Genomic DNA, 110,745 nt, shown 5'->3' with positions numbered 1-110,745 from the left:
TGAAGGNGTTTTCGAACTGGCCGTACATCGCCTTCTGCATGTTGTCGAAGTTCTGATCTTTGGCGCGTTTTTCAAACTCGCCGCCGAGGATCTCTTCCCAGTTCGGACCGCTGGTGATCTTGTCCATCCGCTGGCCGGTGATCAGCGAGCGCGGACGGGCGATCGGCTGATGTTTGCTCTCCGGCGCGTTATGCAGATTCTGGTAGTCATAATCAAACGGCTCGTAGTAATCATCGATGCCCGGCAGATGCGGGTTGGCGAAGATTTTACCCAACAGCATCGCGCGATTGCCCATGCGCGGCTGCAGTTTACCGTTGATTTTGCGGATCCAGCCGCCCTTCCATTTTTCCTGGTTTTCCCAGTCGTTCGGGAAACCGACGCCCGGCTTACTTTCCACGTTGTTGAACCAGGCGTATTCCATCCCTTCCCGGCTGGTCCAGACGTTTTTACAGGTCACCGAGCAGGTGTGGCAGCCGATGCACTTATCGAGATTCAGCACCATGCCGACTTGTGAACGAATTTTCATTTTACGCTCTCCTGTACCTGGTCGTTGCCTTCGCCGTCTAACCAGTTAATGTTCTTCATCTTACGTACCACCACAAACTCATCGCGGTTGGAACCGACGGTGCCGTAGTAGTTAAAGCCATAGGCCAGGTGGCCGTAGCCGCCGATCATGTGGGTCGGTTTCGGCGTAATACGGGTGACGGAGTTATGGATCCCCCCGCGCTGACCGGTGATTTCAGAGCCCGGCAGGTTCACGATACGTTCCTGCGCGTGATACATCATGGTCATCCCGGCTGGAACGCGCTGACTCACCACCGCACGCGCCGTCAGGGCGCCGTTGGCGTTGAAGACTTCGATCCAGTCGTTATCTTCGATACCCAGATCTTTCGCATCCGCTTCGCTCATCCAGACAATCGGCCCACCGCGCGACAGGGTCAGCATCAGCAGGTTATCGCTGTAGGTCGAGTGGATACCCCATTTCTGGTGCGGGGTCAGGAAGTTCAGCGCCTTCTCCGGGTTGCCGTTGGACTTCTCGCCCATCACCGCTTTCACCGAACGGGTGTCGATCGGCGGCCGATAGACCAGCAGGCTTTCGCCGAAGTCGCGCATCCACTGGTGATCCTGATACAGCGACTGACGTCCGGACAGCGTGCGCCACGGGATCAGCTCGTGAACGTTGGTGTAACCGGCGTTATAGGAGACATGCTCATCTTCCAGGCCAGACCAGGTCGGGCTGGAGATAATCTTCCGCGGCTGCGCCTGAATATCGCGGAAGCGGATCTTCTCGTCTTCTTTGTTCAGCGCGAGGTGCGTATGCTCGCGACCGGTGATCTCGCTCAGCGCTTGCCACGCTTTCACCGCCACCTGACCGTTGGTTTCCGGGGCCAGGGTGAGGATCATTTCCGCGGCGTCGATGGCCGTTTCCAGCTTCGGCTGGCCTTTCGCCGGGCCTTCCGCCTTGGTGTAGTTGAGCTTACGCAGCAGATCCATCTCGCTCTGGGTGTTCCAGGCGATGCCTTTCCCGCCGTTGCCGATGGTTTCCAGCAGCGGGCCGATCGAGGTGAAACGCTCGTAGGTCGCCGGGTAATCACGCTCAACCGGAATAATATGCGGCGCGGTTTTCCCGGGGATGAGATCGCATTCGCCTTTTTTCCAGTCTTTGACATCCAGCGGCTGCGCCATTTCCGCGGCGGAGTCGTGCTGGATCGGCAGGGTCACCACGTCGGTTTCTTTACCGAGGTGGCCCACGCACACTTCAGAGAATTTCTTCGCGATACCTTTATAGATCTCCCAGTCGCTCTTCGATTCCCAGGCTGGATCAACGGCGGCCGACAGCGGGTGAATAAACGGATGCATATCCGAGGTATTCATGTCGTCTTTTTCGTACCAGGTGGCGGTCGGCAGCACGATGTCGGAGTAGAGACAGGTGCTCGACAGACGGAAATCGAGGGTCACCACCAGATCCAGTTTGCCGTCGAGGCCGTTATCCCGCCATTCGACTTCTTCCGGCTTCACGCCGCCCTGCTTGCCCAGGTCTTTGCCCTGAATGCCGTTCTCGGTACCCAGCAGGTACTTGAGCATGTATTCATGGCCTTTACCGGAGGAGCCCAGCAGGTTGGAACGCCAGATAAACAGGTTACGCGGGTGGTTTTTGCCATTTTCCGGCTGCTCGGCCGCAAAGCGAATCGAGCCCTCTTTCAGCGACTTCACGGTGTAATCCACCGGGGTCATGCCGGCTTTTTTCGCTTCGTCAGCGATACGCAGCGGGTTGACGCCAAGCTGCGGCGCCGACGGCAGCCAGCCCATCCGCTCTGCGCGCACGTTAAAGTCGATCAGGTGGCCGCTGTAACGGGATTTATCCGCCATCGGCGACAGCAGTTCCTGCGCGGTCACCGTTTCATAGCGCCACTGGCTGGAGTGGTTATAGAAGTACGAGGTACTATTCATGTGACGTGCCGGACGCTGCCAGTCAAGGGCGAACGCCAGCGGCTGCCAGCCGGTCTGCGGACGCAGTTTTTCCTGGCCCACATAGTGCGCCCAACCGCCGCCGCTCTGACCGACGCAGCCGCAGAAGATCAGCATATTGATCAGGCCGCGGTAGTTCATGTCGAGGTGGAACCAGTGGTTGAGGCCCGCCCCGACGATAATCATCGAACGACCGTGAGTTTTATCGGCGTTATCGGCAAATTCACGGGCGGTACGGATGATATGCGCGCGGGAGACGCCGGTGATCTTCTCCGCCCACGCCGGGGTGTAGGCTTTCACTTCATCGTAGCCGGCGGCGCAGTTGTCATCGTTCAGACCGCGCTCCAGGCCGTAGTTAGCCATGGTCAGGTCATACACGGTGGTGACCAGGGCGGTAGAGCCGTCGGCCAGCTGCAGGCGTTTGGCCGGCAGTTTGTGCAGCAGAATGTTTTCCAGATCGACTTTGTTGAAGTGCTCAGAACCTTCGCCGCCGAAGTACGGGAAGCCGACGTTCGCCACTTCATCATGGCTGCCCAGCAGGCTCAGACGTAGCTCAATCTCTTCGCCAGTTTTACCGTCGCGCTGTTCGAGGTTCCATTTGCCTTTGTCGCCCCAGCGGAATCCGAGGGAACCGTTCGGTACGGTCATGTCGCCCTTCTCGTCAAAGGCGACGGTTTTCCATTCCGGATTGTTCTCCTGACCAAGGGAATCCACGAGGTCGGATGCGCGCAGCGTACGGCCGGCGGCATAATAACCGTCGCGCTCCTCGAGCATCACCAGCATCGGCATGTCGGTATAGCGGCGCACATAGTCGGTGAAATACTGGCTCGGCTTATCGAGGTGGAATTCACGCAGCATCACATGGCCCATCGCCAGCGCCATCGCGGCATCGGTACCCTGCTTCGGCGCCAGCCACAGATCGCAGAGTTTGGCGATTTCGGCGTAGTCCGGAGTGATGGCTACGGTTTTGGTCCCTTTATAGCGGACTTCGGTAAAGAAGTGCGCATCCGGGGTGCGGGTCTGCGGCACGTTGGAGCCCCAGGCGATGATATAGCTGGAGTTATACCAGTCGGCGGATTCCGGCACATCGGTCTGCTCGCCCCAGGTCATCGGCGAAGCCGGCGGCAGGTCGCAGTACCAGTCGTAGAAGCTCAGGCAGGTGCCGCCGATCAGCGACAGATAACGGGCGCCGGACGCGTAGGAGACCATCGACATCGCCGGGATCGGCGAGAAGCCAGCCACGCGGTCCGGACCGTAGGTTTTGACGGTATAGACGTTGGAGGCGGCAATCAGCTCATTCACTTCCTGCCAGGAGGAACGTACAAAACCGCCGCGACCGCGGGCCTGTTTGAAGCTTTTAGCTTTGTCGGCGTCTTCGATAATCGACGCCCATGCCTCAACCGGATCGCTATGCTGAACTTTCGCTTCCCGCCACATCTTCATCAGGCGTTTACGCATCAGCGGGTATTTCAGGCGGTTAGCGCTGTACAGGTACCAGGAGTAGCTGGCGCCGCGCGGACAACCGCGTGGTTCGTGGTTCGGCAGGTCCGGGCGGGTGCGCGGGTAGTCAGTCTGCTGCGTTTCCCAGGTCACCAGACCGTTTTTGACATAAATCTTCCAGCTGCATGAGCCGGTGCAGTTGACACCGTGAGTGGAACGCACAATTTTGTCATGCTGCCAACGTTGACGGTATCCATCCTCCCAGTCCCGGTTGGTGTTTAGAAGCTGGCCGTGCCCATCGGCAAAGGTTTCACCCTTCTGTTTGAAGTAGCGAAACCGGTCCAGGAATTTACTCATCGGGTTTCTCCTGATATGGAGCCTGACGGCTCTCTGATAAATCGACATTGCTGGATTTGCAGCGAAGGTAACGCTATGAAAGAGGGCGAGAATTGATAGCGATCAATCCGAACTGGCTTGTTACTGCGCAGCAAAACCTCGATTACCACCAAGGTGGTATAAGATGTTGTTTTTTAACTTGTTGTTTTTTAATGATTTTCACCTCAAAAAGCGGCGCCTCACCGGGATTTGTTAACAACGGAGGTATTAAGGGGTAGAGCCATTTCACTGGCAAGCCCACCTGTTCTGGCTCAGCGGTCGATGCGGAAAATATCCTCCGTTAGTATGTTGTAACTAATAAAGCGGTTAAAAAAGGCGCCTCCGTGGGGAGCGCGCCTTTTTATACGCCAACGTTACCGCGGCCGATTACTGACGCTTACGACCGTATACCGCCCAGGTGATCACCACGCAGGCAATATAGAACACGAGGAACACTTTCATCGCCCCGGCCGGCGAGCCGGTCAGATCCAGCGAGATACCGAACGCTTTCGGAATAAAGAAGCCGCCGATAGCGCCAATGGCGGAGATAAAGCCCAGCGCCGCCGCGGTATCGGTCGCCGCCTCGCGCATCGCCTGCGCTTCGCTGCCGCCCTGGGCCTTCACGCGGTCCATAGTCAGCTTACGGAAGATCACGGAGATCATCTGGAAGGTGGAGGCGCTCCCCAGCCCGGCGGTCAGGAACAGCACCATAAACACCGCGAAGAAGGCGATAAAGTTACCGCCCTGGCCGTTGGTCGGCAGGGTCAGGAACAGCAGCGCGCAGAAGACAGCCATCACCACAAAGTTGACCAGCGTTACGCGGGTCCCACCGAGGCGGTCGGAGATCGCCCCGCCCATCGAACGCGCCAGCGCGCCAATGAACGGGCCGAAGAAGGCGTAATGCAGGATCTGCACATCCGGGAACTGAGTTTTTGACAGCATCGCGAACCCGGCGGAAAAGCCGATAAAGGAGCCGAAGGTCGCGAGATAGAGCAGCGCCATAATCCACAGATGCAGGCGCTTAAGTACCGGCAACTGCTCGCTCAGCGACGCTTTCGAAGCCGACAGGTCGTTCATAAAGAACCACGCCGCCAGAGTGAAAATAATCAGGAAAGGTACCCAGATCCACGCGGCGTTTTCCAGATACAGCATCGAGCCGTCCGGTTGCTCGCTACCGTTACCGCCAAAAACGGCAAAGATAGAGATCGAGACCACCAGCGGCGCGACCAGCTGCATCACGCTGACGCCCATATTGCCAAGTCCGCCGTTAACGCCGAGCGCCCCGCCCTGCTTCGCTTTCGGGAAGAAGAAGCTGATGTTGGCCATACTGGAGGCAAAGTTGGCTCCGGCGAAGCCGCACAGCAGAGAGATAATCACGAAGATGCTAAACGGCGTAGAGGTATCCTGGACCGCGAAGCCCAGCCAGACGCATGGCACAATCATGATCCCGGTGCTGAACGCCGTCCAGCGACGGCCGCCGAACAGCGGCACCATAAAGGCGTAAGGCACGCGTAATAAGGCGCCTGACAGCGCCGGCAGCGCGGTCAGCATAAACAGCTGATCGGTTGTAAACTGAAAGCCTACTTTGTTGAGGTTAACGGCAACCGCGCTGAACAACATCCAAACGCAGAACGCCAGTAACAGACAGGGAACGGAGATCCATAAATTGCGGCTTGCCACACGATGGCCGCGCTGTTGCCAGAATTCAGGATCTTCAGGCCGCCAGTCGGTTATGACCGAGCGGTTAGCCTTCTCCGGGAGGGAAGATTGACTCATAGATACCTCTGATTATTCATATTTCCTGCCGCTACCTTAGGGGTTACCCGGGGCGGTAAGTTGATATAAATCAAAGGAAAAGCGCGAGCTAATTTGTGCAAAAATAAACCATGCCTCCAAGTGAGTAGAGAATGGTGGGGAAAAAAGTGTGGTTTTTCACGCTGCTGCCGGGTTGCGTATAACTCCCCCCCCTAACATCGCCTACCACCGACAATTAAGGAGTAACTCTTTAGGGGTATGGGTATACTCCAGGGGATAGTCGAGAATAAGCGCCACTCCCGGAGACATGACCGGTCAGGAGCCACGCATTCCATGTTAAAACGTCTTTTTACCCCGCTGACGCTGGTCAATCAACTGGCGTTAATCGTGCTGCTCGCCACGATTATTGGCGTCGCCGGCATGGCGATCTCCGCGCGCCTGGTGAACGGCGTGCAGGGCAGCGCGCACGCCATTAACAAGGCCGGTTCATTGCGTATGCAAAGCTACCGGCTGCTGGCGGCGATCCCGCTGAATGAAAACGATCAAAAACTGGTGGCGGACATGACCGCCACCGTCTTCAGCCCGGAGCTGCAAAATTCCGCCCGCCGCGACGGCCAGGAAATCCAGCTTAAAGCCCTGCAGCAGTACTGGCAGCTGGCGCTGGCCCCCGGGATGCAGCGCGCAGTCAATCAGGCGGAAGTGGCCCAGGATGTCGCCGACTTTGTCGATCGTATCGACCAGTTGGTCACCGCATTCGACCACACCACCGAGCAGCGTATCGAACGGGTGGTCTGGATCCATCGCATCCTCGCCATTGGTATGGCGCTGCTGCTGATCTTCACTATCATCTGGTTACGCGCCCGCCTGCTGCGGCCGTGGAAACAGCTGCTGAGCATGGCGCGCGCGGTGAGCCAGCGTGATTTCACCCAGCGGGCGCACATCAGCGGACGCAATGAAATGGCGACCCTGGGCATGGCGCTGAATAACATGTCGGAAGAGCTGGCGGAAAGCTACGCCGTGCTCGAGCGGCGGGTGCAGGAGAAGACTGCCGGACTGGAGCAGAAGAACGAGATCCTCGCTTTCTTATGGCAGGCCAACCGCCGGCTGCACTCCAGCCGCCCCGCTCTGCGAACGTATTTCGCCGGTACTGAATGGCCTGCAGGGTCTGACGCTGCTGCGCGATATCGAGGTAAGGGTTTACGACCTGGAAGACGAAGATAATCACCAGGAGTTTACCTGCCACTCGGATGATGACTGTGATGATAAAGGCTGCTACCTCTGTCCACGCAATCTGCCGCCGCTGCCGGATGGCGGAACAACGCTGAAGTGGCGGCTGTCAGATGCGCATAGTCAGTACGGCATCCTGCTGGCGACGCTGCCGGTTGGCCGCCATCTCAGCCACGATCAGCAGCAGCTGGTGGATACCCTGGTGGAACAGCTGACCAGCACCCTGGCGCTGGACCGCCATCAGGAGAAGCAGCAGCAGCTGATCGTCATGGAAGAACGGGCCACTATCGCCCGCGAGCTGCACGACTCCATCGCCCAGTCGCTATCCTGTATGAAGATGCAGGTTAGCTGTCTGCAGATGCAAGGCGACGCCTTGCCGACGGAGAGCCGCCAGCTGCTGGGGCAGATCCGTAACGAACTGAATACCTCGTGGGCCCAGCTGCGGGAGCTGTTAACCACCTTCCGCCTGCAGTTGACCGAGCCGGGGCTGCGCCCGGCGCTGGAGTCCAGCTGTCAGGAGTACAGCGCCCACTTCGGCTTTACGGTGCAGCTTGATTACCAGCTCCCGCCGCGCTTTGTGCCCTCGCATCAGGCGATCCACCTGCTGCAGATCGCTCGCGAAGCGTTGAGCAACGCTCTGAAGCATGCCAGCGCGACCGAAGTGACCGTGACGGTGTCACAACGCGATAATCAGGTTCGTCTGGTGGTAGCGGATAACGGCCGCGGCGTACCGGACCACGCCGAACGGAGTAACCATTACGGTTTAATTATTATGCGGGATCGCGCCCAGAGCTTGCGCGGTGACTGTCAGGTACGACGCCGGGAAACCGGTGGAACCGAAGTGATCGTCACGTTTATCCCGGAAAAAACGTTTTCCATCCAATAAGGAGACCCTCATGAGTCAACAGGAACGGGCAACTATCCTTCTCATTGACGACCATCCGATGCTGCGCACCGGCGTGAAACAGTTGATCAGCATGGCGCCGGACATCCAGGTGATTGGCGAGGCCAGCAATGGCGCGCAAGGTATCGAGCTGGCCGAGTCGCTGGATCCTGACCTGATCCTGCTGGACCTTAATATGCCGGGCATGAACGGTCTGGAGACGCTGGATAAGCTGCGTGAGAAATCCCTTTCTGGCCGGGTAGTGGTCTTCAGCGTCTCCAACCATGAAGAGGACGTTGTCACCGCCCTGAAGCGCGGCGCCGATGGCTATTTGTTGAAGGACATGGAACCGGAAGATCTGCTGAAAGCGCTGCAGCAGGCGGCCGCTGGAGAGATGGTTTTAAGCGAAGCGTTAACGCCGGTGCTGGCCGCCAGCCTGCGCGCCAACCGCGCCACCTCCGATCGGGACATCAGCCAGCTGACCCCGCGCGAGCGCGACATTCTCAAGCTGATAGCTCAGGGACTGCCGAACAAAATGATCGCCCGTCGCCTGGATATCACCGAAAGCACCGTCAAAGTACACGTGAAGCACATGCTGAAGAAAATGAAGCTCAAATCCCGCGTGGAAGCGGCGGTATGGGTCCACCAGGAGCGAATCTTCTAAGGCGAGTCCGTCCAGGAGACGCCTGGCGTGGTAAACTTGACGAGCGGCTCGGTCAACGCCAGGGCGATCTCATTGGAGGAGACGCGCTGCCCCTGTTTATCCTCCACCACCACCGACAGGCGCCAGCGGTTCGCGGCGCCCGGTTCACTGTTCCACACCGGCATAATGATGCTCCAGCCATCGGGGCTGCTGGCATCTACCGGCGGCGTCAGGCTGAGGGCCTGGGTGTCTCCCTGCCAGTGCAGCGCCTTGATGCCATGCAGACTATGGATCTGCAGCTTCAACTGCACCGTCTCCCCGGACTGCAGATCCCAGGGCGGCGTGGCCAGATAGACCGTCAGATTTTTGCGCTGACGATACTCCACCACCGGCAGATTATCCCGCTCCGGACTATCGAAGCGGCTCCCGCGCAGCGAGTTGCTGATCGCCACCTCGTCTGCCGCAAGCTGCTGCTTAAGGGGTACGCCAAAGCGGTAGTTTAGCTTCAGGCCCACATTGTTCTGGCTGACGCCATTTTCCCCCTGCTTATGCTTAGCGGTCACCGTGACCAGCGGGACCGGGGTGTAATTGAGCCCAACGGAGACGGCCACCGGATTATGGTAGCCGGTGCCGGAGTGAAACAGATCGACGCTATCGCCGAAATACTGTTCGACGCTGACGCTGGTGTTGATGTGCTGGTAGAACGGCAGCCGCGCCTGGGCGGTGACGTCATACCCTGCGGCCATCCGCTGCTCCTGAGTCTGATTATCGCGTAGCTGCCAGTCGCCAAGCGGATGGTAATAGTTTGCCGACAGGCGGAGATATTCTCCCCACGCTTCGGCGCCAACGCTGCCGCGCGCCAGGCTTTCGCTCAGCACTTTATCGTAAAACGAGTTATAGCCCAGCAGCCAACCGCCGACCCGCCAACGCTGGCCAAGCCCGATGTTGCCCACCAGATCGTGCTCGCGCCGGGTCACCGAGTACTGGTTCCACGTCAGATAACGGTCGTTATCCTGCAACGGCACGAACCAGCTCCCTTTACTGCCGGTGAATTTCCCCTCTTTATCGACCAGCAGGTCGACATTGGCGTTGCCCCACGGCGAGAGCCAACTCTCCAGCTGATGACTCACTTCATTGCCGATTTTACTGATGGCAAACAGCTGCGCCTGTTCACCCGCCGTCAGACCATTGTCGCTCATGCTGGCCTCGCCAAACTTCTTCGCCACTTCGGCAAAGTGCCGGGCGTCGTCATCAACCTGGGGAGCAATCCCCATATCGGGCAGCGGATCTTGCGCTTGCGCAGGGCGGGTGGTGTCGCTGGCGGTCAGCGCCCAGACGGGAACGCCCGGCAACAGCAGGAGAAAGGTCAACGTTGGCAACAAACGGAACGACACAGGCATTAACAGAGTTTGCGCAAGCTCACAAAAATGGATAGAAGTGTTAGTTTATCGTTTTTTCCCTGCTCCCGCAGCCCTGTGGGCAATTCCAGGAATAAGCTGAAACCGGTTGGGTAAGGTGCCGCCCAACCGGAGGCGTCGCCGCGCGCCACCGTTACGCCCGGGTTCGCTGCGCCGCCAGCAGCGCGTTGAGCTCCGGCACGCAAGAGCCGCAGTTGGTCCCGCATTTCAGCTTCCCACCCAGCGCCCCGACGCTGGCGCAGCCGCTGGCGATGGCCTCGTTAATTGACCATTCCCCCACCCCAAAGCAGCTGCAGACGATCCGCCCCCGCGGCGCGACGGCGGCGCCCGGTCGGCCGCTAAGCAAGGCATGTCGTTGGACAGCATCGGACGGCGGCGCGGCAAAGGCAGCGCTTATCCATGCGCAATCCACCGCCGGCTCGCGCGCATCGCTCCACCAGCCGAGCATCAGCCTTCCCTGATGCCAGGCCAGCAGGTTCCACACCGCGCCGCCGTCAGCCACCTGTAACTGCCAGCCGCGCCGGGCGCACCACGCGCTGAGCCACTGTCGGGCAGATGCCTCCCCGGCCAGCGAGTAGTGCAGCACGCCTGGCGTCGCCCGCCGCCGCCAGTGCCAGGCCGCAGGAAATGGTAGCGGTTCGCGGCAAAAAAGCTCGCTGTGCCAGGCCGGTTGCCAGGCGGCGATCGCCACCGCCGCCTGTTTACTTTCCGGCTGGCCGGAATACGGGTCCGTGACGGCGGCCAGCAGGTTATTCACCCGCCCCTGACGGGCAAACTGGTTGTTCCAGTGCATCGGAACAAACAGCGAGCCGGGGCGCTGCCCTTCGCTGATCGCCACTTTCGCCACCATCACCCCATGCCGCGACCAGATCCGCGCCAGCCCGTCAGCGGGAAGCTGATAGCGAACGGCATCCTGCGGCGCCACCTCCACCATTGGCTCCGCGATATGCTGCATCAGCCGCGGCACTGCGCCGGTACGGGTCATGGTGTGCCACTGATCGCGGATCCGCCCGCTGTTGAGGATCAGCGGATAAAAGGCATCGGTTGTCGCCCGGGTCGGTTGAGGCGTCACCGGCACCATCCGCAGCCTGCCATCGCCATGCCAGCCGCGCGTGATATCCCAGGCGGCCTCGCTGCGGCTGACCGGCCAGCGCACCGGCGGCATGGCGTCCCACGCCTCACGGCTGAGATCAGCCAGCGCGCCGATATCAAACGCCCGCTGGCCGTCGTTTTCGAAACCGGACAGCGCCGCATGCTCGCGGAAGACGTCATGCGGATGCTGCCAGGCAAACGCCTCGCGATACCCCAGCGCCTGGCCCACTCTGGCGATGATCCACCAGTCCGCTTTCGCCTCCCCCGGCGGCGGCAGAAAGCTGCGCTGACGGGAGATCCGCCGCTCCGAGTTGGTGACCGTGCCATTCTTCTCGCCCCAGGCCAGCGCCGGAAAGCGGATGTGGGCGAAACGTCCGGTATCGGTCTGGGCGGCGACATCCGAGACGATCACCAGCGGACAGGCGGCCAGCGCCTGGCTCACCGCGTGGCTGTCAGGGAGCGACACCACCGGGTTGGTACCCATGATCCAGACCGCTTTGACCTCGCCGCGGCCAATGGCGGCAAACAGCTCCACGGCGGTCAGCCCGGGGGTCTGCGCCAGCCGTTCCGTCCCCCAGAAGCGGGCCAGCCGCTGCAGATCGTCTGGCACAAAATCCATGTGCGCCGCCAGCATCGTCGCCAGCCCGCCGACTTCGCGGCCGCCCATGGCGTTGGGTTGACCGGTCAGCGAAAAGGGGCCGCAGCCGCGGCGGCCATACTTCCCGCTGGCCAGATGGACGTTGATGATGGCGTTACATTTGTCGCTGCCGCTGGCGGATTGATTGATTCCCATGGTGTAGAGGGTGATCGCCCGCGGGGCGGCGATGAACTCGCGATAGAATCCCGCCACCTCATCGGCAGGCAGACCGCAAAAGGCCGCCACCCTCGCCACGTCCCAGCCGCGGGCGGCGGCCAGCGCCTGCGGGCCGTCGCGAAAGCCATCGACGCAGGCTCCTGCCTCAGCCAGGGCGTTAAGCAGCCCCGCAAACAACCCGCCGTCGCTTCCCGGGGCCAGCGCCAGATGGCGGTCGGCGATCTCGCAGGTAGCGGTGCGTCGGGGGTCGATCGCCACGATCCGCAATCGGGGATTATCCCGCTTCGCCTGCGCCAGCCGCTGGAACAGCACCGGATGCGCCCAGGCGGCGTTCGAGCCGACCAGCACCACCAGATCGCTGTTTTCCACATCATCGTAGCTGCAGGGCACCACGTCGGCGCCAAAGGCCCGCTTGTAGCCAGTGACCGCTGACGACATGCACAGCCGTGAATTGGTATCGATGTTCGCCGCGCCGATAAACCCTTTCATCAGCTTATTGGCGGCATAGTAATCCTCGGTTAACAGCTGGCCGGAGGCGTAAAAGGCCACCGCTTGCGGTCCGTGCTGGTCGATGATCTGTCTCAGGCGCGCAGCGGTTTCCGCCAGCGCCTGAGGCCAGGCTACCTGCTGGCCGTCGACCTCCGGCGTCAGCAGCCGCCCCGCCAGGCCCGTGGTCTCCCCTAAGGCGGCCCCTTTGACGCACAGACGGCCGAGGTTCGCCGGGTGCTGATCGTCGCCGCGCACGCTCACCTGCCCCGCGTCGTCCACGCTCGCCAGCACCCCGCAGCCTACGCCGCAGTAGGGGCAGGTCGTTCGGATGGTCTTCATCAGGAGGCCTCCGCGCGGGCCAGCAGCTGCTGGTTGCCCACCCACACTTTGCCGTTTTCTACTTTCACCGGCCAGGCGCGTACCGCCTGTTCGTCGCCGTCGCACGGCCAGCCGTCGCGCAGGCGTATCCGCTGTTTGTACAGCGGGGAGATCACCACCGGCTCGCCGCCGACGTCCCCTAACAGCCCACGCGACAGCACGTTGGCCGCGCTGCCCGGCTCGCGGTTGTCGAGGGCGTAGACCCGCTCGCCGAAGCGGAACAGGGCAATCTGCCGCTCCCCTAAGCGGGCGCCGATCCCCGCCTGCGCCGGAATGGCGTCAAGATCGCATACCGCCTGCCACGGTCGGGATGGGAGTTCGCCTTCGGGCAACGTCTCAGTCAGCAGCGGCTGCGGCTGACCGCGCAGATCGCGGCGCTGCACAGCCTCGTCGGGCTGGTCGCTATTAACGAAGGAGCGGAACAGCGCCAGACGCTGCGGATCGTTGAGGGTGGTCTGCCACTCGCACTGGTAGCTGTCGACGATCCGGGCCATCTCCTGCTCCAGCTCCTCGCCAATGCCAAGACTATCCTCCAGCACCACCTGCCGCAGATAGGCGACGCCGCCCTCCAGGTTATCCATCCAGGTGCTGGTTCGCTGCAGGCGATCGGCAGTACGGATATAGAACATCAGCAGACGATCGATGCTGCGGATCAGCGTCGCTTCGTCGAGATCGCTGGCAAACAGGTCGGCGTGACGCGGTTTCATCCCGCCGTTGCCGCAGACGTACAGATTCCAGCCTTTGTCGGTGGCAATCACCCCGATATCTTTCCCCTGGGCTTCAGCGCATTCGCGGGTGCAGCCGGAGACCGCCATCTTGATTTTGTGCGGGGCGCGTAGCCCTTTGTAGCGATGCTCGAGCCGTACCGCGAGCCTGGTGGAGTCCTGCACGCCGTAGCGACACCAGGTTGAGCCGACGCAGGATTTCACCGTGCGCAGCGACTTGCCGTAGGCGTGGCCGGTTTCAAACCCGGCGTCGGCCAGCTCGCGCCAGATAGCCGGCAGCTGTTCCAGCCGCGCGCCAAACAGGTCGATGCGCTGGCCGCCGGTCACTTTGCTGTAGAGCTGGTAACGTTTGGCGATCTGCCCGATGGCGATCAGTCCGTCCGGCGTCACTTCCCCTGCCGCCATCCGCGGCACCACCGAATAGCTCCCGTCCTTCTGGATATTGGCGAAATAGCGGTCGTTGGTATCCTGCAGCGGCAGGTGCGCCGGCTTCAGCAGGTACTCGTTCCAGCAGGAGGCCAGCACCGAGGCCACCAGCGGTTTGCAGACATCGCAGCCGTGCCCCTGGCCGTAGCGACTAATCAACTGCTCGAAGGTATGGATATGGTTAACCCGCACCAGGTGGTAGATCTCCTGGCGCGACCACGGGAAATGTTCGCAGACGTCTTTTTTCACTTCGACGCCCTGCTCCGCCAGCTGATACTCCATCACCTGTTTCACCAGCGCGCTGCAGCCGCCGCAGCCGGTAGCCGCTCTGGTGCAGCTTTTTATCGCCGACATATCCCCCGCCCCATTGTTCACCGCCTGGCAGATATCGCCTTTGCTGACGTTATGGCAGGAGCAGATCGGCGCGCTGTCCGGCAGCGCCGCGACGCCGAGCGCCTTCGGCGCGGCTCCCTCCAGCGCGGGCAGGATCAGACTCTCCGGACGCGGCGGCAGCGCCATGCCGTTCAGCATCATCTGCAGCAGCGTGGCATAGTCGCTGGCATCCCCCACCAGCACGCCGCCAAGCAGGGCTTTGCCGTCCTGACTGACGACGATTTTTTTGTAAATCTGCTGCGGACCGTCGGTCCATTGATAGCTCTGACAGCCCGGCGTGCGCCCCTGCGCATCGCCAAACGAGGCCACGTCGACCCCCAGCAGCTTCAGTTTGGTGCTCATGTCGGCGCCGCTAAAGCAGGCGTCCTCTCCTGCGAGAGTGGCCGCGGCGATGCGCGCCATCTGATAGCCCGGCGCCACCAGACCGTAAATTTTATTGTCCCACAGGGCGCATTCGCCTATCGCCAGCACGTTCGGGTCAGAGGTGCGGCACTGGTCGTCGATGTGAATTCCCCCGCGTTCGCCCACCTGCAGCGCGCAGCCGCGGGCCAGCGCGTCCTGCGGGCGGATCCCCGCCGAGAAGACCACCATGTCGGTCCGCAACGCGCCGCCGTCGGCAAAGTTCAGCCGCAGGCTGTCGGCCTCGCGCACGATGGCGGTGGTCGCTTTGCTGGTATGCACCCCCACGCCGAGGGCGACGATCTTCTCCCGGAGCATCGCCGCCCCGCCGTTATCCAGCTGGACGGCCATCAGGTTCGGGGCAAACTCCACCACCTGCGTCTCCAGCCCCAGCTGTTTCAGGGCGTTGGCCGCCTCCAGCCCGAGCAGCCCGCCGCCGATAACCACCCCGCTCTTCGCCGCGGCGGCATGGGCGGCGATACGGTCGAGATCGTCAAGAGTGCGGTAGACAAAGCACCCCGCGAGATCGTTACCGGGGATTGGCGGAACAAAGGGATACGAGCCGGTCGCCAGCACCAGTTTATCCCAGTGGATTTCATGCCCCTCGGCGTCCCGTACCAGCCGTGCGTCGCGGTCGATGGTCGCCACCGCCTCGCCGAGGCGGAGTTCAATACCATGTTCAATAAAGAAATCCCCGGCCGCCAGCGACAGCGACTCGGCGCTGCGTCCGGCAAAATACTCGGAGAGATGTACCCGGTCGTAGGCGGGATAACGCTCTTCGCCAAACACCACGATTCGATATTGCTGATGCAGATTGCGGCTCACGCATTGTTCGAGAAAATGGTGGCCGACCATGCCATGTCCCACCAGCACTAATACAGGTTTCGTCATCGTCATTATTCCTGCAGCCTGCGGCTGCGTTGAAGAGGGGTCAAAAAGCCAGTCCACGGTGGCAGGCTCATCGCTTTCCAGGCGCGCGGTAAGCGCGGCGGCGGCGGTGCAGTCGCCCATCAGCAGCACGCCGCGCAGGCGGCCATCGCGCAGCAGCAGGCGGCGATAGTGGCGGTCGATGGGGGTCCCAGCTGGTATAAATGTCATCCTGTTCGCCGGCCTGCTGCTCGCCAGCGCTAAAGAGTTCAATGCCGGTGACCTTCAGGCGGGTCCCGGCGTCCTGCCAGACAAAGCCCTCGCCGGGGACGCCGCACAGGCGATCCGCCAGCACCTCGGCCTGACGCAGGCAGGGAGCCACCAGTCCCCAGGTCTGGCCGTCAATTTCGCAACATTCGCCGATGGCGCTGATCCCCGGCAGCGAGGAGGCCATCTGACGGTCGACCACGATCCCCCGCTGGCACAGCACGCCGGACTGCGCCGCCAGACGGCTGTCGGGCTGCACGCCGGTAGCCAGCACCACTCTGGCGGCGCGGAATACGCGCCCGTCCGCCAGCCGCACGCCATCGGCGTCGATGGCGGCGATGCGGCACTCCAGCACGCAGCGAATGCCGCGCGCTTCAAGCTGCTGCCTGAGCTCGTCGGCGGCAAAAGCGTCGGTCAGCGGCGCCATTAATCCGCTGCCGCGATGCAGAAGAGTGACCTCTCCGCCGTGACGACGCAGCGCCGCCGCCGCTTCCACCCCCAGCACCCCACCGCCAATCACCACCGCCGGGCCGGGTATCGCCAGAATACGTTCCACGTCCGCCAGGGTGCGGAAGGGCATAACCTGCGGACGATCAATGCCCGGCAGCGGCGGGATAAAGGGCCGCGAACCGGTGGCGAACACCAGCTCATCCCACGGCAGCCAGGTTTCCGCGATGCGCAGCTGCCGTTGCTGAATATCGACTTCATCGACCGCCTCGCCAGACCGCAGGCACACCCCGTGCCGGGTGTACCACTCCGCCGGCAGCAACGGGATCTGCGCCGCCGTTTTTTCACCTGCCAGCAGCGGCGAGAGCTGAATGCGGTTATAGGCCGGGTGCGGCTCGTCGCCGACGACGGTAATGGCAAACCGCGCGGGGTCGCGCTCAACCAGCCGCTGCACCAGCCGGGTGGCCGCCATGCCGTTACCGATCACCACCAGTCGCCGCGTCATGACCGCCTCCTTACGCCGCTTTCGGCTGTTTTTCATACAGGAAATGGAGGATCTGCTGGCGCAGATGGTGATACCGGCTGTCGTCGGCCAGCTGAACGCGGTGGCGCGGACGCGGCAGATCGACCGCGAGGATCTCGCCGACCGTCGCCGCCGGACCGTTGGTCATCATCAGCACCCGATCCGAGAGCAGCACCGCTTCATCAACGTCGTGGGTGATCATGACGATGGTGGTATTGAGCTCCTGCTGGATATGCATCACCGTGTCCTGGAGGTGGGCGCGGGTCAGCGCATCCAGGGCGCCGAAGGGCTCATCAAGCAGCAGCACTTTCGGCTTCATCGCCAGCGCCCGGGCGATACCCACCCGCTGCTTCATGCCGCCGGAGATCTCCCCGGGACGTTTGTGCAGCGCATGACCCATCTGTACGCGCGCCAGGTTGTGTTCGATCCACTCCCGGCGCTCACTCTTGCTCATGGTGCGACGGAACACCTGATCCACCGCCAGCGCCACATTGTCGAAACAGCTCAGCCACGGCAGCAGCGAGTGGTTCTGGAAAACCACCGCCCGCTCCGGCCCGGGACCGGCGATTTCCCGGTTATCACACAGTAGTCCGCCCTCGGTAGGGGTGGTGATCCCGGCGATCAGGTTCAGCAGGGTCGATTTTCCGCAACCCGAGTGGCCGATCAGGCTAATGGTCTCCCCTTCGACGATATCGAAGGAGACATTCTGCAGCGCCAGGAACTCGCCGCTGGCGGTGTTGAAGCGTTGGCTGACGGCCTGCACCTGAATTAATGGTTTCATGTTGGCTCCTTATTTTTCCTGCCAGCTAAAGCGGCGAGCGAGCAGCATCAGGCCCTGCTCCAGCAGCAGGCCGACGACGCCGATAATGACGATGGCGATGATGATGTTTTCCATATTGAGGTTGTTCCACTCGTTCCAGATCCAGAAGCCGATCCCCAGCCCGCCGGTAAGCATTTCCGCCGCCACGATCACCAGCCAGGCGATGCCGATGGAGAGGCGCACGCCGGTAAGCACCGCCGGCAGCACCGCCGGAAAGAGGATTTTGCGCATCACCGTCCACTCCGAGAGCTGGAGGACGCGGGCGACGTTGAGATAGTCCTGCGGGATCCGCCGCACACCCTCCGCGGTGTTGATCACCATCGGCCAGATGGAGCAGATAAAAATGGTCCAGCTGGAAGCCGGCTCCGCCTTCTGGAACAGCAGCAGGCCAATCGGCAGCCAGGCCAGCGGGCTGACCGGGCGCAGCAGAGCAATCAGCGGATTAAACATGCGGGCGAAGAACAGCGAACGGCCGATCAAAAACCCCAGCGGAATGCCCGCCAGCGCCGCCAGGCCGAAGCCCACCGCCACGCGCTGCAGGGAGGCCAGCACGTTCCAGCCGATGCCCATGTCATTGGGCCCGTCCTGATAGAACGGATCGGCAAACAGGGTCAGCGCCGAGTCCAGCGTGCTCAGCGGCGTGGGAAAGCCTTTGCTATGCATCGCCGCCAGCTGCCAGGCCAGCAGCAGCACTCCCAGCCCCAACAGCGGGGGCAGCAGGCGCTGGGTGAGCTCACGCAGCCAGCGCGTGACGGCCGGCGTGGTGCGCCGGACCTGCACCGGCGGCAGGATAATCACTTCGCCAGGCGCGTTGTCCACGCTGACGACCGGTTGCTTACGTTGTGCCTGCTTCATCTCATGCCCCCTTACGTTGAATAGAGAAATGGCGGGCGTAGCCTTCCGGGTCGGACCCGTTCCATACCGTCCCGTCCATTAGTGTGCTGCTGCGCATCCTGGCTGCCGGCGCGCTGATCCCTCCTACCGCCTGGGCGGCAGCCTGCCAGACATCGATGCGGTTAATGCGCGACGCCACCGCGAGGTAATCCGGTGCCTGCTTCAGCAACCCCCAGCGGCGGAACTGGGTGAGGAACCACATCCCGTCCGACAGCCACGGGAAACTCACCTCGCCCCCGGCCCAGAAGCGCATCGGATGGGCATCCTGCCAGCGGCGGCCAAGGCCGTTGTCATACTCTCCAAGCATCCGGCCGGTGAGGTATTGCTCCTTGGTATTGAGCCAGCCGCGTCTGGCGAGCAGGCGGGCCGTCTCCCGGGTGTTCTCCGGCGAGGCGGCGATCCAGCGCTGCGCCTCCATCAGGGCCGCCACCAGCGCGCGGGCGGTGTTCGGGTTGCGTTCCACCCAGTCGCGACGGGTGCCCAGCACCTTTTCCGGATGCTCGGGCCAGATATCCTGGGAAGTGGCCGCGGTGAAGCCGATACGGTCGTTAATGGCGCGGGCGTTCCACGGCTCGCCGACGCAAAAGCCGCTCATATTGCCGATGCGCATGTTCATCACCATCTGCGGCGGCGGCACCACGACGGTGCGCACATCGTTGAAGGGATCGATGCCGGCGCTCGCCAGCCAGTAGTAAAGCCACATGGCATGGGTGCCGGTAGGAAAGGTATGGGCGAAGGTGTAACTGCCCGGCGCGCTGCGGTCGATCAGCCGCTTCAGCCCGCCGAGGTCGGTCACCCCTTTCTCCTGCAGCTCGCTGGAGAGGGTAATCGCCTGGCCATTGCGGTTGAGGGTCATCAGATTGGCCATCGCCTGCGGCTTGCTGGCGATCCCCAGTTCGAGGCCGTACAGCAGGCCATAGAGAATATGCGCCGCGTCGAGCTCGCCGGCCACCAGCTTGTCGCGCACCGCCGCCCAGCTGGCTTCCTTACTCGCCACCAGGGTGATGCCATATTTTTGGTCAAACCCCTTCGCCGCGGCGATGGCCAGCGGCGCGCAATCGGTCAGCGGAATAAATCCGACCCGCACGCGGGTTTGCTCCGGTTTGTCCGAGCCGCCGGCCCAGGCGGCCTGCATCACGCCCGGCAGCAGCATCGCGCTGCCCAGCGCGGCCCCTGCCTGCAGCAAGCGCCGCCGGGAAATTGAAAATTTGTCGCCCATATCCGCTCCACCATGCGCAAAAAAAAAAGCGCCCGACAGTGCATACGCACTGCAGGACGCCTTTATCCACGGACACCCGAACCGCCATTGGTTCGTTGCCCGGACTTTTATTCACTTAATCAGTAATGCAAACGGGATGCCAGCTTTGGCAATAGCGCGCTGGCGGGCTTTTTCCCAACGCTGGCCGGTTTTTCACCTAAAAGTGCACCGCCGGCAGGCAAAGAATGCCCATCGATTGTGCATCTACTCCTTTGGTGTTAGCGGCCAAATCGCCTTCACCATCAGCAGCGCGCGGGCTATCTCAACCATGCGCTGATTTTTGTCCATGGCCATCTTGCGCAGCGTCTGCCAGGCCTGCTCCTCCTGCATTCCCTGGTGCGTCATCAGCAGACTTTTCGCTTTTTCGATCAGCTTGCGCTCTTCGAGCGCGTCTTTCAGCGAGGCCAGCTGGCTGGAGAGCTGCTGCAGCTCATAGGCCTGCTGGCGCACCAGCGGCAGTAGCTGTTTATCGAGCCGTGGCGTCACGCTATCGTCTTCCTCTCCGGCCTGCCAGCCAGGCGCGTCGTCTGCTAACAGCGCGTCAGTGGCATCCAGCAGATCGTCGATCAGTTGCTCTTCCACTTCGCGCAGTTGCTCAAGCCGTTGGGTTTGCAGGCCAAACCAGCGCAGCGCCGTTTCCCCGCCGTCGGCAGCCGGCTGGCGGGTACAGGCGATCCGCCGCAGCTGTTCAATATCCAGACCGGCGTGGCACTGGGTTCTGAACAACTGGACGGTCGCCAGGCTGCCCAGCGCCTGAAAGCTGTCGAAGCAGGGCTGCTGACCGTCAATACGGTCCACCAGCTGCTGGCGCAGGCTGTCGCTGAACTCGCCGCGGGTAAAGCCCAATGCTCCCAGCGCGCGCTCCTGGCCCACCAGCTCTTTTCCCTGCATAAAGCTGTACAGGGCGACCATCCGACCAGCCACCGGCGGATCGTCAATGCTGTCATTGAGCTGCGGGGCGATGTTCAGCAGATGGCGGATGACGCGGCTGAACTGCTCCGTCGCGGCTTCAGCGGCAATTTGCCGGCGGCCGATCTGCGCGCGTAGCGCCGGGAGCTGCGCCAGCTCGTCAACCGCTCTGGCGATTCGCCAGCACAGCGCGCTGCCGGCTACCGCGCGCGCCCGTTCGAGGCTGGCATAAAACAGGGCTAGCCGCTCGTCAACCAGCGCCCCTCCCGCCCGACACTCCGCTGTATACAGCAAGCCGCCCGAGCAAAGATAGATATTTGACGCCCCGCGCTCACACTGCAGCATATGCACCAGCGCGCTGAGCTGGCTGGCCAGTTCCCCCAGTTGGCTAAACTGCTGAAGCTGTTGTTTTTGCAGGCGACGCGCCAGCTGCAGCCAGGCCGTCGCATCGTGCGCATGACCAGTCGTATTATTCATACCCCTCCTCCGGGTTAACGCTTTATACTGCCTAAAGCAATAACCGTGCCTTTAAGAAGGAGTTTGTATGCAACGTATTGTGATCATCGCCAACGGCGCCGCCTACGGCAGCGAATCCCTGTTCAACAGCCTGCGCCTGGCCATTGCCCTGCGCGAGCAGCAGTCCGACCTCGATCTCAAGCTGTTTCTGATGTCCGACGCCGTCACCGCCGGGCTGCGGGGGCAGAAGCCGGCAGAAGGGTATAATGTGCAGCAGATGCTGGAGATCCTCACCGCCCAGCAGGTTCCCGTGAAGCTGTGTAAAACCTGCGCGGACGGCCGCGGGGTCAGCGCACTGCCGCTGGTTGACGGCGTGGAGGTTGGCACTCTCGTTGAGCTAGCCCAGTGGACCCTGGCGGCAGATAAAGTGCTGACCTTCTGAATCTGGGGCGCCAAACGGCAGGAAATATCAGGTTTCGCCGCCTGCGGAGGTAAAAAAAACGTTAGCTGAATGCTTTCAGGAACAACGTCATTTTTGTTTAATCTTTATCCCTTTTTTTGATCAAAATCAGCATCCCGACCCGCGCCGTTTGGTGTGATGCACAGAGCAAAGTGTGAACAATATCACGCGAGGACTGGGTGGGCAGGATGCTGTAGCGGGACAGAAACGGGGTATAAAATGGCGATGGTTAAAGCAAGTTTGACGTTATTTGGTGGTGACACGCTGGTGGTGCGGTGCTCAGAGCGCTGCCATATTCATCTGATGAGCGCGAAGGTCCCGGGCGACAGTCATGCGGATATTCTGAGCGTGCAGGATCGGGACAGCGCCTATCTGACGGTGCCCTACAGCGGCACCTGGAACGTGCTTATCGACAGTCACAGCCAGTCGCTGGAGCACTCCATCAGCTACGTGCCGGCCTGACCGTCACTGCCAGAACACACGCCCGGTCATGCCGGGCGTGAGATTCATGACAAACCTCATGCAATCAATGTACTTGCAGATTGCACCAGAAAAATAACAAGGAAAATCAATTTATTGATTTTCGGCTGATAACCACCAGTAAGGAAAAACCACGCTTTTTCCTTACTGGTCAGCAATCGGACGCCCGGTCATGCCGGGCGTTTTCTTTTGCGCGCGCTCAGGCCAGGCCCGGCGTCGGACTCTCGCCCAACAGCGCGCGGACGCTGGCCACCAGGTCATCGAGACTGGCATCGTGCATGCCCAGCTTGCGCAGCGCCTGCTCAAGCGAAAACAGATACTGGGCGTTGGTGCCGAGCGGCCCGCTGGCCCGGGCGATCAGCGGGGCGATAACCTGGGCACTGGTATCCGGTTCAAACAGTGGATGGCGCGGATCCATAATAAACACCAGGGCATTCACCGTCCGTCCGTCGTCCAGCTCCAGCTTGCACCAGGTGGGCAGATAGCAGCCGGTGATCATCTCCCGCTTCCACAGCAGGGTCAGCTCCTCCTCCAGCGTGTCGTCAGGCAGACGATAGGCGACGCCGGTGGTTCGGCCGCCCTCTTTGAGGGCCAGCATGCGTCCCGGCTGGCAGGCACTACCGCGCCCGGCGGTCAACCGCAGGCAAAACGCGCGGTGCCAGCCCGGCAGCGTGCCGGTGCAGGACTCGCGATAATTGAGCGCCGGGTTCCAGATAAGCGAACCGTAGCCAAAGATCCATACTGAGCCATCATCCGGGCGGCAGGCCAGCGTCGCCGCCAGCGAGGCTGCACGTTGTTCTGCCGACCAGAGTAGCGATTCCTCAATAGCGCCAAACGCTGTCTTACAATCCGCATTCATTAAGAAATCACGAGTTAACACTGTTTACTACCTCCGCCACTGCCCGCTTCCCGGCGTTCGTCTCATGCATCCGTCAATATTGCTGAAATATTATCCAGCTTTATCTTTCAATAAGCAATCAGCGGGGCGCTGGCAAGCGAAAAAGCGGCGTCAGCGATTATTTTTTCTTATGCCACTTATCATCATCGCCTTTCTCATAGCTGTTCTTCACCGCCGCCCAGGCGACTTTGTGCGCCGTCTCTTCGCGGCTGGCGTCATCGCGCCGCTCGTCTTTATCTTTATATTGATCCCAGGCGCTGTTAAACGCTTCTTTATAAATTTCCTGCGCATGGGCAGGCAGTACATGCTGAACGCTGTCGGGGAGTTCTTGTTTACTGCGATAGGGCATACTGACCTCCTGTTTAGGCATTAAGTTTAAGTCTGGTACGCAGTCGGCTGGCTATCAAGGTCAAAATGAGTAGAAAAATTATTTTAGTAATTATCTGAATAATAAGAACTAAATATAAGTAAACATAAATTATAATAAACTAATCAAGATATCCCTCGATACCCGTAAATTTAAGTAAAAAACCAGCGGTAATTTAGCAAGATCTGTTACTTTACCGCCCTACGTTTTTATAATTATAACACCTGCATAAATGGAGATGGTTCATGACCCATGCACATGAGGCGGTAAAAACCCGCCATAAGGAGTCTTCCCTCGTCTTTCCGGTGCTGGCGCTGGCGGTGCTGTTTTTCTGGGGCAGCAGCCAGTCACTGCCAGTGGTTATCGCGATCAATATCCTCGCACTGGTCGGCATTTTGAGCAGCGCCTTCAGCGTGGTCCGCCACGCCGACGTCCTCGCCCACCGCCTGGGCGAACCCTATGGCTCCCTGATTTTAAGCCTGTCGGTGGTTATCCTTGAGGTCAGTTTGATCTCTGCCTTAATGGCCACCGGCGACGCCGCGCCGACCTTGATGCGGGATACCCTCTACTCCATTATTATGATCGTCACCGGCGGTCTGGTCGGTTTCTCTCTGCTGCTGGGCGGGCGTAAATTCGCCACCCAATATATGAATCTGTTCGGCATTAAGCAGTATCTTATCGCCCTGTTTCCGCTAGCGATTATCGTGCTGGTCTTTCCGATGGCGCTGCCGGGCGCGAACTTCAGCACCGGGCAATCGCTGCTGGTGGCGGTAATTTCGGCGGCCATGTACGGCGTTTTCCTGCTTATTCAGACCAAAACCCATCAGAGCCTGTTTGTTTATGAGCATGAAGACGACAGCGACGATGACGACCCGCACCACGGTAAACCGTCCGCCCACAGCAGCGGGTGGCATACCGCCTGGCTGCTGGTGCACCTGGTGGCAGTGATCGCGGTTACCAAAATGAACGCTAACCCGCTGGAAACGCTGTTGACCAGCATGAATGCCCCGGTGGCCTTTACAGGCTTCCTGGTGGCTCTGCTGATCCTGTCGCCGGAAGGCCTTGGCGCCCTGAAAGCGGTGCTCAACAATCAGGTTCAGCGGGCGATGAATCTGTTTTTCGGCTCCGTGCTGGCCACCATATCGCTGACGGTCCCGGTGGTCACCCTCATCGCCTTCCTGACCGGCAATGAGCTGCGCTTTGGCCTTGGCGCCCCGGAGATGGTGGTGATGGTCGCCTCGCTGGTGCTGTGCCATATCTCCTTCTCCACCGGACGCACCAATGTGCTGAACGGCGCGGCCCACATGGCGCTGTTCGCCGCCTATCTGATGACCATTTTCGCCTGACCCCGCTTTCCCACCCGGCGGAGTCCGGGCGAAAAAAAGCCTGCCGGTTTTGACGCCGGCAGGCTTTTTTACTGATGCAGTCAGGCTTACTTGCTGGTATCCAGCTCGTCGAAGCTTTTCACCAGATCGTCAATCGCTTTCATCTGTTTGAGGAACGGCTCCAGTTTATCCAGCGGCAGCGCGGACGGGCCGTCGCATTTCGCGTGGTCCGGATCCGGATGCGCTTCAATAAACAGACCGGCGATACCTACCGCCATACCGGCGCGGGCCAGCTCGCTCACCTGCGCACGACGACCGCCGGAGGCTGCGCCAAACGGGTCGCGGCACTGCAGCGCGTGGGTGACGTCGAAAATGACCGGCGAGTTGTTGGAGGCTTTCTTCATCACGCCGAAGCCGAGCATATCCACGACCAGGTTGTCGTAACCGAAGTTCGCGCCGCGGTCGCAGAGGATTACTTTGTCGTTACCCCCTTCGATAAACTTATCGACGATGTTGCCCATCTGACCCGGGCTGACAAACTGCGGCTTCTTGACGTTGATCACCGCCCCGGTCTTCGCCATCGCTTCCACCAGGTCAGTCTGGCGCGCGAGGAAAGCCGGAAGCTGGATCACGTCCACCACGTCAGCTACCGGCTGCGCCTGGCTGGCTTCATGAACGTCGGTGATGATTTTCACGCCAAAGGTCTGCTTCAGCTCCTGGAAAATCTTCATCCCTTCTTCCAGACCCGGCCCACGATAGGAGTGGATGGAGGAACGGTTGGCTTTATCAAAGGAGGCTTTGAAGACGTAGGGAATACCAAGCTTCTGCGTAACGGTGACATAATGTTCGCAGATACGCATCGCCAGGTCGCGCGACTCCAGCACGTTCATCCCGCCGAACAGCACGAACGGCAGGTCGTTCGCTACGTTGATATCACCAATGCTAACCACTTTTTGTTTCATAAGTTCGCCTTATCAGGGTGTAACCGGAATGGTTCCAGACTAATGCAATGTAATTTGTTTATGCGAAATCGTGTTGATCTGCGCGCGGATCATCTCGCTGATCGGATCCTCCGGGCACTGCTCAACGAAATAGCTCAGATCCAACAGCGCCACGTGATCGCAGTCCAGCTGGGCGTATATCAGCCCCCGGTCGCGGATCTCATACGGATCTTCCGGATTAAACTGCAGCAGCGCTTCGCTGGCGCGCAGGGCCAGCTCCATCTGCCGCTCTTCCATCAGCGCCGACTTCAGGGTGTCCAGCAGCTTGCGGATCACCTCGGCGTTATCCGCTTCGTCGAGATCTTCATTAAACAGTTCCGCCACCGGCCCGATGTTGCCCTTCAGCCATACCTCCAGGGTATGCTCGTCGAGGGTCTCGCCGTTAAACGGATTAATCAGCCACATCTCTTCGCTGGTTTCCGGGTCCGCACGCAGCAGCATCTGGGTCGGGAAGATCACCGGCACCACCGGCAGCGCCAGGCGCTGGGCGATCCACAGCAGGATCGCGCCTAACGACACCGCGCTCCCCTGGCGGTTAACCAGCACTTTATCCAGCCATAGCGCGTCGGAAAGACGATACACGCCCTGCGAGGCGCCAAAGCCCCACTCGTCATAAAACAGCTCCAGCAATCGTTCTATCTGGCGCTCCTGGTCCCACGACGGCGCAATCTCCTCCTGCGCGAGGCGCAGCAATCGCTGCAGCTCTTCCTCGACAAAACGCGACGGAAAAATCGTCGCGGACCTGTTCAGAAATGAGGACCATGCCATCACACAATGGCGCTTTGTTAAATTCGAAATCCGCTAATGACCCCATGACCTACCCCAGTATCGGTATTCTTGTGATGGCGAGTTGAATGATGATAAACAACACCACCAGCGCCAGCAGGAACGCGATAAAGCGGCTCTGCTGGCTGCGCGGACGACGACGGCCCAACGCGATAAAACCTAATGCGATGTAAATGATAACGCCAAACAGCTTTTCAGTCAGCCATGCGCCGTCTTCTGTGAACGGCAGGTAGTGCGTTATCGCCATTAACCCCGCGCCGCTGAGAAACAGCAGCGTATCGCTGCAGTGCGGCGCAATTCGCACCCACCGCTGGTTCAGCAGCGGGCTCTGGTGATACATCCACCAGTAACGTAAAACGAACAATCCTACCGACACCGCCACTGTGGCAATGTGCAGGTAGAGGACAGCCGTGAATAAGTTCATCAGCCAACATTCTCCATGTCGGGTAAACGTCCGAGGGTCAGACGCTCATTGTCGCCATAGTCGCGACAGGTCGCGACGTCCAGATAGCCCGCTTCGCGGAACAGCGCGCGAACCGCCTCGCCCTGAGTCCAGCCATGCTCCAGCAGCATCCAACCGCCGGGCTGCAGATACTGCCGTCCCTCGCGGATGATATGCGCCAGATCGGCCAGCCCCTGGTCGCCTGCGACCAGCGCCGTCAACGGCTCAAAGCGCACATCGCCTTCGGCGAGATGCGGGTCGGCGGCGTCGATATAGGGGGGATTGCTGACGATCGTGGCGAAGCGCTGCCCGTCCAGCGCGCTAAACCAGTCGCTTTGACTTATCGTCACGTTAGCGATGCCCAGATGTTCGGCATTGCGCAACGCCAGCGCCACGGCGTCCGGCATCACGTCCACCGCGGTGACCTCACAGTCCGGACGTTCGCTGGCCAGCGCCAGGGCAATGGCGCCGGTCCCGGTGCCGAGGTCGAGAATACGGCACGGCGCGGTTGGCAGACGCGCCAGCGCCTGCTCTACCAGACATTCGGTATCCGGGCGGGGGATCAGCGTCGCCGGGGAGACGAACAGCGGCAGCGACCAAAACTCGCGCTGCCCGACCAGATGAGCAATAGGTTCCCCGCGCTGGCGTCGCACCAGGAGCGCCTCCAGCCTCGCCGCCTCGTCAGCAGAGAGCGTCGTTTCACCGAAGGCCAAAATCCAGGTTCGCGCCCGGCCGGTAACGTGTCCCAGCAGGATCTCGGCGTCGCGTCGTGGGCTGTCGCTCTCCGCCAGGCGGGCGATCGCCTGATGCAGCCAGGCCTGAAAGGTCATCATTCCTGCTCGGACAGCGCCGCCAGCTGATCGGCCTGATGTTCCTGGACAATCGGCTCAATCAGCATGTCGAGTTTGCCCTCCATCGCCTCATCCAGACGGTAGAGCGTCAGGTTGATGCGGTGGTCGGTCACGCGGCCCTGCGGGAAGTTATAGGTGCGATTGCGGTCGCTGCGGTCGCCGCTGCCCAGCAGGTTGCGGCGCGTGGAGGCTTCCGCCTGCTGACGTTTGGCCACTTCGGCGGCGCGAATGCGCGCGCCCAGCACCGACAGCGCCTTGGCTTTGTTTTTATGCTGAGAACGCTCGTCCTGGCACTCCACCACGATGCCGGTGGGCAGGTGGGTAATGCGGATAGCCGAGTCGGTGGTGTTAACGTGCTGACCGCCTGCCCCGGAGGAACGGAAGGTATCGATGCGCAGATCTGCCGGGTTAATGTCCGGCATTTCGGCTTCCGGCAGCTCCGGCATCACCGCCACCGTACAGGCGGAGGTGTGGATCCGCCCCTGCGATTCGGTGGCCGGCACACGCTGCACGCGATGGCCGCCGGATTCAAATTTGAGCCGACCATAGACGCCGTCACCGCTGATCTTGGCGATCACCTCTTTAAAGCCGCCGTGCTCACCTTCGTTGGCGCTGAGGATCTCTACCTGCCAGCGGCGCGATTCTGCGTAACGGGTGTACATGCGGAATAGATCGCCGGCAAACAGCGCTGCTTCGTCGCCGCCGGTCCCGGCGCGCACTTCCACGAAGGCGTTACGCTCGTCATCAGGATCTTTCGGCAGGAGGAGAACCTGCAGCTGTTGCTCCAGCTGGTCGCCTTTTTCTTTGGCGTCACGCAGCTCTTCCTGCGCCATTTCGCGCATTTCCGGATCGTCGAGCATCATCTGCGCGGTTTCAATATCCTCCTGCACCTGACGCCAGTCGGTATAGCAGCGCGCCACATCGCTCAGTTGAGCATACTCCCGCGACAGCGCGCGGAATTTATCCTGATCGGCAATCGTCGCGGCATCGCCGAGCAGCGCCTGCACTTCTTCATGGCGCTCGTACAACGCTTCCAGTTTGGCAACAATAGAAGACTTCATAGGCGTGAATTCACCCTGTCCTGAAAATAAGAGAAAGGTGCGCTATTCCAGCCCGAGGCTGTTGCGCAGAATATGCAGACGTTCGTCGTCCCCGTCACGGGCGGCCTGCTGAAGAGATTTGGTTGGCGCGTGGATCAGGCGGTTAGTGAGCTTGCGCGCCAGATCCTGCATAATTTCCTGGGCATCACCGCCCTGCTCCAGCGCGGCCAGCGCTTTCGCCGTCAGCTCCTCACGGACCTGCTCAGACTGAGAACGGTATTCGCGAATGGTCTCGCTGGCGCTCTGCGCGCGCAGCCAGGCCATAAATTCGCTGGTTTCCTGCTCGACGATCGATTCCGCCTGCACCGCGGCAGCCTTACGCTGCGCCAGGTTATGCTGAATGATGTTTTGCAAATCGTCGACGCTGTAGAGGTAGGCGTTAGCCAGTTTGCCGACCTCTGGTTCAACGTCGCGCGGGACGGCGATATCCACCAGCAGCATCGGCTGGTTACGCCGCGCCTTAAGCGCACGCTCCACCATGCCTTTGCCGATGATCGGCAGCGGGCTGGCGGTGGAGCTGATAATGATGTCGGCCTCTTTCAGCCGTTCGTCGATATCGCTGAGGGCTATCACCTCGGCGCCCACTTCCTCCGCCAGCGCCTGGGCGCGTTCACGGGTGCGGTTGGCGATCACCATTTTGCGCACGTGATGTTCGCGAAGATGGCGCGCTACCAGCTCAATGGTTTCACCGGCGCCGACCAGTAACACGGTGACGCTGGAGAGCGATTCAAAGATTTGCCGCGCCAGGGTACAGGCGGCGAAAGCCACAGAGACCGCGCTGGCGCCGATATCGGTTTCGGTACGCACGCGCTTAGCCACTGAAAAGGATTTCTGGAACATCCGCTCCAGCTCGCTGACGTTAAGATGGCCGCGGCTGGAGTCGGCGAAGGCTTTTTTCACCTGGCCGAGGATCTGCGGCTCGCCCAGCACCAGCGAATCGAGGCCGCTGGCGACGCGCATCAGATGGCTGACGGCGTCATTACCCTGATGCCAGTAAAGGCTTTTTCGCAGGTCTTCTTCGTTGAGGCCGTGGTAGTTGCACAGCCAGCGGATCAGCGCTTCCTGCAGGTTATCCTGCTCTTCGACGCTGAGATAGAGTTCCGTGCGGTTGCAGGTCGACAGCACCACCCCACCCTGCACCATCGGCTGAGCCAGCAAGCTCTCCAGCGCCTTATCGAGCGTTTCCGGCGAAAACGTGACGCGTTCTCGCAGGGCGACCGGAGCTGTTTTGTGATTGATGCCAAGAGCTAAAAGGGTCATTGTGAGGGAGTAGTACCAGCGTTGCTAAGGTTAGTCTGAGTGCATCATACAGGATGCGCGTAATCAATAAAAGAGAGGCTCCCCTTTTGGAGTAATAGTTAAAGCAAGACCGCCATTAAGGTTAATTTTTTGATTTCAGACAACTTGAACGTAGACGCTATGGCCCGGCGACGCTAGCATTAAGGGTTATAAATGTAACCTGCTACACAAATCGGCCCGCTGTTCCCTGTCGCCGTTTTTCCCTGTAGACATCAAGGATTTGTCATCATTATGAATCGACTGTTCCGCCTGCTGCCGCTGGCCAGCCTCGTCCTCACCGCCTGTTCTCTTCATACGCCGCAAGGGCCTGGCAAAAGCCCGGATTCGCCGCAGTGGCGTCAGCACCAGCAGGCTGTCCGCAGCCTCAATCAGTTCCAGACCCGCGGGGCGTTTGCCTATCTTTCCGATGAGCAAAAAGTCTATGCCCGCTTCTTCTGGCAGCAAACCGGCCAGGACCGCTATCGCCTGCTGCTGACCAACCCGCTGGGCAGCACCGAGCTGTCGCTGACCGCGCAGCCGGGCAGCGTGCAGCTGATCGATAACAAAGGCCAGACCTATACCGCCACTGATGCCGAAGAGATGATTGGCCGTCTGACCGGGATGCCGATCCCGTTGAACAGCCTGCGCCAGTGGATCATCGGCCTGCCGGGCGACGCCACCGACTATTCGCTGGACGATCGGTACCGTCTGCGTGAACTGAACTATACGCAAAACGGCAAAACCTGGCACGTGACCTACGGCGGCTACACCAGCGATACCCAGCCAGCCCTACCGTCCAATGTCGAGCTGAACAATGGCGCTCAGCGCATCAAGCTGAAGATGGATAACTGGATCGTGAAATGATGACCCGCTGGCCCTCTCCTGCAAAACTGAATCTGTTTTTATATATCACCGGCCAGCGGGCCGATGGTTACCATACCCTGCAAACGCTGTTTCAGTTTCTCGATTACGGCGATACGTTGACCATCGAACCGCGTAGTGACGGCCAACTGCGCCTGCTGACGCCGGTGGCCGGCGTGCCGGACGAGGAGAATCTGATCGTTCGCGCCGCGCGTCTGCTGATGCATGCCGCCAGCGAAAGCGATCGCCTGCCGGCGGGCAGCGGCGCCGATATCAGTATCGATAAGCGCCTGCCGATGGGCGGCGGCCTGGGCGGTGGCTCCTCCAATGCCGCCACCGTGCTGGTGGCGCTCAACCATCTGTGGGGCTGCGGTCTCTCGGAAGATGAGCTGGCGACTCTTGGCCTTCAGCTGGGGGCCGATGTGCCGGTTTTCGTGCGCGGCCATGCCGCCTTCGCCGAGGGGGTGGGTGAAATACTGACGCCGGTAGAACCCGAGGAAAAATGGTACCTGGTGGCCCACCCGGGGGTCAGTATTCCGACGCCGATCATTTTTCGCGATCCGGAGCTACCACGAAATACCCCGCGCCGGTCAATTAATACGTTATTAAATTGTGAATTCAGCAACGATTGCGAGCTTATCGCAAGAAAACGTTTTCGCGAGGTTGATGCCGCGCTTTCCTGGCTGTTAGAATATGCGCCGTCACGCCTGACCGGCACAGGGGCCTGTGTGTTTGCTGAATTTAACACCGAATCCGCTGCCCGTCAGGTGCTAGACACTGCCCCGGCATGGCTAAATGGCTTTGTGGCGCGCGGAGTTAACCTTTCGCCGCTCAAGCAGGCCCTGCTCTGAATCCTGCGCCGTGATGGCACATTGATAATGAGTCAGCCGGGGAAATTGAGTTACGGTGACAACGTCACCCTGTTCCAGACGTTGCATCGTGCTCTTTAAATACACCGACTGGATCGAATGGCGCCATCCCGCACATTATTGGCCCATTCATCCACCACTGGACGCATGCCTGAGGTTCTTCTCGTGCCTGATATGAAGCTTTTTGCTGGTAACGCCACCCCGGAACTAGCACAACGTATTGCCAACCGCCTGTACACTTCTCTTGGCGACGCCGCTGTAGGTCGTTTTAGCGACGGCGAAGTCAGCGTACAAATCAATGAAAACGTACGCGGTGGTGATATTTTCATCATCCAGTCCACTTGTGCTCCCACCAATGACAACCTGATGGAACTGGTTGTTATGGTTGATGCTCTGCGTCGTGCTTCGGCAGGTCGTATCACCGCCGTTATCCCTTACTTCGGTTATGCTCGTCAGGACCGTCGTGTTCGTTCTGCTCGTGTGCCAATCACCGCGAAAGTGGTGGCGGATTTTCTGTCCAGCGTCGGCGTTGACCGCGTGCTGACCGTTGACCTGCACGCAGAACAGATCCAGGGCTTCTTCGATGTGCCAGTCGATAACGTGTTCGGCAGCCCAATCCTGCTGGAAGATATGCTGCAGCTGAACCTGGACAACCCGATTGTGGTTTCTCCGGACATCGGCGGCGTCGTGCGTGCCCGCGCTATCGCTAAACTGCTGAATGATACCGATATGGCTATCATCGACAAGCGCCGTCCGCGCGCCAACGTCTCCCAGGTGATGCACATCATCGGCGACGTTGCCGGTCGTGACTGCGTGATGGTCGACGATATGATCGACACCGGCGGCACCCTGTGTAAAGCGGCAGAAGCGCTGAAAGAGCGTGGCGCGAAACGCGTATTCGCTTACGCAACGCACCCAATTTTCTCCGGCAACGCTATCCAGAACATCAAAAACTCTGTCATTGATGAATTTGTCGTCTGCGATACCATTCCGCTGGCACCAGAAATTAAAGCGCTGGATAAAGTGCGTACTCTGACGCTCTCCGGTATGCTGGCTGAAGCTATTCGCCGTATCAGCAATGAAGAATCTATCTCTGCTATGTTCGAACATTAATCGAGCCCAGCACAAAAACCCGCTGCGGCGGGTTTTTTTGTCTCCGCACCTTATTTGTATGATCAATGCCTCCTTCACCTGCCATTTAGTTGACAGATGATGCGCTCATGGATGAAACATTATTGTGAACAGATTATTTTCCTCACATGTGATGCCTTTCCGCGCCCTCATCGACGCTTGTTGGAAAGAAAAGTACACCTCCGCCCGCTTCACGCGTGACCTGATCGCCGGGATCACCGTCGGGATCATTGCGATTCCGCTGGCGATGGCGCTGGCGATTGGCAGCGGTGTGCCGCCGCAGTACGGCCTCTATACCTCAGCGGTGGCAGGGATTGTGATCGCCTTGACCGGCGGGTCACGCTTTAGCGTTTCCGGTCCGACCGCCGCCTTTGTGGTGATCCTCTATCCGGTTTCCCAGCAGTTTGGTCTGGCGGGACTGCTGGTGGCGACGCTGATGTCGGGGATCTTTTTAATCCTCTTTGGCCTGGCGCGCTTTGGCCGCCTGATCGAATATATCCCGCTGTCAGTCACCCTCGGCTTCACCTCGGGGATCGGTATCACCATCGGCACCATGCAGATTAAAGATTTCCTCGGCCTGCAGATGCCCCATGTGCCGGAGCATTATCTGCAGAAAGTGGCGGCGCTGGCGATGGCCCTACCGACCATTAACGTTGGCGATGCCGCCATCGGCGTCGTTACTCTTGGCATTCTGATCCTCTGGCCGCGGCTGGGTATCCGCCTGCCGGGCCACCTCCCGGCGCTGCTGGGCGGCTGCGCGGTCATGCTGGTGGTCAACTTGCTCGGCGGCGATGTCGCGACGATCGGCTCACAGTTCCATTATCAGCTGGCGGACGGCACTCAGGGCAATGGCATTCCGCAGCTGCTGCCGCAGCTGGTATTGCCCTGGGATATGCCGGGCTCAAACTTTACCCTGAGCTGGGCCTCGCTGCAGGCTCTGCTGCCTGCCGCCTTCTCAATGGCGATGCTCGGCGCCATTGAATCTCTGCTGTGCGCGGTGGTGCTTGATGGCATGACCGGCACCAAGCACAAAGCCAATAGCGAGCTGATTGGCCAGGGGCTGGGCAACATTGTCGCGCCGTTCTTCGGCGGGATCACTGCCACCGCGGCGATTGCCCGCTCGGCGGCGAACGTCCGCGCCGGCGCCACATCGCCAGTTGCCGCCGTGATCCACGCCCTGCTGGTGATCCTGGCGCTGCTGATCCTCGCCCCACTGCTCTCCTGGCTGCCGCTGTCGGCGATGGCCGCCCTGCTGCTGATGGTGGCATGGAATATGAGCGAGGCGCATAAAGTCATCAATCTGCTGCGCCACGCGCCGAAGGACGACATCGTGGTGATGCTGATGTGCATGTCGCTAACGGTGCTGTTTGACATGGTGATCGCTATCAGCGTCGGGATCGTGCTGGCTTCGCTGTTGTTTATGCGCCGTATCGCACGCATGACTCATCTGGCGCCGGTCAACGTCGAGGTGCCAGACGATGTGCTGGTGCTGCGGGTAATTGGGCCGCTGTTCTTTGCCGCCGCCGAAGGCTTGTTCAACGATCTGGAGACCCGGATCGCCGGCAAGCGCATCGTGGTGCTGAAATGGGACGCGGTGCCGGTTCTCGACGCCGGTGGCCTGGATGCCTTCCAGCGCTTTGTGAACAAGCTGCCGGAAGGCTGTGAATTGCGCGTATCTAACCTCGAGTTTCAGCCGCTACGCACGCTAGCGCGCGCCGGCGTCAAGCCGCTGCCCGGACGCCTGAGCTTCTACCCCGATCGTCAGGCCGCGCTGGCTGACCTGTGATCACCCGGCGGCAGGTCCCTGCGCCTGCCGCATCAAGGATCCGGTCGCCTGCTGCAGCCAGCTCAGCACTGCCGGCGTCATCCAGGTGCCCTTCATCAAATGCGGCTCCTGCTCCATTGCCCGACGAAACTTCTGCAACGTCTGCGGCCGGGTACCGGCGTAGGACTGAAACAGTTCAAGCCACGCCCGGGCCAGCGCCTGACCCGACGCCGAGTCCGGCGCTACGCCCTCCCGGCACGCCTGATGCAGCTTCGCCACCAGCGCAGGCCACTCCTGTAGCCGGTCAAAATAGTGCTGGCGGGTGAACGCCATCTCTTCTTCGTCAAGGTACCGCGCCCAGATGGCCAGTTTGCTTTCGGCAAAGGCCTCGGTGATATAGGCGATGATTGCCGGCGTGACGCCGGTCTGTTCAACCATCTGCGGCTCGGCGGCATGCATCTCGTTCAGGCGGGTCAGAAACTCCGGACGCCCGGCCGTATCCTGCTCCAGGCGCTCCATCCAGCGCGTCGCCAGACGCATCGCCTGCGGACTGTCCGTCGGGCAGCCGCTCGCCATCAGCGTCTGCACCTCCTCCGTTAGCTCGCGCCACGCCTGCGCCCGCTGTTCATCCTGTGCCGCAAACGGCAGCGCGGCTAACTCCTGTTGACTAAACCAACGATCGTACATTTTCATTAACTCCAGCGTCTGTAGCCAGGACTCCAGATCGGGTTCATTGCCGCTCGCCAGCGCCTCGCGCAGCACCAATAGTCGGTCGCGCAGCCTGCCAACATCGCGTAGCTGGGCGTTGAGCATATCTATCTGCTGCGTCAGCAGCTCGGGCAGCGACAGCGTTTGCCGATCGAGATAGTCCTTGATTGTGGCGAGCGTTAGCCCGGCCTGCGCCAGCGCCTTTATCATATGCAGGCGCTGAACCGCGGACAGGTTATAGAGCCGATAGCCCGCCTCGCTTCTGGCCGAAGGCGTTAACAGCCCCGTCTGTTCATAATGATGCAGCGTACGTACCGTCAGTCCGGCACGCTTCGCCAGCTCTCCCACCTGAATTAACATGACTGCTCCTCTCTGTGGCCAGGACCGCTACTCTGCAGCCTGACGTAACGTCAGGGTCAAGCAAAAACCGCGCTTGCTATTCATTTTTGCTGGCAACCATAGCAGCACGAAGGCCAGGACGGAATGGGGACGTAATATGGCGGGAAAAGAGGAAGAGATAAAGTGAGACACAGAAAAGCGCATCGGCCTTCAGCGGCCGATGCGGGAAATCATGCTACGGTTAGCTGTGACGATGCTGGTTACGACGGCAGCGTTTATCGTAGTGGCGCACCCACCAGTAGCGGTCGCTGACCTGCTCGTGGCCGCCAATACGGGCACCGGCCAGCCAGAGCACTGCGCCAACGAAGATGCTTAGGATTGCGCCATGCGCAAAGAATTGTGGCAGGTTAAGCTGCGGAAGCTGGTTCAGAATGGAGTAACCTACCCCCACAACCATCACCACCAACCCTAACCCCATGAGTACGTTACCGAGTAACGAAGCGTTTTTGCGTTTCATGTGTCACCTCCGGACTTTGGGTTGCCAGGGAATGTCCCCAAATCTTATAGGTGTAGTATAGACAAGGTCTCTTCTGCGGAGTGCGTCCACGATCACATTAGTGAACAGCGAATAGACAAAAATTTACAAATAAGTCTATGAACCATATCAAATTCTAATGATTTAGTGAGTAAATCATCAATGCGGGTATTGTCTAATAGCCAGAATTTTGTCAAGCGCGCCCGCAGACAGTACACTACGCGGCAGAGAATGCCCCATGCAGGATAGAAAACGTGACCATTAAACTGATTGTCGGCCTGGCCAACCCCGGTGCGGAATATGCCGCCACCCGGCACAACGCTGGCGCCTGGTATGTGGATTTACTGGCGGATCGCCATCGTGCGCCGCTGCGCGAAGAGAGCAAATTCTTCGGCTACACCTCGCGCATCAACCTGGCGGGCGAGGACGTCCGCCTGCTGGTCCCCACTACCTTTATGAACCTCAGCGGTAAAGCCGTGGCCGCGATGGCGACCTTTTATCGCATCAACCCGGATGAAATTCTGGTCGCCCATGACGAGCTGGATTTACCGCCGGGCGTGGCGAAATTTAAGCTTGGCGGTAGCCATGGCGGCCACAATGGCCTGAAGGATATCATCAGTAAGCTCGGCAATAACCCGAACTTTCACCGTTTACGCGTCGGAATCGGCCATCCGGGCGACAAAAACAAGGTTGTCGGCTTTGTGCTTGGCAAACCACCGGCCAGCGAGCAGAAACTGATCGATGACGCTGTCGACGAAGCGGCGCGCTGTACCGAAATCTGGTTAAAGGACGGGCTGACCAAAGCGACCAACCGTTTGCACGCCTTTAAGGCGCAATAAGCCGTTGTCGTGCGGCATTTTTGCCGCGCACCGTGTATAATAGGCAAAGCTATTCAATTTTCTGCAATCTGTTCCTTGTAACAGATTGATTATCCAAAGATTAAGGTGATTTAAATCATGGGATTCAAATGCGGTATCGTCGGTTTGCCCAACGTCGGCAAATCCACCCTGTTCAATGCGCTCACCAAAGCGGGTATTGAAGCGGCCAACTTCCCCTTCTGTACCATTGAGCCGAACACCGGTGTCGTACCGATGCCCGATCCGCGTCTGGACAAGCTGGCTGAAATCGTCAAACCGCAGCGCATCCTGCCGACCACCATGGAGTTCGTGGATATCGCGGGCCTGGTGAAAGGCGCGTCCAAAGGTGAAGGTCTTGGCAACCAGTTTCTGACCAACATCCGTGAAACCGAAGCCATCGGCCATGTGGTTCGCTGCTTTGAAAACGATAATATTATTCACGTCGCGGGGAAAGTGAACCCGGCGGAAGATATCGACGTTATCAACACCGAACTGGCGCTGTCTGACCTTGATACCTGCGAACGCGCGATTCACCGCGTCTCCAAAAAAGCCAAAGGCGGCGATAAAGACGCGAAGGTTGAGCTGGCCGCGCTGGAAAAATGCCTGCCGCAGCTGGAAAACGCCGGTATGCTGCGCGCGCTGGATCTGACCAAAGAAGAGAAAGAGGCCATCCGCTATCTGAGCTTCCTGACCCTGAAGCCGACCATGTACATCGCGAACGTCAATGAAGACGGTTTCGAGAACAACCCGTACCTCGATCAGGTTCGCGCCATCGCCGAGCAGGAAGGGTCTGTGGTGGTGCCGGTGTGCGCCGCCGTTGAAGCGGACATCGCCGAGCTGGACGATGAAGAGCGTGACGAGTTTATGGCTGAGCTGGGCCTCGAAGAGCCGGGCCTGAACCGCGTGATCCGCGCCGGTTACGCTCTGCTGAACCTGCAGACCTACTTCACCGCGGGCGTGAAAGAAGTTCGCGCATGGACCATCCCGGTCGGAGCGACCGCGCCGCAGGCAGCCGGTAAGATCCACACCGACTTCGAAAAAGGCTTTATCCGCGCGCAGACCATCGCTTATGAAGACTTCATTGCCTACAAAGGCGAACAGGGCGCGAAAGAAGCCGGTAAAATGCGTGCTGAAGGTAAAGACTACATCGTGAAAGATGGCGATGTGATGAACTTCCTGTTCAACGTCTAATCCCACTGGCTGGCGTTTTCGCCGCCACCGCGCAAAAAAATCCACGCAGCGGCGTGGATTTTTTTTACCCAGGCGACACGCTACTCCACAATATGGGTATCTTCTGCCGCCTCGTAGCCATCAACGATCTGCACAATTTTCTTTAACTCAGCCTCAATAAAAGCCGGGGTAGCGCTTTCCCCTGAGGCCGGGTGATGAAGCTCCACCGATATACCGCTGGCGGCATTGGTCAGCGACAGGCTGATCTCCTGCTGGCCCCGNGAGGACGAAGAACGCCCGATATGCTGCATGATAGCCGCCGCCGCCGCGCGCGTATCAACGTCTGCGAGATGCCCCCATCTCATTTCAACATGCCCCTGCTGCCCTGCCTTTATCACCTGCAGCGTATAGCCGCTTCTTGCCGTTGCCATGCCTTTTCCTCCGATTTAGTTGCCCGGGCGTCACATTATCAGCCCGGTTTTATCAGCCAGGTTCGCGCACCTGCGCCTTGCCGTTAATGACTCTTTTCCACATAGGTCTGCATGTTTTCTTTGGTCACTAACTCAAACGGGATCCAGACATGAGACTCGACCTTTTCTCCTTTAATCAGCTTCAGCGCTACCGCTAAGGCCGTTTTGCCCTGACCGACGGCGTCCTGGAAAACCGTCACCTGAATCTTATCGCTGGCCAGGGCTTTCAGCCCGTCCGGGGTGGCGTCGATCCCGCCGATCAGCAGCTTCTTCTGGCTTTTCTCCAGCGCCATCGCCGCGCCAATCGCCATCTCATCGTTGTTCGCCGCCACAATATCAATCGCTTCTCCGTTGCCCGTCCAGTTCTGCATCAGATCCATGCCCTCGCTGCGGGAATAGTTGGCCGGCTGTTTCTGCACCACTTTCATTGCCGGATACTTGGCCACCACCTGCTCCACATCTTTGGTGCGCTGCAGCGCGCCGGCGTCGGTGAGATTGCCGATCATGATGGCGACGTTGCCTTTGTAGTTCGCCAGCTTCGCCAGCGCCTCCATCTGCAATGTGCCAGACTCCCGCTCGTCCGAACCGACAAACACCACGCCGGGCGGTAACGTTTTATCCCCCGGCGTCCGGTTCACATACACCAGCGGCATTTTGGCCTGCTGCGCCATCTTCGTCAGCTGCGGGGTGCTGGCGGAGTCCACCGGGTCGACGATGATCGCGTCCACGCCGGAGGCGATGAAGCTCTGCACCTGATCGGCCTGGCGTCCGGTGTCGCCGCGGGCGTCTTCAAACTGTACGTCGACGTGGCGGGCTTGAGCTTCTTTCTCAATGGACTGGCGGATAATAGTGAGAAAGTTTTGATCGAAGTAGGCCATTGAGACGCCGATCTTCTCTGCTAATGCCGAAGCGGAACTGGCCAGAAGGCCTACTAACAGGATGATTTTACAGTGCTTCATAGTATGCCCTCAGAGATCGAAATAAAATTTTCAATACAACTACAAACGGTATATTTAAATCATTTTCAGACTACGAAGGGCGTTCGGTTCTTGCAATATTGATGTAAAGAAAATGTTGCCATGCGCACACTTTATTTCACCGCCTCACTCACCGAGGGCTCACCGGTTGCGGGGAGCGCAGCGGTCGGCGACGCCGGCTGTTTTCGCTTCAGCAGGGCATACTCCACTATCAGCTGTTGCAGATGCAGCTCCGCGAGGCTTCCCCGCGCGGCTGGCCAGGGTTGATCAACCGGAAGCGCGGCCAGCTGGCGCAGCTGCTCCTCCAGCGGAACAGCTCGGTTAAACGACTGTGTGATGGCAAATACTGCGGTTTTCAGTTCGCTCACCGTCAGGTACTTCCCCTTCTGCTCGTCGAGGGCATTGAGCTGGTCGGCGAGCCGCTGCAGCTGCAGCATGCCCTCCGACCAGCCGGTAAGGTTTTCCGCGGGCAATGCGCCAGCACTCAGCTGCTGCCGCCACTGCTGCGCCAGCGGTTGCGCCTGATCCGGCCAGCGGATAAGGGCCTGGTGGACCAGCTGGTCGCCGTAGCTGACCGCCCAGTCCGGCGCCAGGCGGGCAAGCTCGCCAAGCTGGCGCTGCGTCTGTGGCAGATCAACCGGCCCCGGGGGCGTTGTCGCCGGCAGGCCCGGTATCGGTCCGGCATTTTGGGTGACCGAAATGGGCGGCAAGTCGGACTGACGCAGCGCCAGCCATCCGCCGACGGCGATACCCGTTACCGCCAGCATGGTAACCATCCCGGCGATAAACGGCTTCCAGCGCGGCGCGGCTGCCGGAGTAGACGCCGCCACCGGCGCGGGCCGCTTTGCAGGTGAAGGCGGAGCCAGCGGCTCAGCCTTTGGTCTACGTTTTAGGTCTGGCACTGGCTCAGCCTTCGCCGCATCCTCTTCGCTGACCAGAGTGCCGGGAAGTTCCGCGTCAGACACCGCCACCGGCGGCGCGGTGGGAAGCGCTGGCGCAGGGTCGAGGCTCTCGAAGCGAGTTGCCGTGCTGTGCAGTAGCGCCCGCAGGTCGCTCAGCTGGTTTTCAGGAGCGATCTCAAGGCGCTGGAGCACTGCGTCGAAGCTTTGCAGCGAACGTTCAGCCTGCTCAAGCGAATCAACATCCTCTGGGGTAAGATTCAGGGTACGGATCACCTGCCGCAGCCGCTTGCTCAGGGTGCGGAAGATCTCTGTCCGGGCCGGGAGCGCCTGTGGCCACAGGTTTTTCCCCTGACGAACCAGCAGCGACTCCATAAGCGTCAGCCCCTCATTGATCCCTGCCACCCCGCCCAGCCGGGCGCGGGCCAGGGTATACCAGGCGACAGTCTGCAGGTCCGCGCCGTGATGCTCCAACAGCCCGCGGGCAAGCTGCTCGGCATACGGCCAGTTAATATCCGGCCGCGCCGGGTGGCTGAGCTTGTTCATTTCCGCACGCAGGGCCATAAAATCAGCCAGCGTGCGCGGGTCGCCACCGGCTTTATAGTGACGGTCGTGGTGTGTTGTCATCATGATGTCTTTCAGCGAGAGATTAGAGGGCGGAGCGGGCGTCAAGGTACTGCTGACGTTTGAGGTGGCGGATCAACACCCTGCCCTCGGGCATAAACTCCGTGCCGTAACGCACCAGGCCAATATCCTTCAGCTCCGCATCAATGGCATAGCGCAGTTCGCCGGGCGCATGCTGATCGAGCATCACCACCGCGATCCGCTGCAGGCGCGGTTCGTATTTCAGCAACACCGCCGACAACGTGCTCATCAGCTGGTGCGCCGACGCTGGCATCCCCTGGAGGATAGCGGTCATATCCGGCAGGCCGTAGTCCGGCAGATGCGCCAGCGTTCCGGCCCGACAGTTGAGGATGCGCTGCATGTTATCGAGCACCGACAGGATGACCTGATCCGTTTCGCTGACAGTATTCAGGTCAAGCCCGCCGGCGAAATTGCCGTACAGGATGTCATACAGGGAGGGACGAGGCATTTTCACTTCTCCTTAAACGGGTGCAGCGTCAGTTGATTTTGGCTGGCTTCGATAATGCGCGGCCTCGCCGGATCAAGTTCGTCCCGGGTGAGTACCAGCCGCCAGCTGTTTTGCGTCAGGTCTGGATCGATAAACATGGCCGCCACCGCCACAAACTGCGCGCTGGTTTCCATGGGCATATCGACGGTCACCGATTCGCCCGGACGCAGGCGAACATCTTTTTCCGCCACCCGGTCCGCCTGCAGCGCCTGGCCATCGCCGGCAAACAGCGACGGGTAGTCAGTATTGTCGAACGCTTGCCGGTCCTTCAGCTGATAAATACGCACCACCGTCGCCAGGGAGGCGCCTTTGGCGTTGTTATTCACGCCTTCCCGGGCGCGAAGATCCAGATGCAGGGTTTTCACCTGGGGGTAAAAAATGGACTGGGTCACGGAAACGGCGCCGTCTTTCACGGTCTGCGTCAGGCCGCAGCCGGTTAAGAGGGTAACCATGAGGAATGCCAGCAACCTGGCGGAGGGTTTAACTGCGGTAATCGCCATCTTCATCGCTCTCCCTGCGGTGGATATTTTCCCGGACGCGCTGATAGCGCCCCAGATAAATCGTGACTCTGTCGTCAGCCTGTTTCTGCGCATCCAGAGGACGCAGCACAGCGGTACGGCCGAGCTGGACGGCATGCTCCTGCTGGCAGCAAAGTTGCGCATCCGGCAGTAAATGGCGGGCGACGCAAAGCTGCAGCCGCACGTCAAGATGAGATCCGAGCCAGACGTGCAGAAGCGCCATCAGGTCGCTGAACAGTTCGCCGCCGGGCAGCCAGCCGCGAACCTCATCAGGCTTTTCCGTGGCCAGCTGCAGCAATACCTGACCGTTCACATCCGTGGCGTGGGTTCCCATCACTGGCCTATGTTGCAGGCTAACCGGCTGACGGACGCTCATCGTTAACGGCTGCGACAAGGGGATCCGGCAGGGATCGTGGTGGTACACCGTCGCCCGGGTCCCCGGGGCCAGGAGCGCCACCAGCGCCTCCATGCCTTCCCCGGATCTCCCCGGCAGCATCATCACCGGCAGCAGCGCCAGAAATCGCGACAGCGGCGCTGCGGCAACGGCGGCACATCCCGGTATACCCAGCCCCGCCAGGCCCAGCAGATACTGCGAGATGTTGTCCGTGCCGCCCGCCCGAAAGGTTGCCGGGTAGGAATATTTGCGCCAGATACGGTAATACTGGGCGATCAGCCGATGGTTAAAGATATCGAGGAAATCCTCGGTGGCCTCGACGCCTTCCCGCCGTTGCGCAATGTCATCGCTATAGTGGGTCGGCAGCGGGGATTCCACGCCGTAGAGTCCCATAAAAGTCACGCGAACCGCCGGCGAACGGGGCGGTTCAGGATCGTCCATTCCACGGATTTCGCCAGCCGGAAAGCCCATCCCCGGATGCGGGCGAAAGCGTATGGGTTCATCACCTACTAGCCAGCCGCTGCCGATGATCGGCGCCTTCGGATGGTTCTTCTCCAGCAACTGGCAGAAGCGGTAAAAATTCATGTACGGCAACTGAGGCCGGAGCTGCGCCATCAGCCGGGCAGGCGCAGACTGTGATTCTCTTTCCACCGGATACATTTCCCTTCAGGTTGAACAATGAGCGTCAGCTGGTTGAACTGATTCATATCGGCATACAGTGCGAAAAAGCGGTTGAGCATGTCGCCAAACAGGTGGACATCGCCCGCACCGGTAAATCCGCTACCGTCGAGCGTCACTTCAATATCCAGCCCGCGCAGCAGGAAACCCTGCTCGAAACGCTGAATTCGGTGATGGCTGACCGCCAGAATGGCGTCCAGACGGCGATTATTGAGCTCATCCTCCCGCCAGTTGTAGAGCGACAGCGTGCCGCGCAGCACCTCGGCGCTGCTCATCATGTTGAGAAAACGGGTGCCCAGATGGCTCATGACCCGCCAGTGGTAGCGGTCTTCCGCCGGGGGATAGGCCGGCAGCGTGGGCTTACAGAGATTGCGGACGGTAAGCGGCGTGGCTGATATCGACTCACAGCGATCCAGCAGCGTGCTCTGTAGCGCCCGGCGCGGCAGCTGGCCGTTAGTGCCGGTGATGCGCAAGGAGACCGTTTCCCGCGCCAGCTCCCGGTCAGCCTCCCATTGCTGTCCGCCGAGGATAAGCCAGGTATCGTGCATGCCGGTTACGCCCCGTTTTACGCGGGTGTGGTAGTAGCGCTCCGGCGCATGGCGACGCATCATTCCCCCCTGGTGACGAAAGCGGGTGAAAGGCACATAGCGTGCCTCCCCGGTGCGCCCGGAGCCGGTCACGCTGTCAACAGAATAGATTTCGGTATGCCCGTCCTGCAGGCGCTTCGGACGCAGGAGATATTCGCTCTCCAGCCCGCTGATGGTCAACGGATCGGCCTCAAGGGTAAACAGGTTAATCACCGGCACACAGTGCAGGCGCAGGCTGCTTGCGCTGACGGGTAGATCACTTTGCCAGACCTCGCTGAACACCACCTCAAGCGTGAAATGCGATATCCCCGCCGGCAGGGTGATGTTTTCCAGGCCATTTAGCTGCACGAACATAAATTTTTCGCGAAAGGTGAAATACTCGAGCAGCAGCTGATAGCCGCTGAAAGCGCTCTCCCCCTTCGGCCATAAACGATCCTCCTCGCTGAATCCCCCCGGGGAAAAATAGCCGTCGAGGCTTACCCGCTCTGTCTGACCCGGCAGACGCAGGTACAGCGCGGCCTGGCGTCGGGTCAGCCACAGATGGAGGGCGCTGCCGGTAACAGCGTCTTCCCCCAGGTACAGCGCCAGGCGGCGGAGATCGGTCTGCGACCAGTCAGCCAGCTCGCTACAGGCGAATCGTAGTCGCAGGGCCGAACGTCCGTCCGGCTCCGCCGTCATCACCGCCTCCTCTATCGCCAGCGGGTTAAGCGTCAGATCGCGGGTGGTTCGGTACCGGCACACGGTATTTTTCGGCCCCAGTGGGCGGGAGCTAATCTCAAACCCGGCGGGCACCGTTTCCGCCATCTTCATCGCCGGCAGCGTTGGGGTCAGCGCCACGATCGATAGCGATGGAATAGTGCGCAAATAGTGCGGCCACAGCATGCTGACCAGCCCCTCGGTCAGCTCCGGCAGATCATCATCAATTTTTTCGCGCAAGCGACCTACGGAAAAGGCAAAGCCTTCAAACAGGCGCTCAACGTAAGGGTCCGGCGTACCGGCTTTATCGAGATCCAGCATCGCCGCCCGATCGGGGTGAGCCTGCGCGAACGCTTTTGCCGCCTCGCGCAGGTAGCGCATTTCAGCATCAAAATATCGCAGGGTTAAATCGTCCATTATGAATATTCCCTTATTCGTCTACAGGGAGACACGCAGCATGGCTGCGCGGTCAGATTAGTTGGCCGTCGGGCGGCCATGAGCGAAGGAGGCCTGGCGTTGCAGGTTAACGCCAATCAGTGAGGGAGAAGGTTCAGTATCCCTCTTCGCCGGGTATATCGTCGGTCAGCGGAACACGTTCAGCAGACGCGCGCACGCTGAATATCGTCTCCGGTAGCGTAAAGTTTCGCAGCGCCAGCAGCGCCAGCGGTCCTTCCCCCGCCTCGGTACGCAGCGTGTAGTTCAGCAACAGACCATCCGGCGCTTTCCAGCTCAGGCTCCAGCTGCTGCTCGTTCCGGGATAAGCGCTGACCACCGCCTTATCCAGCAGACGGATCCACCCCCAGGCGCCCGGGAAATCGCCATACTGGCGGGTGCCCGCCCGGGTACTGATCCAGCTCAGACTGGCGCCCGGCGCTTCGGTGTCAGCGGGCCAGCTGAACCGCCGCCAGACCGGCATCTGGTTCATATAGACAAGTTTCTGATTGTCGATGACCAGCTCCGTCTGCATCACGCCGTCCGCGGTGCCGGGACGTAGCGCAAAATGCAATCCCGCTTCGCCGTTGGCGAACGCGACGTCGGAGAGATGGCTCAGGGTATTCATCGCCTGCAGAAAGGCCGGGTTAAACGTCAGCCCCTGAGCATTGATACTGTCCGCCATCCAGCGGCTCCCCTCTTTATGCAGCACGCCGTTCAGCCGGGTCTGCAGAAAGCGGGCGATGCGCCCGGTCTCGCTGTCGAGGTATTTTGCCAGCAGCGGCAGAGAGACTTCACTGCTGGTATTTTTAAAGGGGTAGCGACCGCCAAAAGCGCTATTCCAGTCCTCCACCACCGCGCTGCGCCACTGGGCGTTGAGACTTTCCGCCGCCGGGGTCAGCACCTGCTGCCAGGCCTGTTCCATCGGGCGAACAAACAGCGTTTGCCCAAATCCACTCCACTCCTGGCCCAGCCCCGCCGCCACCAGGCTGCCGTAGTCGCGCGTTTCGGTTAAATCCACGGCCTTGCCCTGGAATACCGTCTGCGCAAGCAACCGGGTCATCGCCTGCGGATCGGTGGCGTTGGTGACCTGCTGCAGGCGCAGACGCACCTGGGTGACGCGGGTCAGGAAGGTCTGCAGGCTAAGACGGCTGGTGGGTGTCCCGCCGTCGCGATTGTCCAGCAGCGCCAGTACGGGCCCGAAGGTGGCATCCAGAGGACCGCGCGAGCCGGACTGCTGATCGATGGCGGGTGGGTTGTCACGGTTGAACAGCTGCCTGGCCGATTTGACCAGCGAATCGGCGATGGCTTCCCCGGTCTGGCCGGTTCGCCCCTGCACGCTCAGGGTGTTCATCAGCGCCACCAGCGGCGACTGGCGCACATCGGCCATCAGGGTCAGCTGGTCAATGGCATCAGAGAGGGTCGCCGCGCGCTGCCAGCGCAAACTGTTGAGGAAATCCAGCCAGGCGCCGCTAAAATCAGCGAAATAACGCTCCGCCAGCCTGGCTCGCAGAGCTTCCGGCGACGTCGACTGCGCGGCAGGCTGCTTCGTGTCGCTCAGCACCCAGTCCATTTCATCGCGGCGTTCCGCGACCACTTTCTCAATGGCCGGCTGCACGGCCTGCTCCCAGGCCTGACGGGTAAACATGCCCGGCACCACCTCATCAGTGCTGAACAGACGCGAAGCATCGGTGTCGGCAGTCATATCCGCCAGGCGCATATCGGCATACTGATTCGCCACCTGCGCGAGCATCTTCTGGTAAAGCGTGGACTCACTGTTGCGCTGGCCCATCTGTCGAATTAACCGTGTGCGCACCTGGCTGACCAGACCGTCATCGACAGGCAGACGCCACTGCGGATGCGACGCCAGACTGGCGGCATAAAATGCCAGCAGCGAAGGGCCGCTGCCCTGCCAGACGGCGTCGGCGATGCCTGAGCGCTGCGGCCAGTCCTGCATTAGCGTAGTGGCGAACCACGCGGCGTCCATTTTTTCCGGGCGGGTCAACATCAGATATTGTTTCAGTTGTCCGTAAGCGGTCTTCGTCATCTTCTCACGCAGTGGGCTGTCCGGCGGCAGCTGCACGAAGGCGGTGAGCTGCTCTTCCAGATGATGCGCCGCCGCATCGCGCAGCAGCGGCTGCGCCCTCTCTCCGTAGCGCGGGAACAGCGCCGCCAGCAGGTCATCGTTCTGACTGAGGCCAGCGCGGAGGTACCACGGCGCGCCGTGCTGCGAGCGGTATTCCAGTTGAGAAAGCGTTTTCTGTAACGCGGAGAGCGCATGAAGGCGTACGGCCAGCGGCTGTTTTCCCGCCGAGGCCTGCTGCACCTGCTGCTGTGCGGTCGTAACCAGCTCGCGGTTGGCGATAAAAGAGACCAGCAGAGTGGCGGCCCAAAATAACATCAGGGCGGCAGTTGCCACGCTCATCCCACGCATCCAGTTGACTCCCTGTTTGCGCGGACGTAGACCTGCGGGTAATTCCGTCATCCTGTCCGGCAGAATATCCCAGCGGTTATCCCGGCCCCAGTGATGGCTGATGCTGCGGCCGGCCTCCGCCGACGGCGCGCTGAACACCACTCCGGCCAGCGGCTGCGGGCGGTAAGGATTAAGCAATACCGATAACGGCTCCGTCACCGTTTCCGGTTTACGGGTCAACTGATCGGCCAGCGCGAGTAAAAAATTGTGCTGTGGCTGACCGCAGACCTGCTGTATGCCTTGCGCGGTCAGCTGCGGTATCAGCCCGGTAAGCTGTCCGGCGAGCGTCTGCGGTGAACAATTCGCAGGCAACAGGCACCCCACTGGCTGGGTGACGCGCCCGGCCTGTTCTCCGGCGCGCGGATGCAGCGACCAGACGTACAGTGGCAGCTTCCAGCCCAGAGCCTCATAGCGAAGCTTTAAAGCATGAGACACGCTATCCATTGCATCTGGCGTGAGACCTGAGGTTGCGCTGTTTTCCGTTGCCGGCAGAACGTCCAGCGCTGAGGTCACCCAGACCATTCCGTCCACCGCACGGCGGCGCAGTTTACGCAACACAGCCAGCCAGTCTGCATCGGCCGGAGTCGCAGGATCACCACCCCACAGCAGCACAGTCCCCCGGTCTTCCTGCCAGAGTTCCCTGGTGAGTTTTGGGGCCAGTTGTTCCACATCACTGACTGAGCCGGTCATCAGCAGGATACGGACTTTGCTATGCCAGAAATGACCGTAAGTATGTCGCAGAACTTGTTGTACGTCGTTTATTATCTTTTTACTTATGTCTACCTGTTTCAAATGAGCACTATTGTTTGACCAAGTATTCTGTTTATCATTTAACTTATGGAAAAAACGCAATCTTGATGCAAACGCAACAAGTGAGTACCGACTGACTAGCAACAAAGAGAGGAAAACAGGAACTGCGAAAATAGTACAGAGCACCCGAAATTTTTCTGCTGGTTCCATCCATCCCAGGGATGGTCCCCACAGGTAATATAGTAGAAACAAAATAACAGTAATAATAACGACAAAAAAACGCCAGAAAATTTAATAAGGATTTTCTTCATGTTATAATAAACCTCTAAACACTGGCAACCGAGTTAAACAAATGAGAGTTCAAAACATCATTATTTTTATTTACCAATAAATACTGTCCTGGGGGAAGATGCTCATTTACATAACTCAATTGCAAAAACTCGGTAAGAGGCGGGCATTTACATAAATAGTTGTCTGAATCAATGTATATATACGACGAAAGTGCACTTTCCGACATTACATCTGTTGTTTTTAACACCACTTTTTTAAGCTCTTCTTCATTCAACCCAGAATATATAACACCAGATAGCCGCCTCCCTTCATTAACCCTTCCCCAAAGGAGCGATTTATCTATTCCTACCCAATCACATTCTGGTCGAAAAAAAGCCCCTAAAGATGAGTGACCACCAGTCTCACCATCATTTCTCAGTCTTCCCAACAAAAACATCACAGATTCAGATTTATCGTCGATTTCATCGTCAAGTAATTCTGCGCCATAAAAACTGGCGGCAATAAGAACTATATATTCATCAGAAGAGCTATCCAGCAAGTTATCGATGGATTCAGATAAGTTTCTACTAAACTCAATATCCCCCCCCGGATATATATTATCAAGTCGTTCTTGCCAAATCTTTTCCATCAGAGGTTTTAAATTATCATTAAGAGCGCATATCACTTTTACCCTAACATATTTAGGCAAAAGGGTTATATGCATATGGATATCATTAATTAGAAATCCCATTATTTTATTAAATAAAATAGCATTTCTATCCTGTATTTGATGAATGCTATTTAATTCATTTATTGGGGAATTAAAACTAAGATATCTGGACATATGCGTTAACTTTGGTGCATAGCGAACAGGCAATAAATCCCCCTCTATGATATTAGTCACACCACCATTTAAATCAGGCAATCTGACCTGTAACTCAATGACCTCAAGATAGGCCCTTCCTTTTTGAAGCAACTCCTGATAATAATCCAGGCGAGTTTTATTCCAGTAAACTGTTTCGATATCCTCATTATTCCATATTATAACTCTGAAGAAAAATACAGCCCCGCTTAAGAGTAGCGGCACCAGCAATAACTCAGACCAGAAAGCATAATTATTTTTTGATAAATACTCAGGAAAATAAACCAAAAAACACATACATATACAGCAAGAATACAAACACAAATTCCGAATTCAACCCATAATGATAATGTTTTTTGGGATGTTTTCTCTTCCGAAGGAATATCAAAAATATTTACTGGCATAAATTCATTCCTTTAAAACACGCGAACCGGTGGAAATAAGAATAGCGCCACATGAACAGCGATGCCCTTCTAACGCAACAGCTAACCCGTTATCGCAATGTTTTTCATCTCCCTCACTTATACTATTTATACCGTGTGTTGGACATGAGACTAGATCAGACTTACGTGCCACAGATTTACCATCAATGATTATCTGAGATGAGCCCGTTAAGACAGATCCACCATGAGATGTTTTATCACCTACACAAATAGTTTTTTTCATATTCTAATCTATTCAGTCTGATATATTAATTGGCAATAGTAACTTCAGGAAGTCTTTTTAAAATGACAGGTTGGAATCCATCGGGATCATCAATCATAACCGGTTCACCATTTTTCATGACAGGATTTCCATTATCATCTGTTTCCTGAACCTTCTCCTGAGGTTTTCCAGTTTTTTCATCAACAACGATAACCTGATCTGGACCTGTAAACTTAAATGCCGACTCGATACTATAATCGATATAGTAATCTTTAACTTTTTCAATAGATGTATTGAAAACATTGATACTTTCGCCCTGCAATGCAGAATCAGGGAATTCATCAAGCCGCAATATTGTATCAAATGTCTTACTGTAAAATAGTATATTATAAAAAACGCTTAATTTTTTAGAGGCTAATCTATCATCACGGGCACATCCAGTATAAAAAACCATATAATCATGAGCATCAAATAATATCCCATATCTTCGATTGACACAAACGGATGGATATGTACAATTACTATTTAGTAATAAAAATTGAGATATTTTACCTCCTCTTTTTATTCGAATTATGCTTTCAGGAAATAACGTTTCACCAGGAATATTAACATAAGTACCTGCGGGTATTTTTACATATTTCCCATCAAACACCCCAATCCATAAGTCCTGTTTTTATTTACCAACCAATACTGATTGGAAAATAAAGACTTATTTCTCTTTATATCTGGGAGATTGTTTTGAGTTGTTTTAAAATCAATAAATTGATCATGATATCTTTCGTTTGCATCTCGATCTAATAGATTTCCAGGGTCACTCTTGGAAAAGAGTATCTCATCATTTCTATCGCTAGCATGGATAAATTGTGTTGATATCAAAAAATAAAATAAAACAAAATATTTCATGATTTACCATCCTATGGATAATCAAAATAATTGATAAAGATATTAATCAAAAACAGTAACTTCAGGAAGCCTTTTTAAAATGACAGGATTATAGCCATCAGGGTCATCAACCATTACTGGCTTTCCATTAATCAAGATGATTTTCCCATTGTCATCAGTTTTTGGTACCTTAGGTAAAGCTTTGCCTGTGTCAGGGTCAACAATAACGATCTGATCTTTTGCGATTATTCTAAATGCAACGTCAAGCGCATCATACCGATAGTATCCATTTATTGACACCAAAGATTCTTTTATATATTTAAGATCTTCAGGAGTTGAATAAGGTATTGAATCAAGCACAATTATCGCATCATATATTTTATCATATAGTAAAATATCATATAATATGATATGGCGGGTTGAGTTAGGTTCAAAACTAAAACTAGTACATCCAGAGTAAAAATATGTATATAATGAAGAGTCAAAAACTATATTATTTATTACACTGAGACATTTAGATGGGTAATTATTAGTTTCACGTTGCAATAGAAATTGTGAAATTTTACCCTTTCTTTTAACTCTTAATATTCGTTGTTGATGATACCCACCATTAGGAATGTCCTTGTAATAGTTTGCTGGCACTTTGATATTTTTTCCATCAAACAAGCCAAGCCATAGATCCTGTTCTTTATTTACCAACCAATATTCATTACTTGAAAAAACTTTGCTCCTCTGAGAATCAGGTAAATTATTTTGCTTATTTTTGTAATTACGATAATCACCGCGATATTCCTCATCAACACGTTGTTGTTCCTGTCTTGAAAAAATCTCCGAGAATGTCATGGAATTTGTATCCGAGTTGACGCTGGATACTGAATTATCTGACGCATAACAGATTTGTAAGCTTGCCGCTTCTAAAAATAAAAGCGACATGAAAGAATATTTAATAAAAATTCTCATTTCTCATTTTCTTGTTAAGGATAATTAAACCCATCGATGAAAGGAGCAGGATCAAGCCTGTTTGCTATACCAGGACCAGGTCTCTCTTTTACTCTAACTTCAAAATGGAGATGAGCACCTAAAGCTATACTGGTCATTCCATTGGCATTACCTGTGCAACCAGTTTCTCCCAATAATTCACCACAACGTACATGGTCTCCCCTCTCTAAACCAGAATGAATTGCAGACAGATGGGCGTAGAAAAATAAACCTCACTAATTTCACTATCATTACATCTACAAAGCAACGCCTTCTCTAGTGGAAGATCGTCAACCTGAACAATAATACATAACTGTCTGCCATAATCACTACGAGGAGGATCAATTATAAAAGCGATGCGACCATCTGCTACTGAAAATATTGGTGTATTTGGCGCAGCTTCTATATCCAAGCCCTGGTGTTGATAACGACGTCCATTAGAGCGAGTTCTCCATCCCTTAAAAGTAGCACTACGGACTCGAGGAAGAGCATGAGTACGAATCCGGCAAACAGAAAGTGGATTACTCCATGTATTCCCCTCAACGTTTACAGAAGGAGATGGGGTATTTCTTGGCTGCGAATTCATAATAGTTACTGGAGGTAAATCCGTATTTAGAATGTACGTAGAATTAAGTTTCTGAATAATATCTTTGGTGGAGTAATTTTTCATCTTCGGTTCAATTCGGTAATGATCAGGTACGATAATTGAATCGAAATAATTGACCATCCATGCAACAAAAGCGGTCCTCCATGTACTATCAATAGAATAATACCTAATTATCATCTCATTATCTTTTAAATTACCAATTAGTCGGTTATAGAAAGCAATATTAGTCGGGATTTTTTCGCCTTTTCCAGGAGTTTCTTTCCCATTCATAATAATGTCATATGCGCCAAATGCCCCATTCATATGAACAAGGTAAGCTATTTTAACTAATTCATCTGATTCAAGAGCACTAACTGCTGATAACTTTAAACTAAGTGAGTCAATCCCTTTTCGATCATACAAACCAATCATATCAATACTGTATTCTGCATTAACCCGCAAAGATAAAACAGTATCTTTATCGATTTCCGTTATAGTTCCATCGACCAATTCACCAAAAAGTTTTCTATTTTTATAGACCAGTTTCTGGTAGGAATATTTTCCTGTTATAAGCTGATATATTTTAGACTCCGATTCTGCACATAGGGATAGCCATGTATCAGGTTTAAACTGTCCTAACCCTACCGCTCCAGAACCAGTAGGATTGGTCGCATTTGCTTTCCATCTTGACTCTGCATAAATTAATGCAGAAAGTCCCTCTGGCTGGAATCCATATTTTTTAGCTGTTTCAATGATATAATCTCGATATTGTTCTGCCTCTGGAGGAAGGCGTAACCCTTCACTGACATTACCAATATTACTCACACTGGTGGGAGCACCACCTTCGGTTCTCGTGGTTTGATTTACAGAAGGTGTCGGGCTTTCCGCTGTTCTACTTTCTGATGGGCCGGAAGCAGATGAGTCATTTATCTGTTTCGCCTTTACTTTTTCCTGTTGTTTGCTCGATTGTTGGGTACCTTGTTTAACTCTGGTACTCCCTTTTATTATCATTTCCCTGGATGATATCCGCAAACTTAACGTTCCCAGCGGCAATTTTTTATGGTCTGCAATCAGAATGTATTCTTTTTTATTTAAATGTTGCAGTTCAACCTTTATACCTTTGGTGCTGTCTTCAATAAGCAGACCAGCGACAACACCAGTGCTGTCTGTTACGTAATCATACGTCTTACCATCAAAAGTGAGTCTGAGTTTTGCATTGCCAAGCGGGCGCCAGACGAGATCGCAAATCCTCAAAGTCAATTGAGTATCATAAACTTTGTCTTTTGATGGTAAACTCAATACCTGACCGGGCTGGATAATATGCTGCTCTGCTTTAGTGAGAAGACCGTTAATATTGGCCAGTTCATTAACATCAATTCCGAATTTACGACTGATTTTCCACAGGCTGTCACCCTTCTGAACTGTATACTGTTCCATGGCTATTCCTTATCTTGTTCGTTTAATTCACCATCATATTGCGGACCATGTTCATCGAAATCCAGGTCATCATCAGTCTCATCCTCAATATCATGCTCATCGTTATAAGAAAAAAGGCTCGTCCATTTATCATCGCCAATTATTGCATGAAAATTTTCACTTTCAGGCGGTTCAAAACAACCTGACTCTCCATCATTAAAAGCAGAACTCCATATTTGTTCTTTTGATTTACTATCAAAAAGACTCACTTTCATAGTAGATGGCGCAGCATTACCAAGAGCATCTAAGAGCATAAAACTCATTGACTGTGGACCACTATCAGGAAGTTCTGGAATATTTGACTGCATAGAAGCTGGGCCACTGTAGAGAAGCTTACTTTGCTTCATCATAATATCACCAGGGCAGCCTAACTCGATGTTTCCTCCGGAAAGGCGAATGTATGCCCCGCCAGCACAGGTAAACGTTAAAGTTTTTGCCGCTGTAAAAGTCATACCCTCTGTTGTACTGGTCAGCGAAATATTTTGCTTAGCTATTACTTCAATATTTCCTGACTGAGCCTGTGATATTAGATCGCCTTTGGCCACAATAGCTTCTATGCCCTCAGTTTCGGTAAAGATTGATATTTTTTCAGAAGCGGCAAGAGTAATATTTTTCTTTGCTCCCAGTTCAACATTTTGCCCTGCAGTCATATAAATATTTTCGCTTGCAACTGCCTGAAGATGACTTCCACTGGCTAAAGCAATACCTTCTGGTGCACTCATCAGTAATACAGCCTGCTTTAGCGCAAGTAACTTCTCTTCCATCAGTGCCTGTTGTTGCTCATATTGCAAGAGCTGTGCTTTTGCTGCTGATGCTGCCTGTGAAAGAGACTCCATTTGACTAACGGCTTGCGTCAACAAGGAATGTACTGCAGCCATATCCAGCACTTTCCCTTGTGCCTCAGGCTGGCTGTCCGCAGTAATGAATATCCCTTTCCCCGCCCGGATCCCTCCCCACGAATCGGTACGCAGTTCAAACCCTTCCCCCCTAAGCTTGCGGCTGGCATCAACGTTATGTCCTAAATTCAGCTGCGTCTTGCCGCCGTACTCGGTGCTGAGCTTGATATGCTCCTCGCCGCGCTTATCCTCCATTCGCAGCTTATTGTTGGTCGGAGTACGAATCACATTGCGGGTGCTGTTTTTCTCCGTCACAGGGTCGACATGCCGTGAGTCGTGCAGCGCATGCGCAATATACGGCCGGTCAGGGTCGCCTTCGTGGAAAGCAATCGCCACCTCCGTGCCCTGGATCAGCGGGAAGTGAAAGCCGTACACGTCGCCGCCGTAGGGTTTGGCGAGACGCACCGGCATGCTTTCCTGCCCCTGCCCTTTCTCATCTCTGTCAGGGTCAAATTTCACCCGGTACAGGCCGGACGCATCCTGCCAGGCGTAGATATCATTCGCTTTCGCGCTGGTCACCCGCGCCGTCATGGTGCCAGTCACCTTCGGGCGCGGCAGCAGCGGCGGACGCCAGCACAATGTTTCGCTGTAGGGCACCGCCAGCAGGGACACCCGCAGCGCCTCCCGGCGGCTGGCGGTAAAACCGGTGCCGGTGATTAACAGCGGATCCTGTATGGGCGCAGGCAGGGTCGACGGCAGGCTGTCGGTAACGGTCAGCACCTGGGCCGGCGCCAGCCAGGCTGCAGTACTGCTCGCGGTAATAAGCGTCTGGTGAGCCAGAAAACGCTCATGGTCGAGGCGGGCATAGAAGTTGGCGGTCTCCGTCTGCGGGTCGATTTTATCGCCACGCTCCCGGTGGCGAAGCTTATAGTGGTATACCTCACCGTAAGTGATGCCTTCACCATTTCCCCGGGTCATATCCGCTGTTGCCGACTGGAGAACGCTCTGCGCATCGCGGGGGTTATAATCCCGGGTAGTGACGTTCGCCTCTACGACATTGTGCGTGATGTTCAGACCCCATATCGATTCCGTACCGCTGTCGCTCATCCCGGACGGGCTGTTTACAGGAAGTGTTTTATCGAACATCAGCGCCCGCTGCGCGTCGGCGAAATGGACCACTTCGCTCTGGGCCTCTTCCTGCAGGGTGAAGAAATAAAATATCCCCACCTCTGCCAGCAGGCGCTGGATAAATGCCAGGTCGCTCTCCTGATACTGATTAATTTGCTCGCGCCGCGGATAGTGTTGCTTGAGATTAAACTCATACTCCCAGTCATGCAGGTGATGTTCCTGCAATACCTGCTCCACCACCTCCGGCACCGATTTATTCACGAAAAAACGGTGGCTGCGAAACTGTTTATCCAGTAAGGAGAGGAAGGGTTCGAGGGTTATCTGATATTTCGACTGATCTTCTGAACTGCTGATACGCCGGAAGGCAGTCACCACGCCATGGACGCGTTTGCAGTCCGCCAGCTGCTGCAGTGCGCCGCCGCCCATCGTCAGCATGGCGGGTTTGCTCAGGAGCTGTGCGGCATCAATATTTTTCTCTGCGCTGGTAAACGTAATAGTGTAATAATAAAGTTCACTCAGTTTTTCTGCCCCACTGAATTCTTCCACATCCAGCGATGCGGTACATGAAGGAATATCCAGCTGGTAACGGTTAAGGGTGGTGCCGGTAATTATTGAAGAGGTATCCATTATATTCCTGTTTTACTCCGCTGTAATGACCATCAAAAATCAATTCACAGGACGCCCTGTTTAATTTTGTTTAATGATAATCATCTCATTCATCATAAATATATTTATGTGCATATCGATATATCAGATACCCCACCAGGAGTTTCGTAACTAAAAGGTAACCCCAGGGATATTTATATTCACTGACTGAGAAATAAAAAAAGCAGCCAGAAACCGGAGCCTTCAACGTTTATCGCCGCCAGCATTTCTCTGCCACTGTCCTTAGCGCTATCCATAATGATCTCCTTTATCCATCCCCTTTCCCGAGCTTCATCCCCGCAGAGGCTTCGCCTAGCCGACAAGATTGACTGGCTGCAGGCACGCTACCGCCCATCGCTGTTTCCTGTTTATCAGGGACCCGTAGCGCACAAGGTCAGGCAGGCAGATTGTTGTTCAACCTCCGCGATCGGGGTCGCTGATTACTCGGTTTCGCTTTTTAATCCGTTAGTCTCTGCTCCTGAGGTATTGGCCGTGCCCGGCGCCAGACAGGCGTCCTTCTGCGGGACCAGACTGATCTCCACCCGGCGATTTTGCGCCCGCCCCTCTGGCGTCTCGTTGCTGGCGACAGGACGGCTTGCGCCGTAGCCCTGCACCGCAAAACAGCTCTCCGGCACATCGCCGGTATCGCGCATCCAGTCGCGGACCGCCTCGGCACGCTTCAGGGAGAGTTGTTGATTGGATTTATCGTTGCCGATGCTGTCGGTATGGCCTGCCACCACGATCAGCCAGCCGGGTTTGGCCTTAATGCCCAGCAGCGAGTTCACCAGCAGCTTTGTCGAACCCGGTTTCAGCGTCGATTTGCCGGTATCGAACAGCGCCATGCTATCGAGGCGGATCGTCTGCGGCCCCTGAACAACCTGCTTAATGACCGGACGCGGCGGCGGGGGCGGCGCCCAGTCATTGATAGCGGCTTCAACGAAGGGGATCAGCCGGCCCCCCTGATACAGCCCCAGCCGATAACGCAGCGGCTCCCCCCGGCGCAACCAGTCATCCAGCAGGCGGCTGTCGGCACGCAGACGCTGCTGCGCTTGCAGCTTCGGCGTCGGCGGCGTGCCGCTGAGGCGGTGATACACCGCCAGATGATCGCCGACGCTGCGCACCAGGCGCTGGTTGTTGATAAAGGAAGCCAGCATCGCCAGCGCCAGAAAGAGGAAGCCCACCCCAGCGGCAAGACCGGCATCGCGCATCCGGCGGCTGACCCCGTGGCGGTGCGGCAGTGACGACAGAAGAAGATCCGGCAGCGGGTGAGGACCTGGCGCCGCGTCGTTGCCCGGGGAGAGCGTGGTGATCCCGGCGATTTGCTGTTGCCAGAGGTTATTCGCCACCGCCGCTACCGGTGTCAGGCAGATGCCCGCGGCACACAGGTTCAGCGGAGGAAGTTCTGCCTGCCGGGCGCGGAATGGCCGGAAAAGAGCGTTTTCGGCCAAGGTCAGAATGCTCTCCAGCCACAGCGTCTGATGCAGGCGTGAGGCAGAGCTGCCCTCCCGCTGCCACCCGGCAACCGCCTGGGGCGCTTGTCCCTTCAGCTGCACCTGGAGACCAGCCCTCTCCGGCGTGATGGTAAACCAGCGGCTTTCCGCGGCCTGGCCGCCTGGCGGCGTCACCCAGAACACGCTCCACACCGGCGGCAGACCGTTTAGCCAGGTTCGGCACTGAACGATACTCCGCCGCCAGTCGCGCAGCGACTGCGCCAGATGCTCCCCGGAGGGGTGGTGCTCCGGTACCACCGCCAGCAGCACGGAAACCTGCGATACCAGCGCCGGACGCGCCGCCGCCAGGTACTGCGCCAGCCGCGGCAACTGCTCCGCGCTGTCACCCCGGAGATACCAGCCGTGACGGGTTTCGCCGTGCGCCGAACGCCCGGGAAACAGACCGTCGGTATCCCCGCAGACCAGAACCACCGCCCCCTGAAAATCCTCGGGCGGCAGGACGATTTCCGATCGCTGACGGCTGACTGCCCGGCGACGCTGACGCCAGAGCGCCGCGCCGCCCGCCAGCAGGATGCACAGACTGAAGATCACCTGGTTGCCGATGGACAGCGGCCAGAAGCCCAGCACCAGCCACAGGGCCAGGATGACGGTCAGTATCGTAAGCAGACGACGGGCGTTATCACGCATCTCTTATCCCTGCCCTGCTATCTGCGCCACCATCTGTGACAGCACGGAGGAGAAGGTCAACCACAGCGCCGCCAGCGCCACAATGCCAGCCGCCCAGCCGCACCAGTACATCCGCCGTCCGCTGCGCAGCCGGGAGGCACGAACCACCACCGGCGCCTCCTGGGTCATGCTGAACGGCGGGACCCGCGCGCCAAGCGCTTGCGCCACGTCCTCACGCCGTTCGTCATCCTCGGCGCGGTACTGTCCGACAAATCCCAGCTGTAAAGTACGAAAGAAGCAGGTCAGCACTGCCGCATCCGCCGTGGGCTCTCGCAGCAGCTGGCGGATCCGTTCCCAGAGCTCTTCCCCGGCGTTGAGAGTGCTGAAAAAGCGCGCCTGCAGCGGATCCTTGCGCCACCTGCGGTAGCCATCATCCTGACTGGCGCGGTTGAGGACGCTCTCATCGAGCAGCGCGCAGTAGGCATAGAGCATCTGCTCAGCGCTGGCTTCACTGACTCCCCCCGCCGTCAGCGCCTCGCGCGCCTCGGTCACCCATCGACAGGCCTGGCGATAGAGCGCCTCGCCATCGGTCACCGGCTGGCCGCAGCGTAACTGGCTGACCATCAGCCAGCCCGGGTAAAAGGTTTTGTTGATCAGATCGCTTTCAGAGGTATTCATGAGCGCAGTACCGCAAAGAGTTCAAGTTTCACGTCGCCAAGCGATTCCGGGGTATAGAAGGTGCAGTTGCCGGCCTCCAGCATCGCGCGGGCGGCATCGGTGGAGAGATCCAGAGCGAAATATTGGTTTTCCAGACGTAGCGGAATGGCCGCCGGCACATGGCTCAGCGGTTTGATCGCGATGCCGCTGAGGGCAATATTGACGACCTCGGCGACATCATCATGGCTACCCGCCTTACAGAGCTGCGGAAAGCGGCTCTGTAGCTGGTGAGGGGGGAGTGAAGAGCGCACCGACAGATAAAAATCCGCCCCCTCGCGCAGCCGCGCATCGTGTAGCCTGCCCCGCCAGATCTCCCGGTCGGCGCCCTGCTCCAGAGCGATGGCGATCACCCTTGAGGGCAGGCTGACTTCGAGCAGCATATCCAGCAGGGCAAACAGCGGCGGGAATACCTGCTCTGGCGAGGCATGTCGGTAGCGGGGGATTGCTTCCAGATGATGTTCAAGGGAGAAAGTCAGCAGACTGCCGGCCAGCCTGGCCAGTTCGCGATAGAGCAGCTCCGGATGGCGCGAAGGGTCCTGATGCAGCTCGCTGAGCACCGGTTCAGCGCTGTTCAGCGCGTTGAGCAGCCAGAACAGGGAAACATCCGCCACGGCAAAATCAGCCATCCGCGCATTGCTTTCACGACGCATGGCCATCAGGCGTCTGCGTCGGGCCTGCAGGCGATGTAACAGCTCGCCCAGCTCGCTAACCAGCGTCGGGCTTGCCGCCAGCGACAGCAGCGGCGGGATGAATTCCGGGTCAACGATCCACTGCCCCTGGGCGTCGCGCACCAGACGCGCTACCGGGCAGGTGAGGAAGGCTGCATTTTCCTCGGTGGAGAGACGCAGCGTTAGCGCGTGTCGCAGAACGGCCAGCTCGCTGCGTTCATGGCCGGCCAGCTCCTGGACGGTCACCTGCTCGGCGCGCCAGCGGCGCGGGCGGGCGCTCTCCTGGCCGTCATCAAGATTGCCGCCGCTGGCGCTGAGCAGCGGCAGAGCGAGCAGAACCTCCACCCTGTCCTGCATCACGTCCGATACATCGCGGACCGGTGGCAAAATATCCGCCAGCTCGGTGTCAATCAGCGTTCCGTCGGCGAAACGCACGATCAGCCGGGTAGCGTTGAGCCGGGAAAGGGTGAGCGCGCTCGCGTCAAACTCCGCGCGCAATACCCCCCACGGGTGGGCGAGCGCCATGCGGGAGACCGTATCGGCGACGTGCGCGTCCCAGCGGGCCTGTTGCTGAAACTGCTGCGGGACCAGAAAAGCCCCGTCGCGCCATAATGGGCGGAAAATCTTCATTGCACCTCCTGTGCCTTTCGCTTTCATTGGTCTGCAGACAGGACCAAATGCCCGGACGGATATCCCTCATCCGCCGTGTGTTCGGCTGGATTTATTACCTGCCGCTTCAGGGAAAGGAAATATCTCCCCTGCCCGCGAGAGTTTCGAAGTCAGATGATATTTTTGGTCAAGGGATGTTTATCATAAAGCGAAAGAGTCAGGGGGAGGTAACGCCTGGCCCTAAATAATATCTGAATTCAACCCAAGGTAGCTTTATTGCTCTCGGTCATAACATGTAGAAGGAATATTCCATAAGCGGCCCTTTTATTATTTTCCTGTTGAATATTAATTAGCGAATTAATCCCTCCGTAGGGAATATTTATATTTACCTTAAATATAAATAATAATAAAAATATCACCGCAATCGATATACCCTCAGTAGCGCTGAGTCCAGAATCTCCCCCGGCAACTGCCAGATACCCGGAGGAGTGCCCCGCCCCCACCCGGCCATTGCCAGGCGCTGCATTACCCCGTATTTTGGTTTCCCGCTCCGCTGTGGGCGGGTGTCAGGGCGAACGAGAGAGAGAAAATGAAACCACTATTTGTCTATGGGACGCTCTGTCCCGGTCGCAGCAATGCGCATATTCTGGAGGCGATCGGGGGCGAGTGGCGTCCCGGCTACGTCACCGGCACCTTTTACGCGCGCGGCTGGGGCGCAGCCGCCGATTTCCCGGGGATCGTCCTCGACGCTCACGGCCCACGGGTCAACGGCTATCTGTTCCTGTCCGATCGGCTGGCGGCGCACTGGCCCATGCTGGACGACTTTGAGGAAGGGTACGATCGGGTGCCGGTGGAAGTGACCACCGACGATGGACAGCAGATCAGCGCCTGGATTTATCAGCTTCAGCCCCGGGGGTAATCCCCCGCCGCGCTGCGCGGCATGGTACAGCAGCCCAGCGCGATCGCGAGTCTGGCGTCGTTTCTGCCAATGCAGGTATACTTGCCAGATGTTTCCTCAGTTTCAGACACGCAGATGACAAAACTCACCTTACAAGAGCAGATGCTCAAAGCCGGCCTGGTCAGCAGCAAAAAAATGGCTAAAGTCCAGAGGACGGCGAAAAAATCCCGCGTTCAGGCCCGTGAGGCCCGGGAAGCGGTGGAAGAAAATAAAAAAGCCCAGCTGGAGCGTGATAAACAGCTTAGCGAGCAGCAAAAGCAGGCGGTGCTGGCGAAAGAGTATAAAGCCCAGGTGAAGCAGCTGATCGAGATGAACCGCATTACGGTCGCCCGGGGCGATATCGGCTTTAACTTTACCGATAATAATCTGATCAAAAAAATCATGGTCGACAAGCCCACCCAGACCCAGCTGATTAACGGCCGTCTGGCGATTGCCCGCCTGGCGGTGGATAACAAGCCCGAAGGTGAATATGCGATTATTCCGGCGGTAGTGGCTGAGAAAATTGCCCAGCGCGACGCCAGCAGCATCGTGTTGCACAGCGCCCTGAGTCAGGATGAGCAGGATGAAGACGATCCGTACGCCGACTTTAAGGTGCCCGACGATCTGATGTGGTAACCCCGGGCTTTCCCGCCGCGGGCGATCAAAACGGGCTCGCCTGCTGGATATGCATCGGCTCATGGCTGACGGGGTGGACAAAACGCAGTTCGCTGGCGTGCAGCATCAGCCGCGGAGCGCATTCCGTGCCGGGCAGCTCCCGGCCACCGTACAGATCGCAGCCAAGGATCGGATAGCCCAGCAGCTGGCAGTGAATACGCAGCTGATGGGTCCGTCCGGTCTCCGGGGTGAGCGTCACCCGGGTTAACGCCAGCGCCCTCTCGCCTTCTCGCGCCTGATACAGGCGGTCTATGACCCGATAGCGCGAACGCGCCGGTTTGCCGTGGCGGGCGCAGAGCGCCATGCGCGGGAAACGGGCCGGATCTTTGGCGATTGCCGCCTCCACTATCCCCTCATCTTCCGCCAGGTGGCCGCACAGCAGCGCCGTATAGACCTTGTCCACCGTGCGCTGGCTGAACTGTTGGCACAGCAAGGCGTTAATGCCCTTGTTGCGGGCGATCACCATCAGGCCGGAGGTGCCGAAGTCCAGGCGGTGCACCAGGGTGCAGCCCGGAAAGCGCTGTACCAGCCGGTGATGCACGGAGTCGAGGTTGCGCGGATCTTTGCCCGACAGGCTCAGCAGCCCGGCGGGCTTATTGATCAGCACCAGGTGTTCGTCCTGATACAAGAGGGTGATCTGTTCGCGACACGGCGGCGCGACAAAGGTATCGATAATGGTGGACATCAGGCGGCCCGAAGAAGGAGTGGCTGGCGATAGTACCTCATTTTGCCCAGCGGCACGATGCTGGCGCACAATCCGCCCTCGCGGCGGCGTCATTTATCACCCACACTTATCGCAAAGGCATGGCCTGTACAGGCAATGTGCTTTACACTGCGCGCTGCAAAATTTGTGTTAACCAACGAGTAATACGGTAATGGCGATGAACGGAACAATCACAACGTGGTTTAAAGATAAAGGTTTTGGATTTATCAAAGATGAAAACGGCGAAAATCGTTATTTTCACGTGATTAAGGTCGCCAATCCTGATCTTATCAAGAAAGACGCGGCGGTGACTTTCGAACCTACCACCAACAATAAAGGGCTGTCGGCCTACGCGGTGAAGGTCATTCCGGAAAGCAAATATATCTATATTGCCGGCGAGCGGTTGAAGCTGACCTCCATCAAATCCTATGTGGTGTACCGGGAAGAAGAGCCGGTCGAGACCCGCGTCGATAAAGAAAACGCCGTGCTGTCGGTCGGGCTGCTGATGAACAGCATCCGGCCAAAAGCCACGGTGCAGCCGGGAGAGATGCGCTCGGTGAAAAAGCTGGCGATCACCACCTTTCAGGGGACAACCCTGATCTTTTCGGAAGACGAAATCGATATCGATGCCACGGTAAAACTGCTTAAGGTGTAAGCCCTGGCGCGCGGTTTCCCGCGCGCCCGAAGTCCTGCCCGATATGCTACCCGCCATCGCCCCTCGCCGGACGGGGCGATGGCGCCAGAGAGCCGATAAGGATGCCGCCATGCCCGTAAATTTTGACTTCAACGATCTCTACGCCTTTCGCGCCCTGATGGAATATGGCAGTTTTCGGCTGGCGGCCGAATCCATCTGCCTGTCGCAGTCGGCCCTTAGCCGACGCATCGAAAAGCTGGAGACGGCGCTGGGCAACCGGCTGTTCGATCGCACCACCCGGCGGGTGACCCTCACGCTGTATGGACAAAATTTTGCCGAACGTTCGGAGCAGCTGCTGGCCCATGTCGAGACGGTGCTGGCGGATATCAGCCAGGTCAGCAAGGCGCGCACCGGGCTGGTGACGGTGGCGACAGTGCCTTCCGCCGCCTACTACTTTATGCCGGAAATAATCCGCAGCTTTCAGGCGCGTTATCCCCAGGTGCGCATCCGGTTGATTGACAGCAGCGTCGGGAATGTGATCGAGGCGGTCAGCAGCGGACAGGCTGACTTTGGCCTCTGCTTTGCCAAAAACCTGCCAGCCAGTATCGAATTCACCCCTCTTGCCGACGACCGCTATGTGGCCGCCTGTCGGCACGATCATCCGCTGGCGCGCAAGACGCACCTAAGCTGGCAGGCGTATTTTGAACAGGATTATATTGGCCTGGATCGGGTCTCCGGCAACCGGACGCTGCTTGACCGGGAGCTGGCGCATCTGACGCCGGCGCGGCCAAGTATCTGCGAAACCCGCCACGTCACCACGATGCTGGGGATGGTGGAAGCGGGCATCGGCATTGCCGCCGTGCCCGCGATGTCGATGCCCGCCGGGGAGCATTCCGTTCTCCGCGCTGTGCCGCTCACCGACCCGGTGGTCACGCGTACGGTAGGCCTGATCCGCCTCAGCGGCCGTATTCAGTCCTACGTGGCGGCAGAGCTGGAGAAGCTGATTATTGAACAGTATCCTTCTGGCTGACCGGCGCGGCGGCGGCTACGCTTCGCATACCGGTGGCGTGGATGGTCTCCTGCGCCGCCGGTGACGCCAGATACGTCAGCAGCGCCTTGCCTTCCTGCGGGTGGTCGGCGCTGATGGTCACCGCCCCGGCAAAGCGGGTGATGTACTGCAGGTTATCCGGCAGTTCGCCGACGAAGGTTACGCCGGGCACCGGCAGCAGTTCGCTCACCTGCTGAAAACCGATCGCATACCGTCCCTTGGCCACTTCCGAGGCCACCGGAATGCGCTCCACCATCTGCGCTTTACTCTGCATCGCGTCATCAATGCCCAGGGTGTGGAACAGCGTCGAGCTGACATAGCGTCCGCTGGCGCTGTCGGAGTACGCGACCGATGGCGCCGCCAGCAGCGTCGCACGCAGCTGGTCTGCGTTGTGGATAGCCGGCAGCGGCGCCCCCGCCTTCACCACCACGCCGATCGGCGAGTCGGCCAGCTCCCGGCGCGAATCCGGTTGCGTACGGCCCGCTTTCTTGAGGCTGGTCAGCGCGTCCCCGACCATGATCACCACGTCCGCGTGTTCGCCGCGCGCCAGACGGTTAGGGATCGCCTGCGGCGTTTTTCCCATCGACGGGCCAGGGATCACCACGAGGTGGTTGCCGGTTTGTTTTTCCCACGCCGGGGCCAGCTTTTCCAGCGCCGCTTTGAAGCCGCCGGAGATCATCACGGTGACCTCAGCGGACAACGCGCTGCCGCCGGTGGCGGCCAGCAGCAGCGTGGCGAGCAGGGTTCCTGTCGTTTTACGCATCATCTTCTCCCTGATTAACGTGCCGTCTGCAGCGCAACGGCGCTACGGCGATAGAGGTAGCAAGTGGCCAGCAGACCGCAGATGGCGGCAAAGCTCATCCAGTAGCCGGGAGACGCTTTATCACCGGTATACTCAATCAGCGCCGTGGAAATCACCGGCGTGAAGCCGCCAAACACCGCGGTCGCCAGGCTGTAGGCCAGCGAGAAACCTGCCACGCGCACTTCGGCGGGCATAATTTCGGTCAGCGCCGGGATCATCGCCCCGTTGTACATGCCGTAGATAAACGACAGCCACAGCAGCACGCTCAGCATCATCAAAAAGCTCGGGGCGTTCGCCAGCATGGTCAGCGCAGGCCAGGCGGTAGCCAGCGCCAGCAGGGTCATGGCGATCAGCACCGATCGGCGGCCAAAGCGGTCGGACAGCGCCCCGCCCACCGGCAGCCAGAAGAAGTTGGAAATCGCCACCAGCAGCGTGACCAGCAGGCTGTCAGAGGCGCTGAGCATCAGCACCTTTTTACCAAAGGTCGGGGCATAGACGGTGATCAGGTAGAACGCGGTGGTGGTCATCGCCACCATCATCATCCCGGCGATAACCACCTGCCAGTTCGCCAGCAGGGTGGCGAATACCTGGCGCATCGCCAGATGATGGCGGCGGGCAGTAAACTCCTGGGTCTCCTCCAGCTTACGGCGCAGGATAAAGATGAACGGAACAATCAGGCAGCCGAAAAGGAACGGAATACGCCAGCCCCAGTCGCTGATAGCGCTCGGCTCCAGTACCGCGTTGAGGGCAAAGCCCATCGCGGCTGCCACCATGATGGCAACCTGCTGACTGCCCGACTGCCAGCTGGTGTAAAAGCCTTTGCGGCCCGGGGTGGCGATCTCGGCCAGATAGACCGACACCCCGCCCAGCTCGGCGCCTGCGGAAAAGCCCTGCAGCAGACGGCCGATCAGCACCAGCAGCGGCGCCCACAGGCCAATGGTCTGATAAGAGGGGATCAGCACGATCAGGAAGGTGCCGGTGGCCATGATCGACAGGGTGACGATCAGCCCCTTGCGCCGCCCCACCTTGTCGATATAGGCGCCAAGTACGATAGCGCCGATGGGGCGCATCAAAAAGCCGGCGCCAAAGACTGCGAAGGTCATCATCAGCGAGGCGAATTCACTGCTCGCCGGAAAAAAGGTATGGGCGATGTAGGTGGCATAAAACCCGAACAGAAAAAAGTCGAACTGTTCGAGAAAGTTACCGGACGTGACGCGCAGAATGGCGCCGATCCGGTCACGGGTACTCATCTGTGAGGTTGTTGAATGCATGCAGGTCTCCAGTTTGTTATCCACGCGTTGTCGCGCGCCTGTCGCTGAAGACTGAAACAGAACCGGGAACGAAATAAGCGTAATAAACGCATCCACTAATGCATTTTACGCATGAATAACATTTAACTAATTAACATTACTTTTGCATACAATCATTTAACACACACCGTCCTAACCACGCCGCGGGTGACGGCGAAAAAGTCAGTTTTCCGTTTTGTGACCGGGGCCAGGATATGTCGCCGTGGGTTGAAGGCATAAAACCTGGCCTGGGGTAACGAAATACCCTGCCGGCTGGAAAGCGCGTCAGGAAGCGGTGGACTCCCCCACCAGCGTCTGCAACAGGGAGATAAGCCAGCGGGTAGCCTCGCGTTTCCCGCTGCGTTGGTGGGCGTAAATCTTGACGTCAAACGGCGGAACCGGAAACGGCAGCGGGAAAATGGTCAGCCGGGCGGCGCGGGCCATCGTCTCCGCCGCCCGCCGGGGCAGCGCCATCAACAGGTCGCTCTGCTCAATAATAAAGGGCGCGCTCAGCATCGAGGGGGTTTTCATCGCCACCTGCCGCGAATAGCCCTGTCGCTCCAGCTCACAGTCCAGCACCCCCTGCCGCTCATTCCACGGGGTCACCACCAGATGACGGGCCGCAAGGTAGGCGTCCAGGGTCAGCGCCGTCCGGTTGGCCTGGCTGATGACCACATATTCGTCCCGCAGCCAGTTAATCTCCTCAAGATCGGGATGGGCTGGCTCGTCAGGGGTATTGAACCCGAGGGCCAGGTCGACCTCGCCCGCCAGCAGCTCGGTCAGCGCCGGGCTGTGGGGCAGATAACGGAGCTCAAACCGCAGCCCGGGCGCCTCACGCTGCAGGTGATGCATCAGCGTCGGAAAGACGCAGAACGCGGTGAAATCGGTGATCGCAATCTGCATGCAGTCGGTGCTGGCGGCCGGCACAAACGCCTCCGGCGGCGTCAGCTCCTGGTTGAGAAACTTCAGCGCCGAAGCGATAGAGGGCGCCAACTGGCTGGCATAGACGCTGGGGCACATCCGGTGGCCTTCGCGGTAGAACAGCGGATCGTTGAGGGCGCTGCGCAGCCGGGAAAGCGCATGGCTCAGCGCCGAGGTGCTCATCGCCAGCTCTTCCGCCGCCAGGCGTACCGAGCGGGAGCGATAGACCGCGTCAAAGACCGGCAACAGGTTGAGGTCAATCCGGCGCAGGACAGGATGCATAATATTCATCGTTTGCTGATTTCATTGCACTTAATTCTTTTCACAATACCGCTTATCCTCAGGGTCAGCAATTTTGCTCTCTTTTGACTATGGATACAGGACACCCCATGAGCATCACAATCCGCCAGGCCACCCCGGACGACGCCACCGCTATCTACGACATGATTTATGAACTCGCGGTCTACGAGAAAGCCCCCGAAGAGGTAGTGACGACGCCAGAGGAGATCAGAGAGACACTGTTTGCCAGCGGCAGCAAAACCGAAGCGCTGATCTGCGAGGTGGCGGGCAAAGCGGTGGGCTACGCGGTGTTCTTCACCAGCTACTCCACCTGGCTTGGACGCAATGGTATCTATATGGAGGATCTGTACGTCACCCCCGACTATCGCGGGATCGGCGCCGGAAAAGCGCTGCTGAAAACCATCGCGCAATATGCTGTACAACGTCAGTGCGGGCGTCTGGAGTGGAGCGTGCTCGACTGGAACCAGCCGGCGATTGATTTCTATCTGAGCATTGGCGCGCAGCCGCAGGATGAGTGGGTGCGTTATCGCCTCACTGGCGATGCGCTGCGGGCCTTTGCGGAGTAAAGCGGCTCGCCAGCAGGTCGGCGCCAGGCGTCGACCTGCTGGCCGCGGATCAGGCTTCGACCGCGCTCTTCTGCAGCTGCGGACCGGCCAGCGCCAGACGCGCACCCGCTTCGGTATCGCTGTACTGCTTGAAGTTATCCATAAACAGCTGAGCCAGGCTCTCGGCCTTCTCCTGCCATTTATCCGCTGAACTCCAGCCATTACGCGGATCCAGCACCGCGCTGTCTACCCCTGGAATGCTCTGCGGGATCGCAAGACCGAACACCGGGATGGTCTCCTCGCGCAGCGGGCCGGTAGTGCCGTTGAGGATCGCGCTAATGATGCTGCGGGTATCGCGCAGCGACAGGCGTTTGCCCTCGCCGTTCCAGCCGGTGTTGACCAGCCAGGCTTCGGCACCGGATTCCGCCATCTTCGCTGCCAGTACGCTGGCGTACTGGGTCGGGTGAAGCAGCAGGAACGCCGCGCCATAGCAGGCGGAGAAGGTCGGCGTCGGCTGGGTAATGCCACGCTCGGTGCCCGCCAGCTTCGAGGTGAAACCCGACAGGAAATGGTACTGCATCTGCTCGGTGGTCAGACGGGAGACCGGCGGCAGGACGCCAAACGCATCGGCGGCAAGGAAAATCACCTTCGACGGATGGCCCGCGCGGGACACCGGCTTGACGATATTGTCGATATGCGACAGCGGATAGGAGACGCGGGTGTTTTCGGTTTTGCTGCCGTCGGCATAATCCACGCTGCCGTCAGCGCGCACTACCACGTTTTCCAGCAGCGCATTGCGGCGGATGGCGCCATAAATCTCCGGCTCCGCCTGCGGATCGAGATTGATGGTCTTAGCGTAGCAGCCGCCTTCGAAGTTAAACACGCCGTCATCGTCCCAGCCGTGCTCATCATCGCCGATCAGCTGACGATGCGGATCGGTCGACAGGGTGGTTTTCCCGGTCCCGGAGAGGCCGAAGAACAGCGCCACGTCCCCTGCTTCGCCACGGTTGGCCGAGCAGTGCATCGACGCGATGCCTTTCTGCGGCAGCAGGTAGTTCATGACCGAGAACAGCCCCTTCTTCATTTCGCCGCCGTACCAGGTACCGCCGATGAGCTGAATACGCTCGCTGAGATTAAAGGCGACAAAGTTCTCGGAGTTCATCCCCTGCGCCTGCCAGTTGGCATTGGTGCAGCCCGCGCCGTTGAGCACCACGAAGTCTGGCGTAAAGCTGGCCAGCTCGTCGGCGCTTGGCACGATGAACATGTTTTTGACAAAGTGGGCCTGCCACGCCACCTCGGTGACGAAGCGTACGCCAAGACGGGTGTCCGGGCTGGCGCCGCACCAGGCGTCGATGACGTACAGTTTTTTGCCGCTCAGCTGGCCCGCGACCAGGCTTTTCAGGCTGCGCCACACGTCTGGCGATAACGGCTTATTGTCATTACGGCCGAGGCCGGAGTCTGCCCACCAGACGGTGTCGCGAGTCTGTTCGTCGCGGACGATGTATTTATCGCGCGGCGAACGGCCGGTGAAGATCCCGGTATCAACAGCCACAGCGCCAGAGTCGGTCATCACGCCGCGGGCCGCGCCGGTCAGCTCAGGAGAGGTTTCATGTGCAATAAGCAAATCGTAATCAGGGTTGTAAAAGAATTCGCCGCTTGCATTAATCCCCAGCTCCTGCAGAGCCATTTTTACTGATTCAATTTGTTGTGACATGGAACTCCTGACAAACTATTTAAGGTAAGAGGCCTGGGTTATTCATTGCTTTCGTCATCGTCGCCGGCTATTTAATAAGATAAGTCCTGGACAATGAAATAAAGCAATAAATAACCGTGAGTCGCGATTTCATATCGTGCTCATGTAGGGTCGCCGATATGCATTCATAAATCTCAACTTTCCAAAAAATGTTAACACCTGTCGATAATTATGTTAATTGCATAGTTTCTATGCGCTATGCTAAAATTGCATAGCCTTTATTGCGTTTTTGAGGACTGGATCGGTGTTGGCAAATCTGGAAGTAAAATGGCTGTATGATGTGATTGCCCTCGAGGAGTCGCGCAGCTTTACCCTGGCGGCCAAAGCCCGCAACATCTCTCAGTCCTCGTTCAGCCGACGCATCCAGTCGCTGGAGGCTTCCCTCGGATTCAGCATCTTCGATCGTAGCGCCAACCCTCTGCAGCTGACCAACCGCGGGAAAATTTTTGTCGGCTATGCGCGAAATATGCTCGATGACATGGATTTTCAGATCAGCCGTATTAAAGGCTTAAATAACACTACCCAGAAAATAAGGATCGACGCCGCCCCTTCGCTGTCGGTGTTATTACTGCCCGAGATCATCGCCGGTTACACCGACCGTAAAAATAAGACTTTTCATGTTGAATCGATTAACGTCAACGACGCCGTATTTAACCTGAAAGAGGGAAAAAGCGATTTTATCCTCTCCTTCTATAATGAAGAATTGATGAACTATCCGTTTATTAATCATAAAATTTTTGATTCTTATCTGCACCTGGTCTCCCCCTGCGACGAACATGGCCGCCCGCTGTTTCATTTACATCGCGGCGTGCTGCCGCTGATGAAATACGCCAACGACAGCTATATGGGGCGCCAGGTGAACCAGGTGATCGACCGCACGCCGGAGATCACCTTCTCTCTCACCTTTGTCTCTTCCATGAGTGAGCTGCTCAAGCGCATGATCCTCAATGGCGACGGCGTGGGCTGGCTGCCGCAGTACTCCATTCAGCGCGAGCTGGACGAAGGCCGGCTGACGATCCTCGATGAGAGCCTGTCGCTGCCGATCGGCGCCTGGCTCTACCGCTCCGGCTCGCGGCTTAACCAGGCCGCCGAACGTTTCTGGCAGCACATTAAAACCCGTAACGAACCGCGGGAATAACCCCCTCAGCCGCTGATCCCCAGATATGCCTTACGCACCTCCGGGTCGTTGAGCAGCGTCTGGCCGCTACCGCTCAGGCGGATCTGGCCGTTCACCATCACGTAGGCGCGGTCCGACAGGTTGAGGGCATGGCGGGCATTCTGCTCCACCAGAAACAGCGTCATCCCCTGGGCCGTCAGCTCGCGCAGGATCTGAAAAATCTGCTTCACCACCAGCGGCGCCAGCCCCAGGCTCGGCTCATCCAGCAGCAGCAGGCGCGGTCGGCTCATCAGCGCCCGGGCGATGGCCAGCATCTGCTGCTCGCCGCCGGAGAGGGTCATCGCCCGCTGTCCCCGCCGCTCTTCCAGCCGGGGGAACAGCTGGTACATTCGCGCCTTGTCCTCGGCCTGATAGCGGTTGCCAATGGCAATGGTCCCCATTAGCAGATTCTCCTCGACGGTCATATCGGGAAAGATGCGCCGCCCTTCCGGGGCCTGGGCGATGCCGTTGCTGGCGATAAAGTGGGTCGATTTCCGGCTGATCGCCTCCCCGCGATAGAAAATCTCCCCGCCGGCAATGCGCGGCTGGCCGAAGACCGACATCAGCAGCGTTGATTTACCGGCGCCGTTGGCGCCGATCAGCGCCACCGTCTCCCCCTCGTTGACGGTGAGGGAGACCTGCTTCAGGGCCTGGATCGGCCCGTAGAAGACATCCACCTCATTAAAGGCAAGCAAAGGCTGGCTCATCGGCGCGTCTCCTCTTCCTCAGCGCCTAGATAGGCGGCAATCACGCTGGCGTTGGCCTGGATCGCCTGCGGCGCGCCGCGGGCGATGACGTCCCCGTGATCGAGGACGATGATATGATCCGAAATCTCCATCACCATCCCCATATCATGCTCGATCAGTAGCACCGTGATGCCGTGCTGCTGGCGCAGAAAGCGAATAATCCGGCTCAGCGCCTGGGTTTCCACCGGGTTGAGACCGGCGGCCGGCTCGTCCAGACAGATCATCTCCGGACGGGTGCACATGGCGCGGGCGATCTCCAGCCGCCGCTGCTGTCCGTAGGAGAGGGTCCCCGCCAGACGGTTGGCGCAGTCCACCATCTCCACCACCTCCAGCCAGTAAAAAAGCGCGATCCAGCGCCTGACTCTCCGCCTGCCGATACCCACGGGTATTGAGGATCCCGGCCAGCAGATGGCGGTTGACCTGGGTATGCTGGGCCACCAGCAGGTTCTCGATCACCGACATCTCGCGGAATAAACGTATATTCTGGAAGGTGCGCGCCAGGCCAGCGCGGTTCACCAGATGGGTGCCACCGAACATCTTGTAATAGATCCGCCTCCCCAGCTGCGCCGGGTGGAGAAAATCGTCCGGGTGAAGCTTCTGCCCCAGCACCTGAATGACATCGGTGACCTTTTCCCGCGCCCGCAGCACGATACTGCCCCCCGTCGCCCGATAAAAACCGGTCAGGCAGTTAAACACCGTGGTCTTGCCCGCGCCGTTGGGGCCTATCAGGGCGGTGATCGACCCCCGCTCCACCTCCAGATTGACATCATTCAGCGCTTTGATGCCGCCGAAATGCATCATCAGATGCTCAACGCGTAAGATGCTGTCGGTCATGGCGCGACTCCTTTTCGCAACGCAACCCCGCTGCGGCTGGTGCGCACCAGGCCGCGCGGCCGCCAGATCATCATCATCACCATCAGCACGCCGAACAGCAGCACCCGATATTCGTCAAAGCCGCGCAGCAGCTCCGGGGTGACCGTCAGAACAAACGCCGCCAGTACCACTCCCAGGGTGGACGCCCATTCCCCCGAGCACCACAATCGCCAGGATCAGCGCCGACTCAAAAAAGGTGAACGACGTCGGGTTAACAAACCCCTGATAGCTGGCGAAGAACACCCCGGCGATGCCGGCCGTCGACGCGCCGAGCATAAACGCCGAGAGCTTCACCAGCACGTGATTGAGCCCCATCGCCCGACAGGCGATCTCATCCTCGCGCAGCGCCTCCCAGGCGCGGCCGATGGGCATCCGCGTCAGGCGATGCTTCACCAGCAGCACCAGCATCACCACCAGACACAGCACGGCGTAGAGAAAGATGAATTTCAGGTTGGGGTTGTAGCTGACGTGGAAAAACTCATGGATGGGGATGCCGCCATCTTTCGCCCGGCGGGTAAACTCGAGGCCAAACAGCGTGGGGGATGGCACCGGTACGCCGTTAGGGCCGCCGGTGAAGCTCACCCAGTTGTTGAGCACCAGGCGGATAATTTCGCCAAAGCCGAGGGTGACGATGGCCAGATAGTCGCCATGCATACGCAGCACCGGAAAGCCCAGCAACGCCCCGGCGAGAGCCGCCATCACCGCCCCCAGCGGCAGCATCGCCCAGAAGCCAAGTCCCAGGTACTGGTAGCCCAGCGCCAGGCCGTAGGCGCCGATGGCGTAAAACGCCACATAGCCCAGATCGAGCAGGCCCGCGAGGCCCACCACAATATTCAACCCCAGGCCAAGCAGAACGTAGATCAGCCCAAGAATGGCCACGGTCAGCAGATATTTTGTGGCGAGAAACGGAAAGACAATGGCCAGCCCCACCAGCAGCGGTATTATCCAGCGCAGCCGCGAGCGGTAGCCCGGCGGCCGGACGTACACCCCGTCATCCGCCCCCTCAAAGCGGGCAATAAAGGCTTTTCCCCTGTGGCTCTGCAGCAGCAGACTGAGCGCCAGCCTGCCGGCCATCACCACCGCCACCAGAATCGCCACCCGCGCAGGCGCGAGGGTAAAACCATACCCTTTGAGCACCACGCCGACGATCGGGCCAAAGACAATTAACGCGCAAAGGCCGGCCAGTACGCTGTCGATCAGCGCGTTTTGGATAGCCCGCGCAGGCTGGCGCGTAATTTCACCCATAAAGCCTCCTTAGACCTTGGCCACCAGCGGACGTCCCAGCAGCCCCTGCGGGCGAAAAATCAGGATCGCCACCAGCAGCGCAAAGGAAAAGACGTCTTTGTAATCCGAATTCACCAGCCCGGCGAACTGGGCTTCGGCCACCCCAAGCAGCAGACCACCCAGCATCGCGCCAGGCAGCGAGCCGATCCCGCCCAGCACCGCGGCGGTGAAGGCTTTGATGCCGATAATAAATCCGATATAGAAGTCGAAGGTGCCGTAGTTCATGGTCACCAGCACGCCGGCCAGACCGGCCATCGCCGCGCCGATGACAAACACCAGGGAGATCACCCGGTCGGTATTGATGCCAAGGATCGCCGCCATGCGCCGGTCCTGCTGGGTGGCGCGGCAGATGCGCCCCAGCCGGGTATACTGAATAATCCAGGTCAGGATAAGCATCCCCACCAGCGCCGCGACGAAAATAAACACCTTGGTCCAGGTGATCTGCACCACCCCATCGCCCACCGTCATGCGCAACGCGCCGCTAAGCAGCGTCGGGATCCCCTGCTGGTTCGGCCCCTGGCTCAGCTGGACATAGTTCTGCAGGATCAGCGACATCCCGATAGCCGAGATCAGCGGCGCCAGCCGCGTCGAGTTGCGCAGCGGCCGGTAGGCGATGCGCTCGATCGCCCAGCCGTATACGCCGGTGACCACGATGGTGAACACCAGGGTGGCGAAAATCAGCAGCGGAAAGGAGTGGATCCCGAAGAAAGAGAGCAGCGCCAGGCCGATGGCGCACAGGTAGGCGGAGACCATATACACCTCGCCGTGGGCGAAGTTGATCATGCCGATGATCCCATACACCATGGTGTAGCCGATGGCGATTAAGCCGTACACCGCGCCCAGCGTCAGCCCATTGATCAGTTGTTGCAGAAAAAACGCCGTCATAGCCCCTCCAGCCGCCAGGCAGACGGCCGCCGGGTTCCGTTCCCGGTCAACCGCCGTTATGTGACAATTCGCAAGTCAAAAGGACAGAGCGTCCTCAGGTCGTGGCCGATCAGAGCTGGTGATATTTGCCCTTGTCGTCCCACTGATAGACCACGTAGTCGGACACCTTGAGGTCGCCTTTGCCATCCCAGGCTTTCTTGCCCATCACCGTCTCGACGTCGTGGCTCTTCAGCCAGTCGCTGGCTTTGGCGTTATCGGTACCGACGGCGTTCCAGGCCGCGGCGATAGCCTGAATGGAGGCGTAGGCGTAGAGGGTATAACCTTCCGGCTCAAAGCCGCTGGCGCGGAACTTCTCGATCACCGCTTTGCCGTCCGGGAGGGTGCGCGGATCCTGACCAAAGGTCATCAGCACGCCGTTGGTGAACTGCGGCCCGCCGGCGGCCGTGACCAGCTCCTCGGTGACGATACAGTCGCCGGAGAAGAATTTGGCCTGCACCCCCTGCTCGCGCATCTGGCGCACCAGCGGGCCCGCTTCCGGATGGCAGCCGCCAAAGTAGACCACGTCCGGCTTGAGGGCGCCGATCTTGGTCACCAGGGCGTTAAAGTCTTTTTCACCGCGGGAAAGGCCTTCGTACAACACTTCTTTGGTACCCCGCTTCGCCAGCGCCGCGCGGGTGGCATCGGCCAGCCCCTGACCATAGGTGTCTTTATCGTGGATCACGGCGATTTTCTTCGCCTTCAGCACGTCCAGCATATAGTTGGCGGCGATCGCCCCCTGCTGATCGTCACGACCACACATGCGGAAGAGATCTTTCATGCCGCGCTCGGTGATCTGCGGGTTGGTCGAGCCGGGGGTAATGGTCAGGATCCCGGCTTCGTCATATACCTCGGAGGCCGGCATCGTTGAGGAAGAGCAAAAGTGCCCCACCACGGCGGAGACTTTCGCTTCATCCACCAGCCGGTTGGCCACCGCCACCGCCTGCTTCGGTTCGCACGCGTCATCCCCCTGCACCAGCACAATCTTTTCGCCTTTGATGCCGCCGGCGGCATTGATATCGGCCACCGCCTGCGAGGCTCCCTTCCAGTACTGGGCGCCGTAGGTGGCGTTGGGGCCGGTAAAGGGCCCGGCGACGCCGATCTTCACGTCTGCCTGGGCGTAAAAGGCCATGCTCATACAACCTGCTATCACAACATGAAGCGTCATTGTTTTCAGTTTCAAAGACATTCGGATATTCCTCAGCGATGTAAAGCCTGGCGTCATGGAATGACGCAGAAAATATCACTTACCGTGTGGTGCCGACGTTGGCGCAGCGCCAGGACGGCCAGGGTGGAAGAAGCAAAAATCCCGCCAGGAAGGAGTGGAACACCGGAGAACAGTCGCCCCGGTCGGTACGCACGCGACGGCAACCCGTGCCGCATCCGGCAAGGGCGCATTCCCTTTCAGGTCAGGAGATCGGTTGCCATCACGTGGCGAGCCGGACAACGCGGTATCCGTACCGGCCCGTGAGCTAAACATAGATGCAGTTAGCGGTCGCTGCGCGCCAGCGTGGTGCAAAAATGCGAATATGATCAACAGTGGTGATTATTTTGTTGCGGTAATGTGAAGATGATAACAGGAGAGCCCGTTAAAGGCTCTCCTGTGACCCGGTGGCCGCTCAGAGTTGACTGGTGAACGTTCGGGAGATCACATCCTGCTGCTGTTCGCGGGTCAGCGCGTTAAAGCGGACCGCATAGCCGGAGACGCGGATCGTCAGATTCGGATACTGCTCCGGGTGTTCTATCGCATCGAGCAGCTTTTCCCGGTTCAGCACATTGACGTTGAGATGCTGTCCCCCCTCCACCGTCTCCTCGTGGTGGAAGTAGCCGTCCAGCAGGCCCACCAGGTTGTTTTCCTGCGCTGACGGGGCTTTGCCGAGCGCCGCCGGCACGATGGAGAAGGTATACGAGATGCCATCTTTGGCGTAGGTAAACGGCAGTTTCGCCACCGAGGTCAGCGACGCCACCGCCCCTTTCCGGTCGCGGCCATGCATCGGATTGGCCCCCGGAGCGAACGGCGTCCCCGCCCGACGTCCGTCCGGGGTGTTGCCGGTTTTCTGGCCGTATACCACGTTGGAGGTGATGGTCAGGATCGACTGGGTCGGCACCGCCTGACGCCAGGTGGGGAGCGCCTGAATTTTGCGCATAAAGCGCTCCACCAGGTCGCAGGCGATGGCATCAACCCGATCGTCGTTGTTGCCGTACTGCGGATAGTCGCCTTCAATGACAAAGTCCACCGCCAGCCCGTGGTGATCGCGCACCGGCTTCACCCGGGCGTACTTTATCGCCGACAACGAATCCGCTGCCACCGACAGGCCGGCGATGCCGCAGGCCATCGTGCGGTAGACGTCGCGGTCGTGCAGGGCCATCAGCGCCGCCTCGTAGCTGTACTTATCATGCATGCAATGGATGATGTTCAGCGCGCTGATGTACTGCACCGCCAGCCAGTCCATAAAGTGGTCGAGGCTGGCCATCACGGTGTCGTAGTCCAGCACCTCATCGCGCAACGGTGCGGTTTTCGGCCCCACCTGAATCTTCAGTTTCTCATCCACCCCGCCGTTAATCGCGTAGAGCAGCGTTTTGGCGAGATTGGCGCGGGCGCCGAAGAACTGCATCTGCTTGCCGATCACCATCGGGCTGACGCAGCAGGCGATGGCGTAGTCGTCGCTGTGAAAATCGCTGCGCATCAGATCGTCGTTCTCATACTGCAGCGACGAGGTGGCGATAGAGACCCGGGCGGCATATTTTTTAAACGCCGCCGGCAGCGCTTGCGACCAGAGCACGGTCAGGTTCGGCTCCGGCGCCGGGCCCATGGTATGCAGAGTATGCAGATAGCGGAAGGTGGTTTTGCTGACCAGGGTGCGACCATCCAGCCCCATGCCGCCCAGCACCTCCGTCGCCCAGATGGGATCCCCGGAGAACAGCGAATCAAATTCCGGGGTGCGCAGGAAACGCACCATGCGGATCTTCATGATGAAGTGATCAATGAGCTCCTGGGCCTGCTCCTCATTCAATAAACCGGCGCGCAGATCGCGTTCGATATAGATGTCGAGGAAGGTGGCCGTGCGCCCCAGCGACATGGCGCCGCCGTTCTGCGACTTCACCGCCGCCAGGTAGGCGAAGTAGAGCCACTGCACCGCCTCCCGGGCAGTGCGCGCCGGGAGAGAGATATCGCAGCCGAGGCGGGCCGCCATCTCCTGCATCTGCAGCAGCGCGCGCCGCTGTTCGGCCAGCTCTTCGCGCAGGCGCAGGGTGGCCTCCAGCGCCTCGCCGCGCTCAAGGGCCGGCTGCAGGTCGGCAAACTGCAGCTCACGTTCGCGGACCAGATAGCGAATGCCGTACAGCGCCACGCGGCGGTAATCGCCGATGATCCGTCCGCGGCCATAGCCGTCCGGTAGCCCGGTCAGCACCCCGGATTTACGGCAGCGCAGCATATCCGGGGAATAGACGTCAAAAACGCCCTGATTGTGGGTCTTACGCAGCGCCGTAAACTGATACTCAAAGTCAGGATCCATTTCGCGACCATAGGCCTCGAAGGCGCTTTTGATCATCTTGATGCCGCCAAAAGGATGCAGGGCGCGCTTCAGCGGCTGGTCCGTTTGCAGGCCGACGATCTTTTCCAGCGGCTGGTTGATATAGCCCGCCGCGTGGGCGGTGATGGAGGTGGCGACATTGGTGTCGAAATCCACCGGCGCATGGGTGGCGTTCTCGACGCGGATCCCGGCCATCACCTGCTCCCAGAGGGCGGTGGTCGCTGGCGTCGCGTTAGCGAGGAAAGACTCATCGCCCTCGTAAGGGGTGTAGTTATGCTGAATAAAGTCGCGAACGTCGTTCTGCGTTTGCCACGCCGTACCGCGAAAGCCCAGCCAGGCGTCGGCGTATCGTACATCCTGGGTATCGATATCTACTTTCATGAACATCGTCTCTCTACAGAATAAAAAGTCAGGCCAGCGCCGCCGCGGTGTGGATCCGGCCTAAGCGGATCGCATCGAGGGCAATCATGCGCTCTTCATTGGTAGGAATAACCGCGCAGCGCACCCGGCTGCCGTCGGCGGAGATCAGGCGCTCGCCGGCCGAATTGGGCTGCTGATTGCGGGCGGCGTCCATCGCAAGGCCAAAGACCGCCAGCCGCTCGCTCACCAGCCGACGGATCAGCACCGAGTTCTCGCCAATCCCGCCGGTGAAAATAATGCCGTCGAGACGCTGCAGCGCCGCGGCGTGGCCGGCAATATGGCGGGCGATACGATGGACAAAGGTTTTAATCGCCAGGCGGGCGCGTGCATGGCCCTCATGCCACGCCTGCTCCAGCACCCGCAGGTCGGAGGAAAGACCGGAGATCCCCAGCAGGCCGGAGGCGGTGTTGGCTACCCGCTCCAGGTCGCTGAGGGTCTGCCGGGTTTCCCCGGCAATCCACGCCATGGCGCCGAAGTCGACATCACCGCTGCGGGTGCCCATCATCAGCCCCTCCAGCGGCGTCATCCCCATCGAGGTGTCCACGCTGCGGCCGTTACGCACCGCGCAGATCGAGGCGCCATTGCCCAGGTGGGCGATCACCAGGCCGCTCTCCTGCTCCGGCAACCCGAGCAGCGCCAGGGCGCGCTGGGACACATAGCGGTGCGAGGTGCCGTGGAAACCGTAGCGGCGTACCCCGAGATTCTGGTAATACTCCCACGGCAGACCATAGAGAAAAGCTTCCGGGGCCAGGGTCTGGTGAAAGCTGGTATCAAAGACCGCCACCTGCATCACCTCCGGGAACAGCCGCTGCGCCGAGGCGATGCCGCTGAGACTGGCGTAGTTATGCAGCGGGGCCAGGGACGATACCTGGCGAATGTTATTGATAACCTCCTCGCTAATAATGACCGACTCGGTGAACAGGTCGCCGCCGTGGGCGACGCGGTGGCCAATCAGGGCCACGCTGTCGATGAGGTCGCGTTGGGCTAATGCCCCGGCAATCGCCTGCAGGGCGCCTTCGTAGCCGCGCTGCGCCAGCGCCACCGGCTCGCCGCCGTTGAGCGAGAGAGACGCCCGTTCCGCGTTGATGCCCTCGGCCACGCCGTTGAGCAGGCAGTCGCAGCTGGCGGCGTCCAGGACGGAAAATTTGATTGACGACGAGCCGCAGTTAATCACCAGTACTACCGGAAATTCAGTCATGTTGTACTCCGCGTGGCCTGAGCCGGATTAGAACAGTTTGTAAGCAATGTTGAGGATGGTCAGCAGACCGATAGCGGTCACAAAGAGGTTGTCGAGACGGCCACGGTATTTGGCCAGCGAAGGCGCTTTACGAATGGCGTACATCGGCAGCAGGCACAGCAGCGAGGCGATAATCGGCGCGCCCATGGCCTCAATCAGGTCGAGGATATTGGGGTTGGCATACGCCACCACCCAGGTCGAGCCCATGATGAACACCATGCTCAGGGTATTGAGCTTGCCGCTGGAGACCCGGGTTTTATCCCCTTTATAGCCAAAGCGCAGGATCAGACCGTTCAGCCCTTCGAGCGTGCCGAGATAGTGGCCGAAAAACGATTTGAAGATGGCCACCAGGGCGATGATCGACGCGCCATACTCCAGCAGGGTGGCAAAGGTGGATTTGGTGCCCGACATCGAGGCAAAGTGGTTCGCCAGATAGGAGAGCACCGGGATATTCTGCGCCTTGGCGTCCGCCATGTTCTGCGGTGAGAGGGTAAACAGGCAGCTGAAGGCGAAGAACATCACCACCGCCACCATCAGCATGCTGGCCCGGGAGATGATCTGTGAGCATTTGCGTTCGGTATACTCGCGGCCAAACTGCGCTTCATACTCTTCGCGTTTGGAGACCACAAACGAGGAGACGATCGGCGAGAAGTTGAAGGAGAACACCATGATGGAGATGCCCAGCCATACCGTCACCAGAATGCCGTCGTGACCGGTTAAGGCGATATCGCTGAGGTTGACCTGGTCAATCACCGCGCTATTCCAGTAGGGGATCAGGGACAGGGAGATCACCACCAGGCTGGCGATAAACGGCCACACCAGATAGCTCATCACCTTGACCATCAGGTCTTTACCAAACCAGATGACAAACGCCATCAGCAGCAGCAGGAGCAGCGCCACCACCCCGCGGTTGAGAGCCGGCATCTGCAGCTGGTTCTCCCAGAAAGTCATAAAGGTATTGGTGATCGTGACGCCATAAATCCACAGCAGTGGGCAGATGGCGAAGAAGTACAGAAAGGTGATCACCACCCCGCCGGTTTTGCCAAAATGCTCTTCCACCGTTTCGGTGATATTGCCGGAGGGGTTAGCCCCCGACAGGCATAGCCGGGCCAGGGCCCGATGGCAATAAAAGGCGATGGGATAGGCCAGCACCAGCATCACCAGGATCGGGATCAGCCCGCCGAAGCCGGCGCGGATCGGGAAAAACAGCACCCCGGCGCCGATAGCGGTGCCAAACAGGCCCAGGGTCCAGGTGGTGTCAGATTTACGCCAGGACGAAAGGCTTGTCTGGCTGGATGCAATGCTCTCAGTCGTACTCATATCCTGTCCTCACTTATGTATTGAATTAAGCGTCAACAAAACCGGTAATTTGCGATACCCGGGAGAGATCGATATTGCCCCCGGAAATCAGGCTGACCGTTTTGCGGTTCTGGATATAGCTGTCGAGTTTGCCGCTTAATAACGCGGCGCAGGCTAACGCCCCGGCCCCTTCGGTGATCACTTTATTGCGCTGAATTAAGGCGACCATGCTCTGGCGAATGTCGTCCTCACTCACCAGGACGATGTCATCCACCAGCTGGCGGGCGATTTCATAGGTCAGTTTCCCCGGGCGGGCGACGTCGCAACCATCGGCTAAGGTGCCGGCGTGGCGATGGCTGGTGATTTCCCCGGCATACCAGGAGGCGGCCATGCCGTGAACATTCTCCGACTGCACGCCGATAATGCGGATTGTCGGGTTAATGGATTTAATCGCAATCGCGATACCGGCAATTAAGCCGCCGCCGCCAATGGGCACGATGACATTATCCACGTCATACAGATCTTCTAATATTTCGAGTCCAATCGTCCCCTGCCCGGCGATAACCTGCGGGTCGTCATAGGGGGGAATAAAAATGCGGCCCTCAAGTTCAACAATATCGCTGGCTTTGGCGAGGGTATCGTTAAAGTTATCGCCATGTAGCACCACTTCCGCCGAATAATCACAGGTGGCGGCAACTTTCGATTTCGGCGCCCCTTTCGGCATCACTACTTTCCCGTCAATGCCTAGCATGGCGCAGGAGAGCGAGACGCCCTGGGCGTGGTTGCCCGCTGAGCAGGCCACCACCCCTTTGCGTTTTTCCGCCGCGGTTAAACCGCACAGTTTATTAAAGGCGCCGCGAATTTTAAATGAACCCGTGCGCTGCATATTTTCGAATTTAAGAAATATTTCGCCCTGGCAGCGCTCGCTAAAATAATTCGAACGGGGCATGCCTGTTTTATATATTTTTCCCGCGAGGCGTTGTTTCGCTTCGAGAATATCGTCAATAGATACCGGAAGATCGTAGGTAATATGCATTATGGCCTCTGTATCTTAATATAAAGTCAATGACCGGGCGTCATCCTGCTGATAACAGCGAGGACGTGTGTTGGATTATTTAACGACTTTCAGTTACGCAATAATTTGTAATGGCTGCCAGTGGCGGTTGCCCTGCCCCGAGGAATAGTGTTTCGCCATCTCCACCAGCGACGCCGCGGCGGTTTTTAACCGGTAATTTTTCGACCATACCGCCGCATAGCGCGCCACCGGCAAGGCCTCTTTAATGGGGATGGTGACAAACTGGCTCGAGCCAAACGGCGTGGTCATGTCGCAGGGGATCACCGTCAGAAAATCGGCATTGAGCACCAGGTTATAGATCGTCACCACCGAATCGGTATTAACGATATTTTCACGGCGGATACCGCTGCGCTGCAGGGTGGTCAGCAGTTCGCTGTAGTAGCCCATATTGGTCTCCGGCAGCACCCACTGCTCGTGCTGGAGCGAGGCCAGGCGGACGGTGCCGTTGCCGATCCGCGCCCGGTTCGCCACCAGCACAAACTCAGACTCAAACAGCGGCTCGACGTGCAGGTCCTGCAGTTTCATCTCATCGCTCAGCGTCCCGATGGCGAAGTCGAGGCGCCCGTCGCGGATTGCCGGCAAAAAGGCGGAGAGCTGCGCCTCATACATCGAGACCCGCGCCTTGGGGAAAGTCATTTTAAACTGATGCACCATCTCCGACATAAAGGTAAACCCGACCAGCGAAGGGAAACCAAAGGAGACATCCACCACCGCGCTGTTGGTCAGAGCATTCATTTCATTGACCATATTTTTCATTTCACGGGTGATCGCTTCTGACCAGTTGAGAAATACCTGCCCGGCCTCGGTGAGCGAGACGCCGGTATTTCGCCGGACGATTAATTCGCTACCAAAATAACTCTCCATGTCGCCAATAATTTTACTGACCGCCGGCTGAGTGAGTCCTAACGCTTTTGCTCCGGCCCCGATTGACCCGCTGCGGATCACTTCCTGGAAAACTACCAGATGCTGTGTTTTAGGCAGAGAAAAAGTATTCATCGCGTCTCACTTTCATTCCTTTGTTGACGGCGGAAAGTGTAACAAATCGCAATTGCCGGGTTATGTGAGAGCTCTCACAAAGGCTCCGCCGCGGCGGATAAGCAGGATCCACGAGCCAGAATAAGCAAATTAAAATCAATACATTACAAGCATCATGAACGCTATTTGCGCGCCTTTTGCCGTGGCCGAATGCGGGGATAAAAATAATTGATGGCGATAACATCGACGGCGAAATGGCGATAAAAAATACGTCTTTTGTACGTTATTCGACCCGCGCTATCAGGTTGAGAAGAAAGCCGAAAATTAAATTAATGCTGTAAAGAATAAAAGGCAGACGTAATAAACGCCATTATTTAACGACAAGCCGGTCGGGCATCACATTTTATCCCCGGCGGTTGGGGAAAATGCACGGTCATTATTTACACCAAAGAAACATTAAATTCACAATTTTTCTTTTGGGTCGCGATAGGCAGCGATCTTTTTTCCGCCATAGCGCAGTTGGTCATACTTTGATTAAAATCAACCCTGGTAATTTATCTTTTACGACGGCCATTGGAGAGTCATTTGTGTTGCCGATCACAAATCCATAAAACAACGACCCGGCCTATCGTGAAGAGATGATCCCGCGGCTGCGCCAGCAGCTTAACGAGCAGCTGATGAGCGACCAGCTGGCTGTCGACCTGCTCTCTTCCTATCTGCGAATGGATCTCAGCGCCCAGCCGTGGGACCAGCCGCTATAGCCCGCCCCGGCGCAGATCGCTGGCCCGGGCATTTCGCCTATAGCTGGCTGACCCCCAGCGCCGCGGCCTCATCCCGCCACGCCAGCAGCGGCGCATAGGCCTCCCGCGACATATCGCTATAGCCGCAGATCAGCAAGGCGTCGCACAGGGAACGATAGCGATCATCGCTTACCAGCTGCTGGAGCGCCTCGCGCAGGCTATTCAGCGTTGCCGCCGGGGTGGCGCCGGCGGTGATCAGCGGCAGCCCTGGCGCGGCCGGGCTCCAGCCGATCGCCACCAGGCCAGCCAGAGCCTGCGGCTGATGGCGCTGCAGCAGAGCGTAGGTCACGCAGTCGATGGCGGCGATATCGGCGTTTTCCTGCTGCAGTTCGCGCAGCGATTGCCGATGGCTGCCGCTGAACATCACCGCTGAAAAAAAACGCCCCTCCCGGGAGAGCGGCGCGACCATTTTACGCAGTACGTTGTAGCCGGACTGCGAGTGCTCGGCATTGCACACCGCCCGACGGCCAAAAAAGTCCCCCAGCATCCGGTGACTATCCGCTTCGCGGACCACCAGCAGGCTGCGATAGCGGCGCCCTTCGCAACCGGGCGCAGCGTAGTGGAAGCAGCCCACCGTCTGCACCTCAGGCAATTGGGTCACCAGCGGGTAGCCACAGGTCTGGCTCAGCAACAGCGTCGGCTGGCGCCAGTGAGCCAGCAGATCCCCGGGGTCAGCCGCCGGAGGGTCCCCCGCCACCATCACGCCGCGTTCGTCCAGCAGCGACTGCACCGCCTGCCACAGGGCCTGGGTCTGTTGACGGTGGATGGCATACATCGGAAAAGTCATGCGTTCAGCCATATTCTCCTCCCGCCTGCGCCTGCTCGCCAAAGCCCGGATGGGCGTTCACCGCCACCGCCCGGCGGCTAAAATGGCGTCGCCACTCGCCGTACCCGCGCACCAGGAACCCCTGATTACGCTGCAGATACGCCGCCTGGCTATGCAGATACAGTTGACGTAAAGCGTACCAGGGGACCCCTGGCAGATCATGATGCACCGCATGGTAGTTGAGATTGAGGAACAGCACCCGCCAGGGGAGCCCGGCCTCGTTGATCACCGAGCGGGCCAGCGGGTCATCCGCGGCGCGGTGTTCGAGAAAAGAGCGTACTTTGGTCAGGGCCAGCGCCGGGTAGCTCACCGCCAGCACAAACCACAGCGGAGAAAAACCCTGCGCCGCCATCCAGGTCAGCAGACCCGTCAGCAGCAACAGATGCAGACTCCACATGGCGATAGCGCGGCGGTCGCCCTCGCGGAAAGCCCACAGCGCGCTGTTCAGGGTGTGAATAATATCCATCATCGGCGCCAGCAGCAGACGCCCCCAGAAGGTGTTGCGCAGGTGGATAAGGCGGCGCTGCCAGGCTGAGAAGCGCTGCCAGCTTTCCGCCGTTACGTAGTACGATTCGGGGTCATCCTCAGGGTGCGTCAGCAGATGGTTGCGATGGTGCGCCAGGTGGCTGTCGCGGTAGACGCCATAGGGATACCAGACCGCCAGCGGCAGCGTCCCCAACAGCTGGTTAAACCATGCCAGCCGGGTGGGATGCCCATGGATCAGCTCATGCTGTAAGGACATATACCAGGCGGTAAACCAGATCAACAGCAGCGTGGCCGGAAACAGTCCCAGCGTCCGCCAGCCCGCCACGCAGGCAAACCAGCCGCCGTAAACCGTCACAATCAGCAGCCAGGTCGGCAGCTCGCTGCGCCACAGCCAGCCGCGCGCCAGCTGGCTGATCAGGATGCGCTGTTGGTCATCCACATAGACAGCCGTCTTCTTTTCCGTCACTTCCGATACCTTGCCGTGTTGCCTCATTCCCACCGAAGATGTGAGATAACACGTTAAATAACAAAGTATTTAATTGACTTAGCTTTGCCAAAAAGCGCGTTTGTGTTCAACAGGGCAAAGAGAATACCGTCCATGGCGCAACAGCTTGGCGGTGTTTAAACCGGTCCATCATCCGGCGGCGCTGCGCTTGCCGGGCCTATGGGATAACCCCTCCCCGGGCCATCCAGGCCGGTGCAGGCGCAGCGCCGCCGGACAAGGACAGCGGCGTCGCTTTTGTGCCGGGCGGCGGCGACACCTTGCCCGGCCTACAATCCGTGCGGCCTGTCGTTAATTTATTTACCGCTGTTGCTGAAATTTTACCGCCAGGTCGAGGATACTAAAGGACTCCAGCGCCTTACCCGCCTTCGCGCCGACGATACCGGCGGAGCGTCACAGCGACTACTCCTCTTCCCGCTCCGCTGGCGTCCAGGTCGGCAGAGTCTGGAAGGTGTGCAACAGCCCTTCGGACCACGCCTTGCGAATGCGGTTGAAGTAGGGATCGCTGTCGGTGATGCGATGCTGCCCGGCACTGCTGAAGCTGCCGCTGCGGTAGAGCAGCGTATCCAGCGGCAGGCCGACGGACAGATTACTGCGCAGCGTCGAATCAATGGAGATCAACGCGCAGCACATCGCCTGCTCCAGCGGCGTGTCGATGGTCAGCACCCGATCGATGATCGGTTTGCCGTATTTGCTTTCGCCAATCTGGAAATAAGGCGTGTCGCGGGTGGCTTCAATAAAGTTGCCCTCCGGATAAATATGGAACAGACGATGGGTTTCGCCGGCGATCTGGCCGCCAAGCAGCAGGTTGCAGTTGAAGTTGGTGTTACTGCAGGTCTGCTGGTTGCTGCTGTCGCGCTGGATCACCTCCAGCAGCGTTTTACCGATCAGCATCGCGGCGTCGTAGAGGGAAGTGACCTGCATCAGATTCGGCTCCTGCTGGGTACGGATGCGCGCGCTGAGCAGGCTTATCACGCTCTGGGTGGTGGCCAGATTGCCGGCGGATTGCAGCACCAGCACCCGTTCCCCCTCCTGATGGAAAACGTGCAGCTTTTTAAAAGTGGCAATATGGTCGACGCCCGCGTTGGTGCGGGAGTCGGAAGCAAACACCAGTCCATCCGCCAGGCACATGGCCACACAGTAGGTCATTGCGGTTATTCCCGTATTATTGCTGCTGCGCCTGCTGGCTGTGTTCGCGCACTTCAGCGTTAGTTAACATAATCTCCCCGCCGCCGCCCAGCCGGGTGCCCCGTACCGGGCAGGCGTCGAGATAATCCAGCCCGGTCGCCAGCCGTAAATGCTGATTCAGGCGACGGGTATTATTGGTGATATCAAACGACAGCCAGCGGCCGTCGAGCCAGACTTCCGCCCAGGCATGCATCGCCACATGCTGGGCGTTATCGCTGTAGACATAGCCGCTGACGTAGCGCGCCGGGATCTCCAGCGCGCGGCAGCAGGCGAGAAAAACATGGGTATGATCCTGGCACACCCCCTTCGCGCGGGCGAAGGCGTCGGCGGCGGAGTCCTGCACCTGGGTCGCGCCGGGGGAGTATGGCATTCTTAACAGCAGATCCGCCATCAGTTGATTCAGACTCTCTTCCGCCGCATCGGGACGATAGAGGCGCTGGGCAAACTCACGGATCGCCGTATCGGCGCGGGTTAGCGGCGTACAGCGCAGAAAAACCAGCGGCGACAGCAGCTCGGCCTCTTCATCACGCGTCTCCTCCCCTTCGTCGGCGATATCGACAATCCCGCTGGCGCGGATGGTGATCTCCTTGTGCGGGTTATCCAGCGTCAGCACATGCAGCACATTGCCCCAGCCGTCGGTAGTGGTCACCGCCGCGCCGTCCGGCAGGGTCAGCGTCCAGGCGGTGATCGTCTGCCGGGCGGTACTGCGCGGCGTCAGGCGCAGATACTGGGTGGAAAACTTCACTTCTTCATCGTAGCCATAGCGGGTGAGATGATCGATGACCAGTTTCATAAGGCCTCCAGGTAGGTTTGTCTGATGCTGTCGGACAGCGCGTTAATTCTCGCCAGCAGCCCGTTAAGGGTGGTCTGCAGGTCCGCCTGCGCCAGGTCGTCACGGGTGCTGAAGCGCAGGTCAACGTTGAGCTGATGGGCGAGGCGCAGCGGTTGATAGGAGCGGTCGTTGGCGATCTTCTCCAGTTCGCCCACCAGGTCGGCAATGCTGGCGCGCAGCGAACGCGGAATATCGTTGCGCAGGATCAGCAGCTCCATCACCGTTTCGCGACTGACCGGCTGGCGGTAGAGGCTGTTGTAGGCTTCGCGGGCGCTGACCGCATTGAGCAGGGTATCCAGTCGGTAGTATTCCCGCACCGGGTCCGGATCGTTGGTCAGCTGTTGATCCTTAATCAGCAGCAGCTGGGTGGTGGCGAAGGCGCGCTCAATCAGGGTGCCGATACCGATAAAGCTCAGCGCGTCGTTGCGCAGCAGCGTGCCTATCACCGCTCCGCGAAACAGATGCACCCGCTCTTTCACCCACTCAAAAAAGCCGTCGCTCCCCAGCTCGCCCAGCCCCTGCTGGCGCAGGCTTCGCAGCTCAATGCGGGTGGCATTGATGCTCTCCCACACTTCGGCCGACAGACTGCCGCGCACGGCGTGCGCATTGTTCCACGCCATCTCCACGCAGCTGTAAATACTGCAGGGGTTGTTGCCATCAAGGGCAAAAAAAGTTGAGCAGATTGCTCATGGTAAAGCGGGCATGGCGCGCCTGAAACAACTCGTGGGTCATCGACAAATTCAGCGGTAGCGCCAGATCCCGCGACTGCTGGCTGTGGCGGGGGATCATCGATAATTTCCAGGTCACGTCCAGCACCCGGGCGTAGCTCTCCGCCCGCTCGAGATAGCGGGCCATCCAGAACAGTTCACTCGCCGTACGACTTAGCATGATGCGTCATCCTCCATCACCCAGGTATCCTTGGTTCCGCCGCCCTGCGACGAGTTGACCACCAGCGACCCTTCGGTCAGCGCCACGCGGGTCAGGCCGCCGGGCACCAGCCGCATCTCCTGCCCGGACAGCACGTAGGGCCGTAAATCGATATGCCGCGGCGACAGCCCTTCCTCAACGAAGGTGGGGCAGGTCGACAGCGCGAGGGTGTCCTGGGCGATATAGTTGGCCGGATTGGCCAGCAGGCGCTGGCGGAAGGCCTCCCGCTCCTCTTTGGTGGAACGTGGGCCGACCAGCATGCCGTAGCCCCCGGCGCCATGGACCTCCTTGACCACCATCAGCTCGAGATTGCTCAGCACGTAGCGCAGGTCCTCCGCTTTCCGGCACTGCCAGGTGGGGATATTGCTGAGGATCGGTTGTTCGCCGAGGTAAAAGCGGATCATCTCCGGGACGTACGGATAGATCGATTTGTCGTCAGCCACCCCGGTGCCGATGGCGTTGGCCAGCACTACGCCGCCGGCGCGATAGACGGACAGCAGCCCCGGGACGCCGAGCATCGAATCGGCGCGGAAGGCCAGCGGGTCGAGCCAGGCGTCGTCGATGCGGCGATAAATCACATCCACCCGCCGCGGCCCCTCGGTGGTGCGCATATACACCGCGCCGTTTTTAATAAACAGATCGGCGCTCTCCACCAGCTCGACCCCCATCTGCTGCGCCAGGAAGCTGTGCTCGAAGTAGGCGCTGTTGAAGCGACCCGGGGTCATCACCACGACGCAGGGATCATCCACCAGCGAGCTTTCGCGCAGGGTCTGCAGGAGGTAGCTCGGGTAGCGCTCCACCGGCGCAATATGATGCTGCTCGAACATCTCCGGATAGAGGCGCATCATCATCTTACGGTTTTCGAGCATGTAGGAGACGCCGGACGGCGTGCGCAGATTATCCTCCAGCACGTAGTACTGACCGTCGTTATTGCGCACCATATCGACGCCGGTGATATGGGCATAGGTGTTGTTTGGCAGGTTGATGCCCTGCATGCACGGCTGATACTGCTCGTTGGCCAGCACCTGCTCGGCCGGGATCAGCCCCGCGCGCAGGATATTCTGCTCATGATAGATGTCATAGAGGAAGGCGTTCAGCGCTTTCACCCGCTGGCGTATGCCGCGGTCAATGCGCTGCCACTCCCCGGCGGGTATGATCCGCGGCACGCTGTCAAACGGGATCAGCCGCTCGGTCCCCTCATCCTCGCCGTACACGTTAAAGGTGATGCCGATACGGTGAAAAAGCAGTTCCGCTTGCGCTTTTTTCTGCCGGATAGAGAATTGATCGGTGTTGCGAAACCATTGCCACCAGGCATTATAGTGCGGCCGCTGTTCACCCTGCGCGGTCAGCATCTCGTCATAATAATGCCCGTCAGGTAGCGTAATTTTAATCATGGCTATCCCCTCCGGTTGTACTCACTTTGTGGTAATCCCGCTAAGAGATAAGCATTAATTATGCCAGGTCCTCTGCCGCCGCGGCGTTGTGCAAATCGGTTCAGCCCCGCCGTCTGGTTGTGCAAAAAATCGCCAAAACAGCCGCCCGCGCCCGGCGGCGGCTGCACCGTCGTGAGGCAGGGCGACGTTTTTTGCGCCATCGTGGACGCCAGCGCCCTCAGCCAGGCGGCCCAGCCCGCGGCGGTCTCAGGAGACCTGGCAGGTAAATCCTCTGTTTTCACGCAAAATGTTACCCCTGACACGCGCAGCGGCAGATATTCGTCTAAGGTTTTTGGATGGCCAAACGTCGTGGCCCGCAGTCGATAATGATAAGGAGAACTCCCCATGACGAGTACTGATGCACGTCGTCCCGCTGCTTTGCCCTGTTCCCTGCGCCTGGCGATCGGCGGCGCTCTGATCGCCCTGATGAGCCTGAACGCTCAGGCGGAAGACGGCAAAACCGCGCCGCCCCCCTCGCCGGATATTCTGCTGGGCCCGCTGTTCAATGATGTCCAGAGCGCGAAGCTGTTTGCCGATCAGAAAACCTTCGCCGACGCTATCCCTAACAGCGATCCGCTGATGATCCTTGCCGATTACCGGATGCAAAAAAACCAGGCCAGCTTCGACCTGCGCCACTTCGTCGAACTGAACTTCACGCTGCCGAAAGAGAACGACACCTATGTGCCGCCCAAAGGGCAAACTCTGCGTCAACATATCGATGGCCTGTGGCCGGTCCTGACCCGCAGCACCGTCGAGGTGGAAAAATGGGACTCGCTGCTGCCGCTGCCTAAGCCCTACGTGGTGCCCGGAGGACGTTTCCGCGAAGTCTATTACTGGGACAGCTATTTCACCATGCTGGGTCTTGCCGAAAGCGGTCACTGGGATAAAGTCGAGGATATGGTCGCCAACTTCGCCGCGGAAATTGACGCCTGGGGCCATATCCCCAACGGCAACCGCACCTATTATCTCAGCCGTTCGCAGCCCCCCTTCTTCTCCTTTATGGTGAGCCTGCTGGCGACGCACGATGGCGACCAGGTGCTGAAAACCTACCAGCCGCAGCTGGAGAAAGAGTATCGCTACTGGATGGCCGGAGCGGACGCGCTGGCTCCCGGCAGCGCCGACAAACGGGCGGTGCGGATGGCGGACGGCGCGCTGCTCAACCGCTACTGGGACGATAACGACACCCCGCGTCCCGAGTCCTGGCTTGACGACGTCAAAACCGCCAAAAGCAACCCGAATCGTCCGGCAACCGAGATCTATCGCGACCTGCGCTCCGCCGCCGCCTCCGGCTGGGATTTCAGCTCCCGCTGGATGGACAATCCGCAGCAGCTCGCCACCATTCGCACCACCTCGATTGTCCCGGTCGATCTCAATGCCCTGATGTTCCATCTGGAGAAAACCCTCGCCCGCGCCAGCAAGGCATCCGGGGACAGCGCTGGCGCTACGCAGTACGATGCGCTGGCTAACGCCCGCCAGCAGGCCATCGAGAAATACCTGTGGAATGATAAAGAGGGATGGTACGCCGACTACGATCTGAAAAGCCACAAGGTGCGCAATCAGCTGACCGCGGCGGCGCTGTTCCCGCTGTACGTCAATGCCGCGTCACGCGAGCGGGCGACGAAAGTGGCCGCCGCCGCCGAGTCGCGCCTGCTTAAACCCGGCGGGCTGACCACCACCACCGTCAACAGCGGCCAGCAGTGGGACGCCCCCAACGGCTGGGCGCCGCTGCAGTGGGTGGCGGTCGAGGGGCTGCAAAACTATGGTCAGCAGAAGATCGCCATGGAGGTCACCTGGCGCTTCCTGACCAACGTGCAGCATACCTATGACAGTAAGCAAAAGCTGGTGGAGAAGTATGACGTGAGCTCGACCGGCACCGGCGGCGGCGGCGGGGAATATCCGCTGCAGGACGGCTTTGGCTGGACCAACGGCGTCACCCTGAAGATGTTGGATCTGATCTGCCCGCAGGAGAAACCCTGCGATGCGCTGCCCGCTACCCGTCCGGCGACAACCCCTTCACCGCAGGACAAACCTGTTGCGGCGCCCGCGGCTAACGACCCCGCCCCTGCGGAACCGCAAAAGACCGGCTCCTGACGCATCGCCGCCCCCTACCAAAATCGGTAGGGGGAAGCGGTCTCCCTGGTCACTATCATCCCGCGCAGACCCATTCTGCGGCTCGCGGGAAACACTTCCCCACCCCCTCGCGTTGAACAGGTCACCTTTTCGCTTGATCGCACAAATACAAACAATAATAATTCGCATTACTTTTTAACGAATAATGACAGATTCGTTTTTCACGCGGCGGCGTACAGGAGTACCAGACCGCGTTGGTTCAGGATGATCTTATGAACGTGGCTATTTCTCGAAAACGCCCGGGGCTGCTGTATGCCCTTGCGGTCGCACTCCCCTTCACCGCGCAAGCCGAAGAGACGGTGGTGGTCACTGCCACCCCGCCGGCGTCCGCCAGCGCGCCGACGGAGGGCTACAGCGCCAGCACCTCGCTCGGGGCGACGAAAACCGACCAGCCGTTAATCACTACCGCCCAGTCGGTGTCGGTGGTCACCCGCCAGCAGATGGCGGATCAGGGGGCGAATACCATCAGCCAGGCGCTGGAATATACCCCGGGGGTCTACTCCAGCTTCGGCGGCGGCGCCACCCGGTTCGACGCCATCTCCCTGCGCGGCTACCACGGCGGCGACGTCGATAACCTGTTCCTCGACGGCATGCGCCTGATGAGCGACGGCGGCAGCCATAACGTACTGCAAATCGACCCGTGGTTTATCGAACGCGTGGATGTGATCCGCGGCCCCTCCTCCGCGCTCTACGGGCAGAGCGTGCCGGGCGGCGTGGTCAACCTGACTTCCAAACGTCCGCAGTTCAGTCAGCAGGGCCACATCCGCCTGACCGGCGGCACGCAAAATACCAAAGGCGCGGCCTTCGATTACACCGACGCCATCAATGACCAGTGGGCATGGCGGCTGATCGGGATGACCCGCAGCAGCGACACGCAGTATGACCATACCCGCGAAGAGCGCTACGCGATTTCGCCTTCCCTGCTGTGGCAGCCGGACAGCGACACCTCGCTGCTGCTGCGCGCCTATCTGCAAAAAGATCCTTCCGGCGGCTACCACGGCTCTTTGCCGCTGGACGGCACCCGCTACGCGCACAATGGCCGTAAGCTCTCCCCCAGCACCAACGAAGGCGATCCGGGAGATGGCTATCAGCGCCGCCAGCAGATTTACAGCTATGAGTTTGACCACCAGTTCACCGACGTCTGGTCGGTCTCTTCCGCCGGGAGCTACACCCATACCAACGTCTCCCTCGATCAGGTCTACCAGGTCGGCTGGATAGATGACAGCGACATGCTGGCCCGCGGCTACAGCGGTTCGCGCGGTTCGCTGGACGGCTGGTCAACCGATAACCGCCTGCGCGCCGATTTCAATACAGGCGACCTGGCGCACACCCTGATCCTCGGCGCCGAATATCATCGCTTCCGTAACGACCTGTGGACCGGCGCCGGCGGCGCGGCGCCCCTTAACCCGTTTAGCGGCTATACCGCGCAGACCGGACATACCGTTACCTACAGCGACGACAATAATCGCCGCTATTACCAGACCGGGCTGTATCTGCAGGATGAGATGGTCTGGAACCGCTGGCATGTGGATGTTTCCGCCCGCTACGACCGCATCGTTTCCCAGCAGGTCAGCGATACACAGGGGACCTCAAACCGCCGTTCAGACGACCATATCAGCGGCCGCGCCTCGCTGTTGTACGCCCTGGACAACGGTCTGTCGCCCTACCTGAGCTACAGCCAGGCGATCACTCCGGCGATGCTGCCGGGCGCGGACGGCAAACCGTTGAAACCGACCACCGCCGAACAGGTTGAAGCCGGCCTGAAGTTCCAGCCGCCGGGCAGCAGCGATCTCTATAGCATCGCGATTTACGACCTGACGCAAAAGGATGTCGCCACTCGCGACCCGAACATCGCCACCGCCACCTATATTCCGGCGGGTAAGGTCCATTCCCAGGGCGTTGAGCTGGAAGCGCACCACCAGATCACCCCGCAGCTGAGTACTATCGCCTCGTATACCTGGAATCGTCTGCGTTTCCAGGACACCAAAGACGGGACCGACAATAACACGCCGCAGCTGACCCCGGATCAGATGGCCTCCTTCTGGGCGCGCTATCAGTTCCCGGCGGGGATCTCCGTTGGCGCCGGCGTCCGCTACATCGGTAAACAGTGGGCGGATGATGCCAACACCGCGCGGCTGCCGTCGGTCACGCTGATGGACGCCATGATGCGGGCCGACCTCGGCGTCTGGTCGCCAACGCTGAAAGGCGCTTATGTGCAGGTTAACGCCAACAATATCGGCGACCGCGAGTATATTTCCGGCTGCTATGGCACCGGCAACTGTTACTGGGGAGCAGAGCGCAGCGTTATAGCCACCGTGGGCTACGATTTCTGAGGACGTGGCCTCCGGGAGACTACCGGAGGCCAAACGAGGGATTACATGGCGTCCAGCGCTTTCTGTAGTTTCCAGATATAGCGCGGCGCCTGCGGTGCCGGGTGTTTTTTCACCACATGTTCGAAGAACTCATCGGCGTCGAGATCGTTAATCTCCTCGATGGCGTCCTGGCGGTTCGAGGAGAAGGTACGCAGCAGCGCGCCAGCGCCGTTGGCATAGGAGACCACCACCGCATAGCGCATCACCTGCGGGGTCTTTGATCCCCGCCAGCGGACCGTTCTCCAGAATGCTCAGATAGGCGGCCCCCATCGAGATATTACGTTCCGGGTTTTTCAGCTCACTGACCGACGGCTCGCCGCGCCACCCCATCCGCCGATAGACATCGCGTCCGGAGGTCGACGGCTTGAGCTGCATCAGCCCGACGGCGCCGGATTTACTCACCACCGCAGGATTACCACCCGACTCGATGGCGATGATCGCCGTGATCAGCTGCGGATCCACGCCCCAGGCGGCGCCGGCTTTTTCACTGATCGGCATCCACTGCATCGCCCGCTTCACCGGGACCTCGGGGTTCCACGGCGGGTTAGTGTAATCATGTTTCGAACTACAACCGGCCAGAAAAACGACTAAAATAAGCAACCATCTCAATTTCACACATCTATCCTTATCTACCCAAACGCCATCATGCTACAGAACGACGGCCGCGGTACGTCTCCCGCCTGCCGACAACCTGAAGGATGACGGGTGCGGACTGAAGTTAGCCACCTGGAGATGACAATCGCCATTCCAGGCGGCATCATAACCCTTTCATTCATAGCAAGGAATTATCATGTCTCAGTTTTATCTGGTCGCGCCATCCGGGTATTGCATCAACCAGCAGGCGGCAGCCCGCGGCGTCGAGCGTCTGCAGCAGGCCGGACACGAGGTGGCCCACCAGCAGGTCATTCCCCGCCGGCAGCAGCGTTTCGCCGGGACTGAACATGAACGGCTGGCCGATATTAACCAGCTGGCCCAGTTGCCCGGCCGCAACCGGATCGTCCTCGCCGTGCGCGGCGGCTACGGCGCCAGTCGCCTGCTGCCGCATATCGACTGGCAGGGACTGGTTGCCCGCCAGCAGCGCGACCCGCTGCTGATTTGCGGCCACAGCGATTTCACCGCTATCCAGTCGGGCCTGCTGGCCATGGGCAACGTCATCACCTTCAGCGGGCCAATGCTCGCCGGCAACTTCGGCGCGGAGACACTCGACCCGTTTACCGAGCACCATTTCTGGCAGGCGCTACGCCAGCCGGAATTCACCCTCGAATGGCCGGGCGAAGGGCCGAACTGCCGGGTGGAAGGCACCCTGTGGGGGGGAAATCTGGCGATGCTGACCTCGCTTATCGGCACGCCGTGGCTGCCGGCGATCCGCGACGGCATCCTGGTGGTGGAGGATATCAACGAGCACCCGTTCCGCGTCGAGCGCATGCTGCTTCAGCTGTTGCACAGTGGCGTGCTGGCGGCGCAGAAAGCGGTGATCTTCGGCAGCTTCACCGGCAGCGCGCCGAACGACTATGACGCGGGATACGATTTGCCGCAGGTCTTTGATTATCTGCGCCAGCAGCTCCCCCTGCCGCTGATTAGCGGACTGGAGTTTGGCCACGAGCAGCGCACGGTGACCCTGCCGCTGGGCGCCCGCGCGCGCCTGGTGAATCAGGCGACGGCCACCACTCTGACGATCGGCGGCCATCCGGTGCTGACAGAATAAATTTCCCGAACGCATAGGCGGATCCCCTGCGAATTGTTAAAATAGTGTCACTTTTAGCCATTTTTTCACGCCAGTCAGGGAGTACGTGAACATTGGACGCCGCTGCGGTCATTAGTCTGTTTATTCTGGGTTCTGTTTTAGTAACCTGCAGTATCTTATTGAGCTCCTTTTCTTCGCGCCTTGGCATCCCGATTCTGGTCATCTTTCTGGCCATCGGGATGCTGGCAGGCATTGACGGCATCGGCGGCATCCCCTTCGACAACTACCCCTTCGCCTATATGGTGAGTAACCTGGCGCTGGCGGTGATCCTGCTGGACGGCGGGATGCGCACCCAGGCCAGCTCCTTTCGCGTCGCGCTGTGGCCCGCGCTGTCGCTGGCGACGGTTGGGGTACTGATCACCTCGGCGCTGACCGGGATGATGGCGGCCTGGTTGTTCAAGCTGGATCTGATCGAAGGCCTGCTGATCGGCGCCATTGTCGGCTCCACCGACGCCGCGGCGGTCTTCTCGCTGCTCGGCGGCAAGGGGCTCAACGAGCGCGTCGGCTCGACGCTGGAGATAGAGTCAGGCAGTAACGACCCGATGGCGGTCTTCCTGACCATCACCCTGATCGAAATGATCCAGCAGCACCAAACCGGCCTCAGCTGGATGTTCGCCGTGCATATCATTCAGCAGTTCGGCCTCGGGATCGCCATCGGCCTCGGCGGCGGCTACCTGCTGCTGCAGATGATTAACCGCATCGTGCTGCCCGCCGGCCTCTATCCGCTGCTGGCGCTGAGCGGCGGGATCATGATTTTTGCCGTCACCACCTCCCTCGACGGCAGCGGTATCCTCGCCGTCTATCTCTGCGGCTTTCTGCTGGGCAACCGGCCGATCCGCAACCGGCACGGCATCCTGCAGAACTTCGACGGCCTGGCGTGGCTGGCGCAGATCGCCATGTTCCTGGTGCTGGGCCTGCTGGTGACGCCCTCCGACCTGCTGCCGATCGCTATCCCGGCGCTGCTGCTGTCGATGTGGATGATATTCATTGCCCGGCCCCTGTCGGTGTTTGCCGGCCTGCTGCCGTTTCGCGGCTTTAACCTGCGCGAACGGGTGTTTATCAGCTGGGTTGGCCTGCGCGGCGCGGTGCCCATTATTCTCGCGGTGTTCCCGATGATGGCCGGCCTGGACAACGCCCGCCTGTTCTTCAATGTCGCCTTCTTCGTGGTGCTGGTGTCGCTGCTGCTGCAGGGCACTTCGCTGTCGTGGGCGGCGAAAAAAGCCAAAGTGGTGGTTCCGCCCATCAGCTGGCCCATCTCCCGCGTCGGGCTGGATATTCACCCGGAAAACCCGTGGGAGCAGTTTGTCTACCAGCTGGGGGCCGATAAGTGGTGCATCGGCGCGGCGCTGCGCGACTTGCACATGCCACCGGAGACGCGGATTGCCGCGCTGTTTCGCAACAATGTCCTGCTGCACCCCACCGGCAGCACCCGCCTGCGGGAAGGCGATATCCTGTGCGTTATTGGTCGAGAGCACGACCTGCCGGCGCTGGGCAAAATGTTCAGCCAGTCGCCGCCGGTGGCGCTCGATCAGCGCTTTTTCGGCGACTTCATTCTTGATGCTGAGGCCCGCTTCGCCGATGTGGCGCAAATCTACGGTCTCGACGGCGGTGAGGAGTTCCGCGAGCATCAGCAGTCGCTCGGGGAAGTGGTGCAGCAGCTGCTGGGCGCGGCGCCGGTGGTGGGCGACCAGGTGGAGTTCGCCGGGATGGTGTGGACGGTAGCTGAAAAAGNGAACGATCACGTGCTGAAGGTTGGGGTGCGGGTCGCGGAAGACGAGGCGGAGTGATCCGCCCCGGAATAGGTTACAGGGTCACAACTGGCACCCGCGGCGCCAGGGCGCACATCAGCTCATAGCCGACGGTGCCGCTGCTGGCCGCCACGTCGTCGATTTTAATCTCTTTGCCCCACAGCTCGACCGGCGCGCCGATCCCGGCCTGCGGACAAGGCGTTAAATCGACCGCCAGCATATCCATCGATACGCGTCCAACGGTGGTGGTGCGTACGCCATCCACCAGCACCGGCGTGCCGCTCGGCGCCACCCGCGGATAGCCATCGGCATAGCCGCAGGCGACGATGCCGATCCGCTGCTCCTGGGTGGTGCGGTACAGGCCGCCATAGCCAATCGCCTCGCCGGGGCGCAGGTTCTGCACGCCGATAATCTCGCTGCGCAGCGTCATCACCGGCTTCAGCCCGGTGTTGGCGATGTCCTGCCACTGCCCGGAAGGCGACGCGCCATACAGCACGATGCCTGGACGAACCCAGTCAAAATGCGCTTCCGGATGCCAGAGGGTCGCCGCCGAGTTGGCCAGCGAGCGCGGGCAATCCAGCCCCTCCGCCGCCTGTTCGATACGGCGCATCGGCTCGACAATTCCCTGCGGGTTCTCCGCCTCCGCGAAGTGCGACATCAGCGTCATCTCGCCGACGTTGCTTATCGCCCGCAGCTGCTGCCAGACGGTGTGGACCCGCTCAGGCATAAAGCCCAGCCGGTTCATGCCGCTGTTCACCTTGAGATAGATATCCAGCGGCGCGCGCAGCTTCGCCTGCTGCAGGGCCTTAATCTGCCAGTTGCTGTGGACGCTGGTGGTTAAACGATATTGATCCAGCACCGCCAGCTCATCGGCATGGAAGAAGCCCTCCAGCAGCAGGATCGGGCCTTTCCAGCCCTGCTCGCGCAGCAGGATCGCCTCTTCCAGGTTGAGCAAGGCGAAACCATCCGCCGCGCTTAACGCACTCCATACGCGCGCCACGCCGTGGCCGTAGGCGTTGGCCTTGACCACCGCCCACAGGCGCGACCCGGGGGCCGCGCGACGCACTATCTGTAAATTCTGCCGCAAGGCCAGCAGGTCGATGCTGGCCACTACCGGACGGGTCATGCAAGCTCCTTAGTTGTGTGCGCCGTGCAGGTGCTGCGGGCGCGCCGGGGTAAAACCGGGGCTGTAGCGGGCAACCGCCAGATCGTCGTAAGGGATCGCCGGCGTGCGGCCGGAGATCAGATCGCTGATAAGCTGCCCGGAGCCGCAGGCCATGGTCCAGCCAAGCGTGCCGTGGCCGGTGTTGAGCCACAGATTTTTATACGCTGTGCGGCCGACCACCGGCGTGCCGTCCGGCGTCATCGGCCGCAGGCCCGTCCAGAACGTCGCCTGCTCCACGTGGCCGCCGCGCGGGAACAGATCGCGCACCACCATCTCCAGGGTTTCGCGACGCGGCTGCAGCAGCGTTTTGTTAAAACCGACGATCTCCGCCATGCCGCCGACCCGAATGCGCTGATCGAAGCGGGTGATGGCGATTTTGTAAGTCTCATCAAGGATAGTTGAAACCGGCGCGCCGTCCTCCTGAGCGATCGGAATAGTCAATGAGTAGCCTTTCAGCGGGTAGACCGGTATATCCACCAGCCCTTTAAGCATCGCCGTCGAGTAGGAGCCGAAGGCCATCACATAGGCGTCGCCCTTGATAATCTCATCGCCGCATTTCACCCCGGCAATGCGATCGCCCTCGTGCAGCAGCGCATCCACTGCGGTGTTGAAGCGGAAGGTCACGCCGGCCTGCTCCGCCATCGCCGCCAAACGGGTGGTAAACAGCTGGCAGTCGCCGGTTTCATCATTTGGCAGACGCAGGCCGCCGGTCAGTTTGTGGCTGACCTCCGCCAGCGCCGGCTCCACCTCCGCCAACCGCTTCGCTTCCAGCAGCTGATACGGCACGCCGGCGTCCTCCAGCACCGCGATGTCGCGGGTGGCATTTTCATACTGTTTGGCGGTACGGAACAGCTGCAGCGTCCCGCCCTGGCGCCCTTCATACTGAATGCCGGTGGTGTCGCGCAGCGCCTTCAGGCAGTCGCGGCTGTACTCCGCCAGGCGCACCATACGGCCTTTGTTCTCCATATAGTGGCGGGTGTCGCAGTTGCGCAGCATCTGCCACATCCACTTCAACTGGAACGAGGTGCCGTCAAGACCGATCGCCAGCGGCGCATGGCGCTGAAACATCCATTTGATCGCCTTCAGCGGCACCCCCGGCGCCGCCCAGGGCGCCGCATAGCCGGGAGAAATCTGCCCGGCGTTGGCCGCGCTGGTCTCCTCTGCCGGACCGGGCTGACGGTCGATGACCGTCACGTCATGACCCGCCTGACTCAAATACCACGCGCTGGCTACCCCAACCACCCCACTTCCCAGTATGACGACACGCATAGCGACTCCGTAACAGTTAAAGAACAATCATCTAATTACAAATTGATAACTCAGTTGAAAATATTATTCAACATACGCTTTATTTATGGTGACTTAACTCACAGCAAACCGCACCAGCCCTGCGCTGTGAGATTTACGATCTCATGCTGCGCTTTATTTTTACCCAGCATTAAATTCTGCAAACAAGGCAAAAAAACGGCTTTGAGATGGGGAAATCGCGAAGAAAAGCGATTGGCGTACAGCACAGTTTGCTGCACCGTGTTCTATGCTTGTTTAGAGGTTTTCCGTTCAGAGAAAACCAACAACAACGAGGGCGCGCTAATGGCTACGATTGACTCCATGAACAGGGACACCACCCGTTTAAGCGATGGACCCGACTGGACGTTCGAGTTACTGGAAACCTACCTGGCCGAAGTGGACCGGGTCGCCAAGCTCTATCGTCTTGACACCTACCCGCACCAGATCGAAGTCATTACTTCCGAGCAGATGATGGACGCCTACTCCAGCGTCGGCATGCCCATCAACTATCCGCACTGGTCGTTTGGCAAAAAATTTATTGAGACCGAGCAGGCCTATAAGCACGGTCAGCAGGGTCTGGCGTATGAGATAGTCATCAACTCCAACCCCTGTATCGCCTACCTGATGGAGGAAAACACCATCACCATGCAGGCGCTGGTGATGGCCCATGCCTGCTACGGGCATAACTCGTTTTTTAAAAATAACTATCTGTTTCGCAGCTGGACCGACGCCAGCTCGATCATCGACTATCTGATCTTTGCCCGTAAGTACATCACCGAGTGCGAAGAGCGCTATGGCGTCGACGAAGTAGAGAAACTGCTCGACTCCTGCCACGCGCTGATGAACTACGGCGTCGACCGCTATAAACGTCCGCAAAAAATCTCTCTGCAGGAGGAGAAAGCGCGGCAGAAAAGCCGGGAAGAGTATCTGCAAAGCCAGGTGAATATGCTGTGGCGCACCCTGCCGAAGCGCGAAGAGGAAAAAGCGATTGAATCCGCTCGTCGCTACCCTTCCGAACCGCAGGAGAACCTGCTGTACTTTATGGAGAAGAACGCCCCGCTGCTCGAACCGTGGCAGCGCGAGATCCTGCGCATCGTGCGTAAAGTCAGCCAGTATTTCTACCCGCAGAAACAGACCCAGGTGATGAACGAGGGGTGGGCCACCTTCTGGCACTACACCATCCTCAACCATCTCTACGATGAAGGGAAAGTGACTGAGCGCTTTATGCTGGAGTTTCTCCACAGCCATACCAACGTGGTGTTCCAGCCGCCGTACAACAGTCCGTGGTACAGCGGGATTAACCCCTACGCGCTGGGCTTCGCCATGTTCCAGGACATCAAGCGCATCTGTCAGTCGCCCACGGAAGAGGATAAGTACTGGTTCCCCGATATCGCCGGTTCTGACTGGCTGGAAACGCTGCATTTCGCCATGCGCGACTTTAAGGATGAAAGCTTTATCAGTCAGTTCCTGTCGCCGAAGATCATGCGCGATTTCCGCTTCTTTACCGTGCTCGACGACGATCACAACAATTATCTGGAGATCTCGGCGATTCACAACGAAGAGGGCTATCGCGAGATCCGCAATAAGCTCTCCGCGCAGTATAACCTCAGCAATCTTGAGCCGAACATCCAGGTGTGGAACGTTGACCTGCGCGGCGACCGATCGCTGACCTTGCGCTATGTGCCGCACAACCGCGTCCCGCTGGACAAAGGCCGGCGCGAAGTGCTGAAGCATGTGCATCGTCTGTGGGGGTTCGATGTGCTGCTGGAGCAGCAGAACGCCGACGGCAGCATTGAGCTGTTGGACCGCTGCCCGGCGCGGCCGAACGCGCTATAGCATTGCGGGGCGAGTAAAATAACAAAGGGGGCCATTGGCCCCCTTGTTCTGTATATCGATCGCGAAAAGCCCGCTTAACGCATATTCATGGCTAAATCACCGGGCAGCGATTTCTGCATCCGGTGCCAGATCTCGCCGCTGTCATGGCCGTAGCGACGAACCAGCTCGTAAACCTGGTCATGCAGGCCAGCCTCACACACTTTCGCCAGCTGATGATAGAAACCGAGCGCCAGGCTGCGCGCTTCCGGGCTGGAGAAATAGTGGCGGCCGATGCGGGTATACAACCCCTTCATGCCGTTGAGGATCAGACCGTAGATCGGGTTGCCGGAGGCAAACGCCAGACCACGGAAAATATTATAATCAAGCTCGGCGAAGGCGTCGGCGTGATCCTCCACCTCCCGGGCGCTGTCCAGGACCGCCAGCGCTTTATCCGGATGCTGGCGAAACGCGGTGCGGATAAAAATCGTGGAAATGTTGGTGCGCACGGAGAGCAGATTATCAATCAGCTGCGGTACGCTGTCGTGATCGAGGCGCGCCAGCGTTTCGAGGATATTCAGGCCGGAGGTTTCCCAAAAGTTATTCACTTTAGTGGGCTTACCATGCTGAATGGTCAGCCAGCCGTCACGGGCCAGACGCTGCAATACTTCGCGCAGGGTTGTGCGGGTGACACCGATCAGCTCAGAAAGCTCGCGTTCAGCGGGGAGAATCGATCCGGGAGGGAAGCGGTTATTCCAGATACTCTCAATGATGTACTCTTCCGCGAAACCCGCAGGGCTCTGCGCCTTAATGACCATAGTAAGATTTCCATTACACAGCGTTACAATTGCACTCATCATACCAGAGCCGCTATAGCGCAGATAGCATGGCAAGTGAATTAAAAAGGGATCGCCGTTTAATTTTCCGCTTTTACTTTGCGCTTTTCCTTATCTTCACAAACCGCCAGCGCGGCGCGAAGAAAGTTGCTTCTCATTTTGCTCAACTGGTACTCTTGCCAATCGTTATGCACAAAACCATGCACTCATTGACGGGGAAGGATTCTGTCGTGGAAATTTCTTATGGCCGCGCGCTGTGGCGCAATTTTCTTGGCCAGTCGCCGGACTGGTACAAGCTGGCATTAATCATTTTCTTAATCGTAAATCCGCTGGTGTTCGCCGTGGCGCCGTTTGTCGCCGGCTGGCTGCTGGTGGTCGAGTTTATCTTTACCCTCGCCATGGCGCTGAAGTGCTATCCGCTGCTGCCGGGTGGTCTGCTGGCTATCGAGGCGCTGCTGATCGGCATGACCAGCCCGGCGCACGTCCGGGAAGAGATCGCCGGCAATCTGGAGGTGCTGCTCCTGCTGATGTTCATGGTGGCGGGTATCTACTTTATGAAACAGCTTTTGCTGTTCGTGTTTACGCGCCTGCTGCTGGGGATCCGCAGCAAAATGCTGCTATCGCTGGCGTTCTGCCTGGCGGCCGCCTTCCTCTCGGCCTTTCTCGATGCGCTGACGGTGGTGGCGGTAGTGATCAGCGTCGCCGTCGGGTTCTACGGCATCTATCACCGCGTCGCCTCGGCGCGCCCGGACGATAGCGACCTGCTCGATGACAGCCATATCGAGCAGCACTACCGTGAGGTGCTGGAGCAGTTCCGCGGCTTTCTGCGCAGCCTGATGATGCACGCCGGCGTCGGGACCGCGCTCGGCGGCGTCATGACCATGGTCGGCGAGCCGCAAAACCTGATTATCGCCAAAGCCGCGGGCTGGCATTTTGGCGAGTTCTTTCTTCGCATGGCGCCCGTGACCCTGCCGGTGATGGTCTGCGGTCTGTTAACCTGTCTGCTGGTCGAAAAGTATCGCCTGTTTGGCTACGGCGAACCGCTACCGCCGACGGTGCGCAAGGTGCTGCAGGAGTTTGACGATCGCAGCCGCGCCCAGCGCAGCCGTCAGGAGCGACTGCGGCTGATTGCCCAGGCGCTCATTGGCGTTTGGCTGATCGTGGCCCTGGCTTTTCACCTGGCTGAGGTCGGCCTGATTGGCCTGTCGGTGATCATCCTCGCCACCACCTTTACCGGCGTTACCGATGAGCACGCCATTGGCAAGGCGTTCACCGAGGCGCTGCCCTTTACCGCGCTGCTGACGGTCTTCTTCTCCATCGTCGCGGTTATCATCGATCAGCAGCTGTTCACGCCGGTGATCGAGTTTGTCCTGCAGGCCTCGCCGCACGCGCAGCTGTCGCTGTTTTATCTGTTCAACGGCCTGCTGTCGTCCATTTCGGATAACGTGTTTGTCGGCACGGTCTACATCAACGAAGCGAAAGCGGCGCTCGAACATGGCGCCATCAGCCTGCCCCAGTTTGAGATGCTGGCGGTAGCGATCAACACCGGCACCAACCTGCCCTCGGTGTCCACCCCGAACGGCCAGGCGGCGTTTCTCTTCCTGCTGACTTCCGCCCTGGCGCCGCTTATTAGGCTCTCCTATGGCCGTATGGTGTGGATGGCGCTGCCCTACACCATCGTACTGACGCTGGTCGGCCTGTTATGCGTCGAGTTCACCCTGATGCCAGTCACCGACTGGCTGCTGGCGCACGGCTGGCTGGTGACGCCCAGCCTGCCCTGAGTCAGTTTTTGCCCGGGTTCGCCCGGGCGCATCAATAACCCGTTACGGAATATTTTCCGCCGCGCCTCTGGCGTCGGTTCGGTTTTCGTTTACACTGCCATGATTTAGCATCTTCCAGGGAAATGATTATGTTGCAATATTTAAACCAGTGCTCAAGAGGACGCGGTGCCTGGCTCCTGATGGCGTTGACCGCTTTTATTCTCGAACTTGTCGCGCTGTGGTTCCAGCACGTGATGCTGCTGCAGCCGTGTGTCATGTGTATTTACGAACGCTGCGCGCTGTTCGGCATCATGGGCGCGGGACTGGTGGGCGCTATCGCCCCCAAAACGCCGCTGCGCTATGTCGCCATGGCAATCTGGTTGTACAGCGCGATACGCGGACTACAGCTGGCGTGGGAGCATACGATGATCCAGCTGCACCCTTCACCGTTCCAGACCTGCGATTTCGCCGCCCGCTTCCCAACCTGGCTGCCGCTGGATAAATGGCTGCCGCAGGTTTTCGTTGCGTCCGGAGACTGTTCAGTACGTCAGTGGCAGTTCCTGTCGCTGGAGATGCCGCAATGGCTGGTGGGGATTTTCGCCGCCTATCTGCTGGTCGCTATTCTGGTGATCGTTGCTCAGCCTTTCAAAGCGAAAAAACGCGATCTGTTTGGTCGTTAAGCCGCGGCGAGTACAGCCCACAATGAAACGCCCTGCGGGGCGTTTTTTTATGCCTCCGGCGCATCGCTGAATCGTTTCCCGTCTATGGTTGACCTCTATGGTTGACCATAGCAATTAAAAGGAGCATATTAAATACATCTTTTAAAACCCAACAGGAGCTCACATGTCATCTTTACTGATCCCCGCAGACTGGAAAGTTAAACGCTCCACCCCATTCTTTACCAAAGAGAATGTCCCTGCCGCCCTGCTGAGCCACCACAACACCGCGGCTGGCGTCTTCGGCCAGCTGTGCGTCATGGAGGGAACGGTGACCTATTACGGTTTTGCCAATGAACAGGCGACGGAGCCGGAGAAAAAAGTCGTGATTCATGCCGGGCAGTTTGCTACCAGTCCGCCGCAGTACTGGCACCGCGTCGAACTCAGTGACGACGCCCGCTTCAATATTCACTTCTGGGTGGCGGAAGAAACCGACGGTGAAAACGGGCTGTTCCACGCGAAGAAAGCGTGACGGCGCTTAGCGCGCCCTGTCAGGCAGATTAAGGATATGGTCCTGCCAGTCGACCACCGTGGACTCAGGCACCGCAATATGGCGAACGGAGATGCGTTCGCCGTGCATCGCCGCTTTTGAGCCAGTCAGCAGCGGGTGCCAGGCCGGCAGAGGCTTGCCTTCCGCCAGCAGGCGATAGGCACAGGTCGGCGGCAGCCATTCGAAGGTCGGCAGATTTTCGCGGGTAAGCTTGATGCAGTCCGGCTCATACTCAAAGCGACGCGCGTAGTTACGACACTGGCAGGTTTTGATATTGAGCTGACGACAGGCGACGTTGGTGAAGTAGATCTCGTCAGTGTCTTCATCCATCAGCTTGTGCAGGCAGCACTGGCCGCAGCCGTCACACAGCGATTCCCACTCCGCGTCGCTCATGTCATCCAGTGTTTTTTGTTGCCAGAAAGGTTGTTCGCTCATCGGAGTGTCCGTCGTTGCCAGTTAAGGGTGCACCTTATAACCAGTCTGGCACGCCGATGCAAGTTTTGCCGCCCCAAAAGGCGGCAAATAGCGCTTACAGCACGCGGGTAGTGAGCGCCAGGCCGTTGAAGCCGACCTCCAGCTCGTCACCGCTGTGCAGCGGCCCCACGCCTTCCGGGGTGCCGGTGAGGATCACATCCCCGGCTTTGAGGGTAAAGAAGCGCGACATATAGGCGATCAGCGGCACAATCCTATGGATCATGTCGGCAGTGGTGCCCTGCTGGCGCACTTCGCCATTAATCTTCAGGCTTAACGACGTATTCTGCGGGTCGCCGTGGAACTCAGCGGCCGGGATAAAGCCGGAGATCGGACAGGCATTATCGAAGCCTTTGGCCTTCTCCCAGGGTTGTCCCGCTTTTTTCATTTTCGCCTGCAGGTCGCGCAGCGTGAGATCCAGCGCGACGCCATAGCCGGCAATCCCTTTCAGCACATGCTCTTCCGTCGCCTGACGCAGCGTGCTGCCGATAAGCACCGCCAGCTCGACTTCGTGATGCACCGAGCCCAGCCCCTCAGGAAGCACCAACGGCTGACGAAGATCGCACAGCGCAGTCTCAGGTTTAATAAACAGCACCGGCTCTTCCGGCGTCGCACTGCCCATTTCCTTGATGTGTTTCGCATAATTACTGCCGACGCACACTACTTTGCTTACTGGATAATCCAGAAGCGCACCCTGCCAGTTATGATGTTGGTACATTATTTTCCCTCGTGGGTTAATCGGATTGTTTCCCCTGTTCCGCCAGGTGTTTCTTTAGTAGATTTTCAGACGGCGGAGGCAGTTGCAGGTAATAGCCCTGTTCGCTTAACGCCTGTTTCACTTTTTCCAGATCGGCGTTAACCAGTTTTTTGCGCCCATCCAGCGGCAGCAGCATCGCCATTTGCGGCGTGCCAAAGCTGCGCATTAGCTCGTCAGGAACGCGCGAGAAATCGTCCTTTTTTTCGACGTATAAATAGGTTTGTTCACGTTTAGTACTTCGATAGATCACACAAAACATAGTTTTACTCGGAATTAGACCCGTGGTCACTTGCCTCAATATATGAGTGACTATAACATGCCTTTTAGTCTTCGGAATATCACCGCACTTCGGCGGTTGATAAACAGCAAATTGAGTAAGGCCAGGATGTCAAATACGCCAATCGAACTTAAAGGCAGTAGCTTCACGTTATCTGTCGTTCATTTGCACGATGCAAATCCCGAGGTTATTCGTCAGGCGTTAGAAGACAAAATCGCCCAGGCTCCCGCTTTTTTACGTCATGCTCCGGTGGTGGTGAATATCGCCAGCATCGAGGAGGAGGTGGAATGGCGCGCCATCAACGAGGCTATCGCCGCGACCGGTTTACGTATTATGGGCGTTAGCGGATGCAAAATTCCGCGCCTGAAAACCGAAATCGACCGCGCCGGCATCCCGTTATTAACCGAAGGGAAAGAAAAAGCCTCTCGTCCGGCACCGTCCGACCCCACCCCGCCGCCGCCAGTTGCTAGTCAGATCACAAAAACGCGTTTGATTGATCAGCCGGTACGTTCCGGTCAGCGCATTTATGCGCCACACTGTGATCTTATTGTTACAAATCATGTGAGTGCCGGTGCGGAACTTATCGCTGACGGAAATATCCATGTATATGGCATGATGCGAGGACGCGCGCTGGCAGGCGCCGGTGGCGACAGAGACGCCCAGATATTTTGTACCCACCTTGCGGCGGAGCTGGTCTCCATCGCCGGGGAATATTGGCTGAGCGATAACATCCCGGCCGAATTTTATGGCAAAGCGGCGCGCCTGCGTTTAGGTGAAAGCGCTTTGGCAATTCAACCGTTAAATTAATCCCTTTTTAACAAGGAATTTCTATGGCACGCATTATTGTTGTGACTTCGGGTAAAGGGGGCGTTGGCAAGACCACCTCCAGCGCGGCCATCGCTACAGGTTTGGCCCAGAAGGGAAAGAAAACCGTCGTTATCGACTTCGACATCGGCCTGCGTAACCTCGACCTGATTATGGGCTGCGAACGTCGCGTCGTTTATGATTTCGTCAACGTCATTCAGGGCGATGCCACACTGAACCAGGCGCTGATTAAAGATAAGCGCACGGAAAATCTCTACATTCTCCCGGCTTCCCAGACCCGGGATAAAGACGCTCTGACTCGCGAAGGCGTCGACAAGGTTCTCGAAGAACTGAAGAAAATGGAATTCGATTTCATCGTCTGTGATTCCCCGGCAGGCATTGAAACCGGTGCGCTGATGGCGCTTTACTTTGCTGATGAAGCCATCATCACCACTAACCCGGAAGTCTCCTCCGTTCGCGACTCCGACCGTATCCTTGGCATTCTCGCCTCTAAATCCCGCCGCGCGGAAAATGGCGAAGAGCCAATCAAAGAGCATCTGCTGCTGACCCGCTACAATCCAGGCCGCGTTAATAAAGGCGATATGCTGAGCATGGAAGACGTGCTGGAAATTCTGCGCATCAACCTGGTAGGCGTGATCCCGGAAGACCAGTCAGTCCTGCGCGCATCCAACCAGGGTGAGCCGGTGATCCTCGATGCCGCCTCGGACGCAGGCAAAGCCTATGCCGATACCGTTGAACGTCTGCTCGGAGAAGAACGCCCTTTCCGCTTCATTGAAGAAGAGAAGAAAGGTTTCCTCAAACGCCTGTTCGGAGGATAAATTATGGCTTTACTCGACTTTTTTCTCTCGCGAAAAAAGACACGGCTAATATTGCGAAAGAACGCCTGCAAATCATCGTCGCCGAGCGCCGCCGCGGCGACGCGGAGCCGCATTACCTGCCGCAGTTACGCAAAGATATCCTGGAAGTGATCTGTAAATACGTACAGATCGACCCGGAGATGGTCAGCGTGCAGCTGGAGCAGCGGGACGGGGATATATCCATTCTTGAGCTGAACGTGACCCTACCCGAAACGGAAGAGTCGAAATCCTGACCTGTCGCGCTATCGCGAAAAAAAACCGGCTACGCCACGCGCCGCCGGTTTTTTAATGGTCTGAACCTGGCCGCGAACTAGCGCGGATAGTCGTTTAACAGCCTCTTCAGCCGCTCGGCCATCAGCTCCC

At 58.6% G+C, this 110,745-nt stretch carries 92 protein-coding genes and 11 pseudogenes; 31 read left to right on the top strand and 72 right to left on the bottom strand.

What is annotated here, in order from left to right; genetic code table 11:
- The 4 genes and pseudogenes from narH to HMPREF1024_RS22915 all read right to left on the bottom strand — a co-directional run.
- Positions 1-526 (bottom strand): annotated as a pseudogene (gene narH, locus HMPREF1024_RS22905) (nitrate reductase subunit beta); the annotation flags it as partial.
- Positions 523-4,266 (bottom strand): nitrate reductase subunit alpha, encoded by a 3,744-nt coding sequence (locus HMPREF1024_RS22910; RefSeq protein WP_004189443.1) that lies wholly within the window; start codon positions 4,264-4,266, stop codon positions 523-525. The pseudogene narH and the gene HMPREF1024_RS22910, both read right to left, overlap by 4 nt.
- Before the next feature lie 142 nt (positions 4,267-4,408).
- Positions 4,409-4,546, bottom strand: coding sequence for a hypothetical protein (locus tag HMPREF1024_RS31050; protein WP_032409208.1), 138 nt, complete (start codon positions 4,544-4,546; stop codon positions 4,409-4,411).
- A 125-nt stretch (positions 4,547-4,671) separates the two neighbouring features.
- On the bottom strand, positions 4,672-6,060 hold the full coding sequence (locus tag HMPREF1024_RS22915) for a NarK family nitrate/nitrite MFS transporter (protein WP_004175568.1): 1,389 nt from the start codon (positions 6,058-6,060) through the stop codon (positions 4,672-4,674).
- A 312-nt stretch (positions 6,061-6,372) separates the two neighbouring features.
- Here HMPREF1024_RS22915 and narX point away from each other — a divergent pair.
- Positions 6,373-8,152 (top strand): annotated as a pseudogene (narX, locus tag HMPREF1024_RS0125540) (nitrate/nitrite two-component system sensor histidine kinase NarX).
- A 10-nt stretch (positions 8,153-8,162) separates the two neighbouring features.
- Positions 8,163-8,813 (top strand): two-component system response regulator NarL, encoded by a 651-nt coding sequence (narL, locus tag HMPREF1024_RS22920; RefSeq protein WP_002910198.1) that lies wholly within the window; start codon positions 8,163-8,165, stop codon positions 8,811-8,813.
- Here the strand turns inward: narL and HMPREF1024_RS22925 are convergent.
- The 7 genes and pseudogenes from HMPREF1024_RS22925 to nasR form a co-directional block, all read right to left on the bottom strand.
- Positions 8,810-10,192 carry a YchO/YchP family invasin gene (locus HMPREF1024_RS22925; protein ID WP_002910201.1) on the bottom strand — a complete coding sequence of 461 codons (1,383 nt, stop codon included), beginning with the start codon at positions 10,190-10,192 and terminating at the stop codon, positions 8,810-8,812. The genes narL and HMPREF1024_RS22925 overlap by 4 nt on opposite strands.
- A gap of 151 nt (positions 10,193-10,343) precedes the next feature.
- Positions 10,344-12,944 (bottom strand): nitrate reductase, encoded by a 2,601-nt coding sequence (locus tag HMPREF1024_RS22930; protein ID WP_009307599.1) that lies wholly within the window; start codon positions 12,942-12,944, stop codon positions 10,344-10,346.
- Positions 12,944-17,012, bottom strand: a pseudogene (nirB, locus tag HMPREF1024_RS22935) (nitrite reductase large subunit NirB). The gene HMPREF1024_RS22930 and the pseudogene nirB overlap by 1 nt, the downstream one beginning before the upstream one ends.
- Before the next feature lie 10 nt (positions 17,013-17,022).
- Positions 17,023-17,811: an ABC transporter ATP-binding protein gene (locus tag HMPREF1024_RS22945; protein ID WP_004145418.1), complete on the bottom strand. Its 789-nt coding sequence runs from the start codon at positions 17,809-17,811 to the stop codon at positions 17,023-17,025.
- A gap of 9 nt (positions 17,812-17,820) precedes the next feature.
- Positions 17,821-18,705 carry a nitrate ABC transporter permease gene (gene ntrB / locus HMPREF1024_RS22950; protein WP_009307596.1) on the bottom strand — a complete coding sequence of 295 codons (885 nt, stop codon included), beginning with the start codon at positions 18,703-18,705 and terminating at the stop codon, positions 17,821-17,823.
- 1 nt (position 18,706) lies between these two features.
- The gene (locus HMPREF1024_RS22955; protein ID WP_009307595.1) at positions 18,707-19,963 is read right to left on the bottom strand and encodes a CmpA/NrtA family ABC transporter substrate-binding protein; all 1,257 of its coding nucleotides are present in this window, start codon (positions 19,961-19,963) and stop codon (positions 18,707-18,709) included.
- Positions 19,964-20,206: 243 nt separating this feature from the next.
- Positions 20,207-21,388 carry a nitrate regulatory protein NasR gene (gene nasR, locus HMPREF1024_RS22960; RefSeq protein WP_009307594.1) on the bottom strand — a complete coding sequence of 394 codons (1,182 nt, stop codon included), beginning with the start codon at positions 21,386-21,388 and terminating at the stop codon, positions 20,207-20,209.
- 67 nt (positions 21,389-21,455) lie between these two features.
- Between nasR and HMPREF1024_RS22965 the strand changes: the two genes are divergently transcribed.
- Both HMPREF1024_RS22965 and HMPREF1024_RS22970 read left to right on the top strand, forming a co-directional pair.
- The gene (locus tag HMPREF1024_RS22965) at positions 21,456-21,809 is read left to right on the top strand and encodes a DsrE/DsrF/TusD sulfur relay family protein (RefSeq protein WP_002910380.1); all 354 of its coding nucleotides are present in this window, start codon (positions 21,456-21,458) and stop codon (positions 21,807-21,809) included.
- A gap of 237 nt (positions 21,810-22,046) precedes the next feature.
- A complete protein-coding gene (locus tag HMPREF1024_RS22970) occupies positions 22,047-22,289 on the top strand; it encodes a DUF1883 domain-containing protein (RefSeq protein ID WP_002910387.1) in 243 nt (80 codons plus the stop codon).
- Positions 22,290-22,506: 217 nt separating this feature from the next.
- On the opposite strand, the gene HMPREF1024_RS22975 is transcribed toward HMPREF1024_RS22970, so the two are convergent.
- Together HMPREF1024_RS22975 and chaB are read right to left on the bottom strand one after the other, a co-directional pair.
- A complete protein-coding gene (locus HMPREF1024_RS22975) occupies positions 22,507-23,187 on the bottom strand; it encodes a gamma-glutamylcyclotransferase (protein WP_004152258.1) in 681 nt (226 codons plus the stop codon).
- 136 nt (positions 23,188-23,323) lie between these two features.
- A complete protein-coding gene (gene chaB, locus HMPREF1024_RS22980) occupies positions 23,324-23,554 on the bottom strand; it encodes a putative cation transport regulator ChaB (RefSeq protein ID WP_002910389.1) in 231 nt (76 codons plus the stop codon).
- 263 nt (positions 23,555-23,817) lie between these two features.
- Between chaB and chaA the strand changes: the two genes are divergently transcribed.
- On the top strand, positions 23,818-24,918 hold the full coding sequence (gene chaA, locus HMPREF1024_RS22985) for a sodium-potassium/proton antiporter ChaA (RefSeq protein ID WP_002910392.1): 1,101 nt from the start codon (positions 23,818-23,820) through the stop codon (positions 24,916-24,918).
- Positions 24,919-25,004: 86 nt separating this feature from the next.
- On the opposite strand, the gene kdsA is transcribed toward chaA, so the two are convergent.
- The 6 genes and pseudogenes from kdsA to hemA all read right to left on the bottom strand — a co-directional run bounded on the left by kdsA (position 25,005) and on the right by hemA (position 30,337).
- Complete coding sequence (gene kdsA / locus HMPREF1024_RS22990; protein WP_002910393.1) at positions 25,005-25,859, bottom strand: 3-deoxy-8-phosphooctulonate synthase; 855 nt, start codon at positions 25,857-25,859, stop codon at positions 25,005-25,007.
- A gap of 39 nt (positions 25,860-25,898) precedes the next feature.
- Positions 25,899-26,712: pseudogene (gene sirB1, locus HMPREF1024_RS22995) on the bottom strand (invasion regulator SirB1).
- A gap of 3 nt (positions 26,713-26,715) precedes the next feature.
- Entirely contained in the window at positions 26,716-27,108 is a 393-nt protein-coding gene (gene sirB2, locus HMPREF1024_RS23000) for an invasion regulator SirB2 (protein ID WP_004145428.1), read from the bottom strand.
- Positions 27,108-27,956, bottom strand: a complete 849-nt coding sequence (gene prmC / locus HMPREF1024_RS23005; RefSeq protein WP_004891138.1) for a peptide chain release factor N(5)-glutamine methyltransferase — start codon at positions 27,954-27,956, stop codon at positions 27,108-27,110. Before prmC ends, sirB2 begins: the two co-directional genes overlap by 1 nt.
- Positions 27,956-29,038: a peptide chain release factor 1 gene (prfA, locus tag HMPREF1024_RS23010; protein WP_002910403.1), complete on the bottom strand. Its 1,083-nt coding sequence runs from the start codon at positions 29,036-29,038 to the stop codon at positions 27,956-27,958. The genes prmC and prfA overlap by 1 nt, the downstream gene beginning before the upstream one ends.
- A 42-nt stretch (positions 29,039-29,080) precedes the next feature.
- Positions 29,081-30,337 carry a glutamyl-tRNA reductase gene (gene hemA / locus HMPREF1024_RS23015; protein WP_004891136.1) on the bottom strand — a complete coding sequence of 419 codons (1,257 nt, stop codon included), beginning with the start codon at positions 30,335-30,337 and terminating at the stop codon, positions 29,081-29,083.
- A gap of 270 nt (positions 30,338-30,607) precedes the next feature.
- On the opposite strand from hemA, the gene lolB reads away from it, so the two are divergent.
- The 4 genes from lolB to dauA all read left to right on the top strand — a co-directional run bounded on the left by lolB (position 30,608) and on the right by dauA (position 35,002).
- On the top strand, positions 30,608-31,219 hold the full coding sequence (gene lolB, locus HMPREF1024_RS23020; protein WP_002910405.1) for a lipoprotein insertase outer membrane protein LolB: 612 nt from the start codon (positions 30,608-30,610) through the stop codon (positions 31,217-31,219).
- Positions 31,219-32,067 carry a 4-(cytidine 5'-diphospho)-2-C-methyl-D-erythritol kinase gene (gene ispE / locus HMPREF1024_RS23025; protein WP_014343188.1) on the top strand — a complete coding sequence of 283 codons (849 nt, stop codon included), beginning with the start codon at positions 31,219-31,221 and terminating at the stop codon, positions 32,065-32,067. Before lolB ends, ispE begins: the two co-directional genes overlap by 1 nt.
- A gap of 183 nt (positions 32,068-32,250) precedes the next feature.
- Entirely contained in the window at positions 32,251-33,198 is a 948-nt protein-coding gene (prs, locus tag HMPREF1024_RS23030) for a ribose-phosphate diphosphokinase (protein ID WP_002910407.1), read from the top strand.
- A 124-nt stretch (positions 33,199-33,322) separates the two neighbouring features.
- A complete protein-coding gene (dauA, locus tag HMPREF1024_RS23035) occupies positions 33,323-35,002 on the top strand; it encodes a C4-dicarboxylic acid transporter DauA (protein ID WP_004189412.1) in 1,680 nt (559 codons plus the stop codon).
- On the opposite strand, the gene HMPREF1024_RS23040 is transcribed toward dauA, so the two are convergent.
- Positions 35,003-36,049 carry a MerR family transcriptional regulator gene (locus HMPREF1024_RS23040; RefSeq protein ID WP_004175547.1) on the bottom strand — a complete coding sequence of 349 codons (1,047 nt, stop codon included), beginning with the start codon at positions 36,047-36,049 and terminating at the stop codon, positions 35,003-35,005.
- Positions 36,050-36,269: 220 nt separating this feature from the next.
- On the bottom strand, positions 36,270-36,545 hold the full coding sequence (gene ychH, locus HMPREF1024_RS23045) for a stress-induced protein YchH (RefSeq protein WP_002910437.1): 276 nt from the start codon (positions 36,543-36,545) through the stop codon (positions 36,270-36,272).
- Between the two features lie 272 nt (positions 36,546-36,817).
- Between ychH and pth the strand changes: the two genes are divergently transcribed.
- Together pth and ychF are read left to right on the top strand one after the other, a co-directional pair.
- Entirely contained in the window at positions 36,818-37,402 is a 585-nt protein-coding gene (gene pth, locus HMPREF1024_RS23050) for an aminoacyl-tRNA hydrolase (protein WP_009307591.1), read from the top strand.
- 117 nt (positions 37,403-37,519) lie between these two features.
- Positions 37,520-38,611 (top strand): redox-regulated ATPase YchF, encoded by a 1,092-nt coding sequence (ychF, locus tag HMPREF1024_RS23055; protein ID WP_002910443.1) that lies wholly within the window; start codon positions 37,520-37,522, stop codon positions 38,609-38,611.
- A gap of 80 nt (positions 38,612-38,691) precedes the next feature.
- Here ychF and HMPREF1024_RS23060 read toward each other — a convergent pair whose 3' ends face one another.
- From HMPREF1024_RS23060 to HMPREF1024_RS32015, 21 genes and pseudogenes are all read right to left on the bottom strand, one after another.
- Entirely contained in the window at positions 38,692-39,021 is a 330-nt protein-coding gene (locus tag HMPREF1024_RS23060) for a DUF1869 domain-containing protein (protein ID WP_004145442.1), read from the bottom strand.
- Between the two features lie 83 nt (positions 39,022-39,104).
- Entirely contained in the window at positions 39,105-40,019 is a 915-nt protein-coding gene (locus HMPREF1024_RS23065; RefSeq protein ID WP_002910453.1) for a sugar ABC transporter substrate-binding protein, read from the bottom strand.
- Positions 40,020-40,150: 131 nt separating this feature from the next.
- Complete coding sequence (locus HMPREF1024_RS23070) at positions 40,151-41,566, bottom strand: VasL domain-containing protein (protein ID WP_009307590.1); 1,416 nt, start codon at positions 41,564-41,566, stop codon at positions 40,151-40,153.
- Positions 41,567-41,585: 19 nt separating this feature from the next.
- On the bottom strand, positions 41,586-42,029 hold the full coding sequence (tssE, locus tag HMPREF1024_RS23075) for a type VI secretion system baseplate subunit TssE (RefSeq protein WP_004152261.1): 444 nt from the start codon (positions 42,027-42,029) through the stop codon (positions 41,586-41,588).
- Positions 42,030-42,031: 2 nt separating this feature from the next.
- The gene (tssJ, locus tag HMPREF1024_RS23080; protein ID WP_004184604.1) at positions 42,032-42,568 is read right to left on the bottom strand and encodes a type VI secretion system lipoprotein TssJ; all 537 of its coding nucleotides are present in this window, start codon (positions 42,566-42,568) and stop codon (positions 42,032-42,034) included.
- The gene (gene tssG / locus HMPREF1024_RS23085) at positions 42,549-43,565 is read right to left on the bottom strand and encodes a type VI secretion system baseplate subunit TssG (protein WP_004152910.1); all 1,017 of its coding nucleotides are present in this window, start codon (positions 43,563-43,565) and stop codon (positions 42,549-42,551) included. The genes tssJ and tssG overlap by 20 nt, the downstream gene beginning before the upstream one ends.
- A gap of 29 nt (positions 43,566-43,594) precedes the next feature.
- The gene (tssF, locus tag HMPREF1024_RS23090) at positions 43,595-45,358 is read right to left on the bottom strand and encodes a type VI secretion system baseplate subunit TssF (protein WP_004148784.1); all 1,764 of its coding nucleotides are present in this window, start codon (positions 45,356-45,358) and stop codon (positions 43,595-43,597) included.
- 133 nt (positions 45,359-45,491) lie between these two features.
- Complete coding sequence (locus HMPREF1024_RS23095) at positions 45,492-48,887, bottom strand: ImcF-related family protein (protein WP_187079288.1); 3,396 nt, start codon at positions 48,885-48,887, stop codon at positions 45,492-45,494.
- 34 nt (positions 48,888-48,921) lie between these two features.
- A complete protein-coding gene (locus HMPREF1024_RS23100) occupies positions 48,922-50,025 on the bottom strand; it encodes a hypothetical protein (protein WP_009307588.1) in 1,104 nt (367 codons plus the stop codon).
- A gap of 111 nt (positions 50,026-50,136) precedes the next feature.
- Entirely contained in the window at positions 50,137-50,394 is a 258-nt protein-coding gene (locus HMPREF1024_RS28230) for a PAAR domain-containing protein (protein ID WP_029499423.1), read from the bottom strand.
- A 25-nt stretch (positions 50,395-50,419) separates the two neighbouring features.
- Positions 50,420-51,025: a hypothetical protein gene (locus HMPREF1024_RS28225; protein ID WP_009307587.1), complete on the bottom strand. Its 606-nt coding sequence runs from the start codon at positions 51,023-51,025 to the stop codon at positions 50,420-50,422.
- Positions 51,004-51,276: a hypothetical protein gene (locus HMPREF1024_RS30405; protein ID WP_142722765.1), complete on the bottom strand. Its 273-nt coding sequence runs from the start codon at positions 51,274-51,276 to the stop codon at positions 51,004-51,006. The genes HMPREF1024_RS28225 and HMPREF1024_RS30405 overlap by 22 nt, the downstream gene beginning before the upstream one ends.
- A gap of 42 nt (positions 51,277-51,318) precedes the next feature.
- Positions 51,319-52,215, bottom strand: a complete 897-nt coding sequence (locus tag HMPREF1024_RS30400) for a hypothetical protein (RefSeq protein WP_004148791.1) — start codon at positions 52,213-52,215, stop codon at positions 51,319-51,321.
- A 14-nt stretch (positions 52,216-52,229) separates the two neighbouring features.
- Positions 52,230-52,436, bottom strand: a complete 207-nt coding sequence (locus HMPREF1024_RS31635; RefSeq protein WP_087639247.1) for a M23 family metallopeptidase — start codon at positions 52,434-52,436, stop codon at positions 52,230-52,232.
- A complete protein-coding gene (locus HMPREF1024_RS0125525; protein ID WP_009307585.1) occupies positions 52,421-54,256 on the bottom strand; it encodes a LysM peptidoglycan-binding domain-containing protein in 1,836 nt (611 codons plus the stop codon). Before HMPREF1024_RS0125525 ends, HMPREF1024_RS31635 begins: the two co-directional genes overlap by 16 nt.
- 2 nt (positions 54,257-54,258) lie before the next feature.
- Complete coding sequence (locus HMPREF1024_RS23105; RefSeq protein ID WP_009307584.1) at positions 54,259-56,886, bottom strand: type VI secretion system Vgr family protein; 2,628 nt, start codon at positions 56,884-56,886, stop codon at positions 54,259-54,261.
- A 150-nt stretch (positions 56,887-57,036) separates the two neighbouring features.
- Positions 57,037-57,161 (bottom strand): annotated as a pseudogene (locus HMPREF1024_RS31045) (hypothetical protein).
- A 183-nt stretch (positions 57,162-57,344) separates the two neighbouring features.
- Positions 57,345-59,042: an OmpA family protein gene (locus tag HMPREF1024_RS23110; protein ID WP_009307583.1), complete on the bottom strand. Its 1,698-nt coding sequence runs from the start codon at positions 59,040-59,042 to the stop codon at positions 57,345-57,347.
- A 3-nt stretch (positions 59,043-59,045) separates the two neighbouring features.
- Positions 59,046-59,699: a type VI secretion system protein TssL, short form gene (gene tssL / locus HMPREF1024_RS23115; RefSeq protein ID WP_004175498.1), complete on the bottom strand. Its 654-nt coding sequence runs from the start codon at positions 59,697-59,699 to the stop codon at positions 59,046-59,048.
- Positions 59,696-61,036 (bottom strand): type VI secretion system baseplate subunit TssK, encoded by a 1,341-nt coding sequence (tssK, locus tag HMPREF1024_RS23120; RefSeq protein ID WP_009307582.1) that lies wholly within the window; start codon positions 61,034-61,036, stop codon positions 59,696-59,698. The genes tssL and tssK overlap by 4 nt, the downstream gene beginning before the upstream one ends.
- Before the next feature lie 236 nt (positions 61,037-61,272).
- Complete coding sequence (locus HMPREF1024_RS32015) at positions 61,273-61,518, bottom strand: hypothetical protein (protein WP_077251083.1); 246 nt, start codon at positions 61,516-61,518, stop codon at positions 61,273-61,275.
- An 86-nt stretch (positions 61,519-61,604) separates the two neighbouring features.
- Here HMPREF1024_RS32015 and HMPREF1024_RS23125 point away from each other — a divergent pair, with 86 nt between their 5' ends.
- Complete coding sequence (locus tag HMPREF1024_RS23125; protein WP_002910650.1) at positions 61,605-61,934, top strand: gamma-glutamylcyclotransferase family protein; 330 nt, start codon at positions 61,605-61,607, stop codon at positions 61,932-61,934.
- A 114-nt stretch (positions 61,935-62,048) separates the two neighbouring features.
- Positions 62,049-62,588 (top strand): DUF2058 domain-containing protein, encoded by a 540-nt coding sequence (locus HMPREF1024_RS23130; protein WP_002910652.1) that lies wholly within the window; start codon positions 62,049-62,051, stop codon positions 62,586-62,588.
- Positions 62,589-62,613: 25 nt separating this feature from the next.
- Here the strand turns inward: HMPREF1024_RS23130 and HMPREF1024_RS23135 are convergent, their stop codons facing one another.
- Entirely contained in the window at positions 62,614-63,312 is a 699-nt protein-coding gene (locus HMPREF1024_RS23135) for an RluA family pseudouridine synthase (protein ID WP_004197491.1), read from the bottom strand.
- Between the two features lie 190 nt (positions 63,313-63,502).
- On the opposite strand from HMPREF1024_RS23135, the gene HMPREF1024_RS23140 reads away from it, so the two are divergent.
- Positions 63,503-63,985 carry a cold-shock protein gene (locus HMPREF1024_RS23140; protein WP_002910657.1) on the top strand — a complete coding sequence of 161 codons (483 nt, stop codon included), beginning with the start codon at positions 63,503-63,505 and terminating at the stop codon, positions 63,983-63,985.
- A gap of 109 nt (positions 63,986-64,094) precedes the next feature.
- Positions 64,095-64,994, top strand: coding sequence for a LysR family transcriptional regulator (locus HMPREF1024_RS23145; RefSeq protein WP_004152315.1), 900 nt, complete (start codon positions 64,095-64,097; stop codon positions 64,992-64,994).
- Here HMPREF1024_RS23145 and HMPREF1024_RS23150 read toward each other — a convergent pair.
- The 3 genes from HMPREF1024_RS23150 to HMPREF1024_RS23160 all read right to left on the bottom strand — a co-directional run bounded on the left by HMPREF1024_RS23150 (position 64,969) and on the right by HMPREF1024_RS23160 (position 68,315).
- Positions 64,969-65,778 (bottom strand): substrate-binding domain-containing protein, encoded by an 810-nt coding sequence (locus tag HMPREF1024_RS23150; RefSeq protein ID WP_074193212.1) that lies wholly within the window; start codon positions 65,776-65,778, stop codon positions 64,969-64,971. The two genes, HMPREF1024_RS23145 and HMPREF1024_RS23150, sit on opposite strands and share 26 nt — an antisense overlap.
- An 11-nt stretch (positions 65,779-65,789) precedes the next feature.
- Positions 65,790-67,085, bottom strand: coding sequence for an MFS transporter (locus HMPREF1024_RS23155; protein WP_004175494.1), 1,296 nt, complete (start codon positions 67,083-67,085; stop codon positions 65,790-65,792).
- A gap of 303 nt (positions 67,086-67,388) precedes the next feature.
- A complete protein-coding gene (locus HMPREF1024_RS23160) occupies positions 67,389-68,315 on the bottom strand; it encodes a LysR family transcriptional regulator (RefSeq protein WP_009307580.1) in 927 nt (308 codons plus the stop codon).
- 98 nt (positions 68,316-68,413) lie between these two features.
- Here HMPREF1024_RS23160 and HMPREF1024_RS23165 point away from each other — a divergent pair, with 98 nt between their 5' ends.
- Positions 68,414-68,890, top strand: coding sequence for a GNAT family N-acetyltransferase (locus tag HMPREF1024_RS23165; RefSeq protein ID WP_002910717.1), 477 nt, complete (start codon positions 68,414-68,416; stop codon positions 68,888-68,890).
- A 49-nt stretch (positions 68,891-68,939) separates the two neighbouring features.
- Here the strand turns inward: HMPREF1024_RS23165 and pckA are convergent, their stop codons facing one another.
- Entirely contained in the window at positions 68,940-70,583 is a 1,644-nt protein-coding gene (gene pckA / locus HMPREF1024_RS23170) for a phosphoenolpyruvate carboxykinase (ATP) (protein WP_004148802.1), read from the bottom strand.
- A gap of 283 nt (positions 70,584-70,866) precedes the next feature.
- Between pckA and HMPREF1024_RS23175 the strand changes: the two genes are divergently transcribed.
- Positions 70,867-71,760 carry a LysR substrate-binding domain-containing protein gene (locus tag HMPREF1024_RS23175; RefSeq protein WP_002910720.1) on the top strand — a complete coding sequence of 298 codons (894 nt, stop codon included), beginning with the start codon at positions 70,867-70,869 and terminating at the stop codon, positions 71,758-71,760.
- A 5-nt stretch (positions 71,761-71,765) separates the two neighbouring features.
- Here HMPREF1024_RS23175 and HMPREF1024_RS23180 read toward each other — a convergent pair whose 3' ends face one another.
- The 5 genes and pseudogenes from HMPREF1024_RS23180 to HMPREF1024_RS23195 all read right to left on the bottom strand — a co-directional run bounded on the left by HMPREF1024_RS23180 (position 71,766) and on the right by HMPREF1024_RS23195 (position 76,734).
- On the bottom strand, positions 71,766-72,485 hold the full coding sequence (locus tag HMPREF1024_RS23180; RefSeq protein ID WP_004175491.1) for an ABC transporter ATP-binding protein: 720 nt from the start codon (positions 72,483-72,485) through the stop codon (positions 71,766-71,768).
- Positions 72,482-73,358: pseudogene (locus HMPREF1024_RS0125515) on the bottom strand (ABC transporter ATP-binding protein). The gene HMPREF1024_RS23180 and the pseudogene HMPREF1024_RS0125515 overlap by 4 nt, the downstream one beginning before the upstream one ends.
- Positions 73,355-74,642, bottom strand: a pseudogene (gene livM / locus HMPREF1024_RS23185) (high-affinity branched-chain amino acid ABC transporter permease LivM). The pseudogenes HMPREF1024_RS0125515 and livM overlap by 4 nt, the downstream one beginning before the upstream one ends.
- Before the next feature lie 9 nt (positions 74,643-74,651).
- On the bottom strand, positions 74,652-75,566 hold the full coding sequence (locus HMPREF1024_RS23190; protein WP_009307577.1) for a branched-chain amino acid ABC transporter permease: 915 nt from the start codon (positions 75,564-75,566) through the stop codon (positions 74,652-74,654).
- A gap of 109 nt (positions 75,567-75,675) precedes the next feature.
- Positions 75,676-76,734: a branched-chain amino acid ABC transporter substrate-binding protein gene (locus tag HMPREF1024_RS23195; RefSeq protein WP_004189329.1), complete on the bottom strand. Its 1,059-nt coding sequence runs from the start codon at positions 76,732-76,734 to the stop codon at positions 75,676-75,678.
- Positions 76,735-77,023: 289 nt separating this feature from the next.
- On the opposite strand from HMPREF1024_RS23195, the gene HMPREF1024_RS31040 reads away from it, so the two are divergent.
- Positions 77,024-77,170 carry a hypothetical protein gene (locus HMPREF1024_RS31040; protein WP_004225356.1) on the top strand — a complete coding sequence of 49 codons (147 nt, stop codon included), beginning with the start codon at positions 77,024-77,026 and terminating at the stop codon, positions 77,168-77,170.
- 51 nt (positions 77,171-77,221) lie between these two features.
- Here HMPREF1024_RS31040 and pflB read toward each other — a convergent pair whose 3' ends face one another.
- From pflB to tdcA, 5 genes are all read right to left on the bottom strand, one after another.
- A complete protein-coding gene (gene pflB / locus HMPREF1024_RS23200) occupies positions 77,222-79,516 on the bottom strand; it encodes a formate C-acetyltransferase (RefSeq protein ID WP_009307576.1) in 2,295 nt (764 codons plus the stop codon).
- Positions 79,517-79,544: 28 nt separating this feature from the next.
- Complete coding sequence (gene tdcD, locus HMPREF1024_RS23205; RefSeq protein ID WP_002910759.1) at positions 79,545-80,753, bottom strand: propionate kinase; 1,209 nt, start codon at positions 80,751-80,753, stop codon at positions 79,545-79,547.
- A 27-nt stretch (positions 80,754-80,780) separates the two neighbouring features.
- Positions 80,781-82,112: a threonine/serine transporter TdcC gene (tdcC, locus tag HMPREF1024_RS23210; RefSeq protein WP_004145486.1), complete on the bottom strand. Its 1,332-nt coding sequence runs from the start codon at positions 82,110-82,112 to the stop codon at positions 80,781-80,783.
- Positions 82,113-82,137: 25 nt separating this feature from the next.
- Positions 82,138-83,127: a bifunctional threonine ammonia-lyase/L-serine ammonia-lyase TdcB gene (tdcB, locus tag HMPREF1024_RS23215; RefSeq protein ID WP_002910762.1), complete on the bottom strand. Its 990-nt coding sequence runs from the start codon at positions 83,125-83,127 to the stop codon at positions 82,138-82,140.
- A 93-nt stretch (positions 83,128-83,220) separates the two neighbouring features.
- Positions 83,221-84,162, bottom strand: coding sequence for a transcriptional regulator TdcA (gene tdcA / locus HMPREF1024_RS23220; protein WP_002910764.1), 942 nt, complete (start codon positions 84,160-84,162; stop codon positions 83,221-83,223).
- A 176-nt stretch (positions 84,163-84,338) separates the two neighbouring features.
- On the opposite strand from tdcA, the gene HMPREF1024_RS31035 reads away from it, so the two are divergent.
- Together HMPREF1024_RS31035 and HMPREF1024_RS0125500 are read left to right on the top strand one after the other, a co-directional pair.
- On the top strand, positions 84,339-84,482 hold the full coding sequence (locus tag HMPREF1024_RS31035) for a hypothetical protein (RefSeq protein ID WP_014343223.1): 144 nt from the start codon (positions 84,339-84,341) through the stop codon (positions 84,480-84,482).
- Between the two features lie 297 nt (positions 84,483-84,779).
- Positions 84,780-84,902 carry a nitrilotriacetate monooxygenase gene (locus HMPREF1024_RS0125500; RefSeq protein ID WP_004145488.1) on the top strand — a complete coding sequence of 41 codons (123 nt, stop codon included), beginning with the start codon at positions 84,780-84,782 and terminating at the stop codon, positions 84,900-84,902.
- A gap of 37 nt (positions 84,903-84,939) precedes the next feature.
- Here HMPREF1024_RS0125500 and HMPREF1024_RS23225 read toward each other — a convergent pair whose 3' ends face one another.
- From HMPREF1024_RS23225 to HMPREF1024_RS31030, 7 genes and pseudogenes are all read right to left on the bottom strand, one after another.
- A complete protein-coding gene (locus tag HMPREF1024_RS23225) occupies positions 84,940-85,740 on the bottom strand; it encodes a phosphate/phosphite/phosphonate ABC transporter substrate-binding protein (protein ID WP_004189318.1) in 801 nt (266 codons plus the stop codon).
- Positions 85,733-86,719 carry a fatty acid desaturase gene (locus HMPREF1024_RS23230; protein WP_032451313.1) on the bottom strand — a complete coding sequence of 329 codons (987 nt, stop codon included), beginning with the start codon at positions 86,717-86,719 and terminating at the stop codon, positions 85,733-85,735. Before HMPREF1024_RS23230 ends, HMPREF1024_RS23225 begins: the two co-directional genes overlap by 8 nt.
- A 438-nt stretch (positions 86,720-87,157) precedes the next feature.
- Positions 87,158-87,904 (bottom strand): proteasome-type protease, encoded by a 747-nt coding sequence (locus HMPREF1024_RS23235; protein ID WP_002910830.1) that lies wholly within the window; start codon positions 87,902-87,904, stop codon positions 87,158-87,160.
- A 16-nt stretch (positions 87,905-87,920) separates the two neighbouring features.
- Complete coding sequence (locus HMPREF1024_RS23240; RefSeq protein WP_002910832.1) at positions 87,921-88,736, bottom strand: transglutaminase family protein; 816 nt, start codon at positions 88,734-88,736, stop codon at positions 87,921-87,923.
- A pseudogene (locus tag HMPREF1024_RS0125495) lies at positions 88,733-89,663 on the bottom strand (alpha-E domain-containing protein). The gene HMPREF1024_RS23240 and the pseudogene HMPREF1024_RS0125495 overlap by 4 nt, the downstream one beginning before the upstream one ends.
- Positions 89,657-91,096 carry a circularly permuted type 2 ATP-grasp protein gene (locus tag HMPREF1024_RS23245; RefSeq protein WP_004211064.1) on the bottom strand — a complete coding sequence of 480 codons (1,440 nt, stop codon included), beginning with the start codon at positions 91,094-91,096 and terminating at the stop codon, positions 89,657-89,659. Before HMPREF1024_RS23245 ends, HMPREF1024_RS0125495 begins: the two are co-directional and overlap by 7 nt.
- Before the next feature lie 71 nt (positions 91,097-91,167).
- Positions 91,168-91,296: pseudogene (locus HMPREF1024_RS31030) on the bottom strand (biopolymer transporter TonB); the annotation flags it as partial.
- Positions 91,297-91,480: 184 nt separating this feature from the next.
- On the opposite strand from HMPREF1024_RS31030, the gene HMPREF1024_RS23250 reads away from it, so the two are divergent.
- Both HMPREF1024_RS23250 and HMPREF1024_RS23255 read left to right on the top strand, forming a co-directional pair.
- Complete coding sequence (locus tag HMPREF1024_RS23250) at positions 91,481-93,226, top strand: alpha,alpha-trehalase (RefSeq protein WP_004211063.1); 1,746 nt, start codon at positions 91,481-91,483, stop codon at positions 93,224-93,226.
- 251 nt (positions 93,227-93,477) lie between these two features.
- Positions 93,478-95,598, top strand: a complete 2,121-nt coding sequence (locus HMPREF1024_RS23255) for a TonB-dependent siderophore receptor (protein ID WP_009307564.1) — start codon at positions 93,478-93,480, stop codon at positions 95,596-95,598.
- 41 nt (positions 95,599-95,639) lie between these two features.
- Here HMPREF1024_RS23255 and emtA read toward each other — a convergent pair.
- Positions 95,640-96,252, bottom strand: a pseudogene (gene emtA / locus HMPREF1024_RS23260) (membrane-bound lytic murein transglycosylase EmtA).
- A gap of 175 nt (positions 96,253-96,427) precedes the next feature.
- Between emtA and ldcA the strand changes: the two are divergent.
- Positions 96,428-97,342 carry a muramoyltetrapeptide carboxypeptidase gene (gene ldcA, locus HMPREF1024_RS23265; RefSeq protein WP_004175466.1) on the top strand — a complete coding sequence of 305 codons (915 nt, stop codon included), beginning with the start codon at positions 96,428-96,430 and terminating at the stop codon, positions 97,340-97,342.
- A gap of 92 nt (positions 97,343-97,434) precedes the next feature.
- Positions 97,435-99,168, top strand: a complete 1,734-nt coding sequence (locus HMPREF1024_RS23270) for a potassium/proton antiporter (RefSeq protein ID WP_009307559.1) — start codon at positions 97,435-97,437, stop codon at positions 99,166-99,168.
- Between the two features lie 16 nt (positions 99,169-99,184).
- Here the strand turns inward: HMPREF1024_RS23270 and dadX are convergent, their stop codons facing one another.
- From dadX to HMPREF1024_RS31025, 3 genes are all read right to left on the bottom strand, one after another.
- Positions 99,185-100,255 (bottom strand): catabolic alanine racemase DadX, encoded by a 1,071-nt coding sequence (dadX, locus tag HMPREF1024_RS23275; protein WP_002910887.1) that lies wholly within the window; start codon positions 100,253-100,255, stop codon positions 99,185-99,187.
- A 9-nt stretch (positions 100,256-100,264) separates the two neighbouring features.
- A complete protein-coding gene (locus HMPREF1024_RS23280) occupies positions 100,265-101,563 on the bottom strand; it encodes a D-amino acid dehydrogenase (RefSeq protein WP_009307557.1) in 1,299 nt (432 codons plus the stop codon).
- A 98-nt stretch (positions 101,564-101,661) separates the two neighbouring features.
- Positions 101,662-101,808: a hypothetical protein gene (locus tag HMPREF1024_RS31025; RefSeq protein ID WP_004145506.1), complete on the bottom strand. Its 147-nt coding sequence runs from the start codon at positions 101,806-101,808 to the stop codon at positions 101,662-101,664.
- Between the two features lie 76 nt (positions 101,809-101,884).
- Between HMPREF1024_RS31025 and HMPREF1024_RS23285 the strand changes: the two genes are divergently transcribed.
- The gene (locus HMPREF1024_RS23285; protein ID WP_002910889.1) at positions 101,885-103,417 is read left to right on the top strand and encodes a SpoVR family protein; all 1,533 of its coding nucleotides are present in this window, start codon (positions 101,885-101,887) and stop codon (positions 103,415-103,417) included.
- A gap of 74 nt (positions 103,418-103,491) precedes the next feature.
- Here the strand turns inward: HMPREF1024_RS23285 and fadR are convergent, their stop codons facing one another.
- Complete coding sequence (gene fadR, locus HMPREF1024_RS23290; RefSeq protein WP_002910890.1) at positions 103,492-104,211, bottom strand: fatty acid metabolism transcriptional regulator FadR; 720 nt, start codon at positions 104,209-104,211, stop codon at positions 103,492-103,494.
- A gap of 248 nt (positions 104,212-104,459) precedes the next feature.
- On the opposite strand from fadR, the gene nhaB reads away from it, so the two are divergent.
- The 3 genes from nhaB (at position 104,460) to HMPREF1024_RS23305 (ending at position 107,177) form a co-directional block, all read left to right on the top strand.
- Positions 104,460-106,010 carry a sodium/proton antiporter NhaB gene (gene nhaB, locus HMPREF1024_RS23295; protein ID WP_009307552.1) on the top strand — a complete coding sequence of 517 codons (1,551 nt, stop codon included), beginning with the start codon at positions 104,460-104,462 and terminating at the stop codon, positions 106,008-106,010.
- A 128-nt stretch (positions 106,011-106,138) separates the two neighbouring features.
- Entirely contained in the window at positions 106,139-106,669 is a 531-nt protein-coding gene (dsbB, locus tag HMPREF1024_RS23300) for a disulfide bond formation protein DsbB (RefSeq protein WP_002910894.1), read from the top strand.
- A gap of 163 nt (positions 106,670-106,832) precedes the next feature.
- Positions 106,833-107,177, top strand: a complete 345-nt coding sequence (locus tag HMPREF1024_RS23305; RefSeq protein ID WP_002910895.1) for a DUF1971 domain-containing protein — start codon at positions 106,833-106,835, stop codon at positions 107,175-107,177.
- Between the two features lie 6 nt (positions 107,178-107,183).
- Here HMPREF1024_RS23305 and HMPREF1024_RS23310 read toward each other — a convergent pair whose 3' ends face one another.
- From HMPREF1024_RS23310 to HMPREF1024_RS23320, 3 genes are all read right to left on the bottom strand, one after another.
- Positions 107,184-107,630 carry a YcgN family cysteine cluster protein gene (locus HMPREF1024_RS23310; protein ID WP_002910896.1) on the bottom strand — a complete coding sequence of 149 codons (447 nt, stop codon included), beginning with the start codon at positions 107,628-107,630 and terminating at the stop codon, positions 107,184-107,186.
- Between the two features lie 94 nt (positions 107,631-107,724).
- Positions 107,725-108,384 carry a fumarylacetoacetate hydrolase family protein gene (locus HMPREF1024_RS23315; RefSeq protein ID WP_004180422.1) on the bottom strand — a complete coding sequence of 220 codons (660 nt, stop codon included), beginning with the start codon at positions 108,382-108,384 and terminating at the stop codon, positions 107,725-107,727.
- Positions 108,385-108,400: 16 nt separating this feature from the next.
- Entirely contained in the window at positions 108,401-108,682 is a 282-nt protein-coding gene (locus tag HMPREF1024_RS23320) for a YcgL domain-containing protein (protein WP_002910898.1), read from the bottom strand.
- Positions 108,683-108,808: 126 nt separating this feature from the next.
- Between HMPREF1024_RS23320 and minC the strand changes: the two genes are divergently transcribed.
- From minC to minE, 3 genes and pseudogenes are all read left to right on the top strand, one after another.
- Positions 108,809-109,507: a septum site-determining protein MinC gene (gene minC / locus HMPREF1024_RS23325; RefSeq protein WP_004180423.1), complete on the top strand. Its 699-nt coding sequence runs from the start codon at positions 108,809-108,811 to the stop codon at positions 109,505-109,507.
- Positions 109,508-109,530: 23 nt separating this feature from the next.
- Positions 109,531-110,343 (top strand): septum site-determining protein MinD, encoded by an 813-nt coding sequence (minD, locus tag HMPREF1024_RS23330; protein WP_002910900.1) that lies wholly within the window; start codon positions 109,531-109,533, stop codon positions 110,341-110,343.
- A gap of 3 nt (positions 110,344-110,346) precedes the next feature.
- Positions 110,347-110,615, top strand: a pseudogene (gene minE / locus HMPREF1024_RS0125480) (cell division topological specificity factor MinE).
- Positions 110,616-110,745 lie beyond the last annotated feature (130 nt).

Source organism: Klebsiella sp. 4_1_44FAA (genome assembly GCF_000238715.1).
Taxonomy (GTDB): domain Bacteria; phylum Pseudomonadota; class Gammaproteobacteria; order Enterobacterales; family Enterobacteriaceae; genus Klebsiella; species Klebsiella pneumoniae.
This window is presented reverse-complemented; position numbering and strand designations above follow the sequence as displayed.

Coding starts and splice junctions, on each gene's coding strand:
- HMPREF1024_RS22910 (WP_004189443.1), bottom strand. CDS start 4,266: ATGAGTAAATTCCTGGACCGGTTTCGCTACTTCAAACAGAAGGGTGAA.
- HMPREF1024_RS22915 (WP_004175568.1), bottom strand. CDS start 6,060: ATGAGTCAATCTTCCCTCCCGGAGAAGGCTAACCGCTCGGTCATAACC.
- narL (WP_002910198.1), top strand. CDS start 8,163: ATGAGTCAACAGGAACGGGCAACTATCCTTCTCATTGACGACCATCCG.
- HMPREF1024_RS22925 (WP_002910201.1), bottom strand. CDS start 10,192: ATGCCTGTGTCGTTCCGTTTGTTGCCAACGTTGACCTTTCTCCTGCTG.
- HMPREF1024_RS22930 (WP_009307599.1), bottom strand. CDS start 12,944: ATGAAGACCATCCGAACGACCTGCCCCTACTGCGGCGTAGGCTGCGGG.
- HMPREF1024_RS22945 (WP_004145418.1), bottom strand. CDS start 17,811: ATGAAACCATTAATTCAGGTGCAGGCCGTCAGCCAACGCTTCAACACC.
- ntrB (WP_009307596.1), bottom strand. CDS start 18,705: ATGAAGCAGGCACAACGTAAGCAACCGGTCGTCAGCGTGGACAACGCG.
- HMPREF1024_RS22955 (WP_009307595.1), bottom strand. CDS start 19,963: ATGGGCGACAAATTTTCAATTTCCCGGCGGCGCTTGCTGCAGGCAGGG.
- nasR (WP_009307594.1), bottom strand. CDS start 21,388: ATGAATAATACGACTGGTCATGCGCACGATGCGACGGCCTGGCTGCAG.
- HMPREF1024_RS22965 (WP_002910380.1), top strand. CDS start 21,456: ATGCAACGTATTGTGATCATCGCCAACGGCGCCGCCTACGGCAGCGAA.
- HMPREF1024_RS22970 (WP_002910387.1), top strand. CDS start 22,047: ATGGCGATGGTTAAAGCAAGTTTGACGTTATTTGGTGGTGACACGCTG.
- chaB (WP_002910389.1), bottom strand. CDS start 23,554: ATGCCCTATCGCAGTAAACAAGAACTCCCCGACAGCGTTCAGCATGTA.
- chaA (WP_002910392.1), top strand. CDS start 23,818: ATGACCCATGCACATGAGGCGGTAAAAACCCGCCATAAGGAGTCTTCC.
- kdsA (WP_002910393.1), bottom strand. CDS start 25,859: ATGAAACAAAAAGTGGTTAGCATTGGTGATATCAACGTAGCGAACGAC.
- sirB2 (WP_004145428.1), bottom strand. CDS start 27,108: ATGAACTTATTCACGGCTGTCCTCTACCTGCACATTGCCACAGTGGCG.
- prmC (WP_004891138.1), bottom strand. CDS start 27,956: ATGACCTTTCAGGCCTGGCTGCATCAGGCGATCGCCCGCCTGGCGGAG.
- prfA (WP_002910403.1), bottom strand. CDS start 29,038: ATGAAGTCTTCTATTGTTGCCAAACTGGAAGCGTTGTACGAGCGCCAT.
- hemA (WP_004891136.1), bottom strand. CDS start 30,337: ATGACCCTTTTAGCTCTTGGCATCAATCACAAAACAGCTCCGGTCGCC.
- lolB (WP_002910405.1), top strand. CDS start 30,608: ATGAATCGACTGTTCCGCCTGCTGCCGCTGGCCAGCCTCGTCCTCACC.
- ispE (WP_014343188.1), top strand. CDS start 31,219: ATGACCCGCTGGCCCTCTCCTGCAAAACTGAATCTGTTTTTATATATC.
- HMPREF1024_RS23040 (WP_004175547.1), bottom strand. CDS start 36,049: ATGTTAATTCAGGTGGGAGAGCTGGCGAAGCGTGCCGGACTGACGGTA.
- ychH (WP_002910437.1), bottom strand. CDS start 36,545: ATGAAACGCAAAAACGCTTCGTTACTCGGTAACGTACTCATGGGGTTA.
- ychF (WP_002910443.1), top strand. CDS start 37,520: ATGGGATTCAAATGCGGTATCGTCGGTTTGCCCAACGTCGGCAAATCC.
- HMPREF1024_RS23065 (WP_002910453.1), bottom strand. CDS start 40,019: ATGAAGCACTGTAAAATCATCCTGTTAGTAGGCCTTCTGGCCAGTTCC.
- HMPREF1024_RS23070 (WP_009307590.1), bottom strand. CDS start 41,566: ATGATGACAACACACCACGACCGTCACTATAAAGCCGGTGGCGACCCG.
- tssE (WP_004152261.1), bottom strand. CDS start 42,029: ATGCCTCGTCCCTCCCTGTATGACATCCTGTACGGCAATTTCGCCGGC.
- tssJ (WP_004184604.1), bottom strand. CDS start 42,568: ATGGCGATTACCGCAGTTAAACCCTCCGCCAGGTTGCTGGCATTCCTC.
- tssG (WP_004152910.1), bottom strand. CDS start 43,565: ATGAATTTTTACCGCTTCTGCCAGTTGCTGGAGAAGAACCATCCGAAG.
- tssF (WP_004148784.1), bottom strand. CDS start 45,358: ATGGACGATTTAACCCTGCGATATTTTGATGCTGAAATGCGCTACCTG.
- HMPREF1024_RS23100 (WP_009307588.1), bottom strand. CDS start 50,025: ATGTGTTTTTTGGTTTATTTTCCTGAGTATTTATCAAAAAATAATTAT.
- HMPREF1024_RS28230 (WP_029499423.1), bottom strand. CDS start 50,394: ATGAAAAAAACTATTTGTGTAGGTGATAAAACATCTCATGGTGGATCT.
- HMPREF1024_RS30405 (WP_142722765.1), bottom strand. CDS start 51,276: ATGAAATATTTTGTTTTATTTTATTTTTTGATATCAACACAATTTATC.
- HMPREF1024_RS30400 (WP_004148791.1), bottom strand. CDS start 52,215: ATGAGAATTTTTATTAAATATTCTTTCATGTCGCTTTTATTTTTAGAA.
- HMPREF1024_RS0125525 (WP_009307585.1), bottom strand. CDS start 54,256: ATGGAACAGTATACAGTTCAGAAGGGTGACAGCCTGTGGAAAATCAGT.
- HMPREF1024_RS23105 (WP_009307584.1), bottom strand. CDS start 56,886: ATGGATACCTCTTCAATAATTACCGGCACCACCCTTAACCGTTACCAG.
- HMPREF1024_RS23110 (WP_009307583.1), bottom strand. CDS start 59,042: ATGCGTGATAACGCCCGTCGTCTGCTTACGATACTGACCGTCATCCTG.
- tssL (WP_004175498.1), bottom strand. CDS start 59,699: ATGAATACCTCTGAAAGCGATCTGATCAACAAAACCTTTTACCCGGGC.
- tssK (WP_009307582.1), bottom strand. CDS start 61,036: ATGAAGATTTTCCGCCCATTATGGCGCGACGGGGCTTTTCTGGTCCCG.
- HMPREF1024_RS23125 (WP_002910650.1), top strand. CDS start 61,605: ATGAAACCACTATTTGTCTATGGGACGCTCTGTCCCGGTCGCAGCAAT.
- HMPREF1024_RS23130 (WP_002910652.1), top strand. CDS start 62,049: ATGACAAAACTCACCTTACAAGAGCAGATGCTCAAAGCCGGCCTGGTC.
- HMPREF1024_RS23135 (WP_004197491.1), bottom strand. CDS start 63,312: ATGTCCACCATTATCGATACCTTTGTCGCGCCGCCGTGTCGCGAACAG.
- HMPREF1024_RS23140 (WP_002910657.1), top strand. CDS start 63,503: ATGGCGATGAACGGAACAATCACAACGTGGTTTAAAGATAAAGGTTTT.
- HMPREF1024_RS23145 (WP_004152315.1), top strand. CDS start 64,095: ATGCCCGTAAATTTTGACTTCAACGATCTCTACGCCTTTCGCGCCCTG.
- HMPREF1024_RS23150 (WP_074193212.1), bottom strand. CDS start 65,778: ATGATGCGTAAAACGACAGGAACCCTGCTCGCCACGCTGCTGCTGGCC.
- HMPREF1024_RS23155 (WP_004175494.1), bottom strand. CDS start 67,085: ATGCATTCAACAACCTCACAGATGAGTACCCGTGACCGGATCGGCGCC.
- HMPREF1024_RS23160 (WP_009307580.1), bottom strand. CDS start 68,315: ATGAATATTATGCATCCTGTCCTGCGCCGGATTGACCTCAACCTGTTG.
- HMPREF1024_RS23165 (WP_002910717.1), top strand. CDS start 68,414: ATGAGCATCACAATCCGCCAGGCCACCCCGGACGACGCCACCGCTATC.
- pckA (WP_004148802.1), bottom strand. CDS start 70,583: ATGTCACAACAAATTGAATCAGTAAAAATGGCTCTGCAGGAGCTGGGG.
- HMPREF1024_RS23180 (WP_004175491.1), bottom strand. CDS start 72,485: ATGAGCCAGCCTTTGCTTGCCTTTAATGAGGTGGATGTCTTCTACGGG.
- HMPREF1024_RS23190 (WP_009307577.1), bottom strand. CDS start 75,566: ATGACGGCGTTTTTTCTGCAACAACTGATCAATGGGCTGACGCTGGGC.
- HMPREF1024_RS23195 (WP_004189329.1), bottom strand. CDS start 76,734: ATGGCCTTTTACGCCCAGGCAGACGTGAAGATCGGCGTCGCCGGGCCC.
- pflB (WP_009307576.1), bottom strand. CDS start 79,516: ATGAAAGTAGATATCGATACCCAGGATGTACGATACGCCGACGCCTGG.
- tdcD (WP_002910759.1), bottom strand. CDS start 80,753: ATGACTGAATTTCCGGTAGTACTGGTGATTAACTGCGGCTCGTCGTCA.
- tdcC (WP_004145486.1), bottom strand. CDS start 82,112: ATGAGTACGACTGAGAGCATTGCATCCAGCCAGACAAGCCTTTCGTCC.
- tdcB (WP_002910762.1), bottom strand. CDS start 83,127: ATGCATATTACCTACGATCTTCCGGTATCTATTGACGATATTCTCGAA.
- tdcA (WP_002910764.1), bottom strand. CDS start 84,162: ATGAATACTTTTTCTCTGCCTAAAACACAGCATCTGGTAGTTTTCCAG.
- HMPREF1024_RS0125500 (WP_004145488.1), top strand. CDS start 84,780: ATGATCCCGCGGCTGCGCCAGCAGCTTAACGAGCAGCTGATGAGCGAC.
- HMPREF1024_RS23225 (WP_004189318.1), bottom strand. CDS start 85,740: ATGGCTGAACGCATGACTTTTCCGATGTATGCCATCCACCGTCAACAG.
- HMPREF1024_RS23235 (WP_002910830.1), bottom strand. CDS start 87,904: ATGACCTACTGTGTGGCCATGTGCCTGGCGGATGGACTGGTGTTTGCT.
- HMPREF1024_RS23240 (WP_002910832.1), bottom strand. CDS start 88,736: ATGAAACTGGTCATCGATCATCTCACCCGCTATGGCTACGATGAAGAA.
- HMPREF1024_RS23245 (WP_004211064.1), bottom strand. CDS start 91,096: ATGATTAAAATTACGCTACCTGACGGGCATTATTATGACGAGATGCTG.
- HMPREF1024_RS23250 (WP_004211063.1), top strand. CDS start 91,481: ATGACGAGTACTGATGCACGTCGTCCCGCTGCTTTGCCCTGTTCCCTG.
- HMPREF1024_RS23255 (WP_009307564.1), top strand. CDS start 93,478: ATGAACGTGGCTATTTCTCGAAAACGCCCGGGGCTGCTGTATGCCCTT.
- ldcA (WP_004175466.1), top strand. CDS start 96,428: ATGTCTCAGTTTTATCTGGTCGCGCCATCCGGGTATTGCATCAACCAG.
- dadX (WP_002910887.1), bottom strand. CDS start 100,255: ATGACCCGTCCGGTAGTGGCCAGCATCGACCTGCTGGCCTTGCGGCAG.
- HMPREF1024_RS23280 (WP_009307557.1), bottom strand. CDS start 101,563: ATGCGTGTCGTCATACTGGGAAGTGGGGTGGTTGGGGTAGCCAGCGCG.
- HMPREF1024_RS23285 (WP_002910889.1), top strand. CDS start 101,885: ATGGCTACGATTGACTCCATGAACAGGGACACCACCCGTTTAAGCGAT.
- fadR (WP_002910890.1), bottom strand. CDS start 104,211: ATGGTCATTAAGGCGCAGAGCCCTGCGGGTTTCGCGGAAGAGTACATC.
- dsbB (WP_002910894.1), top strand. CDS start 106,139: ATGTTGCAATATTTAAACCAGTGCTCAAGAGGACGCGGTGCCTGGCTC.
- HMPREF1024_RS23305 (WP_002910895.1), top strand. CDS start 106,833: ATGTCATCTTTACTGATCCCCGCAGACTGGAAAGTTAAACGCTCCACC.
- HMPREF1024_RS23310 (WP_002910896.1), bottom strand. CDS start 107,630: ATGAGCGAACAACCTTTCTGGCAACAAAAAACACTGGATGACATGAGC.
- HMPREF1024_RS23315 (WP_004180422.1), bottom strand. CDS start 108,384: ATGTACCAACATCATAACTGGCAGGGTGCGCTTCTGGATTATCCAGTA.
- HMPREF1024_RS23320 (WP_002910898.1), bottom strand. CDS start 108,682: ATGTTTTGTGTGATCTATCGAAGTACTAAACGTGAACAAACCTATTTA.
- minC (WP_004180423.1), top strand. CDS start 108,809: ATGTCAAATACGCCAATCGAACTTAAAGGCAGTAGCTTCACGTTATCT.
- minD (WP_002910900.1), top strand. CDS start 109,531: ATGGCACGCATTATTGTTGTGACTTCGGGTAAAGGGGGCGTTGGCAAG.